The sequence below is a fragment of the Pseudoalteromonas sp. BDTF-M6 genome (assembly GCF_018334135.1).
Lineage (GTDB): Bacteria > Pseudomonadota > Gammaproteobacteria > Enterobacterales > Alteromonadaceae > Pseudoalteromonas.
On the sequence record NZ_JAGXTQ010000007.1, the window covers coordinates 1 to 115343 of the forward strand.

Here is a 115343-nt window from a genome sequence, read left to right on the forward strand (position 1 = left end):
CGCTGGTGTTCGGGTTGTGATGCCAATTGCATTGCCCGGTAGCTACGTTCGGAATCGATAACCGCTGAAAGCATCTAAGCGGGAAGCGAGCCTCGAGATGAGTTCTCACTTGGAGTTCGACTCCACTAAAGGGCCGTTGAAGACTACAACGTTGATAGGCAGGATGTGGAAGCGCTGTGAGGCGTTAAGCTAACCTGTACTAATTACCCGTGAGGCTTAACCATACAACGCCAAAATGGTGTGAGACTGTTAAGTTAGAAGTTAGAAATTAAAGACTGAAGTAGACACATTACTTATAAAGCTTTCCGAATTTACAATTTTTTCCTGACGACCATAGCGTTTTGGAACCACCTGACCCCATGCCGAACTCAGTAGTGAAACGAAACAGCGTCGATGATAGTGTGGCATTTGCCATGTGAAAGTAGAACATCGTCAGGGCCTTATTAAAGAAACCCGCTCAATGAGCGGGTTTTTTGCGTTCTGGCGTTTAGGGCTTATCAAAATACAAGTTTCGCTCCGATTAGGTATCCAAAGACTTAGAGCAATGGCCAAGCAAGACCGGACAGTGCAAATACAGCGAAGAAGACAACCTCTGGGGCAGAAGGTCGACGAACAAAGGCAATGCACAAAAGACCCCAAGGGAAGATGACAAGGGGTCCCATAAGGTCAAAGCCTAAGTCTGACGGAATGAGCGCAATGCAAGTGCCACTAATCACCAAACCCACACCTACAGTTATGGCAATCAAGGTACGGTATGCTCGTAGCTTTTGCACAAACTTACTTAGCAAAGGAATTAACGCCATTCAGAGTATTAGTTATTTTAAGGATAGCCATAAACAAAAAAGCCGCTATATAAGCGGCTTAATATAATGATTCACAAGGGCTATTTACTGTTCCCAATAGGCCTGCTCTAAGCAATCTTCGCGCTCTGGAAGGCCGCGAGTTAAGCGTGGTGAGTGCTGTACCAATACTTCGTAGCTGGCACGGTTTGCATACTTGCTGATCTGCGCTAAAGACGAGTAGGTGATTGCCGCCTGCTCATGTTTGGCCGAGTTTGGTACATTCAACTTATGGTATTCGTTAGCGCTGATATCGTGGAGCACAGCGGCCAAGGCACAATCACCGGCGCCATTGGTGTTTTTAATGCTATCCGGTCCACCCATAAACGGAGCGGTATGGCTGTATGCTTTTAACGGGGCTTCACAGTCCTGCTTGCGCATGGCGCGAGAAAATTCATAGCGGTTAAAGTCGGCAATAGCACCGGGCAATAGCGGGTACTCGGTCTCGCGCTTACAGGGGTCATCGACATAACCGGCCATAAACATGCCTTTTTCTCCGGCGGTGCAGATCACCAGGTCAACCCAGTCTAGCGCCTTGTCTGCAGCCAACAGCGGGTCGGTAAAGCCGGTAATGGCCTCGCCTTCTTCTTCATTCATGGCGAGAATATCAACGTGCTTTTGGACAAACTCCGCCCACCATTTGGGGTCTTGTTCGATCAAAAAGCGGGTGCCCAGAGTAAGTACCACAGGCACGCCGGCATCATTGGCGTACTTGACCGCCTGCATAGTGGCGTCGGTCATGGTCTCTACGCCCTGAGTACGCATAAGATAGGCGCTGATCACTAGGGCCGAAGAGTTTTCGATAAGCTCTTTGCTGATAGACTCGGGGCGCAGGTGGTTCATTAAGCCCGCACTGATGGCAAAGGTACGTTCACCACTTTCATCAATGAGGGTAAAGCAGCGGCCGATAGGACCGTCCACGGGCTGAAGGTAATCCAAATCGACGCGGCTTGAGGTGTTACACAAGAAACGATAGGCATAGCTGCCTATTTTTATGTTCTCACTCATAACGCCAAGTAATACCGAGCGATCATCGGCCAGCACAGAATAATTATGCATGGTATTGCCAATGGTGCCACCGGCAAACTCGTAATCAATCATCTCGTTTAGTTTAAGACGATCATACAAGGCATTGGTGGTTTCACTGTCGATCACCTGAGACATGCCTCGACGTAGACCAAACTCATCAAGAAAAGCTAAATCGACCTTGGCTTCAATATCGACCACGATCTGATCAATGCCGACAATGTAGCTGCGCTTGAGTCGCGACTCGGCATTAATTTGATTAGTAAGTGGATCTTTCTCTTCCACCGGAAAATAATGTTTGTGTCTTCGACGACCAGGAAACTTCATGACTTACCCGTTTGCGGTATTCATAGAACAAAAAAAGCGGCGAATTATAGCTTAAATTTGCCCTCGCAGGCTATGCCATGGCTTATAAAATTGCCCGAAATAGCGATATAATTGCCCCTTTATTGTAGCTATTTGAGCGAATATGAGTGAATTTGATGATCAGTATTGGATGCACAAAGCCTTGGCTTGTGCGCAACGTGCTGAACAAATAGGAGAAATTCCAGTAGGTGCGGTGGTGGTTAAGGATAACCAGCTGATTGCCGAGGGCTGGAATCAATCTATCACCTTGAATGACCCATCCGCCCATGCAGAAATGATGGCGATTCGAGCCGCCGGTGAGGTGCTTAGCAACTACCGACTTATTGATTGCACCCTATATGTCACCCTGGAGCCTTGCTCTATGTGTGCCGGGCTCTTGGTGCACAGCCGTATCGAGCGTTTGGTGTTCGGAGCTACGGATCTGAAAACAGGCTCGGCGGGTTCGATTATGAATCTGGTGCAGGAGCCAAGGTTAAATCATCAACTCGAGGTGACATCCGGAGTATTGGCTGAACAGTGCTCGGCACAGTTATCGGCGTTTTTTAAACGTCGTCGGCAGGAACATAAGGAATTGAAGAAAGCGCGACAGCAGCGCACGGAGGAGGATTAAGACTCCGCCATACGCTGTTGCTCTAGCTCTTCCATTTGCTGGGCGGCAAACAGGCGACAGCGCCAGAGGATTTTACTGTGAGTGCTCTTTCTTAGCACTCGGCGACGTTTGGCGCTAGAAAATAGCACGCGTTGTTTAAAGCTATGCGTTCTACGACGTTTCAACATAGTACTTCTCCTGAAAGTGAGAGGGGAGAGCTACCATCACATCACGTTTAAGTGACAGTTTTATGGCATTCCTGCTGATTCTTCCGTGGCGCTGGCATCGGCGACATCCAGGGCTTGGTTTTCGTCTAGCCATACCAAGGTGTCGTAGTAGCGCCTTATATTATCTACGTAGGTTACGGCAACATCTCCACGCGCATAACCATACTTTGTAGTTCGATAATAACGTTTCTTCACTAGCAGCGGTAGGTATTTTTTAACGTCCGCCCATTTGTCCGGATCGTCGCCACCGCGCTCGGTGAGCGCTCGAGCATCGTTCACATGACCCCAGCCAACATTGTAAGAAGCTAAGGCGAACCAGGTGCGATCCGGTTGTGGAATGCGATCCGGTACACGCTCCAGTAAATAACGCAGGTATTTGGCACCGCCATCAATATTTTGTTCCGGCTTAAGGCGGTTTTTTACCCCCACCTGTTTGGCGGTAGGCAGGGTCAGCATCATGATGCCGCGCACCCCGGTGGGCGATTTAGCGCGGGGGTCCCACATCGACTCCTGGTAGCTCAGAGCCGCCAGCAGACGCCAGTCGAGCTCATTAGCATATTGCTTAAACCAGTGCGCATATTTGGGCAGGGTATCGGCCACGGCCTCAATAAAGGCCAAGGTGTTTACATAATTAAACTGGCGTACATGACCAAAGTATTTTTCTTCTAACGCGTAAAGACGGTTGTTTTCTTTTACCTCGCCGAAAAACTCGATCATCAGGGCATAAAGAGAATCATCATCGTCCTTGCGCATTAACCAGGCGATGGGGTCGTTACGAGTCACCGAAAAACCGATGCTGAGATTGGGGTGATAACGACGAAACAACGCCAGGGTATGGGAGTCGGCCAGGGTGTAATCGATTTCACCGTCGATAATGGCCTGCAGCAGCTCGGATTCATCCAGTTCATCGGTTTCATTCCAGGTGAGCTGCGGAAATTGCTTTTGCGCTCGCAGCAGGCTTTGCGAGTGGCTGCTGCGCTCCAATACGGTCAGCGTGCCCTCAAGATCTTCGAATCCTCGGGGGCGAGGGCGTCCTTGTTTATAGACCAGCTTTTGGCTGATGGTGCGATAGCTTGGGCCAAAGCGATACAACTCGGCGCGGCTCGGCGAATAGCCGATCCCCGAGGCGATGAGATCCAGAGAGCCGTTATCAAGGCGCGCAAACATATCGCTGAGGCTGAAAAAGGGCACTATTTCGAGCTTAACGCCCATATAGTCGGCAAACTCCTGGGCCAGCTCGTACTCAAAACCTTGCTCGCCCTGGGTGCCTTGATAATAGTTACTGGCGCCGGCGAGGGTGCCCACCCTTAATGTTTTGGTGTGATAAATATGTTCCAGTTGCGTTGGTTGTTGTGGCTCACTACAGCCAAAAAGTGCCACTAAAGCAATTGATAACAAAAATAATCTCACAGCCAGCCCCTATCGCCTTGTAAGCTACTCTTATAACAAAACCAAGGCCTTGCGTCACCACTACTTTAATGTGGTATGGCTGGAGTTAATAAATGCGGACAATCGTCCTTGTCGTGCCCCCTTTAACTCGCATTTTAAGGGAAATTAAGTATAATGCGCGGCAACTGTCGTTCAATCCTTAACCCCGGATGATAATACCTATGTTGATCCTTCGCGGTGCGCCAGCACTTTCCGATTTTCGCGTTCAAAAAGTGCTTACTCAGTGTAAGCAAGCTAACCTTCCCGTAACCGATGTTTATGCCGAGTTTATGCACTTTGCTGACTTAACAGCAGAGCTAAGTGCCGACGAGCATACTAAGCTTGAGAAACTACTAACCTACGGGCCGCATATTCCAGAGCACGAACCACAAGGTACGCTGATCTTGGTAACGCCGCGTCCAGGGACGATTTCACCTTGGGCTTCAAAGGCCACCGATATCGCTCATAACTGTGGTCTAACTCAGGTTCACCGCATCGAGCGTGGTATCGCCTACTATGTTGAAGGTGACTTAAGCGCCGAGCAGCAGCAAGAGGTTTCTGCACTGCTACACGACCGCATGACCGAAGCGACACATAGTTCACTTGAAGATGCCAGCAAGTTGTTCACCAATGAGCAGCCGCGTCCGATGTCATCGGTAGATATTCTAGGTGGTGGCCGTGAAGCGCTAGCAAAAGCGAATGTTGAGCAGGGCTTCGCTTTAGCGGACGACGAAATAGACTACCTGGTAGAGAACTTCCAGAAGCTGGGTCGTAACCCGAACGACATCGAACTATTTATGTTCGCCCAGGCTAACTCTGAGCATTGCCGTCACAAAATCTTTAACGCCGATTGGACCATCGACGGTGTTGAGCAGTCTAAGTCGCTGTTCAAAATGATCAAAAACACCTACGAGCAAAGCAGCGTAAACGTATTATCTGCCTATAAAGATAACGCCGCCGTAATGAAAGGCTCGGTAGCGGGTCGTTTCTTCCCTGATTTTGTCGGCGAATACACCTATCATCAAGAAAATATCGAAATCCTGATGAAGGTTGAAACCCACAACCACCCAACGGCTATTTCTCCGTTCTCGGGTGCATCTACCGGTTCAGGTGGTGAAATCCGTGACGAGGGTGCAACGGGTCGTGGTTCTAAGCCAAAAGCGGGCCTAGTTGGTTTCAGCGTATCTAACCTGCGTATTCCTGGCTTTGAACAGCCATGGGAAACCAAGTACGGTAAACCGGGTCGCATTGTTGAAGCGCTAGATATCATGATCGAAGGTCCTCTGGGTGGCGCGGCGTTTAACAACGAATTCGGTCGTCCAAACCTATTGGGTTACTTCCGTACCTACGAAGAATTAGTAAACAGCCACAATGGTGAAGAGGTGCGTGGTTACCACAAGCCAATCATGATCGCCGGTGGTCTAGGTAACATCCGTACCGAGCACGTACAAAAAGGTGAAATCCCTGTTGGCGCCAAGCTAATCGTGTTGGGTGGCCCGGCGATGAACATCGGCCTGGGTGGCGGTGCTGCTTCATCTATGGCATCGGGTCAATCAAACGAAGATCTAGACTTTGCCTCTGTACAACGTGAAAACCCAGAAATGGAGCGTCGTTGTCAGGAAGTAATCGACAAGTGTTGGCAGCTAGGCGATGACAACCCAATCGCCTTTATCCACGATGTGGGTGCGGGCGGTCTATCAAATGCCTTCCCTGAGTTGGTAGACGACGGTGGCCGTGGTGGTATTTTCGAGCTTCGTAACGTACCAAACGATGAGCCGGGCATGGCGCCGCACGAAATCTGGTGTAACGAATCACAAGAGCGTTATGTTCTTGCAGTAGCAGAAGAAAACTTCGAACGTTTCGAGCAAATCTGTAAGCGTGAGCGCGCGCAATATGCGGTTATTGGTACGGCGACCGAAGAGCGTCACCTGCGCGTTGCCGACTCACACTTCGGCAACAACCCGGTAGACCTTCCTCTTGAAGTACTACTTGGTAAAGCACCTAAGATGCACCGTGACGTAACGTCAAAACAAGCACAAGGTGAAGCGCTAGAAACTGCTCAGATTACAGTAAAAGACGCGGTTCAACGTTTACTTCGTTTGCCTGCGATTGCAGAGAAAACCTTCCTTATCACCATTGGTGACCGCTCGGTAACCGGTCTGGTTGCGCGCGACCAGATGGTGGGTCCATGGCAGGTGCCGGTAGCAAACTGTGCGGTAACAGCTGCAGCATTTGACACCTACCATGGTGAAGCCATGTCAATGGGTGAGCGTACCCCGGCGGCACTGCTTAACTTCGGTGCTTCTGCTCGTCTAGCGGTAGCCGAGTCACTGACTAACATCGCCTGTGCGGATATTGGTTCATTGCATAACATCAAGCTATCTGCAAACTGGATGGCAGCAGCGGGTCACCCGGGTGAAGATGCCGGTCTATATGAAGCCGTTAAAGCCGTGGGCGAAGAGCTGTGTCCAGCACTTGGCCTGACTATCCCGGTGGGTAAAGATTCGATGTCGATGAAGACCACCTGGCAGGATAACGGCGAAGACAAGGCGGTAACTGCGCCATTGTCACTGGTTATCACTGCGTTTGGCCGTGTTGAAGACATTCGTAAAACGGTAACGCCGCAGCTGCGCACCGACAAAGGCGAGTCAACGCTGCTACTTATCGACCTGGGCGCTGGCCAAAACCGTATGGGTGCATCGAGCCTGGCACAGGTTTACAAGCAACTTGGCGACAAGACCCCTGACGTCGATAGCCCAGAGCTACTAAAAGGCTTCTTCGAAGCCATGCAGGCGCTTGTAAGCGAAGAGAAACTGCTTGCGTACCATGACCGTTCAGACGGTGGTCTATTCGTAAGCGTTGCGGAAATGGCGTTTGCTGGTCACACAGGTGTGACGCTTGAGCTAGACGCGCTAGCGGGTTCTGACCTTGAAGTGCTATTTAACGAAGAGCTAGGTGCGGTTATTCAGGTGCGTAATAGCGACCTGGAAGCGGTTAAAGCGGTACTTGCGGATAACGGCCTTGCGGCAATGAGCCACGAGATTGGTACCTTGAACGATGCCGATCAGCTAATCATCAAGCGCGGCGGTGCTGCACTTGTTGATAACAGCCGTACCGAGCTTCGTTTAGCCTGGGCTGAAACCACGTATCAGATGCAGTCACTACGTGATAACCCAGCTTGTGCACAGCAAGAGCATGACGCAAAAGCGGATGCGAAAGACCCAGGTCTGAATGTGAAGCTAAGCTTCGACATCAATGAAGATGTTGCTGCGCCTTACATTGCCACCGGTGCTAAGCCGAAGATGGCTATCTTGCGTGAGCAAGGTGTTAACTCTCACGTGGAAATGGCGGCGGCATTTAACCGTGCCGGCTTTGCGGCCATCGACGTACACATGAGCGACATCCTTGAAGGGCGTTTGACTCTTGAAGAGTTTAAAGGCCTGGTAGCTTGTGGTGGCTTCTCATACGGTGACGTATTAGGTGCCGGTGAAGGTTGGGCTAAGTCAATTCTATTCAATGACATGGCGCGCGAGCAATTCCAAACCTTCTTCGAGCGTCAAGATACCTTCAGCCTAGGTGTGTGTAATGGCTGTCAGATGATGTCGACGCTGCGCGAATTGATCCCAGGCACAGAGCACTGGCCACGTTTCGTAACCAACCAAAGTGAGCGTTTCGAAGCGCGTGTTGCTCTGGTTGAAGTACAAGACAGCCCGTCTGTGTTCTTCAATGGCATGGCCGGTTCACGTATGCCTATTGCCGTTTCACACGGTGAAGGTCGTGCCGAGTTCGCTAACGATGCGGCGATTCAAACGGCGGTTAACTCAGGTACGGTTGCGGTTAAGTACGTGGACAACTACGGTAACCCAACCATGCAATACCCGGCGAACCCGAATGGTTCACCAGAGGCAATCTCGGGTATTACCTCTACCGATGGTCGTGCGACAGTAATGATGCCACACCCAGAGCGTGTATTCCGCGCCGTGGCTAACTCATGGCACCCGGATGAGTGGAAAGAAGATAGCCCGTGGATGCGTATGTTCCGTAACGCACGTAAACACATTGGCTAATACCTGGATTAATTCCCGGGTTAATTACCAAAGATAACAAAAAGGCTGCATTTGCAGCCTTTTTTGTGTGCGGCGTATTCAGTTTCTCCGTGTTAGTATTATTAGAGCAAGGGTTCAGCTAAAGGAAGGCTATGCTGCGGAAGGCTTTTTTAATATTACTTGGAGTAATCTTAGTGCTTGTCACCGCGCTTGCGGTGGCCTATGGATTTCGCAGCGAACTTACCCACATGCTGGCCAAGCATTATTTGCAACACCAGGGCGCCACGCTGACCTGCGCGCGCTGGCAATGGGGCTCCCAGTTGTTAGCCATAGATGCCGACCGGCTTTGCCTCGAATATCAGGGTCATGCTTTGACCTTGGAAGGCGTTACCCTAACGCCGACGGCCTTGCATATAGCAAGAGCGCATGTTCAAGCGGGCCCCATCGTCGGCGATGATAACCAAGGTAAACAAGCCAGCCCGTGGCAGCCAGCACCTCTGGCCTTATTGTTGCCACTAAAAAGACCCCTACTGAGCATAGCCGAAGCCAAGGTCAGCTTTGTCGACTTCAGTCGCCCCATGACCTTCGCTATTGAAGAAACGCAAATCAATCATTTTCAAATCACGGGTGATATCCAGGGCCAATGGTTGCTCAAAGCCGATGCCATTGAGGTAGACGTAGCCCTTGAGCGCGATTTTACCAAGGTGTTGGGCGAGTATATTAAAACGCAGCAAAATCATGCGCTGGACTGGCATGCGGATGTGGCTCAATTGGCGCTCAAAGGCGAGTTTTGGGGCAATAGCCTGGATGCTACTTTAGCCCTGCATCTTGATGGCGAGTTGCGCACCGAGCCCCAATGCCTATGGCAGCTTGCAAGTCAGGGGCAGGTGCATATTCAATCCGACGACATGCAGCAATACCGTATTACTGCCCAGCAGTTACAGACCGAACTGGGCGCTCTAAGCCATTGTCAGACCTTGGATAAGTACAGTGCCTACCTGGGAGAGCTGGCCGAAAAGCCTTGGCAGCTGAGTAGTGGCCAAACTATGACGGTCAATATGAGCGGCGAGTTTAGCCTGCCCGCATTAAGCATGGCTAACCGGGCGGGGCAGCAGTCAATCCTGATTGAAGCAAACAACAGCCTGGGCAATTGGCAAACCCTGACCTTAAGTAGTGAGTATCTGTTGGCGGCGCAATTAGACGGTATCGGCTCGCTGCAAAGCCAGGGCACCCTGACCGAGAAGCAGCTGCAAGGGCACTTCCTGGGTCAAGTAGCCTTGCCGCCGCAACCCGAACTTGAATATCAGCCGCTGCAGGCAAAAGGCCAGTTTGGTTACGACTATCTGGGCTCCGGGTGGTTGCGCGCTGATGTGGAAACCCCGGCCTTAAGTTATCAGGATTATCGGTTAAAGAACCTGGCACTGGCCCTGGATGGGTCGCTTGCTGCTGATGGCCAAGTCGAAGCCAAGCTAACCACTGCGGTGGCGGCGCTCAATAGTCCTCGGTTGAAGGCGCGCACCGTGACGCAGCAATATCATATTAACGCCAATGCCCTGGCTGCCGGCGAGCGGCAGGCGCAGGCTAAAGTGCAAAGCCAGGCAGGAGACTTAGAGCTGGAGGGGGTACGCTTAAGTGGCCTTGAGCTCGACAGCAACCTGAGCTTTAGTCGTGTTATCGAGGGCACTCATATCGCTTCTTGGCAAGATGTAGAAGCGCTGCTCAAGCATAACTGGAGCGACAACGCCCATGCCCTAAGTGTGGTTATCAATGACACCGAGCTGCCTACCTTTATGCCCCTGGTACAGCAACTTGAGCCCGAACTGGTGCTCAGCGGCGGCACCGTATCCTTGCATCTTGAGGGGGATGCGCTGCTGGAACGCTTTGATTGGCAAATGGATATCAATAACGCCGATATCTTGTATCAGAGCTACCTGGCCCAGTCCTTTACCCTGGCCCCGACAGGCAGTGTGAATTCAGGTGCACTTCAGCTCGATACGACTAAGTTTACCCTAAGTGAAGTGCGCGCCGGCCCAGTATTAAAAGAGGTGTCTGGTATGCTTGGAATGGATGAAGACCTTTATATCAGCCAGGTACAGGGCAATATTTTTGATGGTACCTTTGCACTGGATAAGCTTTATCTAACCACTCTGGGGAAGGAGCGGGTGCCGACGCTGTTAAAGCTCGAGGGGATCCGCGCCGAAAATGTCCTTGCCCTGGAACCGCAGCAGGGAATCAGCGTCAAAGGGCTATTGGCCGCAGAGCTGCCGCTGCGCTTTAATGAGCAGGGGATCAGCATCGAAAATGGCCGCATATACTCTCAGGCCGCGGGTAAGTTAACCATAGATAACAACGCCGCCTTCAATGCGGTTAAAGAGCAGCAGCAACAGTTAGGGCCCATGTTGGCCATGTTGGAGAATTTAGATATTAACAGTATTAATGCCGATGTTGATTTAACCCACGATGGTTGGTTAACTATGGCGATGCAATTGAAGGGAAAAAATCCCGAGCATCAACAAGAAGTTAATTTTAACTATAATCACCAGGAAAATATTTATACCTTATTCAGAGCGCTGCGCTTAAGTGACGAAATCACCAAAAGAGTAGAGCAAGAGTATCAAGCGAAGGAGTAAAGCAATGAGTACGCGAATGCTGGTGGCCTTAGTCGGCGCGTTAACCCTAATGGGTTGTACCCATAAGGTCGAGGTAGAGAGTAAAGAGCCGATCACCATCAACCTTAACGTGAAAGTGGATCATGAAATTCGCGTTAAAGTAGATAAAGAACTCGATGAACTTTTCGGCGACGACAGCGAGCTATTTTAGGAGGCGAATATGAAACTAGTTAAATGGACTATGTTACTAAGTGCGACCATGTTGGCCTTTAGTGCCTGGGCGCTGACCTTAGATCAGGCCAAGGCCCAGGGCATTGTCGGTGAAACCAGCACTGGTTACCTGGCGTTGGTGCAAGACTCTGCCGAGGCGCAGCAACTGATCACCGAGATCAATGCCAAGCGCAAGGCTAAATACCTGTCCTTGGCCAAGAAAAATGGCATCAGCCTCAGTCAGGTTGAAGCCCTGGCCGGCGCCAAGGCCATTGAAAAGACCGCTCCCGGACACATGGTCAAGGTCGATGGTAAATGGCGTAAGAAATAATCATAAAAATGAACAAGCAGGGTATTCACTGTGCTTGTTCATTTGTATTTGGTTTAACAACCTGATTTAGCCCTCGCCCACTTGGGCGCACTAAGTAAAACCGGGGACTTACTGCACGTAGGTTTGAGTTGGGTAAAGTGAAAAACTGAATTCCACCCGTTTGCCAGCTGTACCCGCCCGTGGGTGCTCCTACAAGGCGACCAAACTCATGGTCTTGAACCGTATTGGCAAACAAAATAGCGGAAGAGTAGGTTTGTACTCCAATAATAACGCTTACTTTACCACTAAAATGCAAAGGGTTAGAGACATCACTGCGCTCGTATTTTTCATATTGTCTGCTGACGACGTCACCGATTTTTTCTCCCTCATCCTGATGTGCTGCAATCACTTTTTTTTGGTAGAAGCTGGTGTGCCTGTAGGGCTTATCGGCGATATAGGTGAGTAGGCCCTTCTTCCACATATCATCATCACCACCGCGATTAAGACTCACGTCAATGATCAGATGCTGTATGTTGTGCTCTTGTATGGTTTTGAATGCGTCGCGAGTAAAGTCGTAGAATGCCTGTTTGTCATGCCACCAGAACTCATTGATGGTCATTTTGGCTTCACCTGCACTTAGAATCTCAAACTTAAATGTATCATCAAAGGTAGGCTTGCTCATGCTCATAGGCTTGCTTTTTGAAGCGTCAACAATCAAAGTGCGAGGGAGGGACTTATCACTAAACTCAATAATAAACTCCTCCTTTTTGCCAATAAACAACCAGTAGTACAAAGCAAACTTGGTGCTTAGCAGCGCTTCCCTATGGCGAACAGTGTCACCATACATTCGTGACATCAATCTAGTGTAAATCGACTCTATGGGTTGGTTGTTGATGGCGACAATGCGCGCGTTCTCATATGGACTTTTTTCTCCACCGAGTTTACTGGCGATAGAAATTTCACCTTCCCTTATCTTGACCTCAAATGGAAATAAACCCTGATTGTCATTAGCGAGTTGCTCCACTAGGCGACGCTGGCTAGGGATCATTATATTCATATGACCATCATTGAATTGACCGTTCAAAACACTAATGTGTGTGAGAAATTCATTAACGCTTAGGGGAGAATCAAGCTCACTTTTGAGTTCATTTAACTTACTTTCAAAAGTCTTGATATCCTCAATGCGCAAAGACAAATCAGGATGAGTATCTTTGACCCAGCGCCACCATGTATCAATGTCATCGTGCATCTGCTCAGGCGTGATGGTTTTATTCAGTGAATGGATAGCGGTTAAATCAGAGCTGGCCCAGGTCTGATGAAAAAGTACCGTGATTAATAACGCTGTGAGTTTAATGAATCTTGCTACAAACATTGTAAAAGTCCCTATTAATTTAAGGGGTTAGACGCTGTAAGTTGCTAAAGGGTTTAAAGAGGCAATTTTTATAATAAAAGCGCCACCATATGTGGTGGCGCAAAAGTTAAGCAAAAGAATGATGGGTAAATCGATAGACGTTTAAGCGATAAGGCGCTCGGCCAGACTTAACTCCATGGTCGCTTTAAGCAGGCGATAAAGGTTAATCGACGCATCGATCTCTTCTTTACGATTGGTTAAAGACTCGATGTTTAACCCCAACGGCACCCCTAAATGAGCACAGCTACGCAGAATTAAATCCAGGTTCTCACGGCAAATACGCACCGACTCACTTAAGGTGTTGTCAGCATCGAGCATGCGCCACTTGGTTGCCTCGGGTACGGAAATGCCCAGCCACTGCATAAAGTCCAGGGTGGTTTCACCACCGCAGGGTGTAAAGGTGAGGATAATACGCTGCGGCGTCAGACCTTGCTGGCGACAGCTGCGGGCATAGCTGGTGATCAAGTCTATGGTCGCCTGGGCGTTGTAGACCGCTTGCGAGATGAAAAACTTACAACCTTGGTCCGTTTTCGTCAGCAAACGCTCGTGCTCATTACCCTTGCTGGCATGGCGCTCGGCTATGGTGACGCCACCCAAAAAGAAATCGTGGTCGTGCTCGCCAAGGTGGCTATAGGCATCGTTCAGGCTCAGCTTTATGTCACCGGATGACGATGGACTGCCGACCAAGACCAGATTATTGAGGTTATATTCCTGGTAGGTGGTATCTAACCACTGGTTAAACTCGCCGGCGCTGCGCTGGGCCACGCTCTTATAGGTGATCACATCGAGCTGTGACAAACGACGCAACAAGCCACTGTAGTGACGCGGGTCAATGGTCTCTTTAAACGGAAAAGGGCGGGGCACATTGGTGCGGCTGCTTTCATCTTGAATATCGTAAACCACCACGCCGTCGTACTCGATTTCGTGTAAGCGCCCAAGCAGCTTTTCGGCAATGGCTTGCAGCTTGGTGTCGTCGGTGCCTGTCTTTGGTGGCGTGGTGCCGATAAGGTAAACCCCTTGGCGGGGGTCTTCAATTTTCTCTTGCAGTGTTAGCGCCATGATCCTCATTCCCATATGCGGTTGATGAAACAACTATAACAGCCATTTAGACGTCTATACAGCCCTTTCTAGTGAAACTTACTCAAGGGTGTTGAGTTCAATTCAAGTTGAACCTCTGCAAGCGGGGTCGTAAAACCCCTTGTAACGCCCCTTTGACACATTTGTTTACAGCAAAATCGGGTGTCGATTACGCGCAGTGAGTGAATTTATTGCATAATGGATTGGATCAAAAATCAGATAACAATCAGATAACACAAGGTAGGAAGATGAAACTATCGGTCATTGCTTCGGGTATCGCGCTGGCGCTGACGCTAGGCGGATGTCAAAGCACACAGACAACGCAAACAAGTGCTGCAGTTGAAACGGCACAGCAAAACAATAAAGTATTTGCCCAGGACTATGTATTAGAAGAGCTAGACAATGGTCTGCGGGTCATGGTGGTTAAAACCGATTACCCAGATGTGGTCTCGCTACAGATCCCGGTTTCGGTAGGCTCGCGCAACGAAGTAGAGGAAGGTAAAACCGGCTTTGCCCACTTTTTCGAGCACATGATGTTCAAAGGCTCGGAAAAATTCCCGGAAGATGTGTATGCCGATATCATGAAAAACTCAGGCGTAGATAACCGTGCCTACACCACCAATGACTACACCAACTATCACCTTAATTTTTCCAAGCAGCATTTAGACAAGGTGCTGGAGGTGAAAGCCGATGTATTTCAAAACCTCAGCTACACCGAAGAGCAGTTCCGCACCGAGGCGCTGACGGTGAAGGGCGAATACCTAAAAAACAATGCCAGCCCTATTCGTAAGCTACTGGCCGCGGTGCGCAAAGAAGCGTTCGACAAGCACACCTATGAGCACACCACCATGGGCTTCTTCGAAGACATCGAAGCCATGCCGGACCAAAGCGAGTACGGGCAAACCTTCTTTAAGCGCTTCTATAAGCCCGAGTACGTTTCCTTGGTGATCGTCGGCGACGTAGACCCCAAAGAAACCATTGAAATGGTGAAAAAGCACTGGGGTAACTGGCAGCGTGGTGACTATCAGGCGGATATTCCGGTAGAGCCGAAACAAGCTGCGCCACGTTATGTGCATGAGCAGTACGAAGGCTTACCGGGGCACTGGCTGCTGGTTTCGTATAAGGGCACCGAGTGGAACCCAAATACCAAGGACCGCGCCGCGTTGGACCTGTTGTCACAACTTTATTTCTCTGAAAACTCGGAGCTATACCAGCAGTTGGTGGTTGAAAAGCAAATAGCTTCGCAAATGTTTACCTACAACCCGGAAACAAAAGATCCGGGCCTGTTGCATGTGTTCGTTAAGGTTGATGACGAAGAAAACCTTGCCGTAGTGCGTGATGCCATTAACCAAACCTATGCCAAAGCGCGCACCGAGTTGGTGGATGAAGGCAAACTGGCGGCGTTGAAATCAAACGCTAAATACAGTTTTATCAATAGCCTGGATTCATCACAGGCCATCGCCTCGACGCTGGCCAACTATATGCACTTTGAGCGTGACCCAGAGGTGATCAATGCCCTTTACCAAAGTGCCGACAGCGTCAGTGCCGAAGACATTCGCGCCATCGCCAATAAGTACTTTACCGATAGCAGCCGCACCACGGTTACCATGTCGGCCAAGGACAAGGTCGCCGGCTTTGATACCGAAGTGCAGCTCGATGCCTTGGTAACCGAGATCAATAACAAGCCAAGCGAGCAATTCTTTAGCGTACTGGATAAAACCAACAGCTCCCCTCTGGTTGACGTAAACTGGTTGTTCTACACCGGTGCAGCGGCGGATCCTGAAGGTAAAAAAGGTGTGGCAGCACTCACAGCTGCGATGCTGGCCAAAGGCGGCAGCCAGTCGATGAGCTACAAGGAAATTCAAAAAGCCCTTTACCCGATTGCCGGCAGTTTTTCTTATCAAATCGATAAGGAAATGATCTCGCTACGTGGTCGCATTCATAAGGACAACGCCGAGCAATGGTATGAGCTTGTCAGCGACCAACTACTTGATCCAGGCTTCCGCGAAGACGATTTTGCCCGCTTAAAGAAAGAGTTGATCGACGGCATCAAGTCGGGTCTAAAAGCCTCTAACGATGAAGAGCTGGGTAAAGAGGTACTCTACGCCGAGCTGTATCACGGTCACCCTTATGGGGCCTACAACTACGGTGACTTGTCTGACTTAGAAGCCTTGACCCTGGATGATGTCAAAGCCTTCTATGGTGCAAACTTTACCCAGCGTAATTTGCACCTGGGTCTGATCGGTGCTGTGCCTGAAAAGGTGAAAGCGCAAATGATGACCGACCTGCAATCATTGCCAGCGGGCGAGCAAGCGCGTTTGGATATTCCGGATGCGCCAGCACTTGAGGGCCATCACGCTACCATCATCGAAAAGAACGCCAAATCCACGGCGGTGTCATTCGGCTTCCCAATCGAAACCACGCGTTCGAGCAAAGACTGGACGGCGCTGTGGTTGGTACGTTCCTTCCTTGGTGAGCACCGTAACTCCAATGCCAAATTATTTGAGCGTATTCGCCAAGTACGCGGCATGAACTACGGTGATTATGCCTATATCGAATACTTCCCACGAGGCATGTTCCAAACCAAGCCGGATGCCAACCTGGGTCGTTCCGAGCAAATCTTCCAGGTCTGGTTGCGTCCGCTGCGCTCGAACAACGATGCCCACTTTGCAACGCGCACGGCACTGTTCGAGCTGGATAAGCTAATCAATCAGGGCATGAGTGAGGAAGACTTCATCGCTACCCGTAACTTCCTGGTTAACTTTGTGCCGCAGCTGGTGGCGAGCCAAAATCGTCAGCTCGGTTATGCCTTGGATAGCCAATTCTACGGTATCGATAACTTTGCCGACACCGTGCGTTCGCAGCTTGAAACGCTTACGGTGGCAGATGTGAACCGCGTTATTCGTGAAAACCTGCAAACCGATAATATTCATTATGTGTTTGTCAGTGGCGATGGCGAAGACATGAAGGCGCGTTTAGCGAACGAGCAGGTATCACCGCTTAAGTACAACACCGAAAAACCTGCCGAGCTGGTGGCCGAAGATAAGCAAATCGAAAGCTACAAGCTGGCCATCCCGAGCAGCAATATCAAGGTTGTGGCTTTGGAAGACGTGTTTAAGTAAGTAGAACCGAGACAGCAAAAAGCCGCTCAATCGAGCGGCTTTTTTTATGGGTTATTTCTTTTTTGCCTTGGCCTTGGCTTTTTTGCGTTTGGCTTTCATTTTTTCCGGATCTTTTTTCTTCTTCGGCGGCAGCTTGGCTTCTTTGTGCTGTGGCTCCAGGCCTTTAATCTTACGGCGCTTTAATACCTGATCGGTGTAGCGCTCAATTTTACCTACCATGGCTACTTCATGGGCTTCAACCAGGGAAATGGCGGTGCCTTTTTTACCGGCGCGGGCGGTACGGCCAATGCGGTGTACATACACATCGGCGCTGCGCGGCATATCGAAGTTGAACACATGGCTGATGTCGTTAACGTCGATACCACGAGCGGCGACATCGGTGGCAATCAAGATCTTAGTGCGGCCACTGTGGAAGCTGGCCATCGCCGCCATACGTTTATCCTGCGGCATTTCACCGCGCAACCAGGTGGTTTTAATGTCATGAGTGAAAAGCTCGCCAACCAGTGTCTCTAAACGCTCACGGGTTTTAACGAAGACAATGGCCTTTTCAACATCTTCTTGCTGCAGCAAGTGCACCAGAAGCTTAAGCTTATGGTCGTAATCATCGGCCAGGTGCACCCATTGCAAAATCTTGCCGCGTTCACGACGTGAAGGCGAAGCCTCAAGCTGGGCGGGCTCGTTTAAGATGCGCTCGGAGAACTTGGCTACGCTGTCGCCCTCGAGAGTGGCAGAGAAGAGCATACATTGACGGCGGTTTTTCGCTTCCTCACAAATGCGCAGCATTTCTTTACGGAAACCCATGTCCAGCATGCGGTCTGCTTCGTCCAAAATAAGCAATTCGACGTCTTCGGCATGGAAGTTTTCTGTGTCCAGATATTCCATCAAGCGCCCGGGGGTCGCGATCAGGATATCGTTATTCTTTTCAAAAATTTCTTTATGCGTGCCGTAGTTGATACCGCCGGTCACCACCCCGATTTTTAGGTGGGTTTGCGCCGCCAGCTTCTCGCATTGTTCATGCACCTGGTAGGCCAGCTCACGGGTCGGCGTCATGATCAAGACGCGGGCGAATCCCGGGTTACGGCGCGGGTGATCCAACAGGTATTGAATGGCTGGGATCAAAAATGCCGCTGTTTTGCCGGTGCCGGTTGGGGCGCAGGCAAGGACATCGCGTCCTTCCAGGGCATCTGGAATAGCCAGTTCCTGAATGCTGGTGGGCTTAGTAAAACCTAGGCTGTCAATGGCGTTGAGTAGCGCGGTATCAAGATCAAAATCGGCAAATTGCATAAAGGAGTCAAAATGAAGGACAATTAGGGCAATTATACGTGGCACATGCGCAAACACAAAGGTCTAAAGTGGCAGGTTTTCAGTTTAAACAATTTTCTATCGCTCAATGCAGCACCGCCATGAAGGTTTCCACCGATGGCATTATGCTCGGGGCCTGGTCCAAGCTGGGTTCGGCTCAACATGTATTGGATGTGGGCACAGGCACCGCATTGCTGGCGCTGATGTGTAAACAACGCGCACCTTCCGCCAGGGTGCAAGCCATAGATATAGAGCCGGATGCCGTTGCTCAAGCGAAGAGCAATGTGGCGGCAAGCCCCTGGACGGATATTGAAGTCACATTGGCAGATGCGCAGCATTTTGACAGTGAGCGTAAGTTTGATCTACTGATCAGTAACCCGCCGTATTTCGATAATGCCTTAAAGGCGCAAGACAACAAACGCAACCTTGCGCGTCATACCGACAGTTTGCCGTTTTCGGCGCTGATCGATTTATGGCAAAGGGTGGGCCATGCCAACAGTGAATTGGCGGTGATCCTTCCTTGCGAGCAGGGGCAACACTTGGTGCAATTGGTTGAGCAGGCGGGTGGGCATTTACGGCGATTATGCGAGGTAAAAAGCACCGAACGTAAAGCGGTCAGTCGTTGGCTGATGCAATTTAGCTGGCACGCGGGTGAGTCTAAGCGAGAGCTGCTAGTGATCCACGCAGGCGACGACTACAGTGAGGGCTATCGACGCCTTTGCCGTGAATTTTATTTACGTTTCTAATGTACTTATAGCTCGGCGTATTCGGTCATGATCTGCTCCACCCAGTTGGCAATGCGATCATCGCTTTTTTCATACTGGCTGTCTTCGTCAAGGGCCAGGCCTACGAAGTGTGACCCATCTTCGGTAAGCGCTTTAGACGCTTCGAACTCATACTCATCGCTGTTAGGCCAGTAACCGATAAATTGCACCCCTTGCGGCGCGATTTCATCATGAAGCATGCCAAGGGCATCTTGGAACCACTGGCCATAGCCTTGTTGGTCACCCATGCCGAACAGGGCAATGACCTTACCCGTCAGGTTGACGTCTTTAATGTCGTCCCAGTGCGATTCCCAGTCTTCTTGAATTTCACCGAAGTCCCAGGTGGAAATGCCAAACATGACAAAATCATAGTTTTCGGCCGTTTTCAGCGCTTCATCTTTAATATTGAAGAGATCAACAACGTCGGCACCGATAATATCGCGGATTTTTTCTGCCGCTATTTCCGTGTAGCAGGTGGTCGAGCCGTAAAATAAACCAATCTTCATCGTTATCACATCGCTTGCCATTGATAGGGCGAAGTCTAACGTATCGTGCCCCGAGTATCTATCTGATATGATGCAATTAATATAAATCTTTATGGCCATTGACGTGAGTAAGCAGCCGCCACACCCGGATAACCTAGAGCATATTGAGCAGTTTTTGGATGCGCTGTTTCTTGAAAGCGGGGCCAGCGACAATACCTTGTCCGCCTATCGCACCGACTTGAAAAAGTTCAGTGACTTTATTGCCCCCCGGGCGCTGCTGGATGTGGATACCCAGGAGGTGGAGCAATACCTGGCCTATCGGGTTGACCTGGGGTTAAGCCCGCGCAGCACGGCGCGCAGTATCAGTGCCTTAAAGCGTTTTTACCAGCATCAAATCACCGACAAACGCCTGACCCGCTCACCTCTGGAGACCATTAGCCGGCCCAAGGCCATGCAGGCACTGCCGAAAACCCTGAGCGAGGCCAATGTTGAAGCCCTATTGGCGGCGCCCGATTGCGAGGATGCCATGGGGCTGCGCGACAGAGCCATGTTAGAGCTGCTTTATGCCACCGGACTGCGCGTCAGTGAACTTATCGGCCTGCGCCTGGAGCATGTCAATCAGAACCAGGCGGTGGTCTTTGTTAAGGGCAAGGGTGGTAAAGAGCGCTTGGTGCCCATGGGCGAAGAGGCCCTTGACTGGCTGGCGCGCTATATGAAATTTGCGCGCCCGGCATTGATAAAACACGCCACGGATTTTGTGTTTGTATCGAAACGAGGGATCGGCATGACGCGGCAAACCTTTTGGCATCGCATCAAACACTATGCTATGTTGGCGAACATTAAATCAGATCTGTCGCCGCATACCCTGCGTCATGCCTTTGCAACTCACTTGCTTAATCATGGTGCCGACTTGCGTGTAGTGCAGATGATGCTGGGTCACAGCGATTTGTCGACCACACAGATATATACGCATGTGGCCAACGAAAGACTAAAATTAGTGCATCAAACTCATCACCCCCGAGCTTAGCTATCAAGCTTAGGACTAGGTCGTAAAGCTTAGGGCGTGAATTTTATCGCTGATTCACGGTCTAGGTAGTATGACTAGAAGTTTTTAGAGACATATATTATGAAAAATTTATTTATCGCACTGGCCTTGGCCGGTGTTAGTGCGGCTACTAGCGTCAATGTTTCGGCGGCGCAACCGGTGGCTGAAGGTAACAGTGCAGTGAAAGCCCAGTTTGCCCAATTGGGTCTGAATGCCAAGAAAGTAAATACTACGCCTCTGGCCGGTGTGGTTGAGGTGATCACCAATCGCGGCGTATTCTATGCCAGTGAAGACGGTCGCTACCTGGTTCAAGGCACTCTGATTGACTTAAAAAATAAAGAAAACCTGACAGAGGCCGCGTTAAGCGACGTGCGTCTTGAAGGAGTGGAGCAATACAAGGACTCGATGATCGTCTATAAGGCCGACAAAGAAAAAGGCAAGATCACCGTGTTTACCGATATCACCTGTGGTTACTGTCGTAAGCTACACCGGGAGCTAGACGATTACCTAGATGCGGGTATCACAGTTCAGTATTTGGCCTTCCCTCGTGGCGGCATGGGCTCTCAGGGTTATACGGATCTAATGAACGTATGGTGTGCCAAGGATCAGCAACAAGCACTGACCGATGCTAAAGCCGGCTCCAAGCCAGAAGAGGTGGCGCAGTGTAATGCCCCGGTGGCGGAGCATTATCAGCTAGGACAAAGCTTTGGTATCAGCGGTACACCGGCGATTATTTTGTCTGACGGCAGCATGATCCCTGGTTATCAACCGGCAGCGGCTATTAGCGTCGCCATTGACCAGATAAAATCTAAATCTTAATCGGATTACAGCTAGGCCTGTAAGCTAAGGTGCTTTGTGCCCTTAGCCGCAGGCCTGTTTTTTTGCCTTTAGAAACATGGAGTCGAGCCTTGCAGGCGCAAACTACCATTACCGCTCGTCAGCGCGTGGATGATTCCCACCTAAGCGCTCAATTACACCCAGTTATTCGTCAACTCTATGCGGCCCGGGGGGTCAGCGACCCGGCTCAAATCGATAACAGTGTCAGCACCTTGCATGATTTTCGTCTCTTTCGCGATATCGACAAAGCCGCCGCACTGCTGTTAGAGAGCCTGAAAAAACAAGAAAAGGTACTTATTGTTGGTGACTTCGACGCCGACGGTGCCACCAGTACCGCAACCCTGATGCAGGGTCTGCAGATGTTTGGCTTTACCCGGCTTGATTACCTGGTGCCCGACCGTTTTAATTTTGGTTATGGACTCAGTGTCGAGCTGGCCGAGCATATAATTGCCCTGGCACCGGATCTAGTGATCACAGTCGATAGCGGTATCTCCTGTATTAACGGCATTGCCCGAGTCAAAGAAGCGGGCATCAAGGTGTTGGTCACCGACCACCACCTCCAAGGTGAGCACCTGCCCAATGCCGACGCCATAGTGAACCCCAACCGCCACGATTGTCAGTTTCCATCTAAGTCCATTGCCGGCGTAGGCGTTGCCTTTTACCTCTTGATTGCCTTTCGCCATGCCCTGCGTGAGGCGAATTGGTTTGAGCAGCAAGCGCAGCCTGAACCCAATTTAGGCAACCTGTTGGACCTGGTGGCGCTGGGCACGGTCGCCGATGTCGTGGCGCTGGATGCCAACAATCGCACCCTGGTGCATCAGGGTCTGGCGCGCATTCGCAGTGGCCGCACCCGTCCGGGTATCGATGCCCTGATTGAGGTGGCCAGACGTAACCGCGCTCGCCTTAGTGCCAGCGATTTTGGTTTTGCCTTAGCGCCCCGTCTGAATGCTGCCGGGCGTTTGGACGATATGAGTTTAGGCATCGCCTGCTTATTGGCGCCGGAGCTCAATCAGGCTCGGCGTATAGCCGGTGAGCTCGATGCCCTTAACGCCGAGCGTAAAGAAATAGAGCAGGGCATGCAGCAAGAAGCCCAGGCGGCACTGAGCAGGCTCTCTTTGGGCTCTAACGAGGTTCCTGACGCCCTGTGTTTGTACCAGCAAGACTGGCACCAAGGCGTGATAGGGATTCTTGCCGGGCGTTTAAAAGAGCAGCACCACAGACCCACCGCTATCTTTGCCGCCGGGGACAATGGTCATCTCAAGGGTTCATGTCGTTCCATCGAAGGAGTGCATATGCGCGATGTGCTGGCGCACCTCGATGCCCAGCATCCGGGGCTGATCATCAAGTTTGGTGGTCATGCCATGGCCGCCGGATTGAGCATAGAAGAGGCCCGCTTTGGTGAATTTCAACGGGCGTTTGTCGAGGAAGTGGCCAAGCAGCTCACCGAAGAAGCCAAGGAGTGCGTATTGCTCACCGATGGCGAGCTGCCGGCGGATTGTTTCACCCTCGACTTTGCCGAACTACTGCGCCAGGCAGGTCCCTTTGGCCAGCACTTTCCCGAGCCTGTGTTTGAGCACACCTTTGAGCTGTTGCAACAAAGGGTGGTGGGCGACAAGCACCTGAAGCTGGTGCTGCGCCATCAAAGTGGCAGGGTTATTGACGCCATCGCCTTTAATATTGATGTGCGTGCCTGGCCCGATGCTCAGGTACGTCATGTGCACCTGGCCTATCAGCTCGATATCAATGAGTTTCGTGGCCAGTTCTCGCTGCAATTAATCGTGCGGGAAATGCAAAAACGCGGCTGATCACACGGCCCTAACCAGGGCCAATAAAATTGTACTAATTCGTATAAAAGCGCTAATAAATTCGACAATTATTTGTTAAAATCGAGCGCTTTTATTGACGCGCCAATTTTATGCGGGCGTGAGTCTATTTTTTGCGGAGTAACATGCATGTTTGAAGTGAATCCTGTGATTAACCAAATCAAGGAAATTCGCGAACGTACTGAGCTTCTTCGGGGGTATCTTTGACTATGCTCACAAGAAAGAGCGTTTAGAAGAGGTCAATGCCGAACTTGAAGATCCTGCGGTGTGGAATGAGCCGGAGCGCGCTCAGGCCCTAGGTAAAGAAAAGTCGAGCCTGGAAGCCATAGTGGAAACCATCGAGAAGCTCGATGGCGGTACTGAGGACGTTGAAGGTCTGGTGGAGTTAGCGGTTGAAGCCGAAGACGAGGAAACCTTTGCCGAAGCGCAAGCCGAGCTTGCAGATCTTAACGCTCACCTGGAGCAGTTGGAGTTCCGCCGTATGTTTAGCGGCGCCCAGGATGCCAATGATGCCTATCTGGACCTGCAGGCCGGTTCCGGCGGCACCGAGGCACAAGACTGGTGTAACATGTTACTGCGTATGTACTTACGCTGGGCCGAAGCGAAAGGCTTTAAGGCCGAGATAGTTGAAGCGACCGACGGCGATGTGGCCGGTATCAAGGGCGCCACGGTGAAGATCAGTGGTGAATATGCCTATGGTTGGCTGCGCACAGAGACCGGCGTACACCGTTTGGTGCGTAAGAGTCCGTTCGACTCCGGTGGTCGCCGCCATACCTCGTTTGCCTCGGCATTCGTTTACCCAGAGATCGATGACAATATTGAGATCGATATTAACCCGGCCGATTTGCGTATCGATGTATACCGTGCATCGGGTGCCGGTGGTCAGCACGTTAACCGTACCGAATCTGCGGTACGTATTACGCACTTGCCGACCAATACCGTGGTGCAGTGTCAGAATGACCGCTCGCAGCACAAAAACAAAGACCAGGCGATGAAACAGCTTAAAGCCAAGTTGTTTGAGCTTGAGTTGCAAAAGCAAAATGCCGAGAAGCAAGCGCAGGAAGATGCCAAATCAGACATTGGCTGGGGTTCACAAATTCGCTCCTATGTCCTTGATGATTCGCGTATTAAAGACCTGCGCACCGGAGTTGAGAACCGCAATACCCAAGCCGTATTAGACGGTGATCTCGACAAGTTTATTGAAGCAAGCCTGAAATCAGGGCTGTAATTTAACGCCAAATTAATAGAGCTAGAAAATGACAGATCAAAACCAAGACGAAAACAAATTAATTGCAGAGCGTCGCGCCAAGCTCGACGCTATTCGCGAAAATTGTAGTGCAAACGGCCACCCGAATACGTTCCGCCGAAAACACTACACAGCTGATCTTCAAGCAGAATTTGGTGATAAATCGAAAGAAGAGCTGGTAGAGCTAGACCATCAGGTTGCCGTTGCCGGTCGTATTCTTGCCAAGCGTGGTCCTTTCCTTGTACTACAAGATATGAAAGGCCGCATCCAGGCATATGCTTCAAAAGACGTACAAAAAGACCTGAAAGAAAAGTATGGTCAGCTTGATATCGGCGACATTATTGGTGTTTCTGGTCCATTGCATAAATCGGGTAAGGGTGACCTTTACGTCGACATGCACGAGTATGAGCTGCTGACCAAGTCACTGCGTCCGTTGCCAGAAAAGTTCCACGGCCTGTCGGACCAAGAAACCAAGTACCGTCAGCGTTATGTGGATCTGATCACCAACATGGATACCCGCGAGACCTTTCGTATTCGCTCTAAGGTGATCGAAGGTATTCGTCGTTTCCTTGCTGAGCGCGACTTTATGGAAGTGGAAACGCCTATGCTGCAGGTTATTCCTGGCGGTGCATCGGCACGTCCATTCGTAACGCACCATAACGCCCTGGACATCGATATGTATCTGCGTATCGCCCCTGAGCTTTACTTGAAGCGTCTAGTGGTAGGTGGTTTTGACCGTGTATTCGAGATCAACCGCAACTTCCGTAACGAAGGTCTGTCAACGCGCCACAACCCAGAATTCACCATGATTGAATTCTACCAAGCGTACGCGGATTACAATGATCTGATGAACATCACAGAAGACATGCTACGTACGGTGGCACAAGATGTGTTAGGCACAACAACGATTGTAAACACCACGAAGAATGCCGATGGTGAAGTAGTTGATAGCGTAGAATACGATTTCGGTCAGCCGTTCACCCGCTTGAGCATGGCCGATGCCATCATGAAGTACAACCCAGAGTTCGATGCGGCGGTATTTGCCGACCCAGAGAACCACATGGAACAGCTGATTGCGTACGCTAAGCAAGTACACGTGAAGATCCCTGAAAACTGCGTATGGGGTGCGGGCAAGTACATGTGTGAAATCTTCGAAGAGACGGCTGAGCACAAACTGATTCAACCGACCTTTATCACCGAGTACCCGTGGGAAGTATCACCACTTGCACGTCGTAACGACGAAAACCCATTCGTAACCGATCGTTTCGAGTTCTTCGTCGGCGGCCGTGAGCTGGCAAACGGTTTCTCTGAGTTGAACGACGCCGAAGACCAGGCGGCACGTTTTGCCCGTCAGGTAGAAGAAAAAGATGCCGGTGACGACGAAGCCATGCACTTCGATGACGATTATATCCGTGCCTTGGAATTCGGTTTACCACCGACGGCGGGTGAGGGTATCGGTATCGACCGTCTGGTGATGTTGTTCACCGACTCACCGACGATTAAAGACGTGATCTTGTTCCCGCATATGCGTCCACAGCAAGACTAAGTAAGAACGTCTAACCCTTAAAAACGCGGCCTTGGCCGCGTTTTTTGTATTTATACCAATTCACATTTATTCAGCGCTATATCTGAGCACATAGTTAACAGAATTGGTATTAGCTTGTGCGAGATATCGCAAAAAGCACCTCGTTAAGGCCTAAAATTCCGCTCTGACACTCATGTGTAAATTCTTATCTTTATGATTTATATGGTATTTTATTTTTATTTATAAAAATTAGTGCTTTTATCCTAGCTGCGCACCAAGATGTAATGCACTACAATTTTCAGCCATTACCGCAGTGCTTAGGATTTGCCTGGGGGATTGGCAAGAAAGTGCAGAAAAACAATAATGGGGATGAATGTAATGGATTACGAAGAGTTTTTGCCGGAAATACCCAAGGATGACAAGCGGGCCGCCTATTATCGCGCCTGTATTATCGAATTTGAGCGCCAGGGTTACCGTGACCAAATCTTGAGTGAGCTGGATAGTGCCTTGGATGGCAAGGGGAAAACACATGCTCTTCCTTTGCTGGTAGGCGGCAGCGGCGCATAATCTCCTAAGCCTGTTAGGGGCGGGCAAAAGAATAAAAGTAGCGAGATAATGGCCCATTGAGGCCATTTTTTATGCCATAAATAGCCAGCTGCGCAATCTCTGAGCAGATAGGCTGATTTTCATAGAAAAGTGTTTGACATATTTGCTCAAGCCTTTATTATACGCCCCACAAAGACGGAGAGGTGGCCGAGTGGCTGAAGGCGCGCCCCTGCTAAGGGTGTATAGGGTTTGTAGCCCTATCGAGGGTTCGAATCCCTCCTTCTCCGCCATTTATTTTTAAATGGTGTTGTTTTTGTATTTAGATATGGACGCATAGCTCAGCTGGATAGAGTACCTGGCTACGAACCAGGCGGTCGGAGGTTCGAATCCTCCTGCGTCCGCCATCTTTCTTCAAGATGGTGTATATCTATAATCACTTTTTATGTAACGGACGCATAGCTCAGCTGGATAGAGTACCTGGCTACGAACCAGGCGGTCGGAGGTTCGAATCCTCCTGCGTCCGCCACTTCTCTTTTAAGGGCGGTGGTTAACCATAATTTCAGTGATTAATTAGAACCTCAGGTTCAAGAACATAACGGACGCATAGCTCAGCTGGATAGAGTACCTGGCTACGAACCAGGCGGTCGGAGGTTCGAATCCTCCTGCGTCCGCCACTTCTTTCTTAAGAAGTGAGAAGAAACCAACGAAAGTTGGTTTTTTTGTTTCTGCAATTCAAGAATTGCCGCTTTTCCTCAAAATTCATTTTTCAAATTCAGCACCGTTTTTATCTCACCTAATATTTGTTTTCAATTTTAGTTTTTGTCGGCCGCCGATAAGACGCTTTGTAGGTCGATGCTCTGCGTCGACAAAAATGCCTTAGGATAGCTTTTGTCGAGCTTTCGTTGTAGGTCGGCCTTTTAGGCCGACAAAGGGCAACAATGCTGCTTCAGGGATGAATTACTTGCAGTTTCTCCACTACGCCCTTCAAATTAAGATCTTGTCGCGTTGGCGACGACAACCAAAGAGGGAGTGATTCGACTCCCTCTTTGGAAACTCCGCGAACCCGTGATTCGCTAATGCTTACGAACTCAGCGTTTTGTTAAACGTTCCGTTTAGTCATTGAGGCGATTTAACAGCACATCCCTGTGCTGATAAATCTAGCTCGGCGTCGTGCCTCGCTCTCAATAACACACTCCACAACAAAAGCCGATTTCTCCAGCGCGAATCTAAACGGGAAGATCGATACCTGTGAGTTTGGATGTGCTCGATAGAAATTACATAGCGAGCCAAGCAAGGCTCGAATAAATGAAAACACGCTTTTTCTTAATTGCTCGCAAGAAAAACACCTGATAACTTATTGCTATTATTAAATAAAAAATTTATTAGTGGGTAAAAGTGAGGTTGTGGATAACTTCCTTAAACGGGAATTCGCACAAAAACACTTTTATAAGGCTAAATGGAATCATCTATGACCGATAAGAGCAGCAATAATTTTGTAAGAGCCTTAATAGTTGGGCTGTCAGGCTTCATTTTGTGGATAATTGCTTATAGTTTTTTATCACTTGAGCCCAAAGGTACAATATCTACAGGAATCATTACGCTAATAGTTCTATTGGTTGTTATTGTTCTAAGTGAAAGCTTTGATAATTTTCGTGTTGGTAAAATGCTGACCATGTCCAGAGAAATAAAAGCGAAAGACTCCTCTATCAACAAACTCAATTCTGAGAATACAGAGCTTCGGAAAGAGCTAGTAAATGTTGTAACTTCAATCTCACAGCATCAATCAAGTACCAACATCATTGGATTTCCAGGCGATTTGGCTAAAAATATGGGGGTTGAAAAAGCAACTGAAGAAGAAATAACGAAGAAGAGATCTGAAGAAAACGAAGAATCTACGGAAAGGTCTAGACCTGTCAGAAGGCGTATAAACCTCCAAAAATTGGAAGAACTTGCTTTTGCTTACTTCCTCCAAAAGCGAAATTTAACGGATTTTGATCTCATTAAAGAAGCTAAGTTGGTAACTCAATTCAGCGGCATAGACGCCGTCAGCAATATTCAGCCTATTTATGATGGATACATTAATACAGGAGAAAGTGAAATTTTCGTAGAAGTCAAAGTAGCTCGAGCTTCGTCCATCATGATGCGCGAAAGGGTTTACATGATGCTAAACAAGATTTACCTATACAACAAAGTCAAAAAAGCAAATGCACACTTAAATTTGTTACTTGTAGATATTGATAGTGAAGGTTCCGATTCACTTAGAAGTCAAAGAAACACCGATAGATTAAAAGAGTTCTTCGAGCCATCCATAGTAAATGGACTTTTGCGAATCGTGCCGATTGAGCTAAATGTGGATGAAATCGCTGAGGTTTTTACTGAAGAGTAGCGTCTTATAATAAATGTGTCGATTGGGACTGGCTTTCCGCTGGCGCTATAAACCAGCCTATTACGCGGGCGTTACAAAACTTTCGCTATCAGCTCTTAGCTGAATTACAGCTTGCGCTCACCTAGATATAGAGCGCTGGTGTATCAGCCTTATCCCCTTACATTGCATCCGAAACGGGGTGCGAGAAGAGTAATCGCCCGTTGGATTACGGGCGAAAACATGCCTAGGGCAGGGATGCCCTGTGCATGTTGGTTACGTTCATTTCTCGCAGCGCGTTGAGGAAATAATGCAATGTTGGGGCGCCTTGGGGTTCTTAGGGGTGGTTGGCGTAAACCACCCCTAAGGTGTCGTCGCCACCGCGACAAGATCTTAATTTGAAGGCCCTTTGTAGGTGCTTTGCGCCGACATTTCATTTCACGGCACCTTTTGTCGGGATGGAATCCCGACCTACAAGTCAAAATCCCGACCTTGTATCTACAGGTTGGGGTTTGCCGAAAGGGCCGACAAGAAAGCTCGTCGGCCTTGCAAGGCTAAAGCCTCGCCTACAGTACCGAGATAAAAATACCTCAAGGCATTCGCCTGTTGTTGTTTTTAATAAAATATTCCTAACAAATATTCCTCTTGAAATATTTGTTTCCCCTGCGACTATACAGTAATCTCATGTATTAAAACCTGGTTACAAACGCAGGGGGCTTAATGCCCATGGCGAAGGGAGATTAATAATGAACAACAAAGCACAATCTATTATGAGCGCTGCCATTGCGGCGGCCTTGCTGCTGGCCAGCCATGGTCCGGCTTATGCTCAGCAAACGGCGCCCTTTGTCAGCGATGTGCCTTTGGTTCAGCCGGCCATGCTCTCTCCGGCTTTTTGGTTAAAACAGCAGGCGGATAAAGCGCCGCTGATGAGCGAGCGGCAAATTCAGGCCTTTAACCGCAAGCTGATTGCCAATAATCCCTATGTTACAGATCCGCTGACCTATGCCGATGAGCTCTCCCGTGATGAGCTGATACAACATCTGCAAAAAGCCAGTTCAACCCCCTCCAGCCCGCGTTTTTATACAGATGGCCGCCAACTTACCGACGAGGACTTTGCGCGCTATCACGCCAACACCAATAAAACCCAGGTGCAGGACATGAATAAGGTGCGCTTTGGTATGGTGGTTGAGCGCACGTCGTTACGCACCTTTCCCACCGATGACCGGGTGCTAAATGCGGAACTGGATGCGGATTTAGATCGCTTCCAGGAAAGTGGCGCCTTCCCCGGCGAGGCGGTGGCTGTGCTGCATGAAAGCACGGATGGGCAATGGTATCTGGTGGCCGCCTACAACTACACCGCCTGGGTGAAAAAGGCGGCCATCGCCATCGGGGACAAAGACACCATTGTTGATTATACGCAGGCCAAAGACTTTGTTGTGGTCAGCGGCGATAAGGTAGACACCAGCTTCGTGCCCAATAAACCACGGGTTTCCGAGGTGCAACTGGATATGGGCGTGCGCCTGGTGCTGATGCCACAAGAGGGTCCTGAGCATCTAACCCACGGCCAGAATAGTTTTGCCAGCTATATCGTCAAGCTGCCGGTGCGCAACAAAGACGGCTCTCTGGCCTTTGAAAAGGCGCTGTTACCGCGCTCCAGCGATGTTAGCGTTGGTTATTTGCCGCTTACCGAGCATAACCTTATCGCTCAAGGTTTTAAGTTTTTAGGCGAGCGTTACGGCTGGGGGCACGATTACAATGCCCGGGATTGCACCGGCTTTGTCGGCGAGATTTATAAAACCTTTGGCCTGATGATGCCGCGTAACTCATCATGGCAGGGCAAGGGAGACTATGGTTATAACTGGCGCTTCGATGAAGGCGCCAAGCTTGAGCAAAAGCAACAGGTGCTGGCGCATATGCAGGTTGGCGACCTAATCTATATTCCCGGCCATGTGATGATGTATATCGGTGATTACCAGGGCCAGCCCTATGTGATCCATGATGTAAAAGGCATTGGTTATTTGCAAGGCGATGGTGGTTTTTATGAAGTAGTACTCAATGGCGTGTCCGTGACGCCCTTGTTGCCCCTGCATTTAGATGCCGACACCTCCTATTTAGATAAAACCTATGCGATCAAGCGGATCGCTCCGGGTGGTGCACAATGAACCCGTTTAAAAACCTTATCTTATTGCTGGCGTCCGGTGTGCTGTGTGCTGGCGTACAGGCTGGGCCGATAGAAAACGAACACCGACAGTTGGCGGTGGTGGTGACCGACTCCTGGACTGATATTCAAGGTGAAATGACCTTGTTTGAGCGCGGCGATGATAACCAGTGGCTCGTCATGGGGGAACCCAGCGCCGTGGTCATCGGTCGCACCGGCCTGGCCTGGGGCATTGGCTTACATGAGCATCAACAAGGCCAGCAGAAGGTGGAAGGAGATGGCAAGGCGCCCGCCGGAGTATTTCGTTTGGGGAATGCCTTTGGTTATATGGATGCGCTTACCACAGGCCTGGATTATCACCCCATGGATGCGGGGGATTACTGCATCGATGTGAACGGCTCGCCCTATTACAACCAGTTGGTGAATACCAAGGTGGTGGGTGAAAAGGCGGTAGAAGGCTCATCCGAGGCCATGCGCCGCGATATTCACAGCCAGGACGACTTATATAAAAAGGGCATACTCGTTGCCCATAACCCGGAGAATATCAGCGGCGCTGGCAGCTGTATTTTTATGCACTTATGGCGCGCCGCGGATAAGCCCACGGCGGGGTGCACGGCCATGGCCGAGGCGGATATGGATACCCTGTTGCGCTGGCTGGATAAAGACAAACAGCCGCTGATGGTGATATTGCCGCGTATGGAATATGCGTTAAAGCAAACGCCCTGGCATCTGCCGCCCTTAGGGACGCAAGAATAATAACAAGGCGGGTGAATGATAAACGCACATTATGAAACGCTCGACTGGCTGGTATTCGCCGCCTATGCGCTGCTTATCGCGCTGACGGCCTGGTGGTTTAATCGCAAACAGGCCAATACCTCGGCGGAGTATTTTCTCGGTGGCAAGGCCATGCCGACCTGGATGGTGGCGGTGTCTGTGCTGGCCACCTCGCAATCGGCGGCCACCTTTATCGGTGGTCCGGATCAGGGTTATCAGGGGGACTTGTCTTATTTAGCCACTAACATAGGCGCCTTTATTGCGGCCCTGGTGGTGGCTCAGGTGCTTATTCCGCGCTTTTATCAATATCGTGTTTATACCGTTTATGAGCTGCTGGAGCAGCAGGTGGGTCCCAAGGCCAAGCGCCGCGCCGGTTTGATGTATTTGTTCGGGCGGGTGTTTGCCAGCGGCGCGCGTCTGTATATGGCCGCCATTGCCGTGGCCATGATCCTCTATGGCAACATTGCCGCCAGCAGCGTCATTATGGCCACCTTGGTGCTGGTGGTCATCGGCCTTGCCTACAGTATTTTTGGCGGCATTCGCACCGTCATTTATTCCGATGTGATCCAGTGTTTGGTGTACACCAGTGCCGCGGTGTGCGTGATTGTCAGTTTATGGCTGGCTATTCCCGCCGATTTCTCAACCATTATCGAGGCGTTGCAACACCCGGGGCCGGAGCGGGGCTCCAAGCTGGCCTTGTTTAAGTTTGACCTGGATTTTACCGCCGCCGGGGTGTTTAACATGGCGTCGGTACTGACCGGCTTTGTGCTCTTAAATATTGCCGCTTTCGGCCTGGATCAGGACATGACGCAGCGGGTACTGACCTGTAAAGACGCGCGCTCCGGCAGTCGCGCCATTATGCTGTCCATCGCCATGGTGATCCCTGTGATGTTCTTGTTTATCGTTATTGGCCTGCTGTTGTTTGTGTTTTATCAGCGCCCCGACATCATGCTGGGCGTTGCCGAAGGCGCTACCGAACGGGCCACCGAATGGGTTACCCAAGGGGCCAATATCGGGCAATTCCAGGGTGAGAAGATCACCGTCTTTATGCACTATGTTCTCAATGAAATTCCCGCCGGAGTAAAGGGCCTGGTGACCATAGGCATTATTGCCGCCGCCATTTCCACCCTGAACTCAGGGCTCAGCTCCATGGCCTCCGTGGTGGTGCAGGATATCTACCGGCCCTGGCATGAAAAGCGTCAGCGCCAGCAGGGCGTTTGTCTTAAAGAAGATCATCATTATGTGCTGGTGGGGCGCTTTGCCATGTTGGGAGTGTCACTGGCGCTTGGCTCCATGGCCATTCTTTGTTACTTCTGGCAGCAATATTCGCAAATGCCGCTGCTGAAATTTGCCCTGAGTGTCATGGTGTTTTCGTATTCCGGCCTGTTGGGCGTGTACTTCACTAGTCTTTTCCTCGGGCGCGGCAGCGAAGCGTCGGTGCTGGCCGCCCTGATAGTCGGCTTTGTGGCCACCTTGTTGATGCAGCCCTATGTGCAAGACATGCTGTTGCCGAGCCAGTGGCAGTTTAACCTTGGCTTTACCTGGCAACTGTGTATCGGCACCGCCTTAGCCACCCTGGTCTGTGCCCTGGGTCGCAAGCCCAAGCAGCTAAGCCAAGCTACTCGTCATTCTATCCTTCAAGAGGTGCGTCATGGCTAACTGGGTACTGGCCATCGATGGCGGCGGTACAAAAACGGCGCTCCGTCTGCACAACCCGGATGGCCGAGTAGTGCAGGAGCAAAGGGGGCCGGGCTCGTCTCTGGGTCATGACTTGCAATTGGGCTGTGATACCCTGTGCGCCCAGGTGGCAAGCATACTTCACAATGCGGCCATATTGGCGCCTCGGGTCAATTGCGTTGCCGGTGTTGCCGGCGCCGGGAATCCGTATAATCAAGCGCAATTACGCAGCCGCTTACAGGCACTTGGCTTAGCCGGGGTCAAGGTGGTCAGCGATGCCATTACCTCCGCCTATGGTGCCAATTTGGGTGCCCCGGTGGCTTGTATTGCCCTTGGCACCGGCAGTGTGGGCACCCGCTTGCAGGCCGATGGCAGCACACATCTGGTGGGAGGCTGGGGTTTTACCCTAGGAGACGAAGGCGGCGGAGCCCGCTTGGGAGCCATGCTGGTGCAGGCCCTGATGCAGGCGTTTGACAGACAGCAAGCGCTTACCCCCTTGCTCGAGGTGCTGGCACAAAGAGTCGGTCACAGTCGCGAGGCGCTCAGCGGCTGGCTGAGCGCGGCAAAGGTGCAAGACTTTGCCCGTCTCAGTGAGCTGGTGTGGCCCTATCAAGGGCGCTGTGACATGGCCTCGGCAATACTGCAACGTCATACCCAGGCGGTAGAGCAACTGATCCGCGATACCCGCGGGGAATATGATTTGCCGGTGGTCTTGTTGGGCGGTTTAGCCGACAATACGGCCCCATTATTGGCACCCAGGTATCAGACCCTGGTGCAGCGTGCGCGGGGCTCGGCTCTGGACGGCGCCTATTTGCTGGCATTAAAGAATTTATAACTGGAATAAGTACATGAGTTTACCAAGTGACCATAGCTCTGAGTTATTGCGAGAGTTAAATACCATAGTTTCTGAGGGGCAAAACCCGCAAACCCTGGATATTGACCTCTTACCCAGCGAGGCCATTCTTCGTAAACTGAATGATGAAGATCAAAAGGTTGCCCCGGCGATCAGGGAAATTATCCCGGCTATCGCCAAGACGGTCGACGCCATAGTTGATGCCTTCGCTAAGGGCGGCCGCCTTATCTATATCGGCGCAGGAACCAGTGGCCGTTTAGGGGTGCTCGACGCCGCCGAATGTCCTCCCACCTTTAGCGTTGAACCCGGCCAGGTAGTGGGCATTATCGCCGGTGGCGAGCGGGCGATTCAAAAGGCGGTGGAAGGGGCAGAAGATAATGCGGCCATGGCAATTGAAGACTTACAAAACCATCAGCTAAAAAGTGACGATGTGCTGGTGGGCATTGCTGCCAGTGGTCGCACGCCTTATGTGGTATCGGCGCTCAATTACGCCCGGGAGCAGGGCTGTGTCACCGTGGGGATCAGTTGTTCACCTAACTCAGCGGTACTCAATGCCGCAGATATTTCATTGGCCGCCGTGGTCGGCCCCGAAGCGCTGACCGGCTCGACCCGTTTAAAATCGGGCACGGCACAGAAGCTAGTGCTTAATATGCTTAGCACTGCCAGCATGATCCGCTGTGGCAAGGTGTATCGCAACCTGATGGTGGATGTGAATGCCAGTAACGATAAGCTTAAGGCCCGTGCCGTGCGTATCGTGATGCAGGCCACCGAGTGCACTGAGCAAGAGGCGGTCGAGGCGCTGGCACAGAGTGAGCACAGTGCCAAATTAGCGATTTTAATGCTGCTGACCGGCAAAAGCGCGAGTGAGGGCAAGGCCTTGCTGGATAACAACAAGGGCTTTTTACGCTCGGCGGTGCAAGAGGCTGACGCTGATGCTTAAGCGCCTTGGCTTGCTAACTTTCTTCTTTTTGCTTGGTTTGACCGCGTTTGGCGTGCAGGCCCAGCAGGGGGAGCTTCAAGTCGGCGCCAGTCGCTTTGAGCATTACCTGCCCTTACTCGAAGGGAAGCGGGTTGGTCTGGTCGTCAACCAAACCTCCATAGTGGGCGACACTCACCTGGTGGATGCCTTGCTGGCAAAACAGGTTAAGATCACCACCATTTTTGCTCCAGAGCACGGCTTTCGCGGTGATCAGGATGCCGGCGCCCATATAGATTCGGGAATCGACGGCAAAACCGGCCTGCCCATAGTGTCTATTTATGGCAAGAACAAGCAGCCCAGCGCAGAGGCGATGAGCCAGGTCGATGTGGTGCTTTTCGATATCCAAGACGTGGGTGTGCGCTTTTATACCTATATCAGTTCCATGCACTATATGATGCAGGCGAGCGCCGCGGCCAAGGCCGAGTTTATCGTGCTCGACAGACCCAACCCCAATATCGCCTATATCGATGGGCCGATACTGGAGCCCGAGTTTCGCTCCTTCGTTGGCATGCACCCCATACCCGTTTTACACGGCATGACGGTGGGCGAGCTGGCGCAGATGATAGTGGGAGAAAACTGGCTGGAGGACGGTATAAGCCCGGCTCTGACGGTGATCCCCGTGGCAAAGTACGCTCGGGATATGGGTTATTCTTTGCCAATAAAACCCAGCCCTAATCTGCCTAACGATCAGGCCATAGGTTTATATCCGTCTTTGTGCTTCTTTGAAGCGACGCCGATCAGTATCGGTCGTGGTACGGATTTCCCGTTTCAGGTGTTAGGCCATGACAAGGTGGCTCTGGGAGACTTTAGTTTTTCCCCGCGTGCCATTGTGGGCGCGGCCAGTGAGCCAAAGCTTAAAGGCCGGTTGGCCAAGGGGTTAGATCTGCGCCAAAGCAAAGTCAGGGGGCTGGATTTGGGCTGGCTGATTGCCGCGCACCAGCGCTTCGCCGAGCAGGATGAGGTGTTCTTTAGCAGTGCCGGGTTTATGGATAAGCTCGCCGGTACGGATGCCCTGCGAGTGGCGATAGAGTCCGGTCAAAGCGAGGCCGAGATAAGAAAGAGCTGGCAAAGTGGTCTCGATGCCTTTAAAGCGGCGCGAAAAAAATACCTGCTGTATCCAGAGTGAGTAGTTGGAGATAACAAAAAAGGCCCAGTTGGGCCTTTTCAGTTTCTGTGTTTTAACCTTCACGAAATGCTTTTACCACATCGTTGGAGTGCTCCAGCAACTTACGCCCCGGACGGGTCGCCTGAGTGAGGGCGATAAAGAGAATATCGATCACAAAGTCCTGCGCCGTGCGCGCCAGAATGGAACTCAGACGAATAGATTCTTCCTCGGCCACCGAGTAGAGATTAACCGATGCACAATCCGCCACCGGACTGGAGCCAAATTTGGTCACCGCAATCACCGGACAGTTATTCTTTTTCGCCTGAACCGCCGCTTCCGCCACTTCCCGGGTTTTACCCGACTCACTGATGGCGATCACCAGGTCGTCCTTGCCCAGGGTCGACACATAGGCCAGTTGCGCATGACCATCCGCTTCGGCGATGGCGGCTATGCCTAACTTTTGCAGTTTATAGGCAAAATCTTTGGCCACCAGGGCCGAACCGCCGAGACCACAAATGGCAACGCGACGGGCATTTTTAAGTAAAACCACGGCCTGCTCAACGGCCTCGGCTTCGTTGAGGTTCTTAGTTTCGGTCAACACCGCCATCTTGCTGCCTAACAGCTTTTCGGCGATTTGTTCTAGGCTATCATTAAGGGTGATCTTACCGTGTAGCTTTGGGGCGGGAGATTCCGAGTTCAGGGCGTCAATCACCGCCAGCTTAAAGGCGGGGAAGCCCTTATACCCCAGTTTTTGGGCAAATTTAACCACGCTCGATTGGCTGACGCCGACCACCTTGGCCAGCTCAATGGAGGAGAGGTCGCGAATGGCATTCGCAGAGTTGAGCGTAAAATCGGCCAGTTTGGCTTCGCTACTGGAAAAGGACTTACGCAGTGCTTTAATTTTTATAAATGTCGACATAAGAAGTTACTTAGAATCTCTGTCTTATGGTTACCTTTAACGCTTGGTACACATGTTAACAATGACGTAATGGCAAAGTGTAACCCAATATTCCAAATAAAAGGAATAAAAAATTTTTATCAGCGTGCCCTTAAAGCTCGGGGGAATGCGCCTTTACCTGAGGGGCTCTTTATATTTTATAGGCCATTTTTACTAGCTTTTAAGTAAGGGGGAAGGTTGTTTTTGGAATATATATTCCTTTGGTTTTTAATTGTAAGAAATAAAATATCATTATACGGTTGGGTTGTTGTTGCGTTTATAAGTTCAAGACGCTGTGCGCAAGCATAGTTTTTTCGCTACAGGTGGGTATGAATAAAGAATCTTTGCAGATGCGCTGTAAGTGCCTGCTGCTGGTGCCCTTGTTATTTTTACTGAGCAGTTGCAGTTCTGGCTACGATTTCAAGCAGTCACAGAATTATTCCAAGCGCATTAAATTTTTAGTGATGCATTACACCGCCATCGACTATGAAAAGTCCGAGCGGGTGCTGGTGGAAAAAGGCGGTCTAAGCGCCCATTATCTGGTGCCCGAAAGCAAGGACCCCAGTTATGGGGAGCGCGAACTGCAAGTAGTGCAGTTGGTGAAAGAAGCGGATAGGGCCTGGCATGCGGGGGACAGTTACTGGCAGGGGCGCAGCGATCTCAATGATCAGTCCATCGGCATTGAGGTGGTTAATGTACCCAGCTGCAGCGATACGGCGCCGAGCCTGGAGCCGGAGCTGCCCGCCCAGGGAGATGGCGTCGAGCCGTTTTGTGTGTTCCCCGATTATGATCCCAAGCAGATAGAGTTATTAATCGCCTTAAGCCAGGATATTCTTGCGCGCAATCCGGATATTGGCCCGACCCAGGTGGTGGGGCATGCGGATATCGCGCCGGGGCGCAAGCTCGACCCAGGCCCACGTTTTCCCTGGTACCAGCTCTATAAGGCGGGCATTGGTGCCTGGTATCAACAGCAGGATGTGGAGTACTACTGGCGTCACTTTAGTGTCGCGCCGCCTTCGGTGGCGGTGATGCAGCGGGCGTTGGCGGACTATGGTTATCAGGTTGCAGCAACGGCCAGGCTTGATGAACAAACCCAGGATGTGCTGGCGGCATTTCAGGCGCACTTTTTGCCTTGGCAAATGAATACTCAGGCAGACGGGAAAACGGCGGCGGTGCTGTTCGCCCTGCTCAAACGCTATAAGCCGAAAAAGGCGGATAAAAACTTTGCACTTTACCAAGAGTTGGCCGCGCAGCCACAGGAGTTTGCCGCCTTGGGTCATGAGCAGCTTTATATCCAGTACCCGCAGCAGGATGTTAGCTCCCGGGTCGAGGTAAACAACAAATACCGGTTTAAGGGATATCGCCGCCGCGGTGAGATCATCATAGACAACATTAATGCCGAGCGCGCCGAAATCGTCATTAATGGCGAAACCATTAATATCGCTCGACCCTTAAAGGCCGGGCACAGTTACCGTTACTCGTTGGCGCGACGCACCCGCGACGGGGTCAATACCTTGCATATTAAGTCGGTCTTTCCCGAGGGGGCCAAGCTAAGTATTCGCATTCCCGCGCCCGAGCTCAGGCCTAATCCCGGGGCAATTGACTTTGCCGCGGTGGATACCTTGATTGCACAAGAAGTGGATCAGGGCTTTCCCGGCGCCGTGCTTGGGGTGGTGTATAAGGGCGAGCTGGTTAAGCTCAGCGCCTATGGTTATGCCCGTGCGCACCACGGCAAAGAATCTGTAGCCGCACAGCCCATGGCAGTCGATACCCTGTTTGATCTTGCCTCTAATACCAAGATGTTTGCCACCAATCTGGCGCTGATGCATCTGGTGTCGCAGGGACGCCTCGATGTTAATAAGCCCATAAGTCATTACCTGGCAGAATATACCGGGCAGGGACGCGAGGTACGGCTGGTAAAAGACCTGCTTACTCACAGCGCCGGTTACCCGGCGGTGGTGGACTTTCACCGCGCCGATAATCATCTCGGCAGGCCATTTTATTCCCTTAATAGCGAGCGCACCAAACAGCTGTTAATTCGCGGCGTGCCCTTTGAGATGATGCAGGCTCAGCGTCACCTCTACAGTGATGTTGACTATATGCTGCTCGGTGTTTTGATTGAACGTATTACCAATATGCCCCTTGATGCCTATGTGGAAAGCCGCTTGTTTGCTCCCTTGGGGCTCAATACCCTGGTATTTAATCCGCTGCAAAAGGGCTTTATGCCTTCGCAGATAGCGGCCACCGAGATTGAAGGCAACACCCGCGGTGGGCGGGTGAATTTCGAGGGCGTGCGAGATTATGTGCTCCAAGGCGAGGTGCATGATGAAAAGGCTTTTTACTCCCTAGGCGGAGTGGCCGGACATGCGGGCCTGTTTGCCGATGTGCAAAGTGTGGCAAAACTCACACAATTGTTGCTAAACCGGGGGAGTTATGGTGAAGTGCAGTTAATCAGGCCCGAGGTGGTCGATCAGTTTATTAAGCCCACGGCAACGGATGAAAGCTATGGCCTGGGCTGGCGTCGCGCCGGCAATGGCGCGCGCAGATGGCATTTTGGTCCCTACGCCAGCCCAAGGGCATACGGACACACGGGCTGGACCGGCACGGTGACCGTGATAGACCCGGAATATGATTTGGCCATAGTGCTGTTTACCAATGCCCGGCATAGCGAAGTGACCGGCTTGGACAGCGACTATAGATTTAAAGGCAAAGAATTTGAAACGGGGAAATACGGTTCGGTTATAACCCGCGTCTATGAAGCCATTTTGGCACATGACAAGTAACGACTAACACAGGATACCCCTGCCAGGGTATCACCCCAAACGGCATCTTTTGATGCCGTTTTTTTCTACTCAAATTAGACAGTAGCTTGCGTGCTTAACGCCTACAGTTCTGCCAACTCACACGATTATAGCCAGTCCGGCAAACTGTCCATGACAAGCAAGGAATCAAAGTCGATGCGCTCGCGAATAATACTGTATTCCTTGCCCTTGACCAGCACCTCCGGGGCATTAAGGCGGGAGTTGTAATGTGAGGCCATCACCGCGCCATAAGCACCGGCACCCATAATGGCAACCAGATCGCCTTGTTCACACTCGCCAAGACGGCGGTTTTTGGCGAAGGTATCGCCGGTTTCGCACACCGGGCCGACTATGTCATAAACCGCTTGGGTGGGCTTTTGCTCCACGGTAGCAATATGATGGTAGGCATCGTACATGCTGGGGCGGATCAAGTCATTCATGGCCGCATCCAGGATCAAGAAGGTGCGCTCTTGCCCGGTTTTCACGTATTCCACCCGAGAGACCAGGACGCCGGCATTGCCGACCATGGAACGCCCGGGCTCGACGATAATTGTGCAGCCAAGATGACCCAAGTGTTTTTTGGCATGCTCGGCGTAAGTAGTGATATCCGGCTCATCGCTGTGCTCGCCGTAGTTAATGCCGAGGCCACCACCGATATCGATAACCTTGATGGCGATGCCTTGGGCTTTAAGAGTGTCGACCAATTCTGCGACCTTGGCAAAGGCGGCGGCAAAGGGCTCGAGGTTAATCAGCTGTGAGCCGATATGCACATCCACACCTGTGACCTCTATGCCCGGTAAAGAGGCGGCCTTAAGATAAAGCTCGGGCGCCAAATCGATATTAATGCCGAACTTATTCTCCGCCAGACCCGTGGTGATTTTGGCATGGGTTTTGGCCTCAACGTCCGGGTTCACGCGAATAGAGATGCGCGCCGTGGTATTCATTTCCACCGCAAGGGCACTGATGCGCTCTAATTCCGGCTCGGACTCCACGTTAAACTGTAAAATGCCCTGGGCCAGGGCAAAGCGGATTTCCTGCTCGCTTTTACCCACACCGGCGAAGACGATTTTCTCCGCCTTAATGCCGGCGGCCAGTGCGCGGCGGATCTCGCCCTCGGAAACGGTATCGGCACCGGCACCCAATTGCGCCAAGGTGGCTAAAATTGCCTGATTGGAGTTGGCTTTTACGGCATAACAAATTAAGCTATCCAGCCCTGCAAACGCGTCGCTGTAGCGCTGGTAATTACTGGCAATAGCCTGAGCTGAGTAACAGTAAAAGGGGGTGGGGATGTGTTTGGCAAGCTCGCCGATGGTGACATCTTCAACCTGCATGTGCTGATCCACATAAGGAAAGTAGGGAAGTGGCTGCATAACTAAAAAATTACAGTTGAATGAAAACTAATTGAATAATCTATGCTCATTTGCAAGACTATTCAAGCTTTATAATAACAAGGATAACACCATGTCTTGGTATTCCATTTTGCCGCCGCTGGTAGCAATTGCAATCGTCTTTTGGCGTAAAGAAGTGATCATGGCCCTGCTGTTGGCCGTGGCAACATCCGAGTTCTTACTGGCGATAAGTGGCGAGGGTAATACCTTATTCTATACCTTTATCAATACCATAGAGCGCGTGGTAGCGACGGCCTCATCGCCGGGTAACAGTCGCGTCATTCTCTTTAGTGTGCTTATTGGCGCGCTGCTCGCCTATATTCGCGAGTCCGGTGGTGTGGCCGCAACCGTGAACATGTTAATCGGCAAGGGGGTGGCCAAATCAAAACGCCAGGTGGGCTTTTTAACCATGTTCTCCGGCATTGCCGTATTTATTGAATCCAACCTCAGTGTACTGACCGCCGGTATCCTATCGCGCGGCTTATTCGATAAGTTTAAAATGAGCCGCGCCCGTCTAGCCTATATTATCGACAGTACCAGTGCCCCCGTGTGTATCCTTATTCTCCTTAATGGCTGGGGCGCCTATGTGCTCGGGCTGCTGAGCAACTATGAGCTGGAGCAATCGGCGGTCAGTATTTTATGGGGCAGTGTCGCCTATAACTTTTATGCCATCATCGCCTTGTTGATCGTTGCTTACACCATCGCCTTTGATAAGGTGCATGGGCCTATGAAGGAAGCGGAGCAAAAGCTGGAGCGCTTGGAAGTGAATGTGCCCACCGAGGCAGACAAGGGCACTAAGGCCAGCTTTATGCTGGTGCCTTTACTGACCCTGGTGGTATCCATGGTCGGCTTTATGTTCTGGACCGGCAATGGCGACATTGCCGCCGGCAGCGGCTCTAAGTCGGTGCTTTATGCCACCATTTTATCCTGTGTTGTGGCCTATTTCCTGCTGAGCGCCAGCAAGCTCTTCAGTCACCATAAACTGGTCGAGATGGGCTTCAAGGGCATGGGTGAGTTACTGCCGCTGGTGGCCATCGTCTTGTTATCCATGACCCTGGGCGCCAGCCTTAAAGAGCTGGGAACCGGCGTTTTTGTGGCCTCCTTGGTGGGGGACTATCTGCCCATCACCTTGGTGGTGCCCATGCTGTTTTTAACCGGGGCGGTGATCTCCTTTACCACGGGCACCTCCTGGGGCACCTTCGCCATTCTAATACCCATTGGCGTGCCGTTAATCCAGGCCCTGGGTCTGCCACCTTCACTGGTGCTGGGTGCCATCCTAGGGGGCGGCGTATTCGGCGATCATTGTTCGCCAATTTCCGATACCAGTGCGGTGTCGGCCATTGCCTCCGGATGTGATCTCCTCACCCATGTGAAAACCCAGATGCCTTATGCCTTGGTGGGCGGTGCCTTAACCCTGGTCGCCTACTTCCTGGTGAGCCTGGCTGTGCTCTAGGCTGAGTCGCTAAATAGCGCTATTTATTGCCAACAGGCGGGGGTATAATGCCCCCGCTTTTTATTTTCAGTAGGGCACCCGCATGACCTTGGAACAGATAGACAAAACCCGCTACCGTAAGCATCTCAATATGGTGATAGTTGCCTGTATAGCAGCCTTAGTGGTGGGCAGTCTAGGTATCGCCCGAGTCTTGATCCTTGCCCTGCCTAGCGACAGCGGCAGTCACTTCCATTGGAACCTGCTGGGTGTTGTCGTCAGTTGTGTCGCCATCGGCTTTGCCCTTAAGCGTGTCGAGCATCACCCCTTTATGACCGAGGTGGTGTATGTGTGGCGTTTGAAGCAGGCGCTAAATCAGATCACCCGTAAGTTGGCCAAGATTAAGGCGGCGGCGGAGCAGGGCGATGTGCAGGCCATGCACGCACTACAGTTTAATTACAGCGGTTCACGGCAGTTGTGGCAGCTTGACGATAACACCATCACCATGGATGAACTGGCCATTTCCCAGGCCCAGCTTGATACTTTGGCCCAGCGCTACAATGTTGAGGCCGATGCCAGTCGCTATCAGAGCGAGTACCTTAAGCAGCTGTAGCGGCGAGGTTTAGTCTGCGGCGAAGGCCACCGCATTTTTATCCCCGCGTTTGACCCCATACATGGCCCTATCGGCGGCAACAATCAGAGACTTGAAATCGCCGCCGTGTCTTGGTGAGACCGCCACCCCGATACTGGCTCCCACGGCCACCTGCTCGGAGTTGCTTAATGTGGTGGGCTGGCAGAGGGCTTGATGCAGTTTAGTGGCCAGTTGCATGGCCTGCTCTTTTTCGAGTGCATCAACCACCACCACAAATTCATCACCGCCCCAGCGAATACAGAGATCATCCTTACGCAGGTTTTGTCTAAGCTGTTGTCCGACATAACGTAAAATCTCGTCACCGGCATCATGACCATAAATATCATTAATGGGTTTGAAGCCATCCAGATCGATAAGCATCAGGGTGACATTTTGCTGCGCTGCGAAGCGCTTATCCAGCTCGCGCTCGGCGCCAATGCGATTAAGCAAGCCGGTGAGTTTGTCGGTGCTGGCGGCATGGTTCAAATGGGCCAGTTGCTGTTTATGGCTACTGATATCATGGATGAAGATCTGTAAATAAGATTGCTGTTGCTGTGCGTAGCTGCGCGTTACCAGGATATGCACCCAAATAGATTGGCCGGTGGTGTCGTTAAGCAATTGATACTCTCCCCGGGCCACATCGTCCTGATCCAGGCTATCGCGTATGCGCTCGACCAGGGTGTCACCGTCTTTAAAAGCCTGCGCTACCAGCTCAAAGAGGCTGTCGCAGATACTCAGATTGAGGCGGGCCAGCAGCTTTTCCGTAGAGGCATTGTAGAGCATGATCTGTCCCTGCTGGGTGGCCAGGATCATCGCCGAAGAGGCGTGCTCAAACAGCAATTGCAGGCGATTGCCGAGCTCCTGTACCTCGCTGCGCAGGGCGCGCTCCTGGCTAAAGTGTGACTCCGCCACCGCCAGCATGTTGTTAATGCTTTTGGTCATTTCGCCGATTTCGCTGTCATGCTGGGCAAAGGGGACGGTGAGGCGATTGTTGGAACCGGCGGTGATTTGCTTTAGCTCGGCACTGAGTCTGGCCATGGGCTTGGCAATAATAAAATAGGCGAGGATGATGAAGGTCAGCAACAGGGTACTGGTTTGTATTAGCAGCAGGGTGACGCTGCTTTGGGCTATATTTCTGGCGCCTTGCTGAATGCCTTCTTGAGCCGGGGTCAGAGCTATATAGCCGACGACATCATCGGCTAAAAAGGGGTGGTAAAGGGGATAGGGCAAGGCGGTGTGGGGGTTATGTTCGCCACCGCTGGCCAAGAGTTCGTCTTCACTGCTGATCACCGCCGCCAGAATGATGTCGTTTTTACGTAAGCCGTTGATCACTTCCAGAGCCAGGTCTTTGTCTTTAAGGTAGGCGGCGATGGACGCCGTGCTGGCCACGGTTTTATGGAGTTGTTCGATGGCGCGCTGGGCCTTATCAACCTCTTGCTGATAAATGCTTTGATAGTAATATTTGACGGCGCTCACACCGACAATCAAGGAGGTGAGGACCAACACCATCGCCAGGCGTAAAATCAGGCTGTGCTTATTGAGCAAGTGTATATACCACCTTCACATCGTTGGTTACATCCTTTAGCTTTACATAGCCAATGGCATTGTCAATGTCTCTCACCCGCTGCAAAACCTCGGTACTGCTTGCCATGCTTTGTGGTGATTGGGCGTGGCCGCTGAATTTTACCCGCGACCAGTAAGCGTTAATACTGCCAATGGGTTTATTGGTAAGCAACTGATAAAACTCGCGGCGCAGCACTGAGTCATGGGGCATATCCAAGGGGGAAGCGCGCTCGCCATTAGGAAAGGCTATGAGCTTACCCATGTACAGGTCGATCAGTTGTTTGGTTGTCAGCGCTTTCGTGGGATTGTCGATATTCACAATCACGGCGATGGCCTCGGTGCCGCGTGCCGATAAGCTGGTGCCGAGCAGGGTCAGTATCAGGGCGGCAAATACCTTCATATTAAAATACCCAATCGATACTGGCGCTGAGCACCAAAAATGAATCTTGCGCCGTCATATCTTGCTGGCGCAGCATAAACTGATTATCGGCTCGCTTCAGGTCTACGTATTCGATCTGCAACTTGGCCGCCATATCGGCACGAAAATCATAGCGACCACTGAGCGACAGGGTCGATTGGTCATTAATGTAATAGTTATAGCTGCGCTCTATTTCGCGATAGAGGGCCTCGCTTAACAGCGAGGGGGTCTGCGCCTTGGGGATGTTATTTTCCTTGCCATCGGTAAAGGAGTAGCCCAGTTGCAAGCTGTATTCTTGCCAGCGTTTACCTATATTCAGATAGCCGTTGATCACATGGGTCAAAATATCACTGTTGGCATCGATATAGGCAAACTCGGATTGCATATAGTAGTCACCGCTATCATAGCGAGCCCCAACGGTGGTGTAGCGTAACCGACTTCCGACCGGGTTCATATTGCCCAGTAATGCGGCCAGCTGTGGCCAATCGTTCGGGGTAATGCCCTGCGCGGCTTGGCGGATCTGCGGATAATGACCAATTTCTTTGCCACCGATGCGCGCCTGGCTGTGATTAAGGCGCAGCAACCAATTACGCTGCTCAAGGGCCAGGGTAACGCCGGTGAGGTCTTCCAGGTCCAGCTGCCATTGATACTCAAGATTCGATAAATGATCACTGGATTGACCATAGTACCAGCGGCTGGAGAAGGTGCCCTCGTCGGTGGCATGGGCACTGGCCAGTTCAATGCCGTCGATACTTTGGTGCGGGATCAGGCCATAAAACTCTACCGGCGCATGGGTTTCGGTGTAGGCATAGCCGGTATTTCGGTAAGGGCTCATCATAAACAAGTCCAGCGCACTGCGCCCGAACTTGATGTTCCAGCTGGCCGACGGGGAATAGTTTATAAAGGCGAGTTGGGTCAGCTGATCCAGATCGTAGTCTAGCTGGCGCTTAAGCACCCATTGCCCGGTCAGCGCCCATTGCTCATTGAAGCTCTTATGTAACTGCACGCCGATGCGTGACAGCGAGCCAAAGTCCGCTTGTTTGCTCTTGCTGCTATCGTCCGAGACATCATTGCGAAAAGCCAGTTCATCGGAGTCGGTATAACTGACGCCTAAGGTGGCAAAACCACTTAGTTGGGTCGGTGCTGCATCACTGATAATGGGCTTGCACAGCAGGGCCGCAGCGGCTAGAAAACAACGAGATAAAGACATTGGACTCCTGCAAAAACAAAAAAGGAGCCACGGTTGGGCTCCTTGCTCTACTCATCGAGATTATAAAAAGGTAAACAAAAAGTAGCAATAAAAACAAGCGGATTGTGCCTTTATTGCCAATTACGCAGTGCCGAGGCCGAGTAATAAGGCGGTTGAAAACACCCGTCATCTCCCCTAGTCTTGGGCGCAAGATAATAATTATAAAGAGTAATCTGGTGCAATACTGGCAGTATCTAAAGGCCTTGGGGCCTGGCATTTTAATGGCCACCGCGGCCATTGGCGGCTCACATCTGGTGGCTTCAACCCAGGCCGGGGCTTTATTCGGTTGGCAAATGATCTGGTTGATTATCGCCGTCAACCTGTTGAAGTATCCGTTTTTTCGTTTCGGCGTTGAATACACATTAGTCACCGGCAATAACCTGGTGGCCGGTTATAAAAGCCAGGGTCCCTGGTATTTTTACTGCTTTTTTGCCCTCAATATTATTGCCGCCATCGTTAATACCGCCGGGGTTTTACTGTTGACGGCGGCGTTGTTGCATTATGTGGTCGGCGGCGCCCTGAGCCTGACGGTGCTGTGCATCATTATTTTGTTGTTTTGCCTGACGCTCTTGGTGCTCGGGCATTATCAAGCGCTCGACAGCGCTGCCAAATGGATTATGGCGGTGCTCGCCATCAGTACCATAGCAGCGCTAGTGATAGCCCTGCTTAAAAGCGGTGGCGTGCCCATGAATGCGGCCGCTGATTTCACCCCACCGGATCTGCTGTCGCTGACGGCCTTAAGTTTTATTGTGGTGCTGATGGGCTGGATGCCGGCGCCGATTGAAATTTCCGTGGCCAGCTCTTTGTGGTTGCAGGCAAAACGACAACAAACCGAGGTGCCACTAAGGGCGGGGCTGTTCGATTTTAACTTCGGTTTTATCGTCACCGCCGTATTGGCACTGGTGTTCTGCTCTTTGGGGGTACTTATTCAGTATGGCGGCAATACGCAGATTGCCCTGGCCGGGGTGGCCTTCGCCAAGCAGTTGATCGATATGTATACCAATACCATGGGCGAGTGGTCGCGATGGCTTATCGCTACCGTGGCCTTCTTATGTATGTTGGGGACTACGTTAACTGTACTCGATGGTTATGCGCGGACCTTGTACACCGGCACCAAGTTGATGCCTAACTGGTCGTTGCCAAAGCATTTAAATACCTGGCTTATAATGCAGGCGGTGGCGGGGATGGCGGTGATCCTGTTTTTCAAAAGCAATCTAAAAGAGATGCTGACCTTTGCCATGACCCTGGCGTTTTTAACCACGCCGGTATTTGCCTGGTTGAATATGCGCCTGGTGCGCCAAACCCAGATTAAACAACCGCTGTGGTTGCGGCTGTTAACCTGGTTGGGGTTGATATACCTGGTCGGCTTTAGCCTTGGGTTTATCGGCCTGCAGATTTGGCAGCGTTGGGGATAAATCTAGGTCAGCGTTTTTATTGCGGCGCTGATGCCATCCAGGGTCAGGGGAAACATACGGCTTTGTTCGCCCTTGGCCATTAACTGGTCGATCATCTCGATGGAGTGATAGTAGCGCCAATGCGACTGTGGCTGCGGGTTCAGCCACACCACCTTGTCGAAATGCTGGGTGATGCGCTGCAGCCAGGCGGCGCCGGGCTCTTCATTCCAATGCTCCACACTGCCACCGGGGTAGGCGATTTCGTAAGGCCCCATGGTGGCATCGCCGACAAAGATAACCTTGTAATCGCGGCCAAAGCGCTGCATCAGACTGTGGGTGTCTATCTTCTTGTCATAGCGGCGGACATTATCCTGCCACACCTGCTCGTAAACACAGTTATGGAAATAGAAAAACTCCAGGTGTTTAAACTCGCCATGGGCGGCGCTAAATAGCTGCTCGCACAGTTGAATATGGTCGTCCATGGAGCCGCCGATATCGAACAACATGATGACATTGACGGCATTATGGCGCTCGGGTGCCATTTTCACATCCAGCATGCCCCCTTGTTTGGCGGTGGCGGCAATGGTGGCGCCTAAGTCCAAGGTATCGCTGGCTCCGATGCGGGCAAAGCGGCGCAGTTTTTTCAGTGCCAGTTTCATGGTCCGCGAGCTGATATCGGCCTCGCTGTCGAGGTTACGATACTGGCGTTTATCCCACACCTTAACGGCGCGGCGTTGGCGCGAGCCGGGTTGGCCTATGCGCACTCCCTCCGGGTTATAGCCATAGGCGCCAAAGGGCGAGGTGCCGCCTGTGCCTATCCATTTATTGCCGCCGGCATGGCGCTTTTGTTGTTCTTCAAAACGCTTTCTCAGCTCTTCCATCAGCTTTTCGAGACCACCCATGGCCTCAAGCTGACGTTTCTCTTCGGCGCTCAGCTGTTTTTCAAATTCCTTGCGCATCCAGTCCTCGGGGAGCTGGTATTGCGCCTTCAAAGCGTCGAGCAGGTCAATATCCTCAATGCCACAAAAGTAATCGGCGAAGGCCTTATCGAAGCGGTCAAAATGGGTTTCATCCTTCACCATAATGGTACGGGCAAGGTGATAAAAGGCTTCGCTGTCGGCAAACACCACCCCGGCCTGCAAAGCCCCGAGCAGGTCGAGTAACTCCCTTAGGCTGACCGGCAAGCGGTACTTTCTGAGGGTGAAGAAAAACTCGATAAGCATTAGCGGCGACTCATAAAGGCCAGTTTTTCAATCAAGGAAACGTCTTGCTCATTTTTCAACAGAGCACCAAAAAGTGGCATAAGCCCACCCTTGGCGGCACTACCATGTAAAACTTCGGGCGCTATATCTTCGGCCATCAAGAGCTTAAGCCAGTCCAGTAACTCGCTGGTGGAGGGCTTTTTCTTCAGTCCGTCGACCTGACGTAAACCAAAGAAGACCTCTAAGGCTTCACGCAAAAGCTTTTGTTTGATATCCGGGTAGTGAACGGCGACGATTTTGTGCATTTCCTCGGCGCTGGGGAAATCGATGTAATGGAAGAAACAGCGGCGCAAAAAGGCATCCGGCAGTTCTTTTTCGTTGTTTGAGGTGATGATCACTATGGGGCGCTGCTCGGCGCGGACGCGCTCACCCGTTTCATAAACGAAGAACTCCATTTTATCGAGTTCCAACAACAGGTCGTTGGGAAATTCGATATCGGCCTTGTCTATTTCGTCTATCAGCAGCACCGGGCGCGGCTCGTGCTCGTTGGCGCCAAAGGCCTGCCACAGCTTGCCTTTAACTATGTAATTGCCGATATCATGAACGCGCTCGTCGCCGAGTTGCGAGTCGCGCAGGCGCGATACCGCATCGTACTCATACAGGCCTTGTTGGGCCTTGGTGGTGGACTTGATATGCCATTGTATCAGTTCGCTGCCGATACTTTTCGCCAGCTCCTCAGCCAACAGGGTTTTCCCCGTGCCCGGCTCGCCCTTGATCAACAGCGGTTTTTCTAGGGCGATGGCGGCATTGACCGCCTGTTTCAGGGCGCTACTGGCGATATAATGGTCGGTTGAATCAAAATGCACGTGGAAATTCCTAACACTGGTCAGACATCGAATTAGCCTAGTCTGCCATAGTTGGCATTTACTACCAAGTCGGCTTGTGACAGCGCCGCCGCAGATGCGTATAATGCCCTCATTAAACGAGTGCAGCAGGCATAAGCACGAATGAACTATCTTCCTTTGGATGACTACGCCAAGGCGTGGGTGTTTCGACACCAAGAACTTTTAATTCCGGCGCCACAACTGGCCCAGATCAAACCCATGACCGCCACCCGTGCGGCGGTATTGTGGACCACTTTTATCAGCCGTGACAAAGATCACCCAGACTTTTTCACCGACGCCGATTGGGTCAAACAGGTTCAGCACTGGCCCCATGACGACGTGTTTTGGGAGCGGGCGTTTGAAGCCGGTGACGCCATCCCAGAGGAAATTCTTGCTCATCTGGACTGGCAGGACAACACGACTGTGTATTTTTGCCTCAGTCGTGACGAGGTAATCGAAACCCGTTTCGATGTGTTTAAACAGCACTGGCAGAACTTTATGTTCTTAGCCGACGGCAGCTTCTTAATTGGCAAAAAACGCCCGCAGGTGGTGCAGTTTTTAGAGTCGGGTTTTGCCCGCCTGGGCCAGCAGCCGGGGTAATTTATACGGCCTCCCCATGGTGCTTCTCAAATTTTGCGCAACTATGGTATAAACTTAAGCACAACCAGTGGGAGGCAATGTGCGGCAACAACCATCGCAGCAAGCAGACTTATTTGCACTCGATCAACAGCGAGTGCTGTATGCCGAGTTGTGCAATGCCTTTTATGCCCGCGAGTTGCACCGCATAAGCCAGCAATTAACGCATCAAGGCGATGGCACACGTTTGGCACGTTTGCTCGACAGTCTGCCCTATTACGTGGAACGCGCCGCCTTTCATATCGTTCATGGTCATTGCCCGTTAACCTTGGATGGGCAAAATGGCAGTTGGATAGCCAAACAGGCGAGTAAACCGCCACAAAGCGATAAATCCGCTAATTTAGCGTTTTTTAGCGCTTATGCCGAAGTCGGTATTTTAGTACCATTACTGGTTACGCAGGGGCGATTGCAATTTGTGATGCTCGATACCCTTGACCAGATCAGCAGTAACCGTTTGCATTGTAATCAGGCGGGCTGGTTTGATCTCGACGGCCAATATCGCGATACGCGATTAAGCTCGGCCCAGGACGTGCAGTTACTGGTACCCAATAAAAAACACTTTACACCGGCTTGTTGCGGTCACCGCTGGCAACAACACAAGGTGACCTCACCACGGACTTTGAGCCTGAGAGAAATGCTACTAACAACACGAATTAACTGGAAAAACTTTAAGCAACCACTGCCGATAAAGGAAAGCTAATGCGATTATTCCAATTGGGTTTGTTGGCATTGTTGCTGTATCTGCAATATCTGCTGTGGTTTGGCCACAACGGCATCGAAGACTATAGCCGTTTAACCAAGGCGGTGGCTAATCATGAGCAAACGAATCAGCAATTAAACAAGCGTAACAAGTTACTCGAAGCCGATATACAAGACTTAAAACTGGATTTGGAAGGGGTTGAAGAGCGTGCCCGCCATGAGCTGGGTATGATCAAGCCCGGAGAGGTGTTTTATCGGGTGCTACCGAGTAAACAATCTGAGACAAAACAATAACGCAAAGTAGTTTTATGAGTGAAAATCACGGCATTATTGCCATAGTGCCCGCCGCCGGAGTTGGTGCGCGGATGCAATCTCAACGCCCTAAGCAGTATTTGGAACTACAGGGCAAAACCGTGCTAGAACACAGCCTGAATAAGCTCGCCCAGGTGGCGGCGGTCAAGGGTATTACCGTGGCCATAGGCGCCAATGACGAGTATTTCGCCGAGCTGCCCATCGACTCCCAATTTGTGCATACCGTAATTGGCGGCAAAGAGCGCGCCGATTCCGTGCTTGCCGCTCTTGATGCCCTTGCAGCAACTCCACCACAGTGGGTGCTGGTGCATGACGCCGCCAGGCCCTTGGTTAGCCCCGCCGATATCGAACGCTTAATTAATGAGTGCCAGCACCATGGCGAGGGCGGCATCTTAGCCGCCAAGGTGCGCGACACCATCAAGCGCGGCGACAGCCATGTGCAGCAAACCATAGAGCGTGAGCACCTTTATCAGGCATTGACGCCACAGTTTTTCCCTTATGCTCAGTTGCGTAAAGCGTTGCGTGACGCCTTAGCCTGTGGCGCCACCATTACCGATGAAGCATCGGCGATGGAGTGGGCCGGACATCCGGTGCGTTTAATCGCCGGTCGCAGCGACAACTTTAAGTTAACTACCCCAGAAGATTTGCAGCTCGCTAATTTCCTGTTAGCGCAACAAATGACGGAGATTTTATGATTCGAATAGGCCATGGTTTTGACGTGCATCGCTTTGGTGGTCATGGGCCGCTCACCATAGGTGGGGTAAAAGTAGATTATGAACAAGGGTTTATCGCACACTCAGACGGCGATGTTGCTATTCATGCCCTGTGTGACGCCTTGCTAGGGGCCATGGCGCTGGGCGATATTGGCAAGCACTTTCCCGACACCAGCGACGAATTTGCCGGCATAGACAGCCGTATTTTGTTGCGTCGCGTCATGAGCGAGGTGCATGAGCGCGCCTTTGTGGTTGCCAATGTCGACCTGACCATAGTGGCGCAGGCGCCGAAGATGCGTCCGCATATTGATGCCATGCGTGGCTGTCTGGCGGCGGATCTGGCAATCAGTCTGGACCAGGTTAATGTCAAGGCCACCACCACAGAAAAGCTTGGCTATACCGGGCGTAAAGAGGGCATTGCCGCCCATGCGGTAGCCCTGTTGGTTCAGCAACCATGAAAGAGCCTTCAACCTCTGCGCAAAAAGCGCCTTTAGCGCCGGAGAAAAATGATCCGATAGCATCGCTACAGTATTTGTATGGCAAACCCAGCGCCACGGCGGTCTTTAAGCGCCTGCCGGAAGATTTTATGGTTGATGAAGAGCTGGGTTTTGAACTCGATGGCAGTGGCGAGCATGTGTGCTTGCATGTGATCAAGCGCGGTATCAACACGGTCAATGTGGCAAAAAAAATCGCCAAATTTGCCAAGGTGGCGCCACGGGATGTCAGTTACGCTGGGCAAAAAGACCGCCAAGGTGTGTGTTCGCAATGGTTTAGTGTGCCAGTGCCCATTAAACAGGAGCTGGACTTTAGCGCCCTTAACGATGAGCAAATTTTTGTGGCCAAACAGGTGCGCCATGGTCGCAAGCTGCGTACCGGCTGCCATAAGGGCAACCGTTTTACCATAGTGCTGCGCGAGGTGAGCGAGCCGCTGGCAGTGCTCAGCCGCATCAATGCGGTGCGCCAAGGGGTGCCGAATTATTTTGGCGAGCAACGCTTTGGTCACGATGGCCATAACCTAGTGATGGCCGAGCGCATGTTTGCCGGCGAGCAGATCCGTGACCGTAAACTAAGGTCTATGGTGATTTCTGCAGCCCGCTCTTATATTTTTAACCAGATTGTCAGCCTGCGGGTGGCCGAGCATGGCCTTGCCAAAACCCTGCAACATGAAGTCTTTATGCTCAGTGGCAGTAATGCATTTTTTACCGATGCCATTACCCCTGAAAATATTGGTCGTCTGGTCGAGGGGGACATCGAGTTGTCGGCGCCCTTGGTCGGCAAGGGCGAGAAGGGGCTGGTTGAGGAAGAGCAGCAGTGGTTGTTACCCTATCAAAGCTGGTGTCGGGGTCTGGCCGAACTTGGTTTAAAAACCGAGCGCCGTATGCTCAGGCTATACCCGGAAAACTTACAAGTAAAAATGCCCACGAGCGACTCGATTGAACTGAGCTTTTCGCTTAAAAAAGGGTGTTTTGCCACGGCGTTGTTACGAGAATTGGTGGACTACCGCCAGTGCGAAAACAGTATTGCAAGGAGTCATGATGAAGATATTGCTGAGCAATGATGATGGCGTACATGCCAAGGGCATAGCAGCCCTGTATCAGGCCTTAAAAGAGATAGCCGATGTCGATGTGGTTGCTCCGGACCGCAATTGCAGCGGTGCCAGTAACTCGCTGACGTTAATGAATCCATTGCGGGCGCAGAAATTGGAGAATGGCTTTATCAGCGTAAATGGCACCCCCACGGATTGTGTCCATGTGGCCCTAAACGCGCTGTTTTCCGAGCAGCCGGATTTGGTGGTAGCCGGTATTAACCATGGTGCTAATTTAGGGGATGATACTCTGTATTCGGGCACGGTGGCCGCCGCCACCGAAGGGCGCCATATGGGTCTGCCTGCCATCGCCGTGTCCTTGGTTGGTCATGATTGTACGCACTTCGAAACCGCCGCCCAGGTAACCGTTGACATCATCAATAAACTAAAAAGTCATCCCTTACCCAAAGATCAGATCATCAATATCAATGTTCCCGACGTGCCCTACAGCGAGCTAAAGGGCGTCAAGGTGACCCGCTTGGGCGCCAGACACAAGGCCGAAACCATGACCGCCCAGCGCGATCCCTGGGGCCGGAAGGTGTATTGGTATGGTTCTTTGGGGCCGGAATTAGACGCGGGAGAGGGCACAGATTTTGCGGCTATCCGTCAAGGCTATGCCTCGGTCACGCCCTTGAGCGTAGACATGACAGCCAGAGAAAGCATTGCTCCATTACAGCACTGGTTAGCGGAGCAAGACAATGATCACTAACTACAAACGCAGTGCCGGCTCATTGGCCAAGCTGCTGGCTCACGAAGGCATTAGCGACGAACAGGTGCTCGAGGTGATGGCGAAAACGCCGCGCCACCTGTTTATCGATGATGTATTGCAACATAAAGCCTACCAGAACACTGCCTTACCCATAGGTCAGGGGCAAACCATTTCTCAGCCCTATATCGTGGCGCTGATGACCCAGGTATTACGCCAGCATGGGGTGCACGATAAGGTGCTGGAAATTGGCACTGGCTCGGGCTACCAAAGTGCTATTTTGGCGCAGCTGTTCGACAAGGTGTATTCGGTTGAGCGCATCAAGGCCTTGCAATGGCAAGCGAAGCGACGTTTACAGCAGCTTGATTTGTACAATGTGGCAATGAAACATGGCGATGGCTGGAAAGGGTGGGCCTCGCAAGCGCCCTTTCAGGGGATCATCGTTACCGCCGCGGCGAAAACCGTGCCGCAGGAGTTGCTGGAGCAACTCGACGAGGGCGGGGTGATGATAGTGCCCATAGGCGATGCAGAGCAAAAATTGATGCTGTATACTCGCTGCGAAAATGAGTTTAAACAACAAGTCATAGCCGATGTGCGCTTCGTGCCACTGGTGCCTGGCGATATAATTTAAGGATATTCTTTGCGCCTCTTTACTGCTTTGTACGACGCCGCGCTGCGTTGGGCAAGACACCGCCATGCCGAGCGTTATCTTGCTGGAATGAGTTTTGCCGAATCGGTTATTTTCCCCGTGCCCCCCGATGTGATGCTGGCCCCCATGTGTTTGGCCAAGCCCTCTACGGCGTGGCGCTTTGCCTTGCTGACTACCTTGGCCTCGGTGATCGGCGGCATCCTGGGTTATGCCCTGGGTTATTGGCTTTTTGAGCCTGTGGTTGAGCCCTTGATTGCCTCCATGGGCTGGCAGGATAAATTTGACCATGCGCTGGCCTGGTTTAAGGATTATGGCGTCTGGGTGGTGTTTCTTGCCGGTTTCTCACCCATTCCCTATAAGGTCTTCACCATAGGTGCGGGCTTGTTACAGATGGCCTTTTTGCCCTTTTTACTGGCCTCGGCCATAGGCCGCGGAGCCCGCTTCTTTTTGGTGGCGGCGCTGATGAAGTGGGGTGGCGCGCGCATGGAAGAAAAGTTACGCCAATATGTGGAAATCTTGGGCTGGCTTGTCGTCGGCCTGGCAATCGTTTTATATTTAGTACTTCGCTAGCTAATGGAAGGGCGCTGCATGAGTTTCAAAAACACCAGTTTATTGCTGCTGGTTTCTTTTGTTATTAGCGCCTGCTCCTCTCGCACCGCCCCTGCGCCGGTTTCCTCTCTGGAAACTGGTCAGGCCAAGGTGACACGTAAAATTCATATAACCGGTGAACATTACCGGGTGCAAAAAGGCGATACCCTCTACTCCATTGCATTTAGTGCAAAGAAAGATGTGCGCGAAGTCGCGAAAATAAACGGTATTAAACCTCCCTATACCATTTATCCCAATCAACTCATTTACCTAGAATCTAAGTGGCTAAAAAAGAAAAAGCGAGAAAGATACCTTAATTTGAGTAAAAAGCCTAGAAAAACAGGTCAAAAAACCAAAGAAAATATCAAGAAAGAGGTTGCTAAGCCGAATCAACGGGAGTATGTTCAGAATAAGACTAGTAAAAAAAATGTTAGCAAATCGTCAGGAGCTGCTAACAAAATAAAGTGGAAATGGCCCACCCGGGGGAAAGTAACGCAAGGTTTCTCCAACCGTGAGAATGGCTACAAGGGATTGCAAATAGCGAACAAAACAGGAACGGCTATCTCAGCAGCGGCGGACGGTGTGGTTGTTTATGCTGGGGACGCGCTCAGGGGATACGGTAATTTAATCATCGTGAAACATAACGATGATTATCTTAGTGCCTATGCGCACAACTCGCGTTTACTAGTGAAAGAAAAACAGGATGTCAAAGCAGGGCAAAAAATAGCGGAAATGGGTAGCTCCGAGTCTTCTATCACTGCACTTCGGTTTGAAATACGGTATAGAGGCAAGGCGGTAAACCCAGTTAATTTTTTACCTTAGCGCGACGGGCAATAAAAGTAATTTAGTGTAGGGACAAGTCTAAATTACACGGGAGGGTACTCTGATGGGTCAAACCGCAAAAATTGAAAGCACGAACGACAACAGTAATGATTCGGACGTCCTCGATGAGCCAAAGGAAGAACTCCTTGAGCAGGTTGAAGACGATAATGACGATGAGTTGTTTGCCAAAGACGACAACGTTAAAAACCTCGATGCCACGCAACTATATTTAGGTGAGATTGGCTTCTCGCCGCTGCTAAGCGCCGAAGAAGAGGTCTATTTTGCACGTAAGGCGCTGCGCGGTTGTGAAGCATCACGCAAACGCATGATCGAAAGTAACCTGAGGCTGGTGGTAAAAATCGCCCGAAGATACAACAATCGTGGTCTCGCCCTACTGGATCTCATCGAAGAGGGTAACCTGGGTCTTATCCGTGCGGTAGAAAAGTTTGATCCAGAACGGGGTTTTCGCTTTTCAACCTATGCCACCTGGTGGATACGCCAAACCATAGAGCGGGCGATCATGAACCAAACCCGCACCATTCGCCTACCTATCCACGTAGTTAAAGAGCTCAATGTTTATTTACGTACCGCCCGCGAGTTAACGCAGCAACTTGACCATGAACCGACCGCCGAAGAAATCGCCGAGCGTTTAGATAAACCGGTGGAAGACGTATCTAAGATGTTGCGTTTGAACGAAAAAATTTCCTCTGTCGACACCCCAATCGGGGGAGACAATGATAAGGCGTTACTCGATATCATAGCCGATGAGAAGGGCCGAGGTCCCGAAGGGGAAGTGCAGAATAACGACATCAACAGCCACATTGTCCATTGGCTTGATGAATTAAACCCGAAGCAAAGGGAAGTATTGGCACGCCGTTTCGGTCTATTGGGTTATGAACCTTCAACCTTGGAAGATGTAGGTCGCGAAATTGGCCTGACTCGAGAGCGAGTTCGACAAATACAGGTGGAAGCGCTGCGTCGTCTTAAAGATATGCTGCAGCACGAAGGGCTCAACACCGAGAGCTTGTTCGAGCAGCTGTAAAAAGTCGACATACTCTAGATAACAAACGAAAAACGCCGCTAATTTAGCGGCGTTTTTGTGCTACTGATAGAGCGACTTTAAATGGTACAGGGCATCTAATGCCTGACGAGGCGTCAATTCGTCTGGGTTGAGCTCAGCCAGTGCCACTTCCAAGGCGCTGGGCTCGGGATCTGGGGTGAGCAGTTCCAGCTGGTTATTCACCTCGGCAGCGCCATTGCCGTTAATGGCCGGCTGTTGCTCGAGCTGTTTAAGCTTGCGTTTGGCATTGCTGATCACCGCCTTGGGCACGCCGGCGAGAGCCGCGACCTGCAGACCGAAACTCTTGCTTGCCGGCCCTTCTAATACCTTATGCATAAAGGCAATGGTGTCATTGTGCTCTATGGCATCAAGGTGCACATTAACCAGTCCCGACTCTTGCTCCGCCAGCTCGGTTAACTCGAAATAATGGGTCGCAAATAGGGTCTTGGCATTGATCTTATGGGCCAGATAATCCGCCGTCGCATAGGCCAGAGATAAACCATCATAGGTACTGGTACCCCGGCCAATCTCATCCATTAATACCAGCGAGTGCTCGCTGGCATTATTTAAAATCGTCGCGGTTTCCGTCATCTCCACCATAAAGGTCGAGCGCCCTGAGGCCAGATCGTCACTGGCGCCTATACGGGTAAAGATACGATCGACTATGCCGATATTGGCGCTCGCCGCCGGCACATAACAGCCGATATGTGCCATCAATACGATCAAGGCGGTCTGACGCATATAGGTTGATTTACCGCCCATATTCGGGCCGGTGATCATCAGCATGCGACGCTGGCTATTGAGCTCTATGGGGTTGGCGATAAAGGGGTCACGCATTACCTGCTCGACCACGGGGTGGCGGCCTTCGCATATATTGATGGCATCGCCTTCATCGAGTTCGGGTTTGCAATAGTTTAAGGTCAGCGCCCGCTCGGCGAAGTTATTCAATACATCAAGTTCGCTCAGGGCTGCCGCCAAACGCTGTAATCGTTCCAGATGCGGGGCTATTAGCGTGAATAACTCTTCATAGAGCTGCTTTTCCAGTGCCAGGGCCTGTGACTGGCTGCCCAACACCTTGTCTTCATGCTCTTTCAGCTCGGGAATAATATAACGTTCATTGTTTTTCAGGGTTTGGCGACGAATGTAATGAGCCGGCACCAGATGCGAGTTGGCGCGGCTAATATCGATGTAAAAGCCATGCACCTTGTTGTAGCCGATTTTTAAGGTGCTGATCCCCGTGACTTCGCGCTCACGCTCTTCCATGGCTTCGAGCACATCGGTGGCCCCCTGAGACAGGTTACGCCAGTGGTCGAGCTCCTGGTTATAGCCCTCGGCAATCACGCCGCCGTCACGAATAAGTACCGGCGGGTTGTCGATAATGGCGCGCTCAAGCAGGTTGAGCAGCTCGTCATTGGGTTCACAGGCATTGGCGATTTGTGCCAGGCGTCGTTGCGATGCGGTGCCAAGCAGGCCCTGCAGTTCGGGTAATTGCTGTAGCGCCGAGCGTAAACGGGACAGATCTCTGGGTCGGGCATTACCTAAGGCCAGGCGGGCCACGATGCGCTCGATATCGCCGACATTGCGCAGCAGGGGATGCAGTTCAAGGTGCCAGCCCTGGTCTATCAGGATGTCGATGGCATCGAGGCGCAGATTAAGCTCGTCACGGCAGCGAATCGGGTTATGAATACGGCGTTTCAATAGGCGTGAGCCCATGGGTGTGGCGGTTTTATCCAAAATGGCCGCCAGGGTGTTTTCAATGCCGCCACCGAGGTTTTGGGTGAGCTCAAGGTTTTTACGGGTGGCGCTATCGAGTACCACGGCCTGGCTGTCTTGCTCCAGACTGATGGCGTTAATGTGCGGTAGTGCGGTGCGCTGGGTGTCTTTTACATACTGCAGCAAGCATCCGGCTGCCACTAAACCCAGTTTGGCATCGGCGACACCAAAACCAATCAGGTCTTGAGTGCCAAATTGCTGACATAATGAAGTAATGGCCGTGTCTAAATCGAATTCCCACTCCGGGCGACGGCGCATACCTTTAATGTGTTCGATAAGCCCCATATCGGCAAAGCTTTCCGAATAGAGTAATTCGGCGGGGTTGAGTCGTTGCAACGTCGATTTAAAGGCGTCGGCGTCGGCACACTCGACGATATTAAAACGTCCGGAATTGATATCCAGGTAGGCGACACCAAAATAGTCGCTGGTGCCCTGGCAGACGCTAACCAGCAGATTGTCTTGACGTTCGTTGAGCAAGGCTTCGTCTGTGACCGTCCCCGGGGTGACGATACGCACCACCTTGCGCTCTACCGGACCCTTGCTGGTAGCCGGATCGCCAACCTGTTCGCAAATGGCGACCGATTCGCCAAGCTGAACCAGGCGTGCTAAATAGTTTTCCACCGCGTGATAGGGTACTCCCGCCATAGGGATCGGGGCTCCGCCGGCTTTGCCGCGGTAAGTCTGCGAAATATCTAATAATTCTGCTGCGCGGATGGCATCATCGAAAAACAGCTCATAGAAGTCCCCCATCCGATAGAAGAGTAAAATATCCGGATGTTGTGCCTTAATGCGTAAGTATTGCTGCATCATGGGGGTTTGTTGTTTTATATTATCTTCACTATAGAGATTAGCCGACATGCACTCACTCGAATAAGGATGGTTATGAACTTACAACAAAGGTTTACTGCCAATACACAAACCCTTGCCGCGCAACTGGGCGTTATTTTAACGGATAAGCAGATGATGATCACTACCGCTGAGTCTTGCACCGGCGGTGGCATTGCCTATGCCATTACCGATACTCCGGGAAGCTCACGCTATTTTGCTGAAGCCGCGGTGACTTATAGCAATGAAGCCAAGCAGGAGCGCCTCGGTGTGTCAGCGCAAACCCTAACCCAATTCGGTGCCGTAAGCGAGCAAACGGTTGTTGAAATGGCGCGCGGCGCGGCGCATGCGGCGCAAGCGGATGTGGCCGTGGTCACCTCGGGCATCGCCGGTCCGGATGGTGGCAGTGATGATAAGCCGGTGGGGTTGGTGTGGTTTGCGGTGTATTTTAATCAGCAGGTCTATACCGAAGAGCGCCAATTTAATGGGGATCGCGCCTATGTGCGCGAGCAGGCTATCAGTCATGCCCTGGATATGGTGGTAAAAATTTTAGAATCTGCTTGATACTGTAATTTCATACAGTATACTAAGCTTCATTAAGTCAAGCGTTAATACCAAACATGATGAGCTTGGCGGTCAATGATTTTGGAGAAAACAATGAACGATAACAAGCAAAAAGCCTTAAGCGCTGCGCTTTCACAAATTGAGCGCCAATTTGGTAAAGGCTCAATCATGAAGCTGGGCGACAGTCAGGCTTTGGACGTTGAAGCCATTTCTACCGGTTCACTGGGGATTGATATTGCCTTGGGTATTGGTGGTCTGCCAACCGGCCGTGTAGTGGAAATTTATGGTCCGGAATCATCGGGTAAAACCACGCTGACCTTGCAGGTTGTCGCTCAAGCCCAACGCCAAGGTAAAACCTGTGCTTTCGTTGATGCCGAGCATGCCCTTGACCCAGTTTATGCCGAGAAACTTGGTGTAAATGTTGAAGAACTACTGGTATCGCAGCCGGACACCGGTGAGCAGGCGCTGGAGATCTGTGACATGCTGGTACGTTCGGGTGCCGTTGATGTGGTTATCGTCGACTCGGTGGCCGCGCTAACGCCAAAAGCTGAAATCGAAGGCGAAATGGGTGACAGCCATGTTGGTTTACAGGCCCGTTTAATGTCACAGGCATTGCGTAAGCTAACCGGTAATATCAAGCGTTCTAACACCTTGTGTATCTTCATCAACCAAATCCGTATGAAGATTGGTGTAATGTTCGGTAACCCGGAAACCACCACAGGTGGTAACGCCCTGAAGTTTTATTCATCGGTCCGCCTTGATATTCGTCGCATCGGTTCGGTAAAAGACGGCGATGAAGTGGTGGGTAACGAGACCCGCGTTAAAGTGGTGAAGAACAAGGTAGCTCCGCCGTTTAAGCAAGCCGAATTTATCATCATGTATGGTGAGGGTATCTCTAAAGAAGGTGAGCTTATCGATCTGGGCGTGAAGCACAAGCTGATAGAAAAATCAGGTGCCTGGTATAGCTACAATGGCTCGAAAGTAGGCCAGGGTAAGTCGAACTCGATTAAGTTCTTAAAAGAGAATGTCGAGATCGCCAATGAAATCGAAGGCAAGCTACGTGAAATGCTGTTGCTAAAAGCCACCATTAAGCCGGAAGAGGGTGAAGTAAACCCGCTTGCCGAAGAGGTGGATGCCGAGTAAGGCGTAAAGAATAAGAGTAAGTAAAACCAGCCCTAGGGCTGGTTTTTTTATGCCAGTTCTATGGCGCTACAAATAAAAAAGCCGCCTCCCAAATAAAGGAATGGCGGCTTTTCTATGCTGAACGCGGTTAAAATGCGTACTTGGCAGAGAACTGCAGACGATCCAGATCGCCGTCGGCACCACTTTCGGTTTCCCGCTCTGCATGTTTAAACTCGACGCCAAAGGTGAGCTTTTTCACCGGTGAGTACAGTAGGTTGGCGCTGTAGCTGACGCTGCTTTCTGTGGGATCGCCGCTAAAGGCAAGCAGATCGGTATTGTTATCGGCGCTAAAGAATGAATATAGGAAGGTGGAGCGCAATTGCTCGTTCCAGTGGTGCTGATAGCCGATAAAGCCGGAGGTAGAATCAATGGCATCAAGTTCGTTGCCATCGTAAACGGCCCCGTGCGCGACATTTAGGCCAATGTAGCGTCCTAAGCCCTTGCCATGAGTCAGCATAAACTTAATGTTGTCCTCACCCAGGTTATAGCGTCCGGAAACACTGACACCAAAAGAGGTTTCGTCTTCGTCGGCCCCCCCTTGCTTGTAAGTCAGTTGGCGAGCCAGGCCGGTAACGACGATTTGTCCCCAATCGGCTGTGTGATTATAACGTGCGGTGAAATCCGGCATGCTGGCATCGTCGGTTTCGACCCGGGCGCCGTTGACCGTAATGGTGCTTTCCGGGTTTTCAATAGAGAAGGCCCAATTACCGACGCTGTAGCGTGCCTGTGCCTGGCGGGCAAACACCGTGCCTTCTGCCGGACCGACAAAGTCCAAGGTTTCCGGTAAGGCTGAGACGTTTTGGAAGTTTGACCATGCTTGACCGAAGAGCCAACCATCATAGGTGATATAGGCTTGGCGTATACGCGGAGAATAGGAGTTGGTAACGCGCTCGTTACCGCCGATGGAGGCAATAAAATCAAGCTCAATCTTGGTATTAATGGTCTTGCCGTTGTCTAACTTGGTACTGGTGCCAAAGTTAAAGCGCGATTGCCGTGCGTGCATATCAAAAACCGCATCGCTGTTGTCATCATCGCCAACCGGTGTGGTGCTGGGTACATAAAAGTCGCGACCAATGCTGTCGCCCGAAATGGTTCCTGCGGAGAAATCGCTCCACATAGCGTCAACCTTTACATAACCGCCGTAACTGACCTCGGTGTCGCCTATGGTCGCGGCTTGAGCACTGCCAATGGCCGCACATACTGCAAGTGCGGTTAGTGTTTTTATCATTAATTTTTGTGTTGTCATAATCTTGTCCTGTTGCAAGCTAGCTCAGCAAACATGGTCGTTGCTGGCTTTTTAGGCAATTATCTATTGGTCGTACGACTAAGGTATAGCGAGCAAAGCAGGTGAAGGGTCGCCGAAGGATTGCCGCGACTTTATTGCGCGAATATTGGCAAGGTGTTTACCGCTAATCGAGGTGAAAATAGCAACGGTCGTGGCGATTCTATACTAAGGTCTAATACTGCAAGACGTGGCCCTGAGTAATGCTGTGGGCAGGCATAATGGCAACAAAACATATGGAGACGGTTATGTCACAGAGCATTTATCCGGTGTTTGAAAACATCAAAAAAAACGCATTAGTCGATAACGAACAATACCAAGCTATGTATCAACAATCCATCGACGACCCAGAAGCATTTTGGGCCGAGCACGGCCAGCGTCTAGATTGGATCACCCCCTATACTAAGGTTAAAAATACCTCCTTCGATAAAGGTCACATCAGCATTAAATGGTTTGAAGACGGTCAACTTAACGCCTCCTATAACTGTATTGACCGCCACTTAAAAAATAACGCCGATAAAACGGCGTTGATTTGGGAAGGCGATGACCCGAGTCAAAGCGAACATATCAGCTACCAGCAGGTTCATGATGAAGTCTGTAAGCTGGCCAATGGCCTGCGTAAGCTGGGCGTGCAAAAAGGCGACCGTGTTGCCATCTATATGCCGATGACGCCTCAGGCGGTCTATGCCATGCAAGCCTGTGCCCGTATCGGCGCGGTCCACTCCGTGGTGTTTGGTGGTTTCTCGCCTTCGGCCATTGCCGATCGTATTAAAGACAGTGGCGCTAAGGTGGTGATCACCTCCGACGAAGGTCGCCGCGGCGGCAATTGCGTCCCTCTTAAAGCTAATGTTGATGAAGCGGTTAGCCAGGCCGGCGTGACTACGGTTGAGCATGTGATAGTGCATCAGCTTACCGGTGGTGACGTGCAGTGGAACGACGTTGACGTCTGGTGGCATGAATTGGTTGCGGATCAGCCAAGCGCGTGCGAACCTGAGGTAATGAACGCCGAAGACCCGCTCTTTATCCTTTATACCTCGGGCTCGACGGGCCAGCCCAAAGGAGTGGTGCACACCACGGGTGGTTACCTGGTTTACAGCTCCATGACGCACGAATATGTATTTGACCTGCATGAAGATGACATCTATTGGTGTAGTGCCGATGTGGGTTGGATCACCGGCCACAGCTATATTGCCTATGGCCCCATGGTTAACGGCTGCACTCAGGTTATTTTTGAAGGCGTACCTACCTATCCGAGCGCCGGGCGCATGGGTGAAATTGTCGATAAGCATCAAGTCACTATTTTATATACGGCGCCAACCGCCATTCGCGCCTTGATGGCCAAGGGCGATGAGCCTACGGCCAGCTCAACGCGCACCAGCCTGCGCGTGCTGGGCTCGGTGGGAGAGCCAATCAACCCCGAAGCCTGGGCTTGGTATTATGAGCAGATTGGTAACAGCCAATGCCCAATCGTAGATACCTGGTGGCAAACGGAAACCGGCGGCATCATGATCACGCCATTACCGGGCGCCACAGATATGAAACCGGGCTCGGCAACCAAACCTTTCTTTGGTATTGCACCGGCCTTGTTTGACGCCGAAGGCAACACCCTAGAGGGAGCCGTGGATGGTAACCTGGTTATCCTTGATAGCTGGCCATCGCAGGCACGTACCGTATACGGCGACCATGAACGCTTTGAACAAACCTACTTCTCTGCTTATCCGGGCGTTTATTTCACCGGTGACGGTTGTCGCCGCGACGAAGACGGTTATTACTGGATCACCGGTCGTGTGGACGATGTACTGAATGTTTCTGGTCACCGTTTGGGCACAGCGGAAATTGAAAGTGCGCTGGTTGCTCACGAGGCCGTGGCCGAAGCGGCGGTGGTGGGCTACCCGCACGATATCAAGGGTCAGGGCATCTATGTATACATCACGCCAAATGACGGTGTTGAGGTGAGCGATGAGCTCACCAAAGAGGTACGTAACTGGGTGCGTAAAGAGCTTAGCCCCATTGCTTCGCCGGATATGATCCAATGGTCGCCGGGTCTGCCGAAAACCCGCTCCGGTAAGATTATGCGCCGTATTTTACGTAAGATCGCCGCCAACGAGTACCAACAGCTGGGAGATACCTCAACTTTGGCCGATCCGAGTGTGGTTGATGAGCTTATTGAAAACCGCTTGAATCGTTAATTAATCGTTAAGAGCTTGATTAAAGAATGATTCTAAACGTAGACTATCGGCTGTTACCTTAGGTAATGGCCGATTTTTTTTAGGAGCGCAGCATGAGTCAGTTTTTAATAGCGGACGACCACCCATTATTTAGAGAAGCCCTGAAGGGCGCGCTGACCAAGCAATTTGAGCCCTTGGAAGTGCTGGAGTCGGATACTTTCGACACCACCTTGGCGGTGCTCGATAAGCATGAAGACCTGGATATTTTGCTGCTGGACTTGCATATGCCGGGCAATGGCGACTTGTATGGCTTGATCCGCATTCGCGAAGATTATCCGGATTTACCTATCGCCGTGGTGTCCGGTAGCGAAGACTTGCAGGTGGTGTCTAAGGTGATGGGCTATGGCGCCATGGGCTTTATTCCCAAGTCGTCATCGGCACAGGAAATCGCCGACGCCATCAATGAAATTCTAGAGGGCGAGGTCTGGTTACCGGCGGATATTAAAGATAAGGTGGAAGCCATCAGTGGCGAAGATAAGCAGCTTGCGGCCCAGGTTGCATCGTTAACACCACAGCAATACCGGGTTCTAAGTTATTTGCACGAAGGCTTGCTCAATAAGCAAATCGCCTACGAATTGAATATTTCCGAGGCTACGGTGAAGGCGCACATTACCGCTATCTTCCGTAAGCTCGGGGTTTATAATCGCACCCAGGCGGTATTAATTGCCTCCAAGTTGCAGCTTGAGGCCATGGAAAGCCAATAATAATCAAGAATAAATAATACCAATTCACTTACATAGCTAATCATTCTAGCGGGCTAAGTATCATGCGTACTGCGTTGGAATTTTTCTATGTAGAATAACTACATAAGAAAAATTCCGCCTTGTTATCATAGCATTTATCCAGCGCTATCTCTGATCACATACTTAACAGAATTGGTATAGGGCTGACAGGCAAGGCTGAAATAAAGCCTTGCCTAACAAACGCTAGCCTTATTAAAACGCTAGCCTTATTAAAACGCTAGCCTAATCAAATACCACGGTGCGGTTGTCATTAACAAAGAGCTTATGCTCGGCGGCCAGCTCCAAGGCCTTACAAAACACCAGCTTTTCCACATCCCGGCCCTTCTTCGCCATGCTTTGTGCACCGTCCGCATGAGTGACATTGGTGACCTGCTGCAAAATAATCGGTCCCTCGTCGAGCTCATCATTGACGAAGTGGGCGGTGGCACCAATGATCTTGACGCCGCGCTCAAAGGCCTGATGATAGGGCTTGGCGCCAATAAATGCAGGTAAGAAGGAGTGGTGGATATTAATGATGCGTCCGCTGAACCGGGCAACAAACTCCGGGCTTAAAATGCGCATATATTTGGCCAGGCCAATCAGGTCCGGATTGTAGTCGGCAATTTTATCGGCCACTAGGCGATCATGTTCGCTGCGGCTTAGGCCCTCGTGGCTAATGCAGTGAAAGGGCACATTAAAGCCCTGTGCCAGGGGTTGTAAGTCCGGGTAATTGGCAATCACCGCCAGTACCTCGATATTTAACGCCTGCTCAAAGCACTTTAATAATACCCCGCCGAGGCAATGGGCTTCCTTGGTGGCCAGCAGCACGACCTTGGTGGGCTCACTGCCATGGAGCGACAGCATTGAGTTGCTCGGTAAGATGTCTTGCAACTGCGCCACTAAGTCGATATCACTAAAATCGCCATCGAGTTCGGTGCGCATAAAAAAGCGGCCATGGGCCTTGTCGACGAACTCATTGTTGCGGGTGATATTCAGGCCATGCTCAAAGCACAGGCCGGTGATCTTGGCGATAAGCCCCTCTTGGTCCGGGCACTGTGCCAGTAATACTTTTTTCATTCCTCATTCCTATTCGTGTTACACGAGTGGCCATTATGCTCAGGGTTATCGGCATATGGCAATCATGCGTGCGTTATAAGGAATGATTAAGTAAGGCCTTTAACTTGGCGGGCTTAACCGGCTTGGATAAATAATGCACCCCGGCCTTTTTCGCCGCCAGTTTTAACTGGTCGTCGCGCACCGCTGTGATCAAAATGGCCGGTATCTCCTTGTCTCTGAGGGCGCGAATCTTAGCTATCAGGGCGAGGCCATCGCCGTCTTCACCAAGCTGATAATCCATAAAAATAATGTCGATGTTGGCGTCACTCTCGGCCACTGCCAGTGCCTGCTCGGCCCCTTGGCAGCCATGGCAACGGGCACCCCATTTGGTGAGTAGGTGGCGCATCGCTTCGATATTGGCGGCCTCATCATCGACTACCAGCACATCATAGTGTGATTGGCTTGCGGCCTTGGTTGTGGGCATGCTCGAGCCTTGAATACGGGCCTGTGAGCCGTAGGGCACTTCAACCTTAAAGCAACTGCCCTTACCGAATTGCGAGCGCATGCTAAGGCGGTGAGACAGCAGTTCGGCCATACGTTTTACTACCCCAAGTCCCAGGCCCACGCCCTTGTTGTCGCCGGACTCGACCCGGTAGAAATCATCGAATATCTTTTGCTGTTCGTGCTCGGTAATGCCTAAACCTGTGTCCCACACCTCTATGCTGAGGTGATGCTTACGGCGGCGACAGGCAACCAGCACCTTGCCGCTGGGGGTGTACTTCACCGCGTTGGAAACCAGGTTTTGAATGATCCGCCGCAAATAGGTGGTATCGCTGTGCACCACCTCATTGCTGGAGCGCAGCGAGAGTTTGAGGCCCTTGTCAGCGCATAAAATGGCGTATTCATTCACCAAGGGGGCAAGAATATCGTCGATATGAAAGTGTCGCGGTGTTGGCGACATGGCCCCTTGGTCGAGCTTGGCAATGTCCAGCAAGGCCGACATCAGGTGCACGGTACTATCCAAGCTATCGCCTAATTTGGCCAGACTATTGGCGTTATGGGCGCTGAGCTCCTGCTCGTCCATGGACGCCAGGTAGAGGCGCGCGGCATTCAAAGGCTGGAGAATATCGTGGCTGGCCAGGGCCAGGAAGCGGGTTTTACTGTCGTTGGCACGTTCCGCCTCCAGTTTCGCCGCCTTCAGGGCCTGCTCGGTTTGCTCTCGGCTGGCAATTTGCGCCTTAAGATCCTGGTTCATGGCTCTGACTTCCTGGGTGCGCGCTTCGATGCGGTTCTCCAGATCCATGTTGATTTCTTCGAGGGCGTTTTGCGTTTCCATGTGCGCGGTAATATCGGAAAAGCTGGTCACAAAGCCGCCGTCCGGTAAGGGGTTACCGATCATTTCAAACACCTGGGCGTTACGGCGATGGCGAATAAAATGATGGGGGCTGCCGTTGCGCAGGTGGCGTACCCGCTTTTCTACATGGTGTTCGATTTCGCCGGGGCCACATTCACCGCGCATGGCGTTATAGCGGATCACTTCTTCGATGGGTTGGCCCTGTTGTAAAAAGCCCTCCGGGTAGTCAAACATTTGCGCGTAGCGCTTGTTCCAGGCCACCAAATTAAGGTCCTTATCGACCACGGAAATACCGTGGCTGAGATTTTCCAACGAGGTAAACAAGAGGTTTTGGTTAAAACGAAGAGCCTGTGTGGTCTCATCGAAAAAGTTGACCACCTCTTCAAAGGCCAGCTGTTTGCCACTGGCCACGGTTTGGATCAGGGCCTGGGCGGAAGAAGCGCCGAGCACCCCGGTCAGGGCGCGCTCGCAATAGGCGATAAATTCATTGGAAGGCTGGGCGTTATTATCGTCTATGTCTTCGGTCAGGCTGTAATGGGCCAGCACCTGGGTGCTGCGCTGGGCGCCAAGGAAGGTTTGCAGCAGCACCTTAAAGTCATACACGGTGGCATCGACATTCTTATTCAGGCGTTTGGCAAAATTCAGCTGCTCCATGGGGTTTACAAAGGCGGCGGCCTGAATGCGGTCAATAAGGCGCTCCTGAGCCCCCAATGAAAAGCTGATATAGCAGCAAATATTGGCAAACAGGGCGATTAGGGTACCCTGAGTGATGAGGTTTTGCTGGGCGCCGCTGTCCAGTGCCGCGGCGGTGTTCATGATCGGAATAAGCAGAAACAGAGTCCAGCACACCACACCGGCGGTCAGGCCCGCATAGACGCCATAGGCATGGCCTTTGCGCCAATAAAGACCACCGACTATGGCCGGCAGCAGTTGGGTGACCAGAGAAAATGCCACCAGGCCCATGGAAGCCAGGGTTTCGCCGTGACCAAAGAGCTGCTGATAAAGGTAAGACAGCAGCAGGATGGCCCCTATGGTAAAACGGCGGACCAATAAAATGCGCGAGCGGTAACTGCTATTAATATGGCTGCGGCGAAACTTACGCTTAAGTAACAGCGGCAGCACTACGTCGTTGGAGATCATGGTGCTTAGGGTCAGGGTCGCCACCACTATCATGGCGGTGGCCGCCGATAGGCCACCGATAAAGACAAAGGTGGTTAAAATACTGTGACCGCTGCTGAGTGGCAGGGCCAAGACAAAGCTGTCGGCGCTATGGCCATGGCCGATTTCCGGCATGATGGCGGCACTGGCGATGGGAATGATCATCAGCGCAATAAGCAGTAAATAAAGCGGAAACGCCCAACGCGCGGTGCGCAGGTGGCGGATGTCCTGGTTGTCGACCACGGTGACATGAAATTGTCGCGGCAGGCAGATAATGGCCGCCGCCGCCATCAGGGTTTGGCCTATAAAACCAAAAGTTAGCACCTGTGAGTCTTGCCAGTGCCGCCATACCGTCTCCAAAGACACCGAATCCGGCAGGGAGTAAAGGGTGTACAGGGCCAAGCCGGCGACAAAAACCAGGGCAATAAGCTTGACCAAGGATTCAAAGGCCACCGCCAGCATCAGCCCCGAACGGTATTCGGTCACATCTACCTTGCGGGTACCGAAGAAGATAGCAAACACCGCCATGATCAAGGCGCCCCCGAGGGCAAGCACCGGCCCGGACACCTCTGAGCCGCCTGGCAATAATAAGAAGCTGCTGGAAAGGGCTTTAAGCTGCAAGGCGATATAGGGAATGGTGGCCATCAGGGCGATAAAGGTGACCAGAATCGCCGTCAGTTGCCGCTTGCCGTAGCGTGCCGAAATAAAGTCGGCAATGGTGGTGATGTTTTGCTTTTTACTTACCAGCACCAGTTTGCGTAAGAAGCCTTGGAAAAACACAAACAACAGGATGGGCCCGAGCAAAATAGGCAGGAAATTCCAGCCATCACTGGCGGCGGTGCCCACCGAGCCGTAATAAGTCCAGGACGTACAATAGATCCCCAGCGCCAAGGCATACACAAAGGGGTGGTGGCTGATGTATTTGGCCCAGGGCGTGGTCTTGTCGCCCCAGTTGGCTAACCAAAACAACACTGATATATAGGCCAAAGAAACAAAAATTAAAGCTAAGGTCATGGTACTGGGCTATTTTTATAAGTCACCTCACCATAGCAAAAGCGCGGATTAAATAGCAGTGCTTTTGTCGCAGCTAGGCATGCGACTAAGGGTTATTAGACTAATGTATTAAAGCCAATAAAGGCCTTCCCAGTCTCTTTTTATGCAACAAAAAATTTTATTATCCTTATGTTTTTGTTGGTTATTTTTTATTTTTTGGCTCACCCTCTCTAAAGGTTAACTTTTTGTTACGACTAAGGTCTGAATTTCCTCTCGGCAAAGCATTGCTAGATTCTAAAGTGACGATAACAACCGTTCATGCCTTTGGGTGTGATGTAAAGGGGATACAAAATGGCTTTTAAAGATGCAGAACATGCGAAGGCCTATTGGAGTGAAAACCTCAGCCTGGTATTTAAATTACTGGTGGTGTGGTTTGTCGTTTCTTTTGGTTTTGGCATTTTGTTAGTCGACGTACTCAACGAAGTACGATTCTTTGGGTTTAAATTGGGCTTTTGGTTTTCACAGCAAGGCGCAATTTACACCTTTGTAGCTCTTATTTTTGTCTACGCATACAAAATGAATGCGTTAGATAAGAAATACGGCGTAGACGAATAAGGAGCAAGATGATGGATGTTCAAGGACTTACCTTTTTAATTGTTGGTCTGAGCTTTGCGATGTATATAGGTATCGCCATTTGGGCGCGTGCCGGCTCAACCAATGAATTCTATGTTGCCGGTGGTGGTGTACCACCCTTAGCCAATGGTATGGCTACAGCCGCAGACTGGATGAGTGCGGCGTCGTTTATTTCCATGGCGGGGATCATCTCCTTTGCCGGTTATGACGGTGGCGTATACCTGATGGGTTGGACCGGTGGTTATGTGCTACTGGCGCTGTGCCTGGCCCCTTACCTGCGTAAATTCGGTAAATTTACGGTGCCGGACTTTATCGGCGACCGTTACTATTCACAGGCAGCCCGTGTGGTCGCCATTTTCTGTGCCATTTTTATTTGCTTTACTTACATCGCCGGTCAGATGCGTGGTGTGGGCGTGGTGTTCTCGCGCTTCCTGGAAGTTGACATTGAAACCGGTGTCTATATCGGCATGGTGATCGTTTTCTTCTACGCCGTACTCGGCGGCATGAAGGGCATTACCTATACTCAGGTGGCACAGTACTGCGTGCTGGTTTTCGCCTACCTGGTACCGGCCATTTTTATCTCTTTGATGATGACGGGTCACCTGTTGCCACAAACCGGTTTCGGCGGAACCTTGTCTGACGGCTCCGGACTCTATTTGCTCGACAAGCTTGACGGCCTCAGTACCGAGCTCGGGTTTGCCCAATATACCGAAGGTTCCAAGAGTATGGTTGACGTCTTTGCGATCACCGGTGCGCTCATGGTGGGTACCGCGGGTCTTCCTCATGTCATCGTACGCTTCTTCACCGTGCCTCGCGTTCGCGATACCCGTATCTCTGCGGCTTGGACTCTGGTCTTTATTGCCATTGTTTATACCACGGCTCCGGCGGTTGCCTCATTCGCTCGCGTGAACATGATCGATACCATCAATGGTAAAGACGGCAGCGGCACCCTGTATGAAGAAGCGCCACAGTGGATTAAAAACTGGGAAAGAACCGGTCTTATCACCTTCAACGATAAGAATGGTGATGGTCGCATGCACTATTCTGCCGGTAAGGTTGATGATCCAGCCAGCGCCAATGAAGTGAGTGTTGACCGCGATATCATGGTACTAGCTAACCCTGAAATTGCCGACCTACCGGCCTGGGTAATTGCCTTGGTGGCCGCCGGTGGCATTGCAGCAGCGCTATCGACCACCGCAGGTCTGCTACTGGTTATTTCGACCTCGGTGTCTCATGATTTATTGAAACGTACCTTGAAACCGGATATCAATGATAAGCAAGAGCTGTTGGCGGCGCGTTTGGCGGCCATGGTAGCCATAGGTATCTCTGCCTACTTTGGTATTAACCCGCCAGGCTTTGTAGCCTCGGTGGTGGCCTTCGCCTTCGGCTTGGCGGCGGCGAGTTTCTTCCCTGCAATTATCATGGGTATTTTCTCAAAACGCATGAACAAAGAAGGCGCCATTGCCGGCATGGTAACGGGTATCGGTTTTACCGCCGCATACATCATCTTCTTCAAGTTCGTTAGTCCGGAGTTAAACAGTGCCGAGCATTGGCTATTCGGTATCTCGCCTGAGGGTATCGGCCTAGTTGGTATGATGGTTAACTTCTTTGTGGCTGCCGTGGTGCAACGCATGACCGCAGAAACCCCGGATGAGATCAAAGAAATGGTTGAGGGCATTCGTAATCCTAAAGGTTCTGCAACGGCCCATGCGCACTAAGGTGCATTAACCAAACTCGCAGATCACCAGCCCGACCTTAGACCAAGGTCGGGCTTTTTTTGTCGCTAAATAGGTCCTAAATTTAGTCTTGTTACCACATGTTTAGGACGTGGACTATGAGTGCCCTGCATCAGGATATTTTAGACTTTGTTACCCAGCAAGCGCCGTTTAATGCTTTGCCGGACTCCGCCTGTGATTATTTTACCCATCACCTCGAGGTGATTTATGTTACGCGGGAAAATCAGCATCAGTGGCTGGACTCGGCGCATCCCAAGTTATTCCTGTTGCGTAGCGGTGTAATTGAGCTGGTGGCCGCCGACGGTGAGCCCATTGCTCGCTTAACCAGCGGCGATTATTTCGGTTACCCTTCCTTGCTCAGCGGCGAAACCATAAAAAACCGTATCGAGGTCAAGCGTGAAGCTTTGGTCTATATGCTCTCGCAAGCGGACTTTGATTATCTGCGCCATGAATATAAAGCCTTCGAACAGTATTTTGTCCGTGCTCACTCGAACCGGCTCTTGTCCTCTAAATATCAACACCATGGCGACAGCTGGTCGGAGCGTAAAATTTCACAGCTGATGACCCGCCAAGCCATCACCCTCACTCCCGAGGCCAGTATTCGTGAATGCGCGCAAACCATGAGTGCGCATAGAGTGTCTTCCATTATGGTAACTCAGGGAGAGGGCCAGGAGGCCCGATTGATTGGTGTGGTGACCGACCGTGATTTGCGCTCTCGGGTGTTGGCCGAAGGGGTAGACCCCGAGCTGGGTATTGAGAAGATCATGAGTGTGGAACCTAAGTTTATTTTTGAAAATAACCGGGTGTTTTCGGCCATGCACCTGATGCTCAAACATAACATTCACCATTTACCGGTATTAAACGAGCAGCACCAGCCCCTTGGCATGGTCACCTCCACCGACTTGTTGCGCCAGCAAAAAAGCGATCCAGTGCAATTGATTGGCCGTATCTACAAGGCCAGCGGGGTTGCCGATTTAAAACGCTACGCCCAGGAGGTGCCTGAGCTGTTAGAAGGCTTCGCCTATCATATCGATGACATCAGCCTGATTGGCAAACTGCTGAGCGGCATCAGTGATGCGCTTACCACGCGTTTAATTCAGCTGTTTCAGCAGCGTCATGGCGATGCTCCGACGCGCTTTAGCTGGATTTGCTTTGGCTCTCAGGCCCGTGAAGAGCAAACCCTGCATTCGGACCAAGATAATGGCCTGTTATTGCCCAACGATCTCGACGAATCGCAACTTGAATACTTTAAGGCCATGGGCGAGTTTGTCTGCCAACAGCTGGATGTGTGCGGCATCAGGCGCTGCCCGGGCAATATCATGGCCAGCAATGAAGATTGCCGCCTGAGCCTTAATGGCTGGTTGCATAGGTTCGAGCGTTGGCTCGCCAGTCCCACGCCCGAGGCCATGCTCAATTGTAAGATTTTCTTCGATATTCGCTTTATTAGCGGTTCGAGCGATTTATTCGCCACCTTTAGCGAAGCCCTGTCGGCGCTTAAGCCCGACCAGCTCTTTTATCGCGCCCTGGCCAGCGAGTTAAACCTTAACTCAGTGCCCATCGGGCTTTTCAATCAGTTAAAGACAGAGGCTGATGCCGAGCGCCACAAGTACATAGATTTAAAGCGTCGCGGTATCGTGATCATCAATGATATCGTTCGCCTTTATGCCTTGCAGGCCAATATTCGCCATGCCAGCACCTTGGAGCGCCTCGATGCACTGACCAAAACTCAGTGGCTGTCAAAAAAGGATATTTTTGATCTTAAGGACTGTTGGCGTTATCTCACCCAGTTGCGCTTGCGCGCTCAGCTCGATAACGAACCCTTGCCCAGTAATTGTATCAATCCGGATGGGCTGACGTCGCTGGAGCGACATCAGCTGAAAGAGGCGTTTTACCTTATTCGTCAGGCACAGCAGGCGGCGAGCTTTAAGTTTGCGCGCGGGAGTCTGTAGCCATGACCTATTCCTGGTGGCAGCAAGTAAAGTCTAAGTTGGGCTTTGATCCCCATGGATTGTCGCAGCCCTGGACCACCCATAGGTATGTGGTGGTTGATTTGGAGTTAACCGGTTTAAATCCCAAGGAGCATGAGGTGGTGTCACTGGCCTGGGTGGTGATAGAGCAGCAGCGAATTAAGCTCAGCCAAAGCGGTCACCTGCTTCATCATGGCGTGCTGGAGCTGGCGCAATCACCCATTTACCATGGGATTACCGCCGAGCGCTTGCAAACCGAAGGCCTGCCTATGGCACAAATACTAGAGCGCTTCAGTGCGGTGTGTGCCGACAGCATTTTGGTGTTCCATAACAGCCTGCTTGATACCCGATTCTTACAGCGTGTGTGTAAAGAGCACCAGGTTCAGCTCCCGCGTATTTCCTTGGATACCTTAAAAATCGAACAAAGACGATTGGCGCGGCAGGGGTCCGATATTGCTTTTGATGCCTTGTCTTTGGATGCATGTCGTCAGCGCTATGGTTTGATGGCGCATACATCTCATGATGCGCTCAGCGATGCCTTAGCCACCGCCGAGCTGTTTTTGGCGCAGGCCAATCAGGTCAGCAAGCGTGAGCCCGTGCCCTTAAGCGCCTTGATCACGGCTGGGTGATTTCTGGTAATTGCTGTTTTTGCCAACCAAGCCAGTCTCCATCAAGGTGATACACCTGTTTAAAGCCCTGTTCCTGTAAGATCTCGATAGCCATGGCGGCGCGGCGACCACTGCGGCAATAAACGACTATCGGACGTTCCTTGTCGAGCTCACCAAGATGCTCAGCCAAGACGTTATGACTGATATTAATGGCCCCTTTTATATGGCCTTGCTGGTATTCTTCGCTGGTTCGCACATCCAATAACTGCATCGGCTCGGCGTTAAAGCGATCGACCAAAAGCTGTTGAGCGGCAATATCTGTGGTCTCGGCCTGAGCCATGCTCATGGGGGCGCAGAAAAGTGCGATTGCGGCAACAAGCGCCGCGCTGGTGGTTTTCATCATGTATCTTCCTGTTGTTACTCGGTAGCAAGGCCCTAGGCCGCTTGCTGCATTTTCCTTAGCAACTGCTATGTCAGCCAGTTTGTTGTCCTAAACTTATGTATGTCATTAACCATAGCATAACTTATTGCCTCCCTGAATTGTGTGTTTGGGCGTCGCGGGGCGCACTTGTTTCATGCTATCATTGACCCCATTTACTAAGTAGTACGGGCTGATCTTTGGGGTTGGCTTTGTTATATTATCACAATTGTTTATTGTACAGAGTGAGTCGTCGTGGCCGAAGTCAGAGCTAGGGTCCATTTAAATGTGGGCAAAAAAAGTGATATTCCTGCGGAAATCGTGTCTTTTAGCGGTTTAAAAGATGGTCAGGAGCATGTTGCCTTAATTTTTAACCAAGCGGATGAACAGCAAACTCCCTTGATCCGCATGCACTCCGAGTGCCTGACCGGCGACGTTTTTCACTCCAGCCGCTGTGATTGCGGCGAGCAACTTAATGAAAGCATCGAGCTCATGCACGAACAGGGTGGGGTGCTGCTCTACCTACGCCAGGAAGGGCGTGGCATTGGTTTATACAATAAGCTCGATGCTTATGTGTTGCAGTCGAAGGGCATGAACACCTATGAAGCCAATAACCACCTGGGTTTTGCCGATGATCTGCGGGATTTCTCCGATGCTGTTTTAATGCTTAAGGCGCTGGGTATCACCCAGGTTAAGCTGATGACCAATAACCCGAAGAAGCTTGATGCACTGCGTGACAACGGCATCGACGTGAAGGCCGTGGTTGGTACCCATGCGCATATCAAGGTGGGGCAAACCGGCAATCAGGCGTACCTGGAAACCAAAATAGCCCATGGTGCGCACATGCTGGATATTAAAAAAATTAAGAAATCATAAGCGCAATACGCAAAGGAAGATCAGTCATCATGTCGATAGAAATACGCGTGTACAAGGCCGGCTCGGGAGCGCGCTGGTTTAAAGCCGGTTTGGATATCTTCCAACACCAGCCGTTTATTTTTATGTTTATGTACTTGTTTATCGCCGCCGTGGGCATGCTGGGTTTTATTCTGCCGTTGCTAAAAATCCCGGCGGTGCTGGCAACACCTTTTTTACTGGCTGGCTTTTATCAAGCCGCATTGCGCCGTCAGCAGGGACACAAGGTGGCGTTTGCCGATATCCTTAATGTGTTTTCACAGCAGGGGCGACGCATGTCCCTGTTTCGCGTCGGTCTGTATCAAATGGGCGCGGCCCTGTTACTTGGCATGGTGAGCAGCCTGTTGTTTGCCGACGCGGTGGCGGTTTTTAATCAGCCCGATCTGGACCCGCAGCTGGCCCTGCAGCAATTGGCACAAAGCTTCTCTTTCCCTGCGGTGGCGCTGTTTTTGGTGCTATTTAGTGTTTATTTATGTGCCTTTGCCTTCGCCGTGCCTTTGGTTTATTTTGGCGGTCACACGTCCATGTGGGCGGTGATGAAGGCCAGTCTGATGGCGTTTTATCATAATATGGCAGCGATGACGGTGTATGGCCTTATCGGTGCCGGCTTGATGCTGGTTTGTGCGATTTTGTCCTTTATTCCCCTTCTTGTTGTTATGCCGATTTGCTACATTAGCTTATTCATCGCCTTTCAAGCGATATTTATGCCTAAATTACAGCACCATGAGGGCGGTAATGGCACCGTCGATAAGAGCCAAAACGAGCCGGCTAAAGAGCAGGAACCGGTTTCTTCAGACGGTCGGTTTGACGCTTAATGGATGAGCGCGAACAGCAAAAACAAAAGAACTATGTGCTCTGGTTACTGGGGCGGCAGGAATACAGCCGCAAGGATGTGCAGCGCAAATTGCAGCAACGCCAGGTACCAGAGGACTTTGCCACCGAGCTCTTAGATTGGTGTGAGCAACAAGGGTTTTTGGACGAACAACGCTATTGCGCCAGCTTTATTCGCCGGGCAATAGACAAGCGTCACGGACCGCGCCGTATCAGTGCCGATGCCCAGCAAAAGGGCCTGGACAAAGAACAGGTGGCTGTGGCCATGGCAGAAATGGACGTCGATTGGTTCGAGCTGGCCCTAGAGGCCTACCAGCGTAAATTTAAGGCGCTGGGGAAAAACAAAGATTATAAGGAAAAAGCCAAGCGTATTCGTTACTTAACGGCGCGTGGTTTTGACTACCAACAAATAGAATTTGCACTTGCAAGTGAAGCGACAGACGAGTGAGAAAAACGCAATGCAGCATTTGACGACCGCACAGCTAAGACAGAAGTTCTTAGATTATTTCGCCAAGCACCAGCATCAGGTGGTGCCTTCGGCTTCTTTGGTGCCGGGCAATGACCCCACCTTGCTATTTAACAACGCCGGTATGGTGCCGTTTAAAGACGTGTTCCTAGGTGCCGAAAAGCGCCCATATACCCGTGCCGCCAGTGCTCAACGTTGTGTTCGTGCCGGTGGTAAGCACAATGACCTTGAGAATGTAGGTTACACCGCCCGTCACCATACCTTTTTCGAAATGCTAGGTAACTTCAGTTTTGGTGATTACTTCAAAGAGCAGGCCATTGCCTTTGCCTGGAAGTTTTTGACCGAAGAGTTACAGCTGCCAAAAGAAAAGCTGTGGGTGACCGTGTTCACCGAAGACGACGAAGCTGCGGATATTTGGATCAATCAAATTGGCGTGCCTAAAGAGCGCGTTTCTCGCATTGGTGCAAAAGATAACTTCTGGTCCATGGGCGATACCGGCCCTTGTGGTCCGTGTTCGGAAATCTTCTATGATCACGGTGAAGAAGTGTGGGGGGGTCCTCCGGGCACACCAGAAGAAGATGGCGATCGCTATATCGAGATCTGGAACCTGGTATTTATGCAATTTAACCGTCATGCCGACGGCACCATGGAGCCATTGCCGAACCCATCTATCGACACAGGTATGGGCCTGGAGCGTATTGCCGCTATCTTGCAGGGCGTACACTCAAACTATGAAATCGATTTATTCCAAGCACTGATCAAGGCCGCTGCCGAGGTTACCAATGCTCAGGATATGGAAGACAAGTCACTGCGTGTAATTGCCGACCATATTCGCTCATGTGCCTTCTTGGTACTTGACGGCGTTATGCCTTCAAATGAAGGTCGCGGTTATGTCTTGCGTCGTATTATTCGTCGCGCCGTGCGCCATGGTAATAAGCTTGGCGCCAAGGGCACCTTCTTCCATAAGCTTGTTGCCGAGCTGGTGGCGCAGATGGGCGATGCCTATCCTGAACTTGCCAAGAAGCAAGCCATTATCGAGAAAGTTCTACGTATCGAAGAAGAGCAATTCGGTAAGACGCTTGAGCGTGGTCTGGCTATTCTTGAAGAGCACCTAAGCACTTTAGAAGGGGATGTGATCCCGGGCGATGTGGTCTTTAAACTATATGATACCTATGGCTTCCCGGCGGACTTAACCGCGGATGTGGCCCGTGAGCGCTTTTTGACTATAGACGAAAAGGGCTTCCAGGAATGTATGGATGTGCAGCGCAAAAAAGCCCAACAAGCAGGCAAGTTTGGCGCCGACTACAATACTCAATTGCGCTCGGATAAGTCGACCGAATTTAAAGGCTATGACGCTCAGCAGCATAGTGCCACCGTGGTGGAAATGTTTGCCGAGGGTGACAAGGTCAGCGTGCTTAACGATGGCCAGGAAGGGATAGTGATCCTTAACCGCACCCCTTTCTATGCCGAGTCCGGCGGTCAGGTGGGCGACACCGGTGTACTAGCCACTGCCAACGGCGAGTTTATCGTTACCGATACACAAAAACTGGGTAATGCCTTTGCTCATCACGGTAAGGTAGTAGGGCAAATCGGTGTGAATGACAAGGTGGATGCCCGCATCGATGCCGAGCGTCGCGATCGCATTAAGAAAAATCACACCGCGACTCACCTGATCCACGAAGCTCTGCGTCAGGAGCTGGGCGAGCACGTAAACCAGAAAGGTTCATTGGTGCAACCGGATCGTCTGCGCTTTGACTTCTCCCACTTTGAAGGTGTGACACCAGAGCAATTACAGCGCATTGAAAAGCAAGTGAATGACGAAATTCGTCGTAACTTTGCGCTGCAAACCGAGCTGATGGCCATAGATGCCGCCAAGGAAAAAGGCGCGATGGCGCTGTTTGGCGAAAAGTATGACGACGAAGTGCGTGTTGTCAGTATCGGCGACTACTCAATCGAGCTCTGTGGCGGTACTCACGTTGAGCGTACCGGTGATATCGGTTTATTCAAGATCGTTTCCGAGGCGGGTATTGCCGCGGGCGTGCGTCGTATTGAAGCGGTGACCGGTGCCGATGCACTCAATTACGTAGCCGCTCAAGAAGAGAAACTAGCGCAAATCGCGGCGCTATTGAAAGCGGACAGCGCCAATGTACTGGACAAGGTACAAGGCTTGTTAGAGCGCTCTAAGGGCTTGGAAAAGCAGGTGAGTCAGCTTAACGATAAGCTGGCCAGTGCCGCCGGTGCATCGCTGCTGGACGGTGCTAAAGACATCAATGGCGTGAAGGTATTGATTGCTAATGTTGTAGGCACCGAGAGCAAAGCCCTGCGTGGCATGGTTGATGATCTGAAAAACAAAATGGGTTCGGGCATTATTGCCTTGGGTGTTGCCGATGGTGACAAGGTTAGCCTGATCGCCGGTGTGACCAATGATCTGACCGGTCAATTTAAGGCTGGAGAACTGGTTAACCATATGGCTGCTCAGGTTGGTGGTAAAGGTGGTGGTCGTCCCGATATGGCTCAGGCCGGGGGTACACAACCAGAACACCTTGACGCTGCCCTAGCCAGTGTTGAGGGCTGGGTGAGCGAACGCGGTTAATAGCGGGCTGTATTAAACACAGTGGCGCTTTTAGTCCAAAAATTCGGCGGCACCTCGGTTGGCTCCATAGAGCGAATTGAGGCGGTCGCCGATATTATTATACGCCAACGTCAACTCGGCCATCAGGTGGTGGCCGTGGTCTCGGCCATGTCCGGGGAAACCAACCGCTTGTTGGCCTTGGCCGCCGAAGTGGATGACAGGCCCAGCACTCGCGAGCTCGATGTGTTGGTCAGTACCGGCGAACAGGTAACGGCATCGCTCCTGTCTATGGCGCTGATCCGGCGCGGTTATCCGGCGGTGAGTCTGCTTGGCGATCAACTGGGGATGAATACCGACAACCTTTTCACCAAGGCGCGTATACTCGATATCGACACTCGTCGTTTGCGCCAGGAGCTGCAACATGGTCGTATCGTTATCGCCGCCGGCTTTCAAGGCCGCGACGGCGAAGGCAATATTACCACCTTGGGGCGCGGTGGCAGTGATACCTCAGCGGTGGCCATTGCCGGGGCACTGAACGCCGAAGAATGCCAAATCTATACGGATGTTAATGGTGTTTACAGTACCGACCCCCGTGTTGAACCCAAGGCGCGACGCCTTACCAGCATTGGCGTACCAGCTATGCTGGAGATGGCCAGCCTGGGGGCCAAGGTATTGCATATTCGTGCCGTTGAGGCGGCGGCCCAGTATAGGGTGCCGTTGCGGGTATTATCCAGTTTTGAGCCTGATCAGGGCACTTTAGTTTTAAGTGATGAGGACGAGCCCATGCCACAGCAAAATGTGTCGGGTATAGCTTTTAAAAGGGAACAAGCACTTATTTTCCTAAATAATTGTGACGCTAGCCCTGCGACCTTGGCGAATATACTTGAGTTGTTGGCCCATAAAGGCATTGAAGTCGATGTTATTAATCAAGTTAATCAAAAAGTTGGCAAAGTAGACTATGCTATAAGTATACCCAGCTTAGAGTTGCGAGAAGCGCTTACTGCGTTATCAAATACCGACCAATTAGCCGGCGTAAATATCACCAGTAGGGACGATTTAGCCATGCTTTCTTTGGTTGGTGTGGGTATAAAAACAAATGCATCGATAAGCAGTCAGTTCTTTCGTGTATTTGCTGACGAGAATATCGATGTATTTATTGCCAGCTCAGGAGAAATAAAGCTTTCGGTGCTGATCGAACGGCAATATTTGGAGCTTGCAGTAAGGGCACTACATGCAACATTTGGCATGGCAGATGAATAATTAAGCAAAGTTTTACTTACTTTTATAGTAATTATTCATTAAAATGCCACTGACGGAATTTTTGACTAATTTGGAATAATGGGAGCAAGAGAATGCTAATTCTTACTCGTCGAGTTGGCGAAACCCTGATGATAGGTGACGAAGTCACGGTTACCGTATTAGGCGTTAAGGGTAATCAGGTACGCATCGGTGTGAATGCACCTAAAGACGTATCTGTACACCGTGAAGAAATTTATATGCGAATACAAGCAGAAAAGTCGGGCTCATCAAACCCGGGTAACGAATAATACCGCTTGTTGCGAAGCCACTTTTAAAGTGGCTTTTGTTTTTTCTGGGCCAGTATAAATTCTCTTACTTCGTCATTAAGTACGGCGTTACTGAGATAATGGCTATGCCCCTTAGCGGTTACCAAAACCACTCCCTTGTCTGTGGCCACAGCTTCGCTGATGTCTGTCCAAGATAACAGGCGGGTTTTGCCGTTTGCCGTGGTACCAATTCCCTGCTCATCGATTTTCAGCTCAACCTCGTGACCGGCGGCGCGCGAGAGGCGTTGACGCGCTATCCACCAAGCCTTTTGATACCTATAGGCCACCATCTCAAGCAATGCCAAGGCAAATAAAAAGTACCCTAAGTAGTTGTTTTGCAGTTTTAGTATGCTAAACAGGGCGAGTGCAACTAACAATAAGATCAAACCATATTTGGGTTGTTTACGGTTGCTCAAGGGCAAAGACTGTTCGTAGCTTTCGCTAAAGTAGCCTTTGTTTAAGATGTAAGTGGTGGTGTAGTTCATGATTACTCGCTTAAGCCACTTTAAAGTAAGGGATGATTATGCGTATTTTATTTTTTATGGCGGCGCTATTTATAAGCTCGGCGAATGCCGTACCTCAGCAATTCTTGGTATTTGGCGATATGCCTTATACACCCATCGACGAGGCTCTGCTCAGTGCGCCTAATGGACGATTATACCAAGCGGTGCAGCAAACCCCACATCTATTTGTGGCTCATGTTGGGGATTTAAAATCCGGGTCATTGCCTTGTACCGATGACTTGCTACAAAAAAATTATAGCCTGTTAAGTCACTTGACCAGTTCCCCCCTGGTGTATACCCCGGGCGACAACGATTGGACAGACTGTGACAGAGCGGCCCTAGAGCCACGTTTTGATGAATTAGAGCGTCTTGCCTATATTCGTACCCATTTTGCTCAATCCGAGCTGACTCTGCCCGATTATCACAGACAAAAAGAGCAGGTTGAAAATCAGGCATGGCGCATTGACGATGTTCAGTATCTGACCTTGCATGTGGTGGGCACTAACAATGGCCGAGCGCAAGTGCTAAAAAGCGAGCCGCAAGCGGCCCTTGCCGCCGCCCAGAAGCGGGATAACAACAATATGCAGTGGTTGGCTTCGCAATTGGAAGCACAGGTGAGCGCAGCGGTGATCTTTATGCAGGCCGATATTTATGAAGCCAATAATTATGGTGAGCCTTGCACACAAGAGTTACAGCAAAACTGTGATGCGTTAGCACCTTACCGTCAGCACCTGGATGCGCTGGCCGAGCAAGTGGCGTTTCCTATTTTATTGGTGCATGGCGACACCTCAGCATTTTGTTTCTCGCAGCGTGAATCGGGGCTGTGGCACCTCAATGCGCCGGGGGATTTTAGGGTATTGGATATTGCTAAGGTTCGGGTACAGGACTCGCAGAAGGAGCCGTTTGAGGTAAGTACTGTGACCCAGCCTTTGGCTAAGCCTGGCGTAATCCCACAATGCACTAAATAAAAAAGCCGCGCAAATGCGCGGCCTTTAGTGGCTTATACGGGCTGTTTAGAACTGGAAGCGAACGCCCAATTTAAACTTACGGCCCAGTACATCATAGTTACTTGGGAAGGTGTTACCCGAGTTAGAGCTGGTATCACCTGCCTCGTTACCTACTACCGGTGGATCTTTCTCGAACAGGTTATCTATACCGAGACTGGCGGTAATATTGTCTGTGATATGGTAATTAGCATACAGATCAAAGTAGCTATAGGAACCGATACTGCGGAATTCCTCATAGTAGTCATCGATCACTACAGGCTCAACGTCTATACCATCCGTGTAACGCCATTGTAGCGATACCGTAAAGTCATCCATGGCCCAGGTAGTACGCTGCACCGCACGCAGCTCTGCGAGAGGATCACAGCTGGTGCTGTAGTAGCCCTTACAGTCGATAATACGCGCCGTATCCGAGCTTTGTGACTCCTGAGTCAGGTATTTATTGATGGTACCGGAGAACTGTAACTCACCCCAATTATCCATAGGCCAGGCGAAGTTGAAGCCAAGCTCCACACCCTCGGCACGCAGGTTTTTAAGGTTAGTAGTAAATTGCTCAATACCCGCACCGGCCACGGTTAAGTCACCGCCAACACGTTGGATCTTGGCACATTGCTCAGCATCACCTAGCTGGTAACAGGCATCAAGAATTTCTTGAGCCGAGAACTCACCGATAATGTCATCGATATCGATGTCATAATAGTCTAGGCTGATGGTGAAGTTTTGCAGGGTGTCGAACTCGGGTGTCCATACCAGACCCGCAGTGAAGGTACTTGCTTCTTCCGCATCGGGCGGATTAAGCGGATCACTACCGGAGATAACCTGTACCTGACCAGAGATGACGTCTTGGACGTTACCAACTTGAGCGGCAGACATGCCGGTAGATTCACACAATGCCTGCAAGGTTGCATCTATATTGCCAGCGTTAGCAACCGAACATGGATCGCTACCTGCGTTATCTAGACCGGTAACCACGGGCGAAGCAATCTCACCCACGTTAGGAGCACGGGTCGCTTCTTGCTGCATTACGCGAACCAGCACAGAGCTGACCGGGCGCCAGTTGAAACCCAGTTTCCAGGTTTCGTTTGAGCCCACGGTATCGTAATCGGCCCAACGGAAACCGAATTCAATATCCAGAGTCTCGGCAAAGGCCATGCCATCGATAACGGGTAGATAACCTTCAAGGAATAGCTCGTCAACGCTAAAGCCACCTTCGATGGGTAACTGGTTACCACCGGCACCACCTTGACAGCTTGCCGGAGCAAGTTTCAAACACTCATCGGGCTCAAAGAGGCCTTTTTCTTTACGGTATTCATAACCGAAGCTCATGGACAGCGGTGCACCGGCGCTAGGGATTTCAATAAATTCCACCGGACCATTTAAGGTAGCGGTAGCGATGCGTTGACTATATTTCTGTTGCTGCAGAGCAATAGCGGTTGCATAACCGGCCATTTCATCGGTAATGGTGCCGAAGCCACCAAACAGATCGATAGGCACACAGGTAGGATCGCCGTTCAAACAGGTCACACCGTCCGCCGTTTCCAAGGCGTTTTGGATGTTGGTCAGGTTGGTATAACCGGCACGTACAGTGGTACGGTTTGACTCACCGTATTGGAAGCTTACGTCATATTGCCAATCGTCAAAGACGTAACCGTTCACACCGGTGACGAATTGGAATAGTGACGTATCGTAGCGCTCGGTACGAGGACCTAGCTCTAGGGTACGACGGCGAAGCTGTACGGTAAGGTAATCTTCTTCGTCGACCACACCGTTGCCGTTAACGTCATTCCAGTTATTGGTGCCCAGCAGATCATTGGCTAGCGCGTTATTACCTGCATCAATCATAAATTGACGAGCTTGATCGCCAATTAACGGGTTGAACAGCGGTAGCTGGAAGGCCGAGCCGAAGGTACCCGATGGCGCCACCTGGGTATCTACCGAGATAGGGGCTTCACAGCCTAGCGGAGCCGGAATGGGTGGCTCGCCATTGCGGAACTGCGCAAGGTTTGAACCTCGGTTAAAGAAATATTGTCTTTGCCGCCGTCATTTTCATCGGTTTCCTGGTGCGAGGTATTTGAAGCGATACCCTCAAAGTCAATAGTGCCAAGGCCTTTAGCGGTATTGGCTAAAAATACTTGTTTCAAATTATTGTGGTCTTACCAATTTAACTTAGACGCTATCTGTGCTATCGGCCAATTTGGCGCTTCCCCTTGCCTACTATTACTCAGGGTTATATTCGATATTTTAATCGCATATATTCGACTTTAACCTAATTTCTCCTTCTAACTTGCTAGTTTTTAAGGTTATTAGTAGAGAGTTGGATAAATTAAATATTGGTAATACCAATTTACAAGGTGTAGACAATTAACGTTTATTTGGTATGGTGTTGACTCTAGGTTTACGAAATTTAACAAAATGCACTGGGAGTGAGGATGAACATTGCAGCACTGATGCTTGAAGCGGCGGGGTTAATGGCCACTGGGATGCTGGTGGTCTTTATGTTTTTGCTGCTGCTGATTGGCGCTTTAAAACTGATGTCGCACTTTCTTCGAGAGGATGAGTCGACCAAGGCTGAGTTGCCGACGGCCACTCAGTTACCCAGGGTGGGCATACCCAAGGCCCATATTGCAGCCATTGCCGCTGCGGTTCATCAGTATAGAAAACAATAAGAATAGGGGCACAGAATGTCAAAACTACAGTTAACAGAGCTGGTATTACGCGATGCGCACCAGTCTTTATTGGCAACACGTATGCGCTTGGACGATATGCTTCCCATCGCCGCCAAGCTGGATCAGGTAGGCTATTGGTCCGTTGAGTCCTGGGGTGGTGCGACCTTTGATGCCTGTATTCGCTACTTAGGAGAGGATCCTTGGCAGCGCATTCGCGAGCTTAAAAAGGCCATGCCAAACACCAAGCAACAAATGCTGCTGCGTGGACAAAACTTATTAGGTTATCGCCACTATGGCGATGATGTGGTAACTAAATTTGTAGAGCGTGCGCACGCCAATGGCGTTGATGTGTTTCGAATTTTTGACGCCATGAACGATGTGTGCAACTTGGAAACCGCGATTAAGGCGGCTGTCAATGTGGGCGCTCATGCCCAAGGCACAATTTCCTATACGGTATCGCCGGTACATAATTTGGATATGTGGTTAACCCAGGCCAGGCAATTAGAAGACATGGGCTGCCATTCAATATGTATTAAAGATATGGCCGGGCTGTTAAAGCCTTATGAGGCCCATGAGTTAATCACCGGATTAAAACAAACCGTGTCCTTGCCCATCGCCATGCAGTGCCATGCGACCACGGGCTTGAGCACGGCCACCTATCAAAAGGCCATCGATGCCGGTATTGATATGCTCGATACCGCCGTCTCCAGTATGAGCCAAACCTATGGCCACAGTGCCACCGAAACCATGGTGGCGATAGTGGAGGACACGCCAAGAGACACGGGGTTAGACTTGGGGCTGTTAGAAGAGATTGCCGCGTATTTTCGCGAAGTGCGGAAGAAATACGCCCAGTTTGAGGGCAGTCTAAAGGGCGTGGATGGTCGAATCCTATTAGCTCAGGTGCCCGGAGGCATGCTGACCAATATGGAAAATCAGCTTAAAGAGCAAGGTGCGGCGGACCGCCTCGACGAGGTACTCAAAGAGATCCCTCAGGTGCGCAAGGATCTTGGTTACCTGCCTTTGGTAACGCCAACTTCGCAAATAGTGGGTACCCAGGCAGTCCTTAATGTCTTGACGGGCGAGCGCTATAAGTCCATCACCAAGGAAACAGCCGCGGTGTTAAAGGGCGAATATGGTGCTACGCCGGCGCCAGTGGATAGCCTATTGCAACAGCAAGTGCTTAAAGGTGGTGAGCCCATTAGCTGCCGTCCCGCCGACTTAATCGATGCTGAGCTGGATAAACTGACCGCCGAGCTGGACGAACATGCGAAAACGCAGCAGTTGCAGCTTGCCGACGAAGTCATTGACGATGTGCTGACCTATGCCTTGTTCCCACAAATAGGTTTGAAGTTTTTGGCCAACCGTAATAACCCGGATGCCTTTGAGCCTGTGCCTACCTCAGAGGCAAGCCAAGGCGCAGTTGCACCCGCAGTTGCACCCGCAGCCTCATCCACAGCTAAAGTCTCTGCACAGGGTGGACCTGAGCGCTACAGCATTAGTGTCGATGGTAAAGCATATGATGTGGTTGTGGCCCCAGGTGGTGAATTGGAAAGCGTTCGTGCCATCGAGGGGGAGGGTGAAAACCCGCCGCAAAGCGCCGTGTTAAGCAGTGGCGAGACCCTTAATGCGCCGCTCACCGGCAATATCTTCAAGGTCTTAGTTAAACCGGGGCAACAGGTTAACGAAGGGGATGTGGTGATCATCATGGAAGCGATGAAGATGGAGACCGAGGTGCGCGCTTTACATGGGGGTGAAGTGGCCGAGGTGCTGGTGCGCGAAGGCGATTCGGTAAGCGCCTCTGATGCGCTGATAGCGTTGGCCTAGGAGGAGCTATGGAAGCAGTAGTTAATCTTTGGCAGGCCACGGGCATAGCTAACTTTTCCGCCGGCCAGTTGATCATGATAGCGGTGGGCTGTTTGTTGCTGTATTTGGCCATAGCCCGTAACTTCGAGCCTTTGCTCTTGGTACCCATAGGTTTTGGTGCGTTATTGACTAACATCCCAGTGGCCGGTATGGCCGACCCCAACGGTATTCTCTATTACGTTTACCATGTGGGGATAGATACCGGGGTATTTCCCCTGTTGATCTTTATGGGTGTTGGGGCGCTGACCGATTTTAGTGCCCTGATAGCTAACCCGCGTATGTTGCTGCTGGGAGCGGCGGCCCAATTTGGTATCTTTGCCACCTTGTTTGGTGCCATCGCCCTAAACTATGTGCCCGGTTTTGAGTTCACCATGAAGGATGCTTCGGCCATTGCCATTATCGGTGGTGCAGATGGTCCCACGGCTATATTTCTGGCTTCGAAGCTGGCCCCTGATTTACTCGGCGCCATTGCCGTAGCCGCTTACTCTTATATGGCCTTGGTGCCTATAATCCAGCCGCCTATTATGCGCGCACTGACATCGGAGCAGGAACGCAAAATAGAAATGCCGCAACTGCGAGTGGTCTCAAAGAAAGAGAAAATCATCTTTCCACTGATGGTATTGGCACTGACAGCCATGTTTCTGCCGGCGGCGGCGCCGCTGGTTGGGATGTTTTGTTTGGGCAACCTGATGCGAGAAAGCGGGGTGGTGGATCGTCTCAGCGGCACGGCGCAAAACGAGTTGATCAACATCACCACCATCTTTTTGGGTTTGGCCGTGGGCTCCAAGTTGGCGGCGGATAAGTTTTTAACCGTGGAAACACTGGGCATATTGGCATTGGGGGCGCTGGCATTTTCTATCGGCACCGCTTCAGGGGTGTTTATGGCCAAGGCTTTAAATCGCTTTTCGAAAACACCAATCAATCCTTTGGTTGGCGCCGCGGGAGTGTCTGCCGTGCCCATGGCGGCGCGGGTGGTAAACAAGGTGGGGCTGGAAAACAACCCACATAACTTCTTACTTATGCATGCCATGGGCCCGAATGTAGCCGGGGTTCTTGGCAGCGCGGTGGCTGCGGGTATCTTACTGGCCCTCGTTGGCTAACGTCGGTTAATTGGCTCTTCCTAGCCATTGAGCACCTTGGTCGTGAACTCACTAAGGTGCGCTTTTTTATGCCTGCCTATCCTTGGGTAGGCATTTGCGTGCCGAGCTGTTATAAGGGAGGTATATTATTAAGGAGAAGATAAGCATGAATGCGATTATGATTATTCTTGCCCTGTTCGTTGCCTTGGCCGTTGTCGTGCCTTTATTGGAGCGTTATCAGCGGCAAATGGGGCTTCATAAAATGGTACGGTTTCGTAAATACATCATTCCCCTGGTGGCAGTTAGCCTGATCTTACAATTACTGTACTTAGCGTTTAATCGCTAGGCATTAGACATAAAAAAAGCACCCTGAGGTGCTTTTTTTATTCGTATCACAATTGTTATTTGCTGTTCATGGCCAGTTGAATTTCGCGCTCACGCTCCAATTGCGCCAACAAGGTATCGGCAATCGGTTTAAACTTGGCTAACTCGCTGGCCGGTAGCGGCTCTGACTTCGGCAGCTTAACGGTTCTAGGGTTACGATGAACGCCGTTAACCAAGAACTCATAGTGCAGGTGTGCGCCGGTGACGCGACCCGTGGCACCCACGGTACCAATTAACTGACCCTGTTTAACCTTTGCACCTTGTTTTACCTTGCGCTTATGTAGGTGCAGGTACTTGGTGACATAGGTATTGCCGTGCTGGATAAAGACGTAGTTACCATTAAAGCGGTTATAACCTGCCTTGATCACACGTCCATTACCTGCCGCAACCACGGGAGTGCCGGTTTTTGCGGCATAATCAATACCACGGTGCGGCTTAACCGTTTTCGTGACCGGGTGCAGGCGGCGCGGGTTAAAGCTTGAGCTGATATATTTAAAGTTAACCGGAGCACGGAGGAAGGCCTTTTTCATGCTGCGACCTTGCGGTGTATAGAAGTTACCGTCGCTGTGCATTACCGCGGCATAGCGCTCGCCTTGGTTAATAAACTCGGCGGCAAGAATCTTGCCCGTGCCAATATACTCGCCATCCACATGGTGAGTTTCATAAATCAAACTAAACTGATCGCCTTTACGCAGGTCGTTGGCGAAATCCACATCCCAACCAAAAATGGTGGCAAAGTTCATAATTTGTTTTTCGCTCAGACCTGCGCTGATACCAGCGGTCCAGAAGCTGCCGTTGATCGAGCCTGAGGCCGACTTGGTTAAGGTTTCAATTTCCTTGGAGTCGATAGCGGTATCGTAACTGCCTTCATCGTTCAAAGTAACAAATAGGGTGTCTGTTTTGCTAAGCACATACTTTAACTGTAGTAGCTCACCTTGCTTGTTCTTTGCAAAGCTCAGTACTTCACCTGGATGAATCTTGGTTAGTTTTTTGGTTTCTTCGTTGGTATTTACGAGTTTGTGCAGAGTTTGTGCTGAAAAGCCGGCGCGTTTAAAGATGACGGCCAGGCTATCGCCGTTTTTAACTTCAAAATCGCTATGGTCATAGCTAGGTAAGGAAAGTGCTTCTTCGGCTGAGTTTAAGTCGGCTATTTTTTCTTCATCTTCGAGCTTTATTTGTAACTCGTAGCGTTTGCCTACCTCGAGTGGTTTGGCATCGTTATCCTTTGAGGCTGTGGCGCGCTCTGTCGGTATAAGCATCAAGGTAACAATAGTCACCAAGAAGCCCACAATGAGCAATTTGTGTTTTTTGGGGAGCTTGTGTACCACGCTAACCATAACCTACCTTTTTCGCCGTTTAGGAAAACAAACTTAGCCAAAGGCTGAGCATATATCTAATAATGGCAAAATACCAGTGTTTTGTGCATTTAAACCGGCGCCAAAGTGCGCTAGAATCGCGCGGTTAGCACATATTTTATCGGAGAAATAAATGACAGACTTGCAGACGGCGCTGGCAGAAATTAAACGCGGCGCTGAGGAAATTTTACTCGAAGACGAGTTGGCGGAACGACTTAAGTCAGGGAAAAAACTAAGAATTAAAGCTGGTTTTGATCCAACGGCACCGGACCTTCACTTAGGCCACACCGTGCTTATCAATAAGCTTAAAACCTTCCAGGATTTAGGCCATGAAGTCATCTTTTTGATCGGTGACTTTACCGGTATGATAGGTGACCCAACGGGTAAAAATGTAACCCGCAAGCCTTTAACCCGTGAAGATGTGTTAGCTAACGCCGAAACTTATAAAGAGCAAGTCTTTAAAATCCTTGATCCCGAGAAAACCACTATTGCCTTTAACTCCGAGTGGATGGAAAAGTTAGGCACTGCTGGAATGATCAGACTAGCGGCCAAACAGACCGTAGCACGTATGCTTGAGCGTGATGACTTTAAAAAACGCTATGCTAATGGTCAGTCAATTGCTATTCATGAGTTTTTATATCCTTTAGTACAGGGATGGGATTCGGTAGCGCTAGAAGCCGATGTTGAGCTCGGTGGTACCGATCAGCGTTTTAACCTGCTAATGGGTCGCGAACTGCAAAAAGACGAAGGTCAAAAGCCGCAAACCGTGCTAATGATGCCATTGCTCGAAGGTACAGATGGCGTCCAAAAAATGTCGAAATCACTGGGTAACTATATCGGTATTACCGACTCGCCAGAGGATATGTTCGGCAAGATGATGTCTATCTCCGATGATTTAATGTGGCGTTATTACGAGTTATTAAGTGCCTTGAGCCTAGAGCAAGTCGAGGCGTTAAAGGCAGACGTGGCCAATGGCACCAACCCGCGTGATATCAAAATTTCCCTGGCGAAGGAAATTATCACTCGTTTCCACGATGAGCCGGCGGCGCAGCAGGCCCATGATGATTTCACCCAGCGTTTCTCTAAAAATGCTTTGCCCGATGATATCGAAGAGCAAACATTAGCCTGTGCCGATGCCGAGATGATGATTACGGCGCTATTAAAAGATGCCAAGCTGGTAGCCAGTACGTCTGAGGCTATTCGCATGATCAAGCAAGGTGCGGTGAAGATCGACGGTGAAACCAAGGTTAGTGACAGTAAGTTGATGATAGCCAAAGGCACTACCGCGGTGTACCAGGTCGGCAAGCGTCGCTTCGCCAAGGTAACCCTGGGTTAGTAAAAAGCGGCAGTGCTAAATACATACTAAGCCACCGTCCAGGTGGCTTTTTTATGTCATTTTTTAGGGCAGTAGTAAAAACGTGGCCATGATAACCAGCAACCACATGCCATTTATCATCTCAGTCGTCTTTAATGCAGCCTTGATATCGTCCGCTTCGGGCTGGCGGTAAAGGCCAATGCGCATGCGCTCGAAGCGCTCACCATGATAATAGGCCGGGCCGCCAAGTTGTATCTGCAGCGCCGCACTGAACACACTCAGCAGCCAACCGCTAGGGCGATGATAAAAATGTTGGCCGTATTTTTTTATATAACGCCAGGCCACCTTGCCATGCTTGCTGACCACAAGAGGTAATAAATAAAATACAAGTGCAGGTAATTGGCACAGTGAAAGTAACCACTTACTTGCGAAAAGATAATGACTATTTGGCGGGGCATGCATACGCATGGCCTGATGGAGTTGCCATAATAGCGCATAGGCAAAGCAGGCCTGGTAGCCCGCCAGACAATATAGCAGCAAGGGAGTGAAGTATTCGTGCAGCAGGCGCAGCACTAAGATTTCAATATTGGCTTTGGCTATACCCTGCTCTGTAAGCCGCTCGACATCACGATTACTGAGTTTACTTAACAGTGCCCGGGCCAAGGATTTGCGCTTTTGTTGCAAGGCCTGAGCAATACGTTGACTGGTTTGGCGCAGCGGCGCCTCACCAAGGCATAAATACAGCACCAATGCCGAGAGCAGTTCCGGGTAGAAAACCAGTTGGGCAAAAAGTGTCAGTGCCAACATTGGTAACAATACGCACAGAACAATGCTTAATACAGCCGCTAGGCCTAGGTAAGCACTGCTATGATGTGGTGTATAGGTGCGGGCCACGAGATTGCCGTAGGCCAGCCGTAGCAGGGTAAAGGGGTGGTACCAGGAGGGCAGCGGCAGCCATCGCGCTAAGGCGACGGCTGCCAATAACAGCAACAACTCAAGGTGATTGCTCAATGCCTCCGGCAGCATCTATAGGCTAACGTTAGATAGCTTAGTAAGCATCGCCATCACCATGGCCGATGAGTTCTTTGATGCTACCTCTAGGTAAGCTTCAAATGAATCGGGCGACTCTTTACCGGCAATATCCGACAGTGAGCGGATCACCACGAAAGGGGTATTGAGCAGGTGACAGGCTTGGGCAATGGCTGCGCCTTCCATTTCTACCGCCAACATGCTTGGGAATTGCGTTCGCGTTTGTTCGATACGGGCCGGATCACACATAAAGGAATCACCGGTACAAACTAAACCAACCAATGATTGACACTGAGCCAATTCGGCAATCGACTGCTCAGCCACCTTTACTAATTCTGGGTGAGAAGTGTAAGCGGCAGGCATTTGTGGCACTTGGCCGAATTCATAGCCAAAAGCGGTGACGTCGACGTCGTGATGGCGCAATTCATTGGCAATGGCGACATCGCCTACGGCCAGGCGTTGATCAAAGCCACCGGCAGAGCCCGTGTTGATAACACAATCCGGATGGAAATGTTCGACTAAAATAGTGGTGGCAACGGCAGAGGCAACCTTACCGATACCCGATTGCACCAAGGTCACTTCTTGGCCGTTTAATTGCCCGTGATAAAAGGTGAATCCGCCTTGCTCGAGTACCTCAACGTCACTCATCTGCTCACGTAAAATTGCAATTTCCGGCTCCATAGCGCCGATAATACCTACTTTCATAGCATCTCTAACTTATTGGCAAAAACAGCCCTTAGTATACCAAAGGCTGTCTCGATATGGCATTAAATCTCCGCCAGCTGAGTAGAGGTATTTATAGCTGGAGTTTGCATTTGCAGCTTGGCTTGTGACGGTGACAACACCGGCGGGTTAGCCGATTTGCGCGTGTTGCTGGTTTCATTCTTGCCTATCTTAAATAAGATAGCGTTGCGTACATCCTCGGGGCGATAACCGCTTTTAACCTTCATGCGAATATGGGGGATACCGGCCGTTTCCAAGGCTCCACTGACAAACCAATCGCGCTGGGCTTTATGGCCCCCTTTATTGGCGTTATTTACCAGGTCAACGGCAGCAACTATGGTGAGCTTAGTTTTATCGAGCAGCACATAATCCAGCTGCTTGTTCTTAAGCTTGGTGAGGGCAATGCGTTTGGATTTGTTGGTGAGCCCTGATTTGCAGTCGATAATATCGGCCAGTTTTACCCGGCTGACGATACGATAGTTATCGCCCACGGCACGTTCTAACAAAGTGAGAAAGGCGCTTTCGACCTGAGTGTATATTTCTTTTTTACGGACGAAGGGGTAGGGGTTTTCGTTATTATCGGTGAACTTAGAGGCCATCACCGAGGCGATAACCACTAAGACGAGTATTGATAACAGCGCGAATTCCATGAGTTACTCCAGAACGAATATTTGACACCTTCGTTCTGAAGCAATAAGCGTGCCTGAAATTTTAGCTTCTTGGGCCTTTTAGCTGGCTAGGGCTAGGGCTGATAGCCGCCGACGATCCCTTTGGTTGCAATGGCTACGGCATCATGGGCATGCAGAGACTCATAGTGGTTAATACGCAACCAAAAGTCCTGCACGTCGTTATCTTGATTCAGGGTCGATTTGATTTTGCGCGCCGCATCCTCACAGAACATCAGGTTTTCACCGTTGAGGCGAGCAAACTCCTGCTCATCTTCACGCTTCACCGCGGTTTGTACAGGCGTCTTCAAGGTGTTCTCTATGGCGTCAATCAGTGCCAGGAAGTTGAATGTCGATACCTGGCTACCCAAGCGCACCTTCACCTCGGCCACAGAACGTTGTGAGTGCGGTGTGGCACTGATACCTTCACTGCTGCCAAGCCAGGCGTGGACATCGGCAAAGTTTAATTCTTTGGCATCAAAGTCGCGGGCAAAATTAGCTTGAATTAGCTGTCGCGCCAAGGCAGCCGAGCAGGGGCAAGTTGACGAATAGGTCACCTTTAGGCCAACTTCGAAGTCCAGTTTTCCGTCGCCAATACGCGCATCGATGGCGATAGGGTAAAACTTCCAACCACTGTTATCGCTTAACAAGGCCGGGCGACGAAGTGGTAAGTCAAAGGTCAGACTAATGCGGGCCTGTGAGCTGATATCACTGTGTGAGCTGATAAACTTATCCAAGGTAGCCTTAATATTAAGTGGCGTTACCGCAGGGGCTTTAGAGAGTTCATCAAGGGCCAAAAACAGTCGCGACATATGAATGCCTTTGGCATTTTTGTCGATCAGGTTTACGAAAGCCTGAGCTTTAGCGTTAACGACCACGGGCGCCAGGCCGTCGGATTCGACCAGCAGCGGCAGCTCAATATCACTCATCCCCACCCATTCTAGTGTTTCTTGAACGGGAGCAGAGCTCGTGTTAGCAATATCTGGCATGGCGTTTTGCATGGCCTTCCTCATAGGTAATACTGAAAAGCCCGGTATTCTACCTGAAAATTAGCAAATGTGGAGTTTACTCGTGCTATAACTAATACAGCATGTAAAAGCAGCGCCTTGTTAATATTAAAGGTGTAACTATTCCCATACACTGCAAACATTGTTAATATTCTGTGTTGCTTTAAACCTGCTTTTAACCCGTAACTTGCAAAATAATAATAATGACCAGTCCCATGAAATCATTTCTATTAAGAGTTGCCTCACTGGCAATGCTAGGTAGCTGTAGCGTTAGTGCTCAGGCTGCCCCCCAGTTATTGCTAATGGCCGATGATCTACAAGTGTGTTCCAGTGAGCGATTACGCTACTGTAACAGCGAATCTCGCGAGCGCTTGAATAAGAACAGCTATAAACAACAGCCGGTTTTCAAGATCACCGATGAAGGCCTAGAGCGCATTGTTGATATGGCCTGGACCGAACAGCCGGAAATCCGTAAACAGGCTGTGGAAATTCTAACTAAGGCACGGCAACATTTTGCCGATGATGCCTTTAGCCAACAAGAATTCGAGCGTTACCTGCGTCGCAGCGACTTTAAGTTGAGCAACAGCGAGGAAACTGCACGGGAGTTTTGGTTTAATTTATTTGGTTTTGAGCAGCAAAACTTTTTTGACCTGCTTGAACAAAAACAAGAGCTTAAAAAGCGCAGCTTAAAGCCACAAGTTGATCTTGAGGGCACCCGTGATTGGGTCACAAAAGACGCATTCGCCGAGCTGTTCACGGCCGCACAGGGCATTGCCGACGCAAAACGTAAGCCTCGCATCGCCTTTGTAACCGGTGGCAGTCGCGACCCTTACCGCGATGTCGATTATTATCAAACCTTGTTTGAACAACTGGGTTTTGAGGCGCATTGGTTAGCCATCGATGGGGCAATGCAAACCGTGATCAATGCCAATGATGCGGCACTCTGTGCTGACCTGGCCGACTATCAGGTTTCGCGTTTGGCGAGCTTCCGTCGCGATGCGCTTTATCCGCAGCTATATCAAAAACAGCAAAAGCTATGTCGTGACCCGGAACAGCTATATGATCTGCTGCGCCGCTCGGATGCACTGTTTATAGCCGATTCCAGCCCATTACTGCTGTACCATGCGTTTTATCAAAATGCCAACCAGCCCAGTGAGCTGCTTAATAAAATCAAAGAAATGAGTGCAAAAGGTCAACTGCTGGTAGCGGCTCAGGGCGAAGCGGTGAATGCCTTGGTGGGTGGTGGCCGTAATGCCACAATCTTGTCCGGCGACGGTGTACAGGTTTTAACAGAAGACCCGATTGTTTATGGCAACGGCTTTGAGGCTTGTCGCCTGGGGGTTGACTGTATTTCGGTCACCAATAGTCGTGAACTGAGCTATCTGCAGTCTGGAGTGTTGGGCCTTTTCCCATGGGGCACCTTAGATACGCAAGTGGCGCGTCACGGTAAACAGCCTCGCTTAATCAAGGCCGGTGTTCAGAGTGCAAGCTCGATGATCTTTGGTCTTGATAGTAACAGTTATGCGCGTATCGACCGTATTGCCGATGGCGATAAGGACGACATTGAAATTCAGGTATTTGGTGAAGGCGGCCTATGGTTAGGCGATATGCGCCAAAGCCAGGATTCCATGTCGGGAGCGACGCAATTTGGTCCCTTCGATAGTTATTTCCTGACTCATGAAGATAAGATCAGCATGCGTGGCGGCGTGGTTAATGTTGAGCTGGCGGTTTGGAAGCAAGCGGTGAACACCACCAGTGCCGGTCCGTTAGTGAACTCATCGACCCCATTCAGTCGCGCCAACTACCACAAGCTAGGGCAAATGCAATGTAATACCGGGGCGGCAACCGCCGGTGGTACCAGTGATATTGACAGCCAAAGCTTTGAGCTAACCCTTAGCGCCAGCGGCGCCAGCAATATGCGAAAAGGGGTGTTGGTCAAAGGTGGTAAACGCATGGGCGTATGCTCATTCGCAAGAATCTCAACGCAGATACTGCCAAAGGCACTCTAAGTTGATTACAATATAGGGGTTTTGTAGCAAAACCCCTTTTTTTATGATTGACTCTTCCCTGAGCCCTTGGGTTCGTGTTTTAACAAATCTCCTAATACGCTTCGGGACTTGGTATGCCGGCGCCATCGTCTATGGCGTGTTCATAGTTGCGGCGCTGATTTTCAGTGCCATGTATTATTATGTGGCCATCGGCGAAATCATGCTCTTGGACGTATTGGCCGTGGTATTTTTTACCGCCGTGGCAGCGCCCTTGGTGATCATGGTGGTGCTGCAATCCGTGGCGCAACTACAAGACTCACAAAAATACCTAGAGACGGCGACCAAGCAAGAGAAGCTGCTCAACCAATCATTAAAAGACAATATCCGCCTGTTAAATACAGAGATCGATGAGCGGAAAATGGCTCTGAATGCCAAATACCGTGCCATTGACGAGCTGCGCCGGGAAATTGCCGAACGTAAGAAAACCCAGGTTGAATTGGCGGAGCAGGGCATGTTACTGCGCTCAATCGTCGACTCTTCCCCCGACCTTTTCTATTACCGTGACCGCCAAGGGGTGTTCGCGGGCTGCAACAAGATGTTTGAAAAGGTGATGAATCGCAGTTCGGACCAGCTTATCGGCAAGAAAGCCGAAGACATCTATCCAGCACAACTATTACCGGCGGTGTTAAAAACCGATCGCCAGGTCGAGTCTACACATGAAGCGGTTACCGTCGATGTGCAATATCCGGTGGATGGCGAACAGTATTGGTTTGAGATGCGCAAGCTGCCGTTTATTAATGATAAGGGCGAGTATATAGGTTTGTTGGCGTTTGGCCGGGATATCACCAGTCGTAAAGAAGCGGAACAAGCGCTGGAAACCGCCTATAAAGACAAGGGTAAGTTTATTGCCACCTTGTCTCATGAGCTGCGTACGCCGCTTAATGGCATCGTCGGTTTAACACGTATGCTGCTCGATACCGAGCTTAGCAAGCAACAACGTAGCTGGTGTAATACGGTGTTTTCCAGTGCCGAAACCCTGGGCAACATATTCAACGATATTATCGACCTGGATAAAATTGACCGTGAGCAGCTGGATATAGTGACCGAGCCGGTCAGTATCGCCGATTTCATTAATGACGTGGTCAACTTTGGCAGCTTAATCGCCGCGCAAAAAGAGTTGTCATTTAACATCGAGCGCTTTGGGGAGCTCAATGTATATGCGCAAATCGATCCAACGCGTCTGCGTCAGGTGCTGTGGAACCTGATTAATAACGCCGTTAAGTTTACCACCGAGGGCGGGGTTGCCTTGAGCTGTGAACATCAGCAACAGGGCGATAATCATAGCCTGATCCTGACCGTGCGCGACTCAGGCATTGGCATTCCCGATGACCAGCTTAGCCATATTTTTGACATGTATTATAAAGCCCCTGATGCCAGCGGTGCCAATGCCATTGGTTCAGGCATCGGCTTGGCGGTGACCAAGGCCCTGGTTACGGCAATGGATGGGGATATTCAGGTCACCTCGCAAAAAGGCGAGGGCAGTATTTTTACCGTCTCTATTCCACTGCAACTGACCAGTGCTCCGGTAATCGAGAGCTATGAGTGCAAGAGTCTCAATATCTTGCTGGTTGAAGACGTGCCTTTGAATGCGGAAATCGCCACCAATTTACTGGAGCAGCGCGGCCATGAAGTGATCTGGGCGGAAACCGGTGAAGATGCGCTGGCCTTTGTAGAAACCGAGGATGACCTTGATCTGGTGTTATTGGATATGCAGTTACCGGACATCAACGGTGATGTGGTGGCCAGAGAAATCCGCGAACAAAGAGAGTTTGACCATCTTCCCATAGTGGTGCTCACCGCGAATGTACGCAGCGCCGAAGAAGAGCTGGAAGGCATTAATATTCAAGGGGCGCTTGCCAAGCCTATTAATACGGCCAAGCTTGATAATATGCTCTCCAAGCTGTTTGGCATAGGTCAGGGATGTATGCAGCAGGTGGCGGCAGAGCGCTTGGTGCATCAACAAACTGTAGTCCCCCCCCTTGCTCTTGATGAGCGCTTGCTCGATCAGGAAATTATCGGTGAATTCCTCGACTCCATGGGCGTAACGGCGTTTTCACGCAGTGTGGCACTGTTTGCCAAGCTTGCCCCGGGTTATCAACAAGAACTGGTTGCCAGTGTCGAAGATGACGTTGAGGAGTATAAGTCTGTGGCCCATAAGCTGAAAGGGGCCGCCGGTTCGGTGGGTCTAAAAGCGGTGCAGTTACAGGCTAAGAAGATGGAAAATCAGTGTCTTGAAGTGGCACCAGAGCAGCGTCAGAGTTGGCTGGATGAGTTAGACGAGCAAATAAAAGAAGGGCTCGAGGCCCTTCAGTCATTCTTATCTAATTTGGCAGATGATTAAGAGTTATTATCAATCTTGCCGATGAAGCGATAGCCTTCACCATGGATGGTGCTGATTAGCTCCGGTGTGCTGTTGTCGCTTTCGAAGTGCTTACGAATACGGCGAATGGTTACATCCACAGTACGGTCGTTGGCACGCAATTCACGGCCAGTCATATGCTTAATTAACTGCTCACGGCTAAAAATGCGGCCCGGTGAGTCAAGCATCAGACGCAATGCACGGTATTCACCCTTAGGTAGGCGCTTGGATTCGCCCGCTGGTGAAGTTAGGCAGCGACTATTTTCGTCCAGCTCCCAACCGTTAAAGTTTACAACGCCATCTGAATCTAGCGCCGGATCGTCCTTGCTCGCAGCGGTACGAGAAATAAGGTTGCGGGCGCGAATGGTTAACTCGCGAGGATTAAATGGCTTGGTAATGTAGTCATCAGCGCCAATTTCTAGGCCAAGAATACGGTCGACATCGTTGTCACGACCGGTCAAGAAAATAAGGCCAACATTACGCTTCTGGCGTAACTCGCGCGCGAGGATCAGGCCGTTTTTACCTGGTAAGTTGATGTCCATAACAACCAGGTTAATATCATCATTGGTGGTGAGTTTGTCATGCATATCATCACCATCAATGGCTTCAATCACTTTGTAGCCTTCAGCTTCGAATAAGCTAACGAGGTTTAGACGGGTAACATCTTCATCCTCAACGATCAGAATGACTGGCGTTTGCATTGTTTATTAACCTTTTCGGAATAAATTATTTACATAAAGCCGGAAAATAGGAACTCTCCGAATACTTGCGATTATAGGAGTATATCTAAATGTTAACAAGTAAAATCAATTTGGATAAAATTTAGACGTACCCAACTGCCTTGCTGCCTATTTACACTAATTTTGCAGCCGGCGTTCTTTGTTGACATACAATCGAATTTGCTCACCCTTTGTTCACCAAGTCTTTGCTTGGTTTAGGGTAAGATGCTCAAATTCGACCTTTAATAAATAATAAATTCAAGGGCGAATTTTGAGCCAAGGAGATAGTATATCATTCTCTTTTTTACCTTCAAAGCATGGGATGACTGTTCTGTAAAAAAGTTCCTTTATTTTTATACTTTTACTGTGTTTTTTACGCTTGATAACGTTTTTTTACGAATTATTCGGCTTTTGTTGCATTTAGTTAAACAAAAAAACATCGATGCTGCCGCCGTGTGAGCATTATCAATACTATGGTTAAATTGTAAGCGACAAACGAAGCGAGGTAGGAAGAACCAGATGTTAACCCCAGAGAAAAAGGGTATCGCCCCGTCGTTGCTTGATGTCTATCTAGATGATTATAAAGGAGCCCGCTTTGTGTTTGCGCAGCCGCTGCCTAAAGCGGCGAGCGGCTGCGTCATTACCGCCTTTAACCCTTACGGGCGGAAAGTAGGAATACGTAAAAACCGCTGTCGACACGGCTTGCTGATTGATGCGATTAGGCACTTTCGTTATACCAAGGGTTTTGGTGGCGATAAGCAAATGCAATACCGGGAGGCCAGTGTGTTTGTATACTGTCATCCAAAATTGGCGTGGCGTTATCTACGGCGCTTTCAACAAAATGGTGTGTATCTGGTGCGCCGAGGAGAGCTGCATTTATTGCTGGCCGATGGCCGGGAATTGAAGCTGGGCTGCACTCTAGGGAGGCGAATACGAAAACGCCCTGATTTGCCTAGGCTAAACAGGGCGCAAGCGCTTTAGCGGTTTTGATATACGGCAAAACGCTTGGTTTTGGCCAAGGTAACATGATGCTTAAAGTGCGCTTGTAGTTGCTCCGGGTAGGCCAAGAAGCTATTGGCCACCAGGGTTAGCTCGCCACCTCGGTTTAAGTGATCCTTGGCACAAGCAAAGAAGCGCTCGGTAATTTTATAATCGGTTTTTAAGCCGGTATGAAACGGCGGATTACTGATGATTAAGTCAAAGCGTTGATCTACTTCGCTTAAACCATCGCTGAGTAGGACCGAGCCATCAATATTATTGGCGGCAAAGGTTTGTGCCGTGGCATATCCCGCCAGGGCGCTAACGTCTAATCCGGTAACTTTCACCTTGGGGTTTCGCTTGGCGCAGAAGCTGGCAATAATGCCGGCGCCACAGCCAAAGTCCAGTAGGCTTTTCGCTTTAGGGTAGCCGGGCAGACTGTCTAACAGCAAGGCGGTGCCATCATCCAGTTGACCATGGTTAAAGACCCCAGGCAGGCTAACGATGTCACACTCTATGTTTTGCCCGGCGATATCGTGCGTTAGCGTAAAGGTTTTGTGGTAGCGGCTAATGTCAAACTCGGCTAACAGTTCGATATCCGTGTACTGATACAACTGGCAATGTTTCGCCGAGTCGACCTTATGACCCTGAGCAAGGCCTTTAAGCTGTTTTTCAATTGACTTAACGCCGCCCTTTTTCTCACCTACGACCAGTAGCCGCGCATCGGCGTTGATGCTGGCGCGAATATTATCCAAGGTCATCAGGGCTTCGGCCTTGGCCTTAGGATAGTAGTAGATCACCAGATCAAATTTTTGCTCTGGTAACTGGTGGGAGACCAAGGTAGTGATATTGGCGCCGCTCAGTTGATTTTTTGCAAACTGGCCGTCGGCAAAATTGTAACTGAATAGGTAAATATTCCCTTGCGGGTTAAGGGCCCGCAATTGGTGAGCGAAACCATCGCAGTTAAAGTTAACCACTAAAATTGAGTCGGCACTCAATAGCTCATCACTGCGCAGCAACAGCTGCGATGGATTACTCAACTGCATCTTATTTCACGCGCTCGAACATAAGGTCCCATACGCCGTGACCCAGACGGTGACCGCGCTGCTCAAACTTGGTAAGCGGACGAGAATCGGGACGTGGCACATAGTCATTGGTTGGCGACTGATTAGCATAGTTCTCGCTTGCCTGCATAACTTCAAGCATATGCTCGGCATAGTTTTCCCAGTCGGTGGCCATATGGAAAACACCGCCGATTTTTAATTTACTGCGCAGGCTCTCGACAAACTCCGGCTGAACAATGCGGCGCTTGTGATGGCGCTTTTTATGCCATGGATCGGGGAAGAATAGCTGTACCTTGGCCAGTGAGCCGTCGGCAATACAGTCTGCCAATACTTCAACGGCATCGTGTTCAAATACGCGTAGATTAGTCACACCCTCGGCATCGGCATCCATTAAGCAGGCACCCACACCCGGGCGGTGTACTTCAATGCCAATAAAGTTACTGTTTGGGTCGTTCTTGGCCATTTCGACCAGTGACTTACCCATGCCAAAACCGATTTCCAGCACCACATCGTTGTCGTTGCCAAATACCTTGGTGAAATCAAGCAGACCGTCTTTATGTTCCAGGCCCATGCTTGGCCAACACTTTTCTAATGACGCTGCCTGACCTTTGGTTAAGCGGCCTTCACGTTTTACAAAGCTACGCACCTTGCGAATATATTTGCCTTCGCGCTCGGCTTGCGCAAGAGCCTGTTGTGTTGATTCACTCATGATAGTGGCTGTCCTAATGAAAATGGGTGCGTATTATCCCCACTTGCGTGCTTAAGTACAAGTCGGTGGCTATTGATATTTATCGACACAATTATAGACTGGGCGCAATTTAAAAAAGCAAAGAGTAATGTAGTGGAATTATCTCAAGAAATGCGAACCTGGTTCGCCGAGCAAATTGTCGATTGGTACGACTTATATGGGCGTAAAACCTTACCTTGGCAATTAGCAAAAACGCCTTACAAGGTTTGGGTTTCGGAGATTATGCTACAACAAACCCAGGTAGCGACGGTGATCCCCTACTTTAATCGTTTTATGGCGCGCTTCGCCACCATAGAAGACTTGGCCGAGGCCGATGAGGATGAGGTACTGCATTATTGGACCGGTCTGGGCTATTACGCGCGGGCAAGAAACCTACATAAAACCGCAAAGCTTATATGCGCCGAGCATCAGGGTGAGTTTCCACAAACCTTGGAGCAGGTAATGGCGCTACCGGGTATTGGCCGTTCCACCGCCGGAGCCATTTTAAGCTTATCGCGCGGGGAGCATCATCCCATTTTGGACGGCAACGTTAAACGTGTGCTGGCCCGTTGTTTTATGGTTGAAGGCTGGTATGGGGTTAAAAAGGTTGAAAATCAGCTATGGCAGCTTAGTGAACAGCTTACCCCTAAAAACGGCGTGACCCAGTTTAATCAGGCCATGATGGACTTGGGGTCAAGTCTATGTTCACGCAGCAAGTTTGATTGTGACCCCTGTCCGTTAAACAGCCGCTGTTTGGCTTTTAAACACAATAAGGTGGGTGAATTTCCACATTCTAAGCCAAAAAAACAGGTGCCGAAAAAAAGCTGCACCATGTTGATCCCCGTTATTGACGGACACACCTATATGGAGAAGAGACCCAGTAGCGGGATCTGGGGTGGCTTGCATTGTTTTTTAGAGTTTGCCGACCAGGAGCAGGCGCAACAGCATGTGGCCCAGCAGGGGTGGCAGGGTAAGGTACATGAGCTTGAGCCGTTTACCCATATTTTCTCCCATTTCCAGCTTAGTATTAGCCCCATGATAGTGCTACTGGATAAGGCTCCGGCAGGCTTGGCAGAAGGTGGATTACTGGAGTATGACCTAATTAACGAGCCTCCGGTTGGTCTCGCAGCCCCGACGAAGAAGTTATTGAAACAACTAAAGCGTCACTTGGCAGATGCGAGCACTTCTGCATTAGGGTAAACTAGGTTCAATATAAACAGCTGCGTAGGTAGAGGATAAATATGGCACGCACAGTATTTTGCCAAAAATTGCAAAAAGAAGCCCCGGGGCTAGATTATCAGCTATACCCAGGTGAAGTGGGTGAGAAAATCTTTAATAACATTTCAAAAGAAGCCTGGTCACAGTGGCAACAAAAGCAGACCATGCTGATTAACGAGAAGCATCTTAATATGATGGATCCTGAACATCGTACTTTCCTAGAAGAGCAGATGGTTGGCTTCCTTTTCGAAGGTAAAGAAGTCGAAATTGAAGGCTACAGACCACCTGAAAAATAAGCGATTTGCTGGGATTTTCGGCAATAAATCCCAGTTTGCATGATTTGTGTGCAAACGAATTGTTTATTTTAAAAAATGGTTGACTTGGTACCCTAAAAACCGTTTAATACGCCGCACGCCCAGATAGCTCAGTCGGTAGAGCAGGGGATTGAAAATCCCCGTGTCGGTGGTTCGATTCCGCCTCTGGGCACCATTTTTGGTGTTCTTGATTAAATCGGGAATACGCACACTTTTGTGTGCCTGCTTAGCTCAGTTGGTAGAGCAACTGACTTGTAATCAGTAGGTCGCCAGTTCGACTCCGGCAGCAGGCACCATTTATATTTGCCCAGATAGCTCAGTTGGGCGAAACGAAACCGAAGCATGGCTTCGCAGTTCGTTGAGGTGGAGTCAGGATGACGACAGGACCTCGTTTCAAGGATGAATTTAGAGCACAAGAAACAAATTCTTGCCCAGATAGCTCAGTCGGTAGAGCAGGGGATTGAAAATCCCCGTGTCGGTGGTTCGATTCCGCCTCTGGGCACCATTATTAAATGTGGTGCTGAACAGCACCATTTTTATTGCCCAGATAGCTCAGTTGGGCGAGACGAAACCGAAGCACAGCTTCGAAGTTCGTTGAGGTGGAGTCAGGATGACGACAGGACCTCGCTTCATGGATGAATTAGAAGCAGAGCAAAGTATTTTGCCCAGATAGCTCAGTCGGTAGAGCAGGGGATTGAAAATCCCCGTGTCGGTGGTTCGATTCCGCCTCTGGGCACCACTAATAAACAAACCCTGATCAGCAATGGTCGGGGTTTTTTATTGCCTGAAATTTAGTGGCTTAGGCGCAATCTCACGCTCTTTATTGTCGGTGGTTCGATGGTGAACTACCTCCCTGTAGTTCACCGCTTATCCAAGGATAAGCGGCCAGCCGTCGCTGTCTAAATTGTTCCCGACAATTTTATCCGCCTCTGGGCACCACTAATAAACAAACCCTGATCAGCAATGGTCGGGGTTTTTATTGCCTGAAATTTAGTGGCTCAGGCGCAATCTCACGCTTTTCATTACCTGAAATAATTTTATGGATATAAAAAAGGCGACCCAGAGGCCGCCTTATAACTAATTCACTACTTAAGATCAGTAAATTTTACCTTCGGCATTATCTTTCAACGGGGCGACTCGTGAAGGTGTGGCTTTCGCACTCACCAGTGGCTCGCTCGCCATTGCCAATAGAGTTACCGACTTATAAATAGACTCAAAGTCCAGGTTTGCCAGTTCGTCTTTCGGGGTATGGTAGTGGTCGTTATTAGCCATATCTGTTGAACTAAAGCTATGTGCGGGTACGCCCATCCCGGCTAAAGAGGCATTGTCAGAGCGGTAAAATAAATTCAGCTTAGGGTAGGGGTTGGCCTGAATATGATTCTCCAGCGGCAGACTCTGGTTAAGCACCGCCTGTAAATCAGACTTATCGGCTCCCGTCATCCACAGGTTACCGCTGCCAAATGGAGAGGGTTTGCCGATCATTTCGATGTTGATCATGGCGGCGATGGCATCCGGGTTTTGCGTGGTGGCAAAGTGCTTAGAGCCGATCAAACCCATCTCTTCAGCGGTGAAGGCAGCAAACATCAGGGTGCGTTCGTTATCGCCATGACGGGCATAATGCTGAGCCAGGTTTAACATGGCACCGGTTCCCGAGGCATTATCATTGGCACCGTTATAAATGCTGTCCTGCTCCTCACCTTCTTCTTGCTGATGACCATGTTGATCTTTTTTGCTTTCACCCAGGTGATCATAGTGGGCACTAAAGAGCACCACGTCGGCATCTTCTTTCTTGCCGGGAAGAATGCCGATAACATTGGTGAGCTGCTGCGTTTTAACCTCATTGACGACTTTAACGTCCAGGTCTTTTACTTCGCCTTCGTAACCCAGCACCAAGACCATAGCACCTTGATCTTTAAGCTCCAGCTTAGTCAGGCCATTATTAAAATAGTTTTGATAACGAGTGAAAAGCTCTTCGTGGGCCTTATCAACAAGAACCAGGTGATTGCCACCCTGTTGGTTTAATTTGCGTAGCTGTTCGCGAAGATCGGCATCGGCGGAGATCTGGGTAATAACCAGCTCATCTGCCTGTTGCCACGCGAAGCCATCAGATTGGGAAACAACGGCTAGGCTTTCAGTTGTAACCGCTTGGTTATTCAAACTGACTGACACCGACTTGGGCGTCACCGAGTGCAAATCAAATTGCTGCTTAAAGCCTTCTGCACCGGGCATAGGTTGCAGGCCTATGCTGGTAAAGCGCTGGGCTATGTAATCGGCGGCAACGTCTATTTCCGCAGAGAAGGTTTTGCGGCCTTTGAGATCGTCACTGGCAAGATAGCTAATGTCTTGTTCTAGCTGTGCGCGTTCGAAATACAGAGCATTATCGGTTGAGCTACAGGCGCTAAGGGTTGCCGCGGCTATTAAGCTAAGTAGCGGGAGCTTAGTTTTCATTTTTGATTCCCATAAAATTACGTAAAAAATAACAAGCACAGCACGCAGAGGCACTCCTTGCTCGGGTTTTAGTGTAATAAAAAAGCAGCAATGAAAGAAGCTCTGCGGTCGATATCGCCAGCAGACACAGTAAAGCATATTTGCCACAGGTGTAAGTAAGCACTTACCTTGCTAGTGAGAAAGCAAGGTAAGCAGGAGAGCTAAGGGGGCTGTAGCTTATCCCAGCCAGTGCACTAGCCAAGGGTAGTAAAGCGGAACCAGCAGTGGTGTGAGTATGGCGCTTAATGCCATGGCCGCCGAGGCGTAGGCGGCGCTTAATTCGTTATCGGCGATGGCGGTAGCTGTGCCTATGGCATGACAGGCGCCGCCTAAGGCCAGGCCTTGGGCACTGCGATCTTTAATGCCAAACAGGCGTAACAGGCTAAAACCGACAATGGCACCGACCACACCAATAAGGATCACCATAGAGGCGGCAATGCTACCAATACCGCCCAGTTGTTCGGTTACCAACAGGGTGATGGGAGTGGTAACTGAGAGACTGGCTAAAGATGCCTTTAGCTGCTGTGGGACATCGAGCACGGTGGCAATAACATAGGCACTGCTGGTGGCCATAATAACTCCCACGGCTACGGCGATAAGGATCAGCAGCAGTTGCTTTTTAAGCTGATGTATTTGTTTATACAAGGGCACCGCCAGTGCTACTACGGCCAGCTCCAAGAGGTAATTAAAGGGAGACGTGGCACGGCTGTAGCTGGGCAGATCAAGATCAAACAGCACCAGGCATAAAACGGACGCAATTATGGTCCACAATACCGGGTTTAACAGCGGTGAGTTCACTTTAGCGTGGAGCTGACGCAAACACAGAAAAGCGATAATGGTCAAAGGTAGCGCCAACCACATCATGACGTGCCCCTTAGCCATTGCATTAAAAAGCCTATGCTGATTAAGCCCAATGCCGGCACCAAAAACAAACAAAGCAAGAGTACCAACCAGTGCTCGGCGATAAGCGGGCTATGTTCTACCACCTTGGCGGCGGCGGGGACGAAAAAAAGCGGCATAAAATTGAGCAAGGGTTGTGTGCCAGGCTGCAACCAATGCAATTTTAATAGCCCAAGCTGCAGGGCTAAAAACAGCGCTAACATGGCACTGAGCGGCGCTGGAAAGGAAAAAGCAAAGTAGTCGCTTATTAAGTGTGCTGTAACAAGAAAACTACTTAAGATGGCCCAGCTTACCAGGAGGCGCAGGGCCAACTTAGCATGTTTACCAAGAGCGGCGATGTTGATAGTCATATTGTTTATCACTGCTGGCATTTTTAATGGCGATGCGGGTATTTTTGCACATAAGTAGGCGGATCTGCGACCAGGTTTCTTTCGCTAATTGGCGACGATGACCTTGGCGATAGGCGCTGGTGGTCAGGCGCTTAATGGCGGCCATGGCATCGGGAGAGCGTTCACTAATATCGGCAATCAGTTGCTGCGCCGCTGCCATAGGGTTTTCTTCTATGGCTGAGATAAGCCCAAGTTCCAGTGCTTCACTGGCTTCAATAGGCTGAGCCGTCAGTGCCAGACGTTGATAGTCGTCGGCTTTAAGCAGGCTGGGAATAATCAGGCTGGCGCCCATGTCCGGACATAAGCCCCAGCGCGCCTCCATAATGGCAAAACTGGCGTCTTTGGTGGCTAGGCGAAAGTCGGCGCCCAGAGCTATTTGCATGCCGCCGCCCCAACAGCGCCCTTGCGTCAGGGCTATTACAGGCACATTTAATTCTTGCCAGCCTAAGGTCACGCGCTGTGCCAGGTTCTGATTGCCCGGCAGCCATTTAAACAGTAACGACAGTACCTGACGTGGCTTGGCCATCACGCCTTTAACATCCAGGCCGCTGCAAAAATCCTGGCCTTGGGCATCAAGGATCACAGCGCGTATATCCCGGCGTTTTTTAATCGTCTTGATGACCTTATCAAGCTGCTTAAACATTTCATAATTCAGGGCATTACGCTTTTGCGGACGCGATAGGGTGACATGGGCTATGTGTTCTTTAAAGCTGAGCGTTATCATTATTATCTCCTCTGACCACTAGCAATGTAACGCAAAGGGCTAGCCCTGTCATTTTGTTATGTAACTCCATTGATAGTATGTAATTTGTTCAACAATAAGTTTGTTTACATGGTATTTATATAATCTAAGGATAAATACAGTAAGTCACAAATTAGTCTATATTTTCAAAGAACTGAGAAGCGCTATTGAGGTCGACTTGATGTAATCTCCGCGGGGATTAATTGCGCGCTTATCATTATTAGCTATCAAGGAGAGGGAGTATGCTCGGCGTACCTTCGAATAAAAGTTCATTTACAAAGAAGATCTTAGCCGTGGCGCTTACGGGCGCTACGTTAACAATGGTTCAAGGGTGCTCAGAAAAACCCGTCGCCAATCAGAACGCCCCTGCTCCTGCAGTATCGGTCTATGATGTTCAAGTAGAAGAAATTGGTCAATACCGTGAATTTGTGGCTCGCACCGAGGCATTTCAGGAAGCCAATATTCAGGCTCGGGTGTCTGGGGAGCTGATTGAACGCACCTTTATTGAGGGCTCTCAAGTTGAAAAAGGGCAGTTGCTGCTAAAGATCGACCCTTCCGAATACCGCGCCAGCGTCAGCGAACTTGAGGCCACCTTGCGCAGCAATAAGGCCATTGCCGACAGGGCAGAGCGCGACCTAAAGCGCGGTCGTGAAATTGCCGCTGACGGCTTTATCTCCGCTGCTGACTTAGACAAGCTAGAAACCAACTATAATCAGGCTCTAGCGGCGGTTAAAGCCAGTGAAGCCGGATTGGAAAAGGCCAGGTTAAACCTTGGCTATACCGAAATTCATGCTCCTTTTAGCGGCATGATCGGGAAGGTGAATTACGATGTTGGTAATATTGTTGGCCCTAACTCCGGCTCGTTGGCCGAGTTGACCGATATCGATCCTATCTACGTCAACTTCCAGGTTGAAGAAGCGGATTACATTACCTATCAACAACAGCAACAGCAAAAGAACGCCGACCCCAATAAGGTGCAATTAGACTTGGCTCTGCGCTTACCAAACAACACGGATTTTGCTCAAAACGGTGAGCTCGACTTTGCCGACACCAAAATTGATCGCAGCACGGGCACGGTGGAACTGCGTGCCAAGTTTGATAACCCGGACGGCATAGTGATGCCAGGGTTGTTTGTGACCCTGATTGTCGAAAGTAAAGAGAAGCAAAAGCAGGCCTTGGTACCGCAAGCTGCGGTGCAGGTAAATCAGCAGGGTAATTTTGTGCTGGTGGTAAAAGACGACAACACGGTGGCGCAGCGCTTGGTGAAATTAGGCCGTCGCATCGATGCCATGTGGGTTGTTGACTCGGGGCTTGAGCAAGGAGAGCGAGTGATAGTCGAAGGCTTACAAAAAGTGCGTTCAGGTATTACCGTGCAGCCGGTAGAAAAGCAGATCGATAAAAAAACCGGCACCCTTAGCGACAAACAATAAGAGAGTCTCCAATGATCAGTAAGACGTTTATTTATAGACCGAAATTGGCCTTGGTGATCTCCATTGTGATCACCCTCGCGGGGCTAATTGCGATGACTCAGTTGCCGGTTAACATGTACCCGCAAATTACTCCGCCTCAGGTTCAGGTTACCGCCATTTATCCGGGGGCCAGTGCTCAAACCATAGAAGAAACCGTTATTCGCCCCATTGAAGAAAAAATCAATGGCGTCGAAGGTATGATGTATATCGAGTCCACCTCCAGTAACAATGGCTCGGCCACCATTACAGTGTACTTCAACGTGGGCACGGATACCGACATGGCCCAGGTGAATGTACAAAACCGGGTTTCGTTAGCCGAGCCCTTCTTGCCGCAGGAAGTGCGTCGCCAGGGCGTATCGGTGAAAAAAATGTCGAGCAACATGTTGATGGGTGTGAGTTTATACTCAGAAAACCCGGATATGGACTCGAGTTTTTTAAGTAATTATGCCACCAACTATTTGACCGAGCCTCTGAGCCGTATTCCCGGCGTAGCCTCGGCCGATGTAATGGGGGATATGACTTACTCCATGCGTATCTGGTTAAAGCCGGATAAAATGGCCTCGTTAGGGGTGACCGTAGTGGAGGTGCAAAACGCCCTTCAGGAACAAAACACCCTGGTTGCCGCCGGTAAGTTAGGCGCCTCGCCGTCACTGCCTAATCAACAGTTTGAATATGCCATTCAAGCACAGGGGCGATTCGTCACGCCGAAGGAGTTCGGCGAAACCATTATTCGCTCCAACCTGGATGGTGATTTTGTCCGTTTAAATGATATCGCCCGCATAGAGCGCGGTGCACAAAGCTATGCCGGCAGCGCCAAGCTGAACCAAAAAGACACCGGCTTTATCGTTATTTATCAGCTGAATGAAGCCAATGCGACGGAAGTGGCAGAAAAGGTGAAGGCGCTGATGAAGGACCTGTCAAAGCAGTTTCCAGAGGGGCTCGAATATAAGATTCCCTATGACACCACCAAGTTTATCAACCGCTCCATTGAAGAAGTAAAGATCACCCTGTATCAAGCGGTGGGTCTGGTAATCTTAGTGGTTTTCTTGTTCTTGCAGAACTGGCGAGCAACCCTGGTTCCGACCGTGGCCATTCCGGTGTCATTGATCGGCACCTTTGCCGCCATGCTGGCCATGGGCTTTTCCATCAACCTGATCACCCTGTTTGGCCTGGTGCTGGCCATAGGTATCGTGGTGGATGACGCCATTATCGTGATCGAAAACGTTGAACGTATATTGCGCGAAGAGAAGCTGCCGATTAAGGACGCCGTTTATAAGGCTATGTCTCAGGTGGGCGGGCCAATTATCGCCACCACCTTGGTGCTGCTGGCGGTATTTGTGCCCGTTGGCTTTATGCCGGGGATCACCGGTGAGTTGTACAAGCAGTTTTCGGTAACCATCTCCTTTGCGGTTTTGATTTCATCGGTAAACGCGCTGACCCTGAGCCCAGCCCTGTGTACCTTGTTGCTCAGCGCCGAGAAGATGAAACCGATAAAATGGCTACGCCCGTTTGAAAATGTGATCACCAGCTCCACCAAGGGCTACACGGGTATCGTCGGCTTCCTACTTAAGCGTGCCGGTCGTATCGGCATTATCGTTGTAGTGCTGTTTGTGGCCACCGGCTGGTTGGCTAAAAATGTACCCACGGGTTTTGTGCCACCGGAAGACCAAGGTTTCGTGTTTGTCGATATTCAGCTACCGGATGCGGCGGCCTTAGGGCGTACCGACGCTGTGGTGCAAAAAATAGGTGACATCATAGCGCAAGATCCGGCAACCGAAGACTTTGTTGGCGTATCGGGCTTCTCATTGCTGGGTGGTGCTGGCTCCAATAACGCCTTGGGCATTGTGGTGCTCAAAGACTGGGAAGAGCGCACCACGCCAGAATTATCAATCAACCAAGTTATTAGCCGTTTGCAGGGGCAATTGTGGGCGCTGCCCGATGCTCAGGCCATGGTCTTTAACGTGCCACCTATCCCGGGTCTGGGTGCCAGCTCCGGTTTTGAATATCGCCTGCTTGACTCCGAAGGGCGCGACCCCGCAGAGCTGGCCGGGGTGATGAATGGCTTGATTTACGAGGCTAATTCACGGCCCGAGCTGCAAAGCGTATTCAGTACCTTCCGCGCCAATTCGCCGCAATACTTTCTGGAGGTTGACCGCAACAAGGCCAAGGCTCAAGGGATCACGCTCGGCAATATTTTCCTCACCTTGCAGGCTCAGTTGGGTTCCTTGTACATCAATGACTTTAACCAGTTTGGCCGTACCTATCAGGTGAATATTCAGGCCGAGGCGGAATACCGTGCCAAGCCCGAGGACTTGCAGTACTACTATGTACGCAATAATCAGGGGGACATGGTGCCGCTGACCACGGTGGCCACCTTGCGCCCCATTCTTGGGCCGACCAGCATGAATCACTTTAACCTCTATCGCAGTGTCAGTGTGACCGGTAATGCCGCTCCGGGCTATTCTACCGGCGACGCCATCAATGTGATGAAGGAGCTCTCTGCGGAGTTACCGGATGGGTACGTGTTTGACTGGGCGGGGCAAACTCGACAGGAGATCATGGCCGGGGATGTGGCCGGTGTCTTATTTGGTTTGGCCGTCCTGTTTGTGTTCTTGTTCCTGGTGGCTCAGTATGAAAGTTGGACCATCCCCTTTTCGGTTATTGCTGCCGTGCCACTGGCGATATTCGGTTCCATGAGTACGCTCTTTATGCTCGACATGACCAATAATATTTATGCCCAGGTTGGTTTTGTCTTGTTGATCGGTATGTCGACCAAAACCGCGATCCTTATCGTTGAGTTTGCCATGGAGCAAAGGGCCGCAGGAAAGAGCATTTTCGACGCGGCCAAAATTGCCGCCGAACAGCGTTTTCGTGCCGTCTTGATGACCGCCTTGTCGTTTGTGCTTGGGGTGCTGCCTCTGGTGCTGGCCACCGGTGCCGGTGCCGCCAGTCGGGTGTCCCTGGGTGTCACCGTAATGTCGGGCATGATAGCCGCCACCGTGCTCGGTACCTTGCTGGTACCCCTGTTCTACACCTATGTGCAACACATGCGTGAGGGGGTGAAACGTAAGCTCGGGGTAGACC

The 115343-nt window shown here is 50.8% G+C and carries 96 protein-coding genes, 8 tRNA genes and 2 rRNA genes (1 of these 106 running past the window's edge); 72 read left to right on the forward strand and 34 right to left on the reverse strand.

The window, feature by feature from the left end; translation table 11 throughout:
- Nucleotides 1-224 (forward strand): 23S ribosomal RNA (locus KD147_RS14625); the annotation flags it as partial.
- A 99-nt stretch (nt 225-323) separates the two neighbouring features.
- Nucleotides 324-438 (forward strand): 5S ribosomal RNA (gene rrf, locus KD147_RS14630).
- A 449-nt stretch (nt 439-887) separates the two neighbouring features.
- Here the strand turns inward: rrf and KD147_RS14635 are convergent.
- Complete coding sequence (locus tag KD147_RS14635) at nt 888-2192, reverse strand: inosine/guanosine kinase (RefSeq protein ID WP_212548325.1); 1305 nt, start codon at nt 2190-2192, stop codon at nt 888-890.
- Between the two features lie 142 nt (nt 2193-2334).
- Between KD147_RS14635 and tadA the strand changes: the two genes are divergently transcribed.
- The gene (gene tadA / locus KD147_RS14640; RefSeq protein WP_212548326.1) at nt 2335-2841 is read left to right on the forward strand and encodes a tRNA adenosine(34) deaminase TadA; all 507 of its coding nucleotides are present in this window, start codon (nt 2335-2337) and stop codon (nt 2839-2841) included.
- On the opposite strand, the gene KD147_RS14645 is transcribed toward tadA, so the two are convergent.
- Both KD147_RS14645 and mltF read right to left on the reverse strand, forming a co-directional pair.
- Nucleotides 2838-3008 (reverse strand): hypothetical protein, encoded by a 171-nt coding sequence (locus KD147_RS14645; RefSeq protein ID WP_199883039.1) that lies wholly within the window; start codon nt 3006-3008, stop codon nt 2838-2840. The two genes, tadA and KD147_RS14645, sit on opposite strands and share 4 nt — an antisense overlap.
- A gap of 60 nt (nt 3009-3068) precedes the next feature.
- Nucleotides 3069-4457, reverse strand: coding sequence for a membrane-bound lytic murein transglycosylase MltF (gene mltF / locus KD147_RS14650; RefSeq protein ID WP_349304702.1), 1389 nt, complete (start codon nt 4455-4457; stop codon nt 3069-3071).
- A gap of 200 nt (nt 4458-4657) precedes the next feature.
- On the opposite strand from mltF, the gene purL reads away from it, so the two are divergent.
- From purL to KD147_RS14670, 4 genes are all read left to right on the forward strand, one after another.
- The gene (purL, locus tag KD147_RS14655; protein WP_212548327.1) at nt 4658-8542 is read left to right on the forward strand and encodes a phosphoribosylformylglycinamidine synthase; all 3885 of its coding nucleotides are present in this window, start codon (nt 4658-4660) and stop codon (nt 8540-8542) included.
- A gap of 173 nt (nt 8543-8715) precedes the next feature.
- On the forward strand, nt 8716-11151 hold the full coding sequence (locus tag KD147_RS17035; RefSeq protein WP_212548328.1) for an intermembrane phospholipid transport YdbH family protein: 2436 nt from the start codon (nt 8716-8718) through the stop codon (nt 11149-11151).
- A gap of 4 nt (nt 11152-11155) precedes the next feature.
- Complete coding sequence (locus KD147_RS14665; RefSeq protein ID WP_425416044.1) at nt 11156-11341, forward strand: YnbE family lipoprotein; 186 nt, start codon at nt 11156-11158, stop codon at nt 11339-11341.
- Nucleotides 11342-11350: 9 nt separating this feature from the next.
- On the forward strand, nt 11351-11671 hold the full coding sequence (locus KD147_RS14670; RefSeq protein ID WP_212548329.1) for a YdbL family probable chaperone protein: 321 nt from the start codon (nt 11351-11353) through the stop codon (nt 11669-11671).
- 25 nt (nt 11672-11696) lie between these two features.
- Here KD147_RS14670 and KD147_RS14675 read toward each other — a convergent pair whose 3' ends face one another.
- Together KD147_RS14675 and KD147_RS14680 are read right to left on the reverse strand one after the other, a co-directional pair.
- Nucleotides 11697-13022 (reverse strand): S41 family peptidase, encoded by a 1326-nt coding sequence (locus KD147_RS14675; protein ID WP_212548330.1) that lies wholly within the window; start codon nt 13020-13022, stop codon nt 11697-11699.
- A gap of 141 nt (nt 13023-13163) precedes the next feature.
- On the reverse strand, nt 13164-14120 hold the full coding sequence (locus KD147_RS14680) for a methylenetetrahydrofolate reductase (protein ID WP_212548331.1): 957 nt from the start codon (nt 14118-14120) through the stop codon (nt 13164-13166).
- A 266-nt stretch (nt 14121-14386) separates the two neighbouring features.
- Here KD147_RS14680 and KD147_RS14685 point away from each other — a divergent pair, with 266 nt between their 5' ends.
- The gene (locus KD147_RS14685) at nt 14387-17260 is read left to right on the forward strand and encodes a M16 family metallopeptidase (protein WP_105190662.1); all 2874 of its coding nucleotides are present in this window, start codon (nt 14387-14389) and stop codon (nt 17258-17260) included.
- Nucleotides 17261-17311: 51 nt separating this feature from the next.
- On the opposite strand, the gene srmB is transcribed toward KD147_RS14685, so the two are convergent.
- On the reverse strand, nt 17312-18544 hold the full coding sequence (srmB, locus tag KD147_RS14690) for an ATP-dependent RNA helicase SrmB (RefSeq protein ID WP_105190661.1): 1233 nt from the start codon (nt 18542-18544) through the stop codon (nt 17312-17314).
- A 68-nt stretch (nt 18545-18612) separates the two neighbouring features.
- Here srmB and KD147_RS14695 point away from each other — a divergent pair, with 68 nt between their 5' ends.
- Nucleotides 18613-19308 (forward strand): methyltransferase, encoded by a 696-nt coding sequence (locus KD147_RS14695; protein WP_105190692.1) that lies wholly within the window; start codon nt 18613-18615, stop codon nt 19306-19308.
- Nucleotides 19309-19313: 5 nt separating this feature from the next.
- Here the strand turns inward: KD147_RS14695 and fldB are convergent, their stop codons facing one another.
- Complete coding sequence (gene fldB / locus KD147_RS14700) at nt 19314-19832, reverse strand: flavodoxin FldB (RefSeq protein WP_212548332.1); 519 nt, start codon at nt 19830-19832, stop codon at nt 19314-19316.
- 91 nt (nt 19833-19923) lie between these two features.
- Between fldB and xerD the strand changes: the two genes are divergently transcribed.
- The 17 genes from xerD (at nt 19924) to KD147_RS14785 (ending at nt 36762) form a co-directional block, all read left to right on the forward strand.
- Nucleotides 19924-20838, forward strand: coding sequence for a site-specific tyrosine recombinase XerD (gene xerD, locus KD147_RS14705; protein WP_105190659.1), 915 nt, complete (start codon nt 19924-19926; stop codon nt 20836-20838).
- 99 nt (nt 20839-20937) lie between these two features.
- Nucleotides 20938-21675 (forward strand): bifunctional protein-disulfide isomerase/oxidoreductase DsbC, encoded by a 738-nt coding sequence (gene dsbC / locus KD147_RS14710; protein ID WP_105190658.1) that lies wholly within the window; start codon nt 20938-20940, stop codon nt 21673-21675.
- A gap of 89 nt (nt 21676-21764) precedes the next feature.
- A complete protein-coding gene (gene recJ, locus KD147_RS14715) occupies nt 21765-23498 on the forward strand; it encodes a single-stranded-DNA-specific exonuclease RecJ (RefSeq protein ID WP_249319345.1) in 1734 nt (577 codons plus the stop codon).
- A gap of 147 nt (nt 23499-23645) precedes the next feature.
- Nucleotides 23646-24744, forward strand: a protein-coding gene (prfB, locus tag KD147_RS14720; RefSeq protein WP_105190657.1) for a peptide chain release factor 2 whose coding sequence is annotated in 2 segments (ribosomal slippage) — nt 23646-23720 and nt 23722-24744 — 1098 coding nt in all. Because the reading frame shifts where the segments join, the coding sequence is not laid out codon by codon here.
- A gap of 28 nt (nt 24745-24772) precedes the next feature.
- Nucleotides 24773-26308 (forward strand): lysine--tRNA ligase, encoded by a 1536-nt coding sequence (gene lysS, locus KD147_RS14725; protein ID WP_105190656.1) that lies wholly within the window; start codon nt 24773-24775, stop codon nt 26306-26308.
- A gap of 342 nt (nt 26309-26650) precedes the next feature.
- Nucleotides 26651-26854, forward strand: a complete 204-nt coding sequence (locus KD147_RS14730) for a hypothetical protein (RefSeq protein WP_212548333.1) — start codon at nt 26651-26653, stop codon at nt 26852-26854.
- Nucleotides 26855-27030: 176 nt separating this feature from the next.
- Nucleotides 27031-27123: transfer RNA gene (locus KD147_RS14735), tRNA-Ser, on the forward strand.
- Between the two features lie 37 nt (nt 27124-27160).
- Nucleotides 27161-27237, forward strand: a tRNA-Arg gene (locus KD147_RS14740).
- Between the two features lie 45 nt (nt 27238-27282).
- Nucleotides 27283-27359: transfer RNA gene (locus KD147_RS14745), tRNA-Arg, on the forward strand.
- A 71-nt stretch (nt 27360-27430) separates the two neighbouring features.
- A tRNA-Arg gene (locus tag KD147_RS14750) sits at nt 27431-27507 on the forward strand.
- Between the two features lie 794 nt (nt 27508-28301).
- Nucleotides 28302-29219 carry a hypothetical protein gene (locus KD147_RS14755; protein ID WP_212548334.1) on the forward strand — a complete coding sequence of 306 codons (918 nt, stop codon included), beginning with the start codon at nt 28302-28304 and terminating at the stop codon, nt 29217-29219.
- A gap of 722 nt (nt 29220-29941) precedes the next feature.
- Nucleotides 29942-31357 carry an SH3 domain-containing protein gene (locus KD147_RS14760; protein WP_212548335.1) on the forward strand — a complete coding sequence of 472 codons (1416 nt, stop codon included), beginning with the start codon at nt 29942-29944 and terminating at the stop codon, nt 31355-31357.
- A complete protein-coding gene (locus KD147_RS14765) occupies nt 31354-32109 on the forward strand; it encodes a L,D-transpeptidase family protein (RefSeq protein WP_212548336.1) in 756 nt (251 codons plus the stop codon). The genes KD147_RS14760 and KD147_RS14765 overlap by 4 nt, the downstream gene beginning before the upstream one ends.
- An 18-nt stretch (nt 32110-32127) precedes the next feature.
- On the forward strand, nt 32128-33786 hold the full coding sequence (locus KD147_RS14770) for a sodium:solute symporter (protein WP_212548409.1): 1659 nt from the start codon (nt 32128-32130) through the stop codon (nt 33784-33786).
- On the forward strand, nt 33779-34639 hold the full coding sequence (locus KD147_RS14775) for a glucosamine kinase nucleotide-binding domain-containing protein (RefSeq protein ID WP_212548337.1): 861 nt from the start codon (nt 33779-33781) through the stop codon (nt 34637-34639). Before KD147_RS14770 ends, KD147_RS14775 begins: the two co-directional genes overlap by 8 nt.
- A 13-nt stretch (nt 34640-34652) precedes the next feature.
- Nucleotides 34653-35597: an N-acetylmuramic acid 6-phosphate etherase gene (gene murQ / locus KD147_RS14780; RefSeq protein ID WP_212548338.1), complete on the forward strand. Its 945-nt coding sequence runs from the start codon at nt 34653-34655 to the stop codon at nt 35595-35597.
- A complete protein-coding gene (locus KD147_RS14785) occupies nt 35590-36762 on the forward strand; it encodes an exo-beta-N-acetylmuramidase NamZ family protein (RefSeq protein ID WP_212548339.1) in 1173 nt (390 codons plus the stop codon). The genes murQ and KD147_RS14785 overlap by 8 nt, the downstream gene beginning before the upstream one ends.
- 52 nt (nt 36763-36814) lie before the next feature.
- On the opposite strand, the gene KD147_RS14790 is transcribed toward KD147_RS14785, so the two are convergent.
- A complete protein-coding gene (locus tag KD147_RS14790; protein WP_212548340.1) occupies nt 36815-37660 on the reverse strand; it encodes a MurR/RpiR family transcriptional regulator in 846 nt (281 codons plus the stop codon).
- A 347-nt stretch (nt 37661-38007) separates the two neighbouring features.
- On the opposite strand from KD147_RS14790, the gene pbp4b reads away from it, so the two are divergent.
- Complete coding sequence (pbp4b, locus tag KD147_RS14795; protein WP_212548341.1) at nt 38008-40461, forward strand: penicillin binding protein PBP4B; 2454 nt, start codon at nt 38008-38010, stop codon at nt 40459-40461.
- A gap of 125 nt (nt 40462-40586) precedes the next feature.
- Here pbp4b and lysA read toward each other — a convergent pair whose 3' ends face one another.
- Nucleotides 40587-41810, reverse strand: coding sequence for a diaminopimelate decarboxylase (gene lysA, locus KD147_RS14800; RefSeq protein WP_249319349.1), 1224 nt, complete (start codon nt 41808-41810; stop codon nt 40587-40589).
- 130 nt (nt 41811-41940) lie between these two features.
- Here lysA and KD147_RS14805 point away from each other — a divergent pair, with 130 nt between their 5' ends.
- Together KD147_RS14805 and KD147_RS14810 are read left to right on the forward strand one after the other, a co-directional pair.
- Complete coding sequence (locus tag KD147_RS14805) at nt 41941-43320, forward strand: Na+/H+ antiporter NhaC family protein (RefSeq protein WP_105254837.1); 1380 nt, start codon at nt 41941-41943, stop codon at nt 43318-43320.
- 82 nt (nt 43321-43402) lie between these two features.
- Entirely contained in the window at nt 43403-43909 is a 507-nt protein-coding gene (locus KD147_RS14810; protein WP_105254838.1) for a DUF3087 domain-containing protein, read from the forward strand.
- Between the two features lie 9 nt (nt 43910-43918).
- On the opposite strand, the gene KD147_RS14815 is transcribed toward KD147_RS14810, so the two are convergent.
- Genes KD147_RS14815 through KD147_RS14825 form a run of 3 tightly spaced genes read right to left on the reverse strand, consistent with a single transcriptional unit; the run spans nt 43919 to nt 47118 of the window.
- The gene (locus KD147_RS14815) at nt 43919-45472 is read right to left on the reverse strand and encodes a sensor domain-containing diguanylate cyclase (protein ID WP_212548343.1); all 1554 of its coding nucleotides are present in this window, start codon (nt 45470-45472) and stop codon (nt 43919-43921) included.
- Nucleotides 45462-45890 carry a type 2 periplasmic-binding domain-containing protein gene (locus tag KD147_RS14820; protein WP_212548344.1) on the reverse strand — a complete coding sequence of 143 codons (429 nt, stop codon included), beginning with the start codon at nt 45888-45890 and terminating at the stop codon, nt 45462-45464. The genes KD147_RS14815 and KD147_RS14820 overlap by 11 nt, the downstream gene beginning before the upstream one ends.
- 1 nt (nt 45891) lies before the next feature.
- A complete protein-coding gene (locus tag KD147_RS14825) occupies nt 45892-47118 on the reverse strand; it encodes a hypothetical protein (protein ID WP_212548345.1) in 1227 nt (408 codons plus the stop codon).
- Nucleotides 47119-47378: 260 nt separating this feature from the next.
- Here KD147_RS14825 and KD147_RS14830 point away from each other — a divergent pair, with 260 nt between their 5' ends.
- Complete coding sequence (locus KD147_RS14830) at nt 47379-48572, forward strand: NRAMP family divalent metal transporter (protein ID WP_212548410.1); 1194 nt, start codon at nt 47379-47381, stop codon at nt 48570-48572.
- 2 nt (nt 48573-48574) lie between these two features.
- Here KD147_RS14830 and KD147_RS14835 read toward each other — a convergent pair whose 3' ends face one another.
- Together KD147_RS14835 and KD147_RS14840 are read right to left on the reverse strand one after the other, a co-directional pair.
- Nucleotides 48575-49774: a vWA domain-containing protein gene (locus KD147_RS14835; RefSeq protein ID WP_212548346.1), complete on the reverse strand. Its 1200-nt coding sequence runs from the start codon at nt 49772-49774 to the stop codon at nt 48575-48577.
- Nucleotides 49774-50619, reverse strand: coding sequence for an AAA family ATPase (locus KD147_RS14840; RefSeq protein WP_212548347.1), 846 nt, complete (start codon nt 50617-50619; stop codon nt 49774-49776). The genes KD147_RS14835 and KD147_RS14840 overlap by 1 nt, the downstream gene beginning before the upstream one ends.
- Nucleotides 50620-50760: 141 nt before the next feature.
- On the opposite strand from KD147_RS14840, the gene KD147_RS14845 reads away from it, so the two are divergent.
- The 11 genes from KD147_RS14845 (at nt 50761) to rpoS (ending at nt 58389) form a co-directional block, all read left to right on the forward strand.
- Nucleotides 50761-51237, forward strand: a complete 477-nt coding sequence (locus KD147_RS14845) for a DUF2947 family protein (RefSeq protein ID WP_212548348.1) — start codon at nt 50761-50763, stop codon at nt 51235-51237.
- A gap of 79 nt (nt 51238-51316) precedes the next feature.
- Nucleotides 51317-51973 carry a hypothetical protein gene (locus KD147_RS14850; RefSeq protein ID WP_212548349.1) on the forward strand — a complete coding sequence of 219 codons (657 nt, stop codon included), beginning with the start codon at nt 51317-51319 and terminating at the stop codon, nt 51971-51973.
- Nucleotides 51973-52266: a cell division protein FtsB gene (gene ftsB, locus KD147_RS14855; protein WP_105254846.1), complete on the forward strand. Its 294-nt coding sequence runs from the start codon at nt 51973-51975 to the stop codon at nt 52264-52266. Before KD147_RS14850 ends, ftsB begins: the two co-directional genes overlap by 1 nt.
- A 14-nt stretch (nt 52267-52280) precedes the next feature.
- On the forward strand, nt 52281-52979 hold the full coding sequence (ispD, locus tag KD147_RS14860; RefSeq protein ID WP_212548350.1) for a 2-C-methyl-D-erythritol 4-phosphate cytidylyltransferase: 699 nt from the start codon (nt 52281-52283) through the stop codon (nt 52977-52979).
- Nucleotides 52976-53455 (forward strand): 2-C-methyl-D-erythritol 2,4-cyclodiphosphate synthase, encoded by a 480-nt coding sequence (gene ispF / locus KD147_RS14865; RefSeq protein ID WP_212548351.1) that lies wholly within the window; start codon nt 52976-52978, stop codon nt 53453-53455. The genes ispD and ispF overlap by 4 nt, the downstream gene beginning before the upstream one ends.
- Nucleotides 53456-53511: 56 nt before the next feature.
- Nucleotides 53512-54555, forward strand: a complete 1044-nt coding sequence (gene truD, locus KD147_RS14870) for a tRNA pseudouridine(13) synthase TruD (protein WP_212548411.1) — start codon at nt 53512-53514, stop codon at nt 54553-54555.
- Nucleotides 54533-55291, forward strand: a complete 759-nt coding sequence (surE, locus tag KD147_RS14875) for a 5'/3'-nucleotidase SurE (RefSeq protein ID WP_105254849.1) — start codon at nt 54533-54535, stop codon at nt 55289-55291. Before truD ends, surE begins: the two co-directional genes overlap by 23 nt.
- Nucleotides 55281-55919: a protein-L-isoaspartate(D-aspartate) O-methyltransferase gene (locus tag KD147_RS14880; RefSeq protein WP_212548352.1), complete on the forward strand. Its 639-nt coding sequence runs from the start codon at nt 55281-55283 to the stop codon at nt 55917-55919. Before surE ends, KD147_RS14880 begins: the two co-directional genes overlap by 11 nt.
- A gap of 9 nt (nt 55920-55928) precedes the next feature.
- A complete protein-coding gene (locus KD147_RS14885; protein WP_105254851.1) occupies nt 55929-56507 on the forward strand; it encodes a YqaA family protein in 579 nt (192 codons plus the stop codon).
- Nucleotides 56508-56525: 18 nt separating this feature from the next.
- Nucleotides 56526-57347: a peptidoglycan DD-metalloendopeptidase family protein gene (locus KD147_RS14890; protein WP_212548353.1), complete on the forward strand. Its 822-nt coding sequence runs from the start codon at nt 56526-56528 to the stop codon at nt 57345-57347.
- 64 nt (nt 57348-57411) lie between these two features.
- Entirely contained in the window at nt 57412-58389 is a 978-nt protein-coding gene (gene rpoS, locus KD147_RS14895; RefSeq protein ID WP_212548354.1) for an RNA polymerase sigma factor RpoS, read from the forward strand.
- Nucleotides 58390-58449: 60 nt separating this feature from the next.
- On the opposite strand, the gene mutS is transcribed toward rpoS, so the two are convergent.
- Nucleotides 58450-61038 (reverse strand): DNA mismatch repair protein MutS, encoded by a 2589-nt coding sequence (gene mutS, locus KD147_RS14900; protein WP_212548355.1) that lies wholly within the window; start codon nt 61036-61038, stop codon nt 58450-58452.
- Nucleotides 61039-61062: 24 nt separating this feature from the next.
- Between mutS and KD147_RS14905 the strand changes: the two genes are divergently transcribed.
- A complete protein-coding gene (locus tag KD147_RS14905; RefSeq protein WP_212548356.1) occupies nt 61063-61569 on the forward strand; it encodes a CinA family protein in 507 nt (168 codons plus the stop codon).
- Between the two features lie 93 nt (nt 61570-61662).
- The gene (gene recA, locus KD147_RS14910) at nt 61663-62712 is read left to right on the forward strand and encodes a recombinase RecA (protein WP_212548357.1); all 1050 of its coding nucleotides are present in this window, start codon (nt 61663-61665) and stop codon (nt 62710-62712) included.
- Between the two features lie 127 nt (nt 62713-62839).
- Here the strand turns inward: recA and KD147_RS14915 are convergent, their stop codons facing one another.
- The gene (locus KD147_RS14915) at nt 62840-63997 is read right to left on the reverse strand and encodes a DcaP family trimeric outer membrane transporter (RefSeq protein WP_212548358.1); all 1158 of its coding nucleotides are present in this window, start codon (nt 63995-63997) and stop codon (nt 62840-62842) included.
- Between the two features lie 284 nt (nt 63998-64281).
- On the opposite strand from KD147_RS14915, the gene acs reads away from it, so the two are divergent.
- Both acs and KD147_RS14925 read left to right on the forward strand, forming a co-directional pair.
- The gene (acs, locus tag KD147_RS14920; RefSeq protein ID WP_212548359.1) at nt 64282-66222 is read left to right on the forward strand and encodes an acetate--CoA ligase; all 1941 of its coding nucleotides are present in this window, start codon (nt 64282-64284) and stop codon (nt 66220-66222) included.
- A gap of 92 nt (nt 66223-66314) precedes the next feature.
- Entirely contained in the window at nt 66315-66965 is a 651-nt protein-coding gene (locus KD147_RS14925; protein WP_105190625.1) for a response regulator transcription factor, read from the forward strand.
- A 261-nt stretch (nt 66966-67226) separates the two neighbouring features.
- Here the strand turns inward: KD147_RS14925 and purU are convergent, their stop codons facing one another.
- Together purU and KD147_RS14935 are read right to left on the reverse strand one after the other, a co-directional pair.
- Nucleotides 67227-68060 (reverse strand): formyltetrahydrofolate deformylase, encoded by an 834-nt coding sequence (purU, locus tag KD147_RS14930; protein WP_212548360.1) that lies wholly within the window; start codon nt 68058-68060, stop codon nt 67227-67229.
- 73 nt (nt 68061-68133) lie between these two features.
- Complete coding sequence (locus tag KD147_RS14935) at nt 68134-71565, reverse strand: PAS domain-containing hybrid sensor histidine kinase/response regulator (protein WP_212548361.1); 3432 nt, start codon at nt 71563-71565, stop codon at nt 68134-68136.
- A gap of 330 nt (nt 71566-71895) precedes the next feature.
- On the opposite strand from KD147_RS14935, the gene KD147_RS14940 reads away from it, so the two are divergent.
- From KD147_RS14940 to KD147_RS14955, 4 genes are all read left to right on the forward strand, one after another.
- Nucleotides 71896-72159, forward strand: coding sequence for a DUF4212 domain-containing protein (locus KD147_RS14940; RefSeq protein WP_105190622.1), 264 nt, complete (start codon nt 71896-71898; stop codon nt 72157-72159).
- 11 nt (nt 72160-72170) lie between these two features.
- Nucleotides 72171-73895, forward strand: coding sequence for a sodium:solute symporter family protein (locus tag KD147_RS14945; protein WP_212548412.1), 1725 nt, complete (start codon nt 72171-72173; stop codon nt 73893-73895).
- 116 nt (nt 73896-74011) lie between these two features.
- Nucleotides 74012-75862, forward strand: a complete 1851-nt coding sequence (locus KD147_RS14950; RefSeq protein WP_212548362.1) for a DUF294 nucleotidyltransferase-like domain-containing protein — start codon at nt 74012-74014, stop codon at nt 75860-75862.
- Nucleotides 75863-75864: 2 nt separating this feature from the next.
- Nucleotides 75865-76509: a 3'-5' exonuclease gene (locus tag KD147_RS14955; RefSeq protein WP_105254859.1), complete on the forward strand. Its 645-nt coding sequence runs from the start codon at nt 75865-75867 to the stop codon at nt 76507-76509.
- Here KD147_RS14955 and KD147_RS14960 read toward each other — a convergent pair.
- Nucleotides 76496-76891: a rhodanese-like domain-containing protein gene (locus tag KD147_RS14960; protein ID WP_105254860.1), complete on the reverse strand. Its 396-nt coding sequence runs from the start codon at nt 76889-76891 to the stop codon at nt 76496-76498. The two genes, KD147_RS14955 and KD147_RS14960, sit on opposite strands and share 14 nt — an antisense overlap.
- Nucleotides 76892-77161: 270 nt before the next feature.
- Here KD147_RS14960 and KD147_RS14965 point away from each other — a divergent pair, with 270 nt between their 5' ends.
- From KD147_RS14965 to csrA, 6 genes are all read left to right on the forward strand, one after another.
- On the forward strand, nt 77162-77782 hold the full coding sequence (locus KD147_RS14965) for a GTP cyclohydrolase II (protein WP_212548363.1): 621 nt from the start codon (nt 77162-77164) through the stop codon (nt 77780-77782).
- A gap of 29 nt (nt 77783-77811) precedes the next feature.
- A complete protein-coding gene (locus KD147_RS14970; protein ID WP_212548364.1) occupies nt 77812-78633 on the forward strand; it encodes a BPSS1780 family membrane protein in 822 nt (273 codons plus the stop codon).
- Entirely contained in the window at nt 78633-79097 is a 465-nt protein-coding gene (locus KD147_RS14975) for a regulatory protein RecX (protein WP_105254862.1), read from the forward strand. Before KD147_RS14970 ends, KD147_RS14975 begins: the two co-directional genes overlap by 1 nt.
- Before the next feature lie 10 nt (nt 79098-79107).
- Nucleotides 79108-81708 carry an alanine--tRNA ligase gene (gene alaS / locus KD147_RS14980; protein ID WP_212548365.1) on the forward strand — a complete coding sequence of 867 codons (2601 nt, stop codon included), beginning with the start codon at nt 79108-79110 and terminating at the stop codon, nt 81706-81708.
- Nucleotides 81709-81729: 21 nt separating this feature from the next.
- Complete coding sequence (locus KD147_RS14985) at nt 81730-82947, forward strand: aspartate kinase (RefSeq protein WP_212548366.1); 1218 nt, start codon at nt 81730-81732, stop codon at nt 82945-82947.
- A 92-nt stretch (nt 82948-83039) separates the two neighbouring features.
- Nucleotides 83040-83234, forward strand: a complete 195-nt coding sequence (gene csrA / locus KD147_RS14990; protein WP_105190613.1) for a carbon storage regulator CsrA — start codon at nt 83040-83042, stop codon at nt 83232-83234.
- A 23-nt stretch (nt 83235-83257) separates the two neighbouring features.
- Here csrA and KD147_RS14995 read toward each other — a convergent pair whose 3' ends face one another.
- Nucleotides 83258-83737: a YcxB family protein gene (locus KD147_RS14995; RefSeq protein ID WP_212548367.1), complete on the reverse strand. Its 480-nt coding sequence runs from the start codon at nt 83735-83737 to the stop codon at nt 83258-83260.
- Between the two features lie 38 nt (nt 83738-83775).
- Between KD147_RS14995 and KD147_RS15000 the strand changes: the two genes are divergently transcribed.
- A complete protein-coding gene (locus KD147_RS15000; RefSeq protein ID WP_249319354.1) occupies nt 83776-84723 on the forward strand; it encodes a hypothetical protein in 948 nt (315 codons plus the stop codon).
- 45 nt (nt 84724-84768) lie between these two features.
- Here KD147_RS15000 and KD147_RS15005 read toward each other — a convergent pair whose 3' ends face one another.
- Nucleotides 84769-86682 (reverse strand): TonB-dependent receptor domain-containing protein, encoded by a 1914-nt coding sequence (locus KD147_RS15005; protein ID WP_349304703.1) that lies wholly within the window; start codon nt 86680-86682, stop codon nt 84769-84771.
- Nucleotides 86683-86714: 32 nt separating this feature from the next.
- On the reverse strand, nt 86715-86900 hold the full coding sequence (locus tag KD147_RS16895; RefSeq protein WP_249319356.1) for a hypothetical protein: 186 nt from the start codon (nt 86898-86900) through the stop codon (nt 86715-86717).
- A gap of 288 nt (nt 86901-87188) precedes the next feature.
- Between KD147_RS16895 and KD147_RS15010 the strand changes: the two genes are divergently transcribed.
- The 4 genes from KD147_RS15010 to KD147_RS15025 all read left to right on the forward strand — a co-directional run bounded on the left by KD147_RS15010 (nt 87189) and on the right by KD147_RS15025 (nt 90713).
- On the forward strand, nt 87189-87425 hold the full coding sequence (locus KD147_RS15010) for an OadG family transporter subunit (RefSeq protein ID WP_105254868.1): 237 nt from the start codon (nt 87189-87191) through the stop codon (nt 87423-87425).
- 15 nt (nt 87426-87440) lie between these two features.
- A complete protein-coding gene (oadA, locus tag KD147_RS15015; protein ID WP_212548369.1) occupies nt 87441-89249 on the forward strand; it encodes a sodium-extruding oxaloacetate decarboxylase subunit alpha in 1809 nt (602 codons plus the stop codon).
- An 8-nt stretch (nt 89250-89257) separates the two neighbouring features.
- A complete protein-coding gene (locus KD147_RS15020) occupies nt 89258-90388 on the forward strand; it encodes a sodium ion-translocating decarboxylase subunit beta (RefSeq protein ID WP_105254870.1) in 1131 nt (376 codons plus the stop codon).
- 145 nt (nt 90389-90533) lie between these two features.
- Nucleotides 90534-90713: a hypothetical protein gene (locus KD147_RS15025; RefSeq protein WP_105254871.1), complete on the forward strand. Its 180-nt coding sequence runs from the start codon at nt 90534-90536 to the stop codon at nt 90711-90713.
- 55 nt (nt 90714-90768) lie between these two features.
- Here the strand turns inward: KD147_RS15025 and KD147_RS15030 are convergent, their stop codons facing one another.
- Nucleotides 90769-92088, reverse strand: coding sequence for a peptidoglycan DD-metalloendopeptidase family protein (locus KD147_RS15030; RefSeq protein ID WP_212548370.1), 1320 nt, complete (start codon nt 92086-92088; stop codon nt 90769-90771).
- Nucleotides 92089-92239: 151 nt separating this feature from the next.
- Here KD147_RS15030 and tyrS point away from each other — a divergent pair, with 151 nt between their 5' ends.
- The gene (tyrS, locus tag KD147_RS15035; protein WP_212548371.1) at nt 92240-93442 is read left to right on the forward strand and encodes a tyrosine--tRNA ligase; all 1203 of its coding nucleotides are present in this window, start codon (nt 92240-92242) and stop codon (nt 93440-93442) included.
- A gap of 63 nt (nt 93443-93505) precedes the next feature.
- Here the strand turns inward: tyrS and KD147_RS15040 are convergent, their stop codons facing one another.
- The 4 genes from KD147_RS15040 to folE2 form a co-directional block, all read right to left on the reverse strand.
- Nucleotides 93506-94432 (reverse strand): cobalamin biosynthesis protein CobD/CbiB, encoded by a 927-nt coding sequence (locus tag KD147_RS15040; RefSeq protein ID WP_212548372.1) that lies wholly within the window; start codon nt 94430-94432, stop codon nt 93506-93508.
- Between the two features lie 15 nt (nt 94433-94447).
- Nucleotides 94448-95155: a 5'-methylthioadenosine/S-adenosylhomocysteine nucleosidase gene (gene mtnN, locus KD147_RS15045; protein WP_212548373.1), complete on the reverse strand. Its 708-nt coding sequence runs from the start codon at nt 95153-95155 to the stop codon at nt 94448-94450.
- A 62-nt stretch (nt 95156-95217) separates the two neighbouring features.
- Nucleotides 95218-95823, reverse strand: a complete 606-nt coding sequence (locus tag KD147_RS15050) for a DUF2726 domain-containing protein (RefSeq protein ID WP_105254876.1) — start codon at nt 95821-95823, stop codon at nt 95218-95220.
- A gap of 92 nt (nt 95824-95915) precedes the next feature.
- A complete protein-coding gene (gene folE2 / locus KD147_RS15055; RefSeq protein ID WP_212548374.1) occupies nt 95916-96839 on the reverse strand; it encodes a GTP cyclohydrolase FolE2 in 924 nt (307 codons plus the stop codon).
- Nucleotides 96840-97060: 221 nt separating this feature from the next.
- On the opposite strand from folE2, the gene KD147_RS15060 reads away from it, so the two are divergent.
- A complete protein-coding gene (locus tag KD147_RS15060; protein WP_212548375.1) occupies nt 97061-98854 on the forward strand; it encodes a type 1 glutamine amidotransferase family protein in 1794 nt (597 codons plus the stop codon).
- Between the two features lie 43 nt (nt 98855-98897).
- Nucleotides 98898-101234, forward strand: a complete 2337-nt coding sequence (gene arcB, locus KD147_RS15065) for an aerobic respiration two-component sensor histidine kinase ArcB (RefSeq protein ID WP_212548376.1) — start codon at nt 98898-98900, stop codon at nt 101232-101234.
- Here arcB and arcA read toward each other — a convergent pair.
- Nucleotides 101231-101953 carry a two-component system response regulator ArcA gene (gene arcA / locus KD147_RS15070; protein WP_105190597.1) on the reverse strand — a complete coding sequence of 241 codons (723 nt, stop codon included), beginning with the start codon at nt 101951-101953 and terminating at the stop codon, nt 101231-101233. The genes arcB and arcA overlap by 4 nt on opposite strands.
- Before the next feature lie 537 nt (nt 101954-102490).
- Here arcA and KD147_RS15075 point away from each other — a divergent pair.
- Nucleotides 102491-102952, forward strand: coding sequence for a DUF3293 domain-containing protein (locus KD147_RS15075; protein WP_212548377.1), 462 nt, complete (start codon nt 102491-102493; stop codon nt 102950-102952).
- Here the strand turns inward: KD147_RS15075 and KD147_RS15080 are convergent.
- Complete coding sequence (locus KD147_RS15080; RefSeq protein WP_212548378.1) at nt 102949-103995, reverse strand: methyltransferase; 1047 nt, start codon at nt 103993-103995, stop codon at nt 102949-102951. The genes KD147_RS15075 and KD147_RS15080 overlap by 4 nt on opposite strands.
- 1 nt (nt 103996) lies before the next feature.
- Nucleotides 103997-104722, reverse strand: a complete 726-nt coding sequence (gene trmB / locus KD147_RS15085; RefSeq protein ID WP_105254882.1) for a tRNA (guanosine(46)-N7)-methyltransferase TrmB — start codon at nt 104720-104722, stop codon at nt 103997-103999.
- Nucleotides 104723-104872: 150 nt separating this feature from the next.
- On the opposite strand from trmB, the gene mutY reads away from it, so the two are divergent.
- The 6 genes from mutY (at nt 104873) to KD147_RS15115 (ending at nt 107011) form a co-directional block, all read left to right on the forward strand.
- The gene (gene mutY, locus KD147_RS15090; protein WP_212548413.1) at nt 104873-105940 is read left to right on the forward strand and encodes an A/G-specific adenine glycosylase; all 1068 of its coding nucleotides are present in this window, start codon (nt 104873-104875) and stop codon (nt 105938-105940) included.
- A gap of 41 nt (nt 105941-105981) precedes the next feature.
- On the forward strand, nt 105982-106254 hold the full coding sequence (locus KD147_RS15095) for an oxidative damage protection protein (protein WP_105190593.1): 273 nt from the start codon (nt 105982-105984) through the stop codon (nt 106252-106254).
- 117 nt (nt 106255-106371) lie between these two features.
- Nucleotides 106372-106447: transfer RNA gene (locus KD147_RS15100), tRNA-Phe, on the forward strand.
- A gap of 45 nt (nt 106448-106492) precedes the next feature.
- Nucleotides 106493-106568 (forward strand) — tRNA-Thr (locus tag KD147_RS15105).
- A 133-nt stretch (nt 106569-106701) separates the two neighbouring features.
- A tRNA-Phe gene (locus KD147_RS15110) sits at nt 106702-106777 on the forward strand.
- Nucleotides 106778-106935: 158 nt separating this feature from the next.
- Nucleotides 106936-107011 (forward strand) — tRNA-Phe (locus KD147_RS15115).
- A 356-nt stretch (nt 107012-107367) separates the two neighbouring features.
- Here the strand turns inward: KD147_RS15115 and KD147_RS15120 are convergent.
- The 4 genes from KD147_RS15120 to KD147_RS15135 form a co-directional block, all read right to left on the reverse strand.
- The gene (locus KD147_RS15120; protein ID WP_212548379.1) at nt 107368-108720 is read right to left on the reverse strand and encodes a M28 family metallopeptidase; all 1353 of its coding nucleotides are present in this window, start codon (nt 108718-108720) and stop codon (nt 107368-107370) included.
- Nucleotides 108721-108936: 216 nt separating this feature from the next.
- The gene (locus tag KD147_RS15125; protein ID WP_105254884.1) at nt 108937-109623 is read right to left on the reverse strand and encodes an LrgB family protein; all 687 of its coding nucleotides are present in this window, start codon (nt 109621-109623) and stop codon (nt 108937-108939) included.
- Nucleotides 109620-110009 carry a CidA/LrgA family protein gene (locus KD147_RS15130; RefSeq protein ID WP_212548381.1) on the reverse strand — a complete coding sequence of 130 codons (390 nt, stop codon included), beginning with the start codon at nt 110007-110009 and terminating at the stop codon, nt 109620-109622. The genes KD147_RS15125 and KD147_RS15130 overlap by 4 nt, the downstream gene beginning before the upstream one ends.
- Nucleotides 109981-110772 carry a crotonase/enoyl-CoA hydratase family protein gene (locus KD147_RS15135; protein ID WP_105254886.1) on the reverse strand — a complete coding sequence of 264 codons (792 nt, stop codon included), beginning with the start codon at nt 110770-110772 and terminating at the stop codon, nt 109981-109983. The genes KD147_RS15130 and KD147_RS15135 overlap by 29 nt, the downstream gene beginning before the upstream one ends.
- Before the next feature lie 260 nt (nt 110773-111032).
- Here KD147_RS15135 and KD147_RS15140 point away from each other — a divergent pair, with 260 nt between their 5' ends.
- The gene (locus KD147_RS15140; RefSeq protein WP_212548382.1) at nt 111033-112220 is read left to right on the forward strand and encodes an efflux RND transporter periplasmic adaptor subunit; all 1188 of its coding nucleotides are present in this window, start codon (nt 111033-111035) and stop codon (nt 112218-112220) included.
- Nucleotides 112221-112231: 11 nt separating this feature from the next.
- Nucleotides 112232-115343, forward strand: partial view of an efflux RND transporter permease subunit gene (locus tag KD147_RS15145; RefSeq protein WP_212548383.1) — the 5' portion only. Its footprint extends 17 nt past the window's final position; the window shows 3112 of its 3129 coding nt (coding positions 1-3112); the start codon lies at nt 112232-112234; the stop codon falls past the right edge of the window.

What these genes read in the sequence shown, in the direction of transcription:
- KD147_RS15120 (WP_212548379.1), bottom strand. Translation starts at nt 108,720, where the DNA reads ATGAAAACTAAGCTCCCGCTACTTAGCTTAATAGCCGCGGCAACCCTT.
- arcB (WP_212548376.1), top strand. Translation starts at nt 98,898, where the DNA reads ATGATTGACTCTTCCCTGAGCCCTTGGGTTCGTGTTTTAACAAATCTC.
- ispD (WP_212548350.1), top strand. Translation starts at nt 52,281, where the DNA reads ATGAGTGAAAATCACGGCATTATTGCCATAGTGCCCGCCGCCGGAGTT.
- KD147_RS14890 (WP_212548353.1), top strand. Translation starts at nt 56,526, where the DNA reads ATGAGTTTCAAAAACACCAGTTTATTGCTGCTGGTTTCTTTTGTTATT.
- tyrS (WP_212548371.1), top strand. Translation starts at nt 92,240, where the DNA reads ATGACAGACTTGCAGACGGCGCTGGCAGAAATTAAACGCGGCGCTGAG.
- KD147_RS14975 (WP_105254862.1), top strand. Translation starts at nt 78,633, where the DNA reads ATGGATGAGCGCGAACAGCAAAAACAAAAGAACTATGTGCTCTGGTTA.
- KD147_RS14925 (WP_105190625.1), top strand. Translation starts at nt 66,315, where the DNA reads ATGAGTCAGTTTTTAATAGCGGACGACCACCCATTATTTAGAGAAGCC.
- KD147_RS14950 (WP_212548362.1), top strand. Translation starts at nt 74,012, where the DNA reads ATGAGTGCCCTGCATCAGGATATTTTAGACTTTGTTACCCAGCAAGCG.
- KD147_RS14680 (WP_212548331.1), bottom strand. Translation starts at nt 14,120, where the DNA reads ATGGCGCTAACACTGCAAGAGAAAATTGAAGACCCCCGCCAAGGGGTT.
- KD147_RS14960 (WP_105254860.1), bottom strand. Translation starts at nt 76,891, where the DNA reads ATGATGAAAACCACCAGCGCGGCGCTTGTTGCCGCAATCGCACTTTTC.
- KD147_RS15125 (WP_105254884.1), bottom strand. Translation starts at nt 109,623, where the DNA reads ATGATGTGGTTGGCGCTACCTTTGACCATTATCGCTTTTCTGTGTTTG.
- alaS (WP_212548365.1), top strand. Translation starts at nt 79,108, where the DNA reads ATGCAGCATTTGACGACCGCACAGCTAAGACAGAAGTTCTTAGATTAT.
- KD147_RS14730 (WP_212548333.1), top strand. Translation starts at nt 26,651, where the DNA reads ATGGGGATGAATGTAATGGATTACGAAGAGTTTTTGCCGGAAATACCC.
- KD147_RS14995 (WP_212548367.1), bottom strand. Translation starts at nt 83,737, where the DNA reads ATGAACTACACCACCACTTACATCTTAAACAAAGGCTACTTTAGCGAA.
- KD147_RS14685 (WP_105190662.1), top strand. Translation starts at nt 14,387, where the DNA reads ATGAAACTATCGGTCATTGCTTCGGGTATCGCGCTGGCGCTGACGCTA.
- KD147_RS14755 (WP_212548334.1), top strand. Translation starts at nt 28,302, where the DNA reads ATGACCGATAAGAGCAGCAATAATTTTGTAAGAGCCTTAATAGTTGGG.
- trmB (WP_105254882.1), bottom strand. Translation starts at nt 104,722, where the DNA reads ATGAGTGAATCAACACAACAGGCTCTTGCGCAAGCCGAGCGCGAAGGC.
- KD147_RS14665 (WP_425416044.1), top strand. Translation starts at nt 11,156, where the DNA reads ATGAGTACGCGAATGCTGGTGGCCTTAGTCGGCGCGTTAACCCTAATG.
- KD147_RS15135 (WP_105254886.1), bottom strand. Translation starts at nt 110,772, where the DNA reads ATGATAACGCTCAGCTTTAAAGAACACATAGCCCATGTCACCCTATCG.
- surE (WP_105254849.1), top strand. Translation starts at nt 54,533, where the DNA reads ATGAAGATATTGCTGAGCAATGATGATGGCGTACATGCCAAGGGCATA.
- KD147_RS14905 (WP_212548356.1), top strand. Translation starts at nt 61,063, where the DNA reads ATGAACTTACAACAAAGGTTTACTGCCAATACACAAACCCTTGCCGCG.
- KD147_RS15000 (WP_249319354.1), top strand. Translation starts at nt 83,776, where the DNA reads ATGCGTATTTTATTTTTTATGGCGGCGCTATTTATAAGCTCGGCGAAT.
- KD147_RS14915 (WP_212548358.1), bottom strand. Translation starts at nt 63,997, where the DNA reads ATGACAACACAAAAATTAATGATAAAAACACTAACCGCACTTGCAGTA.
- KD147_RS14805 (WP_105254837.1), top strand. Translation starts at nt 41,941, where the DNA reads ATGTCTTGGTATTCCATTTTGCCGCCGCTGGTAGCAATTGCAATCGTC.
- KD147_RS14645 (WP_199883039.1), bottom strand. Translation starts at nt 3,008, where the DNA reads ATGTTGAAACGTCGTAGAACGCATAGCTTTAAACAACGCGTGCTATTT.
- fldB (WP_212548332.1), bottom strand. Translation starts at nt 19,832, where the DNA reads ATGAAGATTGGTTTATTTTACGGCTCGACCACCTGCTACACGGAAATA.
- KD147_RS14825 (WP_212548345.1), bottom strand. Translation starts at nt 47,118, where the DNA reads ATGTCTTTATCTCGTTGTTTTCTAGCCGCTGCGGCCCTGCTGTGCAAG.
- KD147_RS14810 (WP_105254838.1), top strand. Translation starts at nt 43,403, where the DNA reads ATGACCTTGGAACAGATAGACAAAACCCGCTACCGTAAGCATCTCAAT.
- KD147_RS14675 (WP_212548330.1), bottom strand. Translation starts at nt 13,022, where the DNA reads ATGTTTGTAGCAAGATTCATTAAACTCACAGCGTTATTAATCACGGTA.
- KD147_RS15075 (WP_212548377.1), top strand. Translation starts at nt 102,491, where the DNA reads ATGTTAACCCCAGAGAAAAAGGGTATCGCCCCGTCGTTGCTTGATGTC.
- folE2 (WP_212548374.1), bottom strand. Translation starts at nt 96,839, where the DNA reads ATGCAAAACGCCATGCCAGATATTGCTAACACGAGCTCTGCTCCCGTT.
- ispF (WP_212548351.1), top strand. Translation starts at nt 52,976, where the DNA reads ATGATTCGAATAGGCCATGGTTTTGACGTGCATCGCTTTGGTGGTCAT.
- KD147_RS14945 (WP_212548412.1), top strand. Translation starts at nt 72,171, where the DNA reads ATGGATGTTCAAGGACTTACCTTTTTAATTGTTGGTCTGAGCTTTGCG.
- acs (WP_212548359.1), top strand. Translation starts at nt 64,282, where the DNA reads ATGTCACAGAGCATTTATCCGGTGTTTGAAAACATCAAAAAAAACGCA.
- dsbC (WP_105190658.1), top strand. Translation starts at nt 20,938, where the DNA reads ATGAAAAATTTATTTATCGCACTGGCCTTGGCCGGTGTTAGTGCGGCT.
- arcA (WP_105190597.1), bottom strand. Translation starts at nt 101,953, where the DNA reads ATGCAAACGCCAGTCATTCTGATCGTTGAGGATGAAGATGTTACCCGT.
- KD147_RS14940 (WP_105190622.1), top strand. Translation starts at nt 71,896, where the DNA reads ATGGCTTTTAAAGATGCAGAACATGCGAAGGCCTATTGGAGTGAAAAC.
- KD147_RS14760 (WP_212548335.1), top strand. Translation starts at nt 29,942, where the DNA reads ATGAACAACAAAGCACAATCTATTATGAGCGCTGCCATTGCGGCGGCC.
- KD147_RS14830 (WP_212548410.1), top strand. Translation starts at nt 47,379, where the DNA reads ATGGCCACCGCGGCCATTGGCGGCTCACATCTGGTGGCTTCAACCCAG.
- KD147_RS14845 (WP_212548348.1), top strand. Translation starts at nt 50,761, where the DNA reads ATGAACTATCTTCCTTTGGATGACTACGCCAAGGCGTGGGTGTTTCGA.
- mtnN (WP_212548373.1), bottom strand. Translation starts at nt 95,155, where the DNA reads ATGAAAGTAGGTATTATCGGCGCTATGGAGCCGGAAATTGCAATTTTA.
- KD147_RS15060 (WP_212548375.1), top strand. Translation starts at nt 97,061, where the DNA reads ATGAAATCATTTCTATTAAGAGTTGCCTCACTGGCAATGCTAGGTAGC.
- KD147_RS14765 (WP_212548336.1), top strand. Translation starts at nt 31,354, where the DNA reads ATGAACCCGTTTAAAAACCTTATCTTATTGCTGGCGTCCGGTGTGCTG.
- KD147_RS15010 (WP_105254868.1), top strand. Translation starts at nt 87,189, where the DNA reads ATGAACATTGCAGCACTGATGCTTGAAGCGGCGGGGTTAATGGCCACT.
- KD147_RS14785 (WP_212548339.1), top strand. Translation starts at nt 35,590, where the DNA reads ATGCTTAAGCGCCTTGGCTTGCTAACTTTCTTCTTTTTGCTTGGTTTG.
- KD147_RS15025 (WP_105254871.1), top strand. Translation starts at nt 90,534, where the DNA reads ATGAATGCGATTATGATTATTCTTGCCCTGTTCGTTGCCTTGGCCGTT.
- xerD (WP_105190659.1), top strand. Translation starts at nt 19,924, where the DNA reads ATGGCCATTGACGTGAGTAAGCAGCCGCCACACCCGGATAACCTAGAG.
- KD147_RS14790 (WP_212548340.1), bottom strand. Translation starts at nt 37,660, where the DNA reads ATGTCGACATTTATAAAAATTAAAGCACTGCGTAAGTCCTTTTCCAGT.
- KD147_RS15080 (WP_212548378.1), bottom strand. Translation starts at nt 103,995, where the DNA reads ATGCAGTTGAGTAATCCATCGCAGCTGTTGCTGCGCAGTGATGAGCTA.
- KD147_RS14635 (WP_212548325.1), bottom strand. Translation starts at nt 2,192, where the DNA reads ATGAAGTTTCCTGGTCGTCGAAGACACAAACATTATTTTCCGGTGGAA.
- oadA (WP_212548369.1), top strand. Translation starts at nt 87,441, where the DNA reads ATGTCAAAACTACAGTTAACAGAGCTGGTATTACGCGATGCGCACCAG.
- pbp4b (WP_212548341.1), top strand. Translation starts at nt 38,008, where the DNA reads ATGAATAAAGAATCTTTGCAGATGCGCTGTAAGTGCCTGCTGCTGGTG.
- KD147_RS15095 (WP_105190593.1), top strand. Translation starts at nt 105,982, where the DNA reads ATGGCACGCACAGTATTTTGCCAAAAATTGCAAAAAGAAGCCCCGGGG.
- rpoS (WP_212548354.1), top strand. Translation starts at nt 57,412, where the DNA reads ATGGGTCAAACCGCAAAAATTGAAAGCACGAACGACAACAGTAATGAT.
- srmB (WP_105190661.1), bottom strand. Translation starts at nt 18,544, where the DNA reads ATGCAATTTGCCGATTTTGATCTTGATACCGCGCTACTCAACGCCATT.
- lysS (WP_105190656.1), top strand. Translation starts at nt 24,773, where the DNA reads ATGACAGATCAAAACCAAGACGAAAACAAATTAATTGCAGAGCGTCGC.
- csrA (WP_105190613.1), top strand. Translation starts at nt 83,040, where the DNA reads ATGCTAATTCTTACTCGTCGAGTTGGCGAAACCCTGATGATAGGTGAC.
- KD147_RS15050 (WP_105254876.1), bottom strand. Translation starts at nt 95,823, where the DNA reads ATGGAATTCGCGCTGTTATCAATACTCGTCTTAGTGGTTATCGCCTCG.
- KD147_RS15130 (WP_212548381.1), bottom strand. Translation starts at nt 110,009, where the DNA reads ATGACTATCAACATCGCCGCTCTTGGTAAACATGCTAAGTTGGCCCTG.
- KD147_RS14670 (WP_212548329.1), top strand. Translation starts at nt 11,351, where the DNA reads ATGAAACTAGTTAAATGGACTATGTTACTAAGTGCGACCATGTTGGCC.
- tadA (WP_212548326.1), top strand. Translation starts at nt 2,335, where the DNA reads ATGAGTGAATTTGATGATCAGTATTGGATGCACAAAGCCTTGGCTTGT.
- lysA (WP_249319349.1), bottom strand. Translation starts at nt 41,810, where the DNA reads ATGCAGGTTGAAGATGTCACCATCGGCGAGCTTGCCAAACACATCCCC.
- KD147_RS14880 (WP_212548352.1), top strand. Translation starts at nt 55,281, where the DNA reads ATGATCACTAACTACAAACGCAGTGCCGGCTCATTGGCCAAGCTGCTG.
- recA (WP_212548357.1), top strand. Translation starts at nt 61,663, where the DNA reads ATGAACGATAACAAGCAAAAAGCCTTAAGCGCTGCGCTTTCACAAATT.
- murQ (WP_212548338.1), top strand. Translation starts at nt 34,653, where the DNA reads ATGAGTTTACCAAGTGACCATAGCTCTGAGTTATTGCGAGAGTTAAAT.
- KD147_RS14835 (WP_212548346.1), bottom strand. Translation starts at nt 49,774, where the DNA reads ATGCTTATCGAGTTTTTCTTCACCCTCAGAAAGTACCGCTTGCCGGTC.
- ftsB (WP_105254846.1), top strand. Translation starts at nt 51,973, where the DNA reads ATGCGATTATTCCAATTGGGTTTGTTGGCATTGTTGCTGTATCTGCAA.
- KD147_RS15030 (WP_212548370.1), bottom strand. Translation starts at nt 92,088, where the DNA reads ATGGTTAGCGTGGTACACAAGCTCCCCAAAAAACACAAATTGCTCATT.
- purU (WP_212548360.1), bottom strand. Translation starts at nt 68,060, where the DNA reads ATGAAAAAAGTATTACTGGCACAGTGCCCGGACCAAGAGGGGCTTATC.
- KD147_RS14820 (WP_212548344.1), bottom strand. Translation starts at nt 45,890, where the DNA reads ATGAAGGTATTTGCCGCCCTGATACTGACCCTGCTCGGCACCAGCTTA.
- KD147_RS15140 (WP_212548382.1), top strand. Translation starts at nt 111,033, where the DNA reads ATGCTCGGCGTACCTTCGAATAAAAGTTCATTTACAAAGAAGATCTTA.
- purL (WP_212548327.1), top strand. Translation starts at nt 4,658, where the DNA reads ATGTTGATCCTTCGCGGTGCGCCAGCACTTTCCGATTTTCGCGTTCAA.
- KD147_RS15020 (WP_105254870.1), top strand. Translation starts at nt 89,258, where the DNA reads ATGGAAGCAGTAGTTAATCTTTGGCAGGCCACGGGCATAGCTAACTTT.
- mutS (WP_212548355.1), bottom strand. Translation starts at nt 61,038, where the DNA reads ATGTCGGCTAATCTCTATAGTGAAGATAATATAAAACAACAAACCCCC.
- KD147_RS14935 (WP_212548361.1), bottom strand. Translation starts at nt 71,565, where the DNA reads ATGACCTTAGCTTTAATTTTTGTTTCTTTGGCCTATATATCAGTGTTG.
- KD147_RS14955 (WP_105254859.1), top strand. Translation starts at nt 75,865, where the DNA reads ATGACCTATTCCTGGTGGCAGCAAGTAAAGTCTAAGTTGGGCTTTGAT.
- KD147_RS14775 (WP_212548337.1), top strand. Translation starts at nt 33,779, where the DNA reads ATGGCTAACTGGGTACTGGCCATCGATGGCGGCGGTACAAAAACGGCG.
- mutY (WP_212548413.1), top strand. Translation starts at nt 104,873, where the DNA reads ATGCGAACCTGGTTCGCCGAGCAAATTGTCGATTGGTACGACTTATAT.
- KD147_RS14970 (WP_212548364.1), top strand. Translation starts at nt 77,812, where the DNA reads ATGTCGATAGAAATACGCGTGTACAAGGCCGGCTCGGGAGCGCGCTGG.